This is a genomic window from Paenibacillus sp. ICGEB2008 (assembly GCF_000307675.1).
Classification (GTDB): Bacteria; Bacillota; Bacilli; order Paenibacillales; family Paenibacillaceae; genus Paenibacillus; species Paenibacillus polymyxa.
Map to the genome: position 1 here is coordinate 1 of NZ_AMQU01000027.1, position 115,343 is coordinate 115,343.

Genomic DNA, 115,343 nt, shown 5'->3' on the forward strand with positions numbered 1-115,343 from the left:
TCCGAATTTTAGGTCGAATCGAGCATTATTGTATCGTTGTGCGGAGTTGGACAAGCTGGATGCAATCGTCGAATGGTTGGTCATATTATGGACAATCCGCTGTATGCGTCCAGACTATTTGATATTGCAGAAGCATTATTTAATCAGAGAAGACATGCTGCTGCGCTGCTGCTTTATGAGATTGTCGCAGAAGTGGAGAAATATCAGCATTCTGAACGCTTGGCCATCTGTCAATATCGCATATTTACGATTCAAGTTGGAGACGATCAAGGTCTTAATCTCAAGGCAGCCACATTATTTGAACCCTTCGTGGAACGACTGGATGAAATAGATCAGCTTGATGCCTTAAAGGATTTGGCGAATGTGTATCGTTCTTTGCGCTTATGGGACAGGCTTGATGTGATTGCTCGCAAAATGAGAGATAAAGCTGAAATCCAATATACATTGGAGCATCAGCAGAAGAAGCGAAACCATGCGCAACTTGAAAAGAAGCTGAGTCGTCCCTTGTTTGTGTATATTACCTATGCCGATTTATTGTGTGCCAGTGTATATGAGGCCAAAGGCGATTATGATCAGGCATTAGAATATACATACGCCTACGCTAATTTAGATTGGGTCAAAGAGACGGACGAGAATACTCTGCATTGGATTAAACAGTTTCAAGATTGGGCAGAAGGTAATACTTACACCTATAAACTATTATCTGGAGATATAAGTGTACTAAACAATTATGTTGAATATATTGCTGCATCGCCAGATGCTTCTGAAAAAGAAATGATTACAAAGCTGTTGAATATTATGATGGCGGCTAACCGATATCAAGTTGATGTGGATGACATACTTAAACAGTTCGAAACGGAGATTGATTCGATTACTCAACAGCAATTATCTGCTGATATGTACACTTATCAAGTGGTTCCAGAACAATCAACACGTTTTAAATATGAGCTGGCTAAATATTATTTAAATAAAGGTAATTACTCACTTGGCTTTAAACACTTACTAGACGTTTTATTTAAATCATTAGTCATTAACAAAGAAGCTTTTTTCATTAGTTGCATAAAATTATTTGAGCAGTTTAAACAATTTGCAGACTTTAGATTGTGTACGAGGTATGAGAGTTTAATTAGAGAAGGGCGGAAAGAAAGATTATTTTATTATTAGTAGTAATCAATTATTTATCAATGTTGATTCCAAGCTGAAAAAACAAATGTAGATGGAAAATGGAGAAGATAATATTGCTGTGCAAGTAAAGCGTCACTGTTGCTACAAATTTTAACCCACACCTGACTTTATCCAGGAAATATGGAGGGGGTGGCAAAGGAAGTAATATACGACTGTATAGTGAAATAATAGTTGGGTTTTAAGCTAAGTTTGTAAGAGTCTGTTATATTTTAACCAAACATAAACCGACAAAAAGTGCATCTGGAATGTTCCAGAAGCACTTTTTTTTGTTAAGCGTATTTTAAAAAAAATCCAAAAAATTACGTTTTGCATTAGAATATGACACAGAAGGGGGAATCATGCTGATGAATCCAGGTGTGACTTTACTTCGTGTCGAACGGGCCAGAAAAAGACTGTACCAAGTGCAGAAAAAATACGGATTTTTAACGCATCCTAAAGTAATTGAACAATCCATGAAACTGGATGAATTATTGAATCAATACCAAAATTGCAAAATGAAATCTTAGCTAATGTGTGTGCATGATGCATTTTAAAGGAAGGCGAACTCCAATCTCCAAACTCCAATAAAAATCCTAAATCCTATACTATGAAGATGTGGTAGCGCTGTTGAACAAACGAAATCCTGTAACCCCTTTGGGCTGGAAAATCAAAGAAAAGCTAGTTGAGAAGCAAATGGATCAGAGAACTTTTTGTGACACCTATCATATTCCTGCTAGCCGCTTGTCCAATCTCATTCATGGAACACGTAAGGCCAAAAAATATAGAAAACAAGTATGTCAGTTGCTTAGAATCGAAGAATAACCATCACTCTCCGACAGAAATACAGGACAACCTCATAATATGTAAGCTACAGTGGCAAAGGACTCCCGGTTTATTTAATATAGATTGTACATAGGACGCTTATTACAAGGAGTGATGAGAATGTTCTCTAGAATGGCAGAGCAGAAGATTGCCGAGGCGATGGCCAAAGGTGAGTTTGATCATTTGCCGGGAGAGGGCAAGCCACTGGTGATTGAGGATTTGTCACATGTTCCAGAAGAGCTGCGGATGTCGTACAAGCTGTTGAAAAATGCAGGTATTTTACCGGAAGAGCTACAGCTGCAAAAGGAATGTGTCCAGTTACGTGATTTGCTTCACGCTTGCCATGAGGCAGGAGAGCAACAGCGGATCAGTCGCAGGCTGACTGAAAAATCACTTCGTCTTCGTATGCTGCTGGAGGAAAGAGGGCTGAATATGTCGTCTGTATTTTATGAATATGAGTCTGCTGTGCGTCAGCGACTGGAGGAATAACAGCGAGAGGAGTAAAGGGCGGAATGCCCTTGCCCATACACTTTCTTTCCGTGTTTTATCTCATTACCGTTGCAGTGCAGATAATTTCGTGAGGCATTGCTTGGTCAGGATGACTGGCTCCCGAGGCAGCTTGTCCAAATGAAAGCCATCGATTAAATCCATAGCCTTCACAGGCTCAGGAGAATCCAACAGCCCGGAAAAATAGGCGAGCCAGCCAATGACGGCTTCCGGTGTAATTCCTTGCCGACGCATGGCTCGGAGTGCTACGCCACCATGTCGTTTGGCCAGTCTACGTCCATCCGGACCCAGGACAAGGGGGACGTGTGCGAAACGTGGCGGCACTAAGCCCAGTGCTTGGTATAACAATAGCTGACGGGGAGTCGAATCGAGAAGATCATATCCGCGCAGCACATCGGTCATATGCATATTCGCATCATCGACGACGACGGCAAGTTGATATGAAAACATGCCATCCGCCCGTTTGATGATAAAATCGCCCCCCTCCGACGCACGGAAGGATACATGACCAGCTACCTGATCATGAAAAGAAATAATATCATCTGAATGCTGCGGTACTTTAAAACGAAGTGAAGGGAGTTTATGCTGTGCTTTAGCTAGAGCTTCTGAAGAGCTAAGGTTACGACATGTCCCTGAATATGCAGGCCCTTCACCCGACAGTCCGTGCGGAGCATGGGCGGCAGCCATAATGTCTGCCCGACTGCAAAAACAAGGATACAGTAAATCTTGCCCCTGGAGTTTCTCCAATGCAGATTGGAAGCGTTCCAGTCGCTGGCTCTGAGTGTAAGGACCATAGGGACCGCCAATGTCGGGTCCTTCGTCCCAATCCAGCCCGATCCAGCGCAAATCCTCCATAATTCCTTGCGCCAATGCGCTGCGAGCTCGTGTCATATCAATATCTTCCATGCGCAAAATATAGGTTCCGCCTAGGGAACGAACATGCAGCCAGGATAATAAGGCGGTGCGAGCGTTTCCTAAGTGTATCCATCCCGATGGTGTTGGGGCGAATCGTCCTCTAATGGGTTGGGTTTGTAATTCCATACGAAGTTACCTCGATTCTGTATTCCGTGTTTCTACAATCCGTCCTTTAGCAATCCATATCAACCATATTATAAAACGATCTTGCCGCGAGTGCATCCCGACAAGTATAGGAGATGGCACGGGAAAGTGTGCATACCTGCGATGACCAGACGGCAAATTTAAATATCTGTATAATAGATTTAGAAGAATCATGCACGACAGGTGAGATGAAATCCCTTTGCTGTGGACCAGCTTAACATTTTTTATTCACTTTTCAATAATTACAGATAGTGAAAAATTCACAATAGAGAAAGAATTCAAACTTAGATTCTACGCCTCAAGCGTATCATTGGAGAGATTTCATTGACAGATAAACAATTGCCTATTACGCAAGTCATCCCCGAGCTTAAGCATGCCTTGCTATCCCATTCAGCGGCGGTCCTGATTGCACAGCCGGGAGCGGGGAAAACAACAGTAACACCATTAGAACTGCTGCATGAGCCGTGGCTGGCGGAGCAAAAGATAATTATGCTGGAGCCGCGACGCTTGGCAGCACGTGCGGCAGCAGCGCAAATGGCAAAGGCGCTAGGCGAGTCAACTGGTAAGACCGTAGGTTACCGCGTTCGTATGGATACAAAGGTAGGACCAAGCACGCGGATTGAAGTGGTTACGGAGGGCGTACTGACCCGGATGTTGCAACATGATCAGGCTTTGGAGGGAGTCGGGCTGATTATTTTTGATGAGTTTCACGAACGCAGCTTGCATGCAGACTTGGGCTTGGCACTTGCCCTGCAAAGCCAGGCGCTGCTGCGACCGGATTTGAAAATATTAATCATGTCTGCCACCCTAGAGGCAGAGCCTGTATGCAGACTGCTAGGGGATGCACCCTTACTGGAGTGCCCAGGCACCGTATTTCCGGTAGAAACCTTGCATATGTCCAAGCCTTCGTCAACCTCATTAGAGTCTTTTACGGCTGAGACGGTAGAAAAGGCGCTTTATGCCCATGAAGGCGATTTACTGGTGTTTTTACCAGGGGCTAGAGAAATTCATAGAACAGAACGAGAACTGACGTCCAGAAATTTACCGGCCTCCGTCAAAATCATTCCGCTGTACGGCAGCATGAAGCTGGAGCAGCAAGATGAGGCAATACGCCCGTCGGCTCCGGACAGCCGTAAAGTGGTATTAGCCACCTCGATTGCCGAGTCCAGCTTGACCATCGCGGGGATTACGGTGGTGATCGATAGCGGACTGTCACGCGAATCGGTGTTTTCCGCGCGAACCGGCATGAGCCGTTTGACCACCGTTAAGGTGTCCAAGGCCTCCGCCGATCAGCGGCGCGGGCGGGCGGGCCGTCTCCAGCCGGGCGTATGCTACCGGCTGTGGAGTGCGCAGGAGCATGCTGCGCTCCCTGATGCCAGCCGCCCGGAAATCGCGGCGGCGGATCTGGCCCCGCTCGCGCTGGAGCTGGCGGCCTGGGGCGTGCGCGAGCCCGCCGAGCTGGGCTGGCTGGATGCCCCGCCTGAGGCGGCGTACCACCAGGCCACAGGTCTGCTGCGCCAGCTCGGCTGCCTGGATGCCGCAGCCGATGGTACAGCAGGCGGCATCACCGCGCATGGGCGCGAGGTATCCGCCTTGGGCACGCACCCGCGCTTAGGACACATGCTGCTACGCGCAGCAGCCCTTGGCTTGGCTCCAACTGCCAGCCGTCTAGCTGCGCTGCTGCAAGAGCGGGACCCGTTCCGTGCTCATGGCGGAACGGATTTGCGCCCGCGGCTGGATGCCTTGCGCGAGGCGGCTCACGCCCGCAGTATGCACAGCCTGCTGGAAGCGGCAGACGATACGGTGATTCGTCGTATCGTGCAGGAGAGTCGGCAGCTGCTAGCCACGCTGCCGACCACAGCCGCATTGCAGGACGAGCCTGACGGCTCCGCGGCCTGCGGGCTACTGCTGGCCTTTGCGTATCCGGATCGGATCGCGCAGGGCCGAGGGGATGGCCGCTTTTTGCTTAGCGGCGGCCGGGGGGCGCGACTCCGACGAGTGGAGTGGATGTCGCGTTCACCCTATCTCGTCGCCGCCGAAGTGGACGACGAGGGAGCAGATGGCGCCATTCAGTTGGCGGCACCGATTGAACTGCAAGAGCTGATCCAGCATTGCAGCGATTTGCTGCTGGAAGAAGCCAACGTATACTGGGATAGCTCTGCTTCAGCCGTGAGAGCCCGTAAGGTACTGCGGCTGGGCTCGCTTATCCTAAAGGAAGCGTCCTATGAGCGACCTCCGGCAGAGGAAATCGCTGCTGCCTTAATGCAGGGTGTCCGGGAACGTGGTCTCAAACTGCTGTCCTGGAATCGGCAAACCCTTCAGTTGCAGGCGCGTCTGATTTTTATGCACTTCTCTGCGCCCGAGGATTGGCCTGACAGATCGGAATCCGCGCTGCTGGATTCACTGGAATCGTGGCTGCTGCCATTTGCAGTTGGTGCCAAAAATTTAGCTGATCTGCAACGACTGGACGGTAGTGAATTGCTGCTTGGCAGATTGAATTGGGAACAGCGACAGCAGCTCGAACAGGAAGCACCGACGCATATACGTGTACCCAGTGGTTCTCGTATTCCTGTCGATTATTCGCAACCTGAGGCACCTTCACTGGCCGTGAGACTACAAGAACTGTTCGGCATGAAGGATACGCCCCGTATTGGACGCGGACGAGTTCCGATTGTGCTGCACCTCCTGTCACCAGCCCAGCGACCTGTGCAAGTGACATCCGACCTGTCCAGCTTCTGGAGCGAGGCATATTTTGAAGTCAAAAAGGACCTAAAAGGAAGATACCCCAAGCATTATTGGCCAGATGATCCACTAGAAGCTGTGGCGACTAACAGAGCAAAGCCCAAGCGATAATCGGCAGCCGAACCTGGAATAGACATCATCGCGAATTTTGTAAAATCGTTTAAACGTCAGGATAGTGGGGTAATAAAAAAACGAACCACTCAACAACAACATATTGGGAGGTAACTATCATGGCTAATAACTTAAACGATTATAATGAAAAGAAAATTGTTGGTGTTTTTGATACCGAGCAGGAAGCATCTCGTGCAATTGGACAATTGCAGAGCAAAGGAATCCCAAGCAGTGAAATTTCTGTGATCACACGTGACCGTGACGACTTAAGGACGATTAGTGAAGAGACAGGCACCAAAGCACCGGAGGGTGTGGCTACAGGAGCGGCTACTGGTGGTGTTGTAGGCGGTGTCGCTGGATTGCTGGCAGGCATTGGTGCCTTGGCGATTCCAGGTATCGGACCTATTCTTGCGGCTGGACCTATCGCGGCTACCCTTACCGGGGCAGCTGTCGGAGCGGGAGCAGGTGGCTTGGTCGGTGGGCTGGTCGGACTAGGCATTCCAGAAGATGATGCCCGTCAATACGAGACATACGTCGATCAGGGCAAGATTTTAGTGCTGGTGGATTCCGCTGATCATCACAGGGATGTTTATGATATTTTCCGCACCAATCGTTCTCTGAATGCGGATCGTTACAGAACATATGATGATACGGTGGCAGATTCGCGGACAGGTGCGTACACAGATACTAGAAGGAACCTGTAAACACCGAACGGCTAGTTAAGGACGTGATTTAACAGGCTTTTCTATCTCCTTTGTATACAGGTTATTTCTACAGCAGCAGTCTTCCCCAGAGGGAAGACTGCTGCTTTTATGTGTTACCTACTTATTGAAACCACCTAAGTCAGATGATGCTTGGCTTGCATTGGCACGTTTATCCTCCTATATATTTTTATAGAATTGTCGTTATAATAGATTTGGGGATTTTACAAAAATCCTGGATTTATAAATTGCTAGATGCAACAGGAGAGTGACATGAGTCAAAAAGAGAGAATTTCCGAAGTTGCTTTGCTGAGAGGACTGGCTTTTGCAGCCGTTGTTCTTCAGCATTCCGTCGCACACTATGCGGTTGCGCAGGGGGCGCGCATCCAGGACGGAGTTGTGATGACACTATTACTGCTGTGTTCCAAATTTGCAGTGCCTGTGTTTGTGTTTATTACTGGAATGGTGTTATTTTACAATTATGATGGAGCCTTAAAATATGGAACGTTTTTACGTAAACGATTCATGGACATCATTGTTCCTTATATTATATGGTCTCTTTTATACGAGTTGGGGAATCAGCTTGCGCAAGGTGGAGGATTTATTCACCCGTTAGATTTTTTCCAGAAGCTGTTGAACGGGAAAAGCAGCTATCATCTATGGTATATCGTTATGATTATCCAATGTTATGTGTTATTTCCCGTGTTTCGTTATGCTGTACGTCGTTTGTCTGCGCTACTGCCTTCAACATGGCGACCCACTGCATTGGCTGGATTCAGCGTACTCTATATTTTGCTTATGTTCGCGGTTGGACCCGTATATCAAGTGATGGATCAGCTCCAGCTTCCCGTCATTTCTTCTTGGTTTACCATATATGCTGACCGGAATGTGATCTATTTTTTCTTTTATTTTCTTTTAGGAGCGGCAGCCGGGATGAACATCAAGCGTTGGAATGCTTGGGTCATCAAGGCACAGTTGGTATACTGGCCGTTGTTTATCGTGATTACAGGGTACTTGCTGTATGAGATGATTGGTCAGTTCCAGACGCCGCAAGGTACGGTTCTTTCCTTTAATTACTTGTCTCTGCTACGTCCGGTCATGGCTGTATATTGCATCACGTCTATTTTTGTAGCTTATCGGATAGCAACGTGGATTGCTCACAAGGGAGGACGTGCGGCGAGGGTGCTAACGGCCATCGGAACATTGTCCTATGGAGCGTATCTGATGCATGCCTTTATGTTGCGCGCAACCTACTATTTTGATAGTGCGTTGTTTGCCGATTGGAGTCACGTTCTTCGTACATTGGCTTCATTTGTTCTTTGTATGATCTTTTCCATTGCTGGAACATGGGTGCTGGCACATTTGCCTTTGGGTAAATGGATTGTGGGTCTTCGGATTCGTCCTCGTCCGGCAGGAAGTCCGCCAGCCATACAAAAGCAAGCTTGATTCAGCGATCAAGTTACATTATTTCACAAAAAGTATCCCGAAGCCCTCAGAAGAAGGCCGAGGGATACTTTTTTAAGTGGTATTATGCTATTTCAATACATGAAAAATTCACAATAGAAAATCATAAAATCACCCTCAGCGCTACGCACACTACTCTAGAATGCTTCATTCCATAGTTCTCGTCATCTTAACACCAGTCACAAGGGAGGGAGAATTCTCGTAAGCTCTCATATTTATGAAAGGAAATAGTCTATGGACGCAGAGTGGTTTATAATGGAAGATAAGAGACTTGAATAAGGTGTAGAGGAGGTTGTGAAATGGCGTTTATGATATCCCAGCGGGCTTTTATCAAAATTTATCTGATCACAATGGTAGAGAGGCATCGCGGATATGGATATCAGATGCTCGAATCGATGAAAGATGAGTTTAGTGGTTTCGGATATGTTCCGCCTCAAAGCGAGGTCTACCGGGCACTGCATGAACTGGTTCAGGAAGGCGTTTTTTACCGTACCAAACGATTAAAAGGAACAGACCCGCGTGTAGATTTCCAGGAGATTGTGCTCTATCATTTCACAGACGATGGAGAGGAGAAAGCTCGGCTGTACAAAAAGCAGGTCAAAGCCGACCTGGACCGTTGCTTAGGTATGCTGCATAAAGCGGAACAAGACAACTATTCCTGACGACGAAAGGATGAGAATGATGGGTAGAAAGCTGAAATGGGGAATTTTAGGCACGGCGGAGATCGCCAAAATCGCTGTAATTCCGGCGATTCAGCAATCCGAACGCGGAGAAGTACTTGGAATTGCTAGTCGTAATGCGGATAAAGCCACTGAGGCCGCCCGGGAGTTCGATATTCCGAGAAGTTATGGAAGCTATGACGAGCTGTTGGCCGATCCCGAAATCGGAGCAGTGTATATACCGTTGCCGAACCATCTGCATGAAGAATGGACCATAAAAGCAGCGGAGGCCGGCAAGCATGTTTTGTGTGAAAAACCATCTTCTCTTAGCTCGGCCGGGACAAGCCGTATGATTGAAGCATGTCGCCGTGCAGGAGTGACTTTTGCAGAAGCTTTTATGTATCGCTATCATCCCAAACATCGAAGAATTAAGGAAATCATCAATAGTGGGGAAATTGGTGACATTCGCGGTATTCATTGCACGTTTACATTTAACAATACCGATCAGGCAGATAATGTGCGCTTTAATAAAAGCATGGGCGGTGGCTCGTTGTATGATGTGGGCGTGTATCCGATATCAGCCGCTCGTATGTATTTGGATCGGGAGCCGGAGGCAGTGACGGTACATGCTTTATTTTCCCCGGAGCATGACAACGTTGATATGATGGCCTCCGGTCTGCTGGAATTTCCGGGTGGAGTCAACCTTACTTTCGATTGTGGCATGTGGGCAGCCAACCGTTCCAACATGGAAATTCTCGGCAGCAAGGGTACGATTGCGATGCCCAAAATGTTCGGTTGGGAAAGAACCTCTGTCGTACCGCAAATTTTCGTTCACGTTGGTTCGGTTACGCGTGAGGAACGTCTAAAGGGTTTTAATTCTTTTGAACTGCAAGCTGATGCTTTTGCCAAAGCCGTACTTGACGGTATTCCTTTGCCATATGAGCCAGAAGATGCGGTTAGTAATATGAAAGTGATCGACGCCTGTATTGAATCAGCTCGCAGTCGTAAACGGATAGAGATTGGATAAGCAGGATTACCGTATTCCCAGAAGACATAAAAAGGCAGCCTGTCTCAAGGACAAGCTGCTTTTTTAGATGAACTAATACATAGATATTTTTAATGAGTCTTTGCACATTCGAGCATTACATATTTTCATCATAATCTGTGACATCACGCTTGGCGGCTGTCGCAGGCGAATTCGATGTGCCGTATTTTTCTACTGCGTCCCATGCGCCCGCATCGTCAAATCGTCCTGCATTCCGTTGGCGAACCTCACCTGCACCTTTGGGCGGCGGAGTCATAACCTGTTCCTCGATTGGACGGTCATTCGATAATTCCCGTGTTGGCGTGTGCTCGACGGTATAGGCTGTATATGGAATGGCTTGTAACCGTTCAAAAGGAATTTCTTCGCCGCTCTCCACACATATTCCATACGTCCCATCTTCCATCCGTTGCAGGGCTGCATTAACCTGCTCCAGTTCGTTTTCCAGCGACTCGTTAATCGCCAGGTCACGGGATCGTTCAAAGGTTTCCGTCCCTATATCAGCAGGGTGGTTATCATAGGATGAGAGTTCCCCTGTGGAATCTGTCAGTGTTTCTCCCAATTTCGTATTTTCCTGACCATTTTGTTTAAAATGTTTTTCTAAATCCTTTTTCTGCTCCAATAACATATGTTTCAGCTCTGCAAGCTGCGAATCGTTCAAATGGTTCATGATCATCTCTCCCCTTCATGGTCTGTATGAGTGGCGTGTATGCTCTTTTATACCCGTTCATAAAGCCTAGCAATCACAGAGACTTTTATTCCCAGCCTAGAATGTGATATAAAAAGAATAGTGTGTTAAGGAGGGAAAACCGATGGATGAACATATGAAGCGTCGTCTGGATAAGCAAAAGCAGTTGTTTAAACAACTGGGCATTCAGCTGGACGCGCTCTCCATTCATGAGAAACAGTTCAAAAATAAAATGCGCGGCTATGATCCGGATGAGGTGGATGCCTTTCTGGATGAAGTAATCAAGGATTATGAACGCTTTTATGCGAATATAGCCGACCTGATGGACAAGTGGCAGGAGCAGCAGGCAACCATACGTGATTTGAAAAGTGCACCCAAGCCTGCCACCGACTTTAATGCACTTGACCGTCGTCAACTGGAGGATATCATTAAGCAGTTGGAATATAGTGTGCGCCAACTAAAAGTGCGAGTACGCCCTGAAAATGACTATTTTCCGGAGTAAGCAATAGTTAGCACTGTGTCGTTGCCTCTATTGTGGTATGATGGAAACATGCATTTTACCAAACATTTAATGAGGCACACATATAAAGGTGGTTAACATGAGTACCCATTTTTCCGTTAGTATCCATTGTCTGCTTCTTCTGGCTGAAGGGGCACCCGAGCGAATGACTTCGTCACTTATTGCTTCCAGTATCAATACTAACCCGGTAGTTGTAAGAAGAATTATGAGCCGACTCAAGCAAGCGGGTCTGGTGGATTCGTCACCGGGAGCGCGTGGCTTTCGTCTAAGCATGTCGAGTTCAAACATCAATCTGAAAATGATCTATGAAGCGACCAAGGATGAAGGCCCGCTGTTTGCCATTCATACCGACAGCAATCATAATTGCGAGGTTGGCAGGAACATAGACGCTTTGTTGGATGGTTTATACACCGTGGCAGAGCAGAAAATCCAGGTGTTTTTCGAGACCGTTACGTTGCGAGATCTGGAGCAGGCGCTCCAGCAGCGGGTTGGGCAACAAAGTTCATCCGTGTGAAGACGCTGGTAAGGAGAAATTGATATGAAAATCATCGTACTTTCAGACACTCATATGCCACACAGAAGCAAAACGCTGCCTAGTCGGCTTGTGCAGGAGTTAAAAGGCAGTGACCTCATTCTCCATGCCGGAGACTGGACGGATTGGTTCGTATATGAACGTCTAGCTGAATTTGCGCCTGTGAAGGGCATTGCCGGAAACAATGATGGAACCGACATCGTGGAGCGTCTGGGCTACCAACGAATCGTGGAAGCCCAAGGCAAGCGGATCGGCATGGTTCATGGTCACGGCTGGCGCGGCTCGACAGAGAATATCGCACTGAATACATTTAAGGGAGAAACATTGGATTGCCTGATTTATGGACATTCGCATATTCCTGTGGTCAAAAAGATAGATGATCTGCTTGTCCTTAATCCGGGGTCTCCGACGGACAAACGCGGTGAAGACGAATACTCATTTATCGTGCTGACGATTGAAGACGGGCAGATGGAAGCAAGGCTTGTTCTTTATCCAGATAAACATTGATATAAAACCAACAACTGTTGATTAAAGGGGAAGCTATGGCTATTTTTGATTTAGAACCGATGAAGCATCATGTGTTGATCTGCAATGGAGGCACATGTATGCGACATGAAGGCGAAGAAGTTACACAAGCAATTCGGGATGAAATTCGTAAACAGCATGCAGAAGCCTATATTCACACGACCAGAACTCGTTGTAATGGGCGCTGTCATGATGCTGCGGTTGTGATCGTATATCCGCAAGGGGACTGGTATGGTCAAATGACCCCCGCCTCAGGTACAGAGCTGGTGCAGAAGCTCGTAGCGGGAGAGAAGCTGGAACCTCATCTTTTTCATGAGTGTACACGTAAATCCAGCTCGGAATAACCCAGTCAACGATCTATAAGAGCATGAGTAGAGAAAATCTTTCGGAGATTTTCTCTTTTTTGCGTTTAATCCCCAACCTGAAAGGTAAAAGTATACTGTGGATACCAATCCGATAGGGAGGGAAGAAAGATGAACCCATTTGAAGATAAGCTACACGGTGAGAATGAGCAAAAAATCCAGACGGGGAAAGAGACAACGGAATCTAAACATCAGGAACAGCCGATTAATCGTGATCATGCAGAGCAGTATCCGACAGATCAGGAAAGCTTGTTCGACCGTTTTGAAATCGAGCAGACGGTAGATGCCATTCCCGTAGAGGATTTAAAGATGGAAAGACAAGAGGAGAGAGACAAGGATGTAACCAAGCACACCTCTTCTAGTGAGAAAAAATATAATGGCGGCGTATAATTTTCGACTAACTGGTAATATTTAAAAAGAAATCTCTTGACTTTAAGATATATACGATGTATATTAAGTTACGAAAAGTAATTAATTTTTCTCAGGAGGTAACAAAATGACTAAAGACTTCTTCACAGCTCTGAAAGACAGACGCTCCTATTATGGCATTAGCAAAGAACAAGTAATTTCTGACCAACGGATTCAAGAGATCGTAGAGGAAGCTGTGAAGTACACACCTACCTCTTTCAATTCCCAAACTTCACGCGCTGTAGTGTTGCTCGGAGAGCATCATGACAAACTGTGGAATATTACAGAAGATATTTTGCGGGAAGTGGTAGGCAATGAAGAACAATTCAAATCTACTGCTGAGAAAATGAAAGGTTTCCGCAGCGGTTACGGAACGGTCTTGTTCTTTGAAGACAACAACGTGGTAGCTGGTCTGCAACAACAATTTGAAGCGTATGCGGACAATTTCCCAATCTGGGCCAATCAATCTAACGGTATGCTGCAACTGGTTGTATGGACGGCTCTGGAGCAAGAAGGATTGGGCGCATCTCTTCAGCACTATAATCCTTTGATCGACGAAAAAGTGAAAAATGAATGGAACATTCCTGAGCATTGGAAACTGATTGCTGAAATGCCATTTGGTAAACCGACATTCCAACCAGGTGATAAGGAATTCCAACCAATTGAGGAACGCGTAAAAACATTTAAATAATGATCATATTAGTATGATGATTCAGGTTTGACATGAAAACCTGAAAACAGCACTGTGGATAATCCGCAGTGCTGTTTGTGATTTCAATTTTTATAGGTTAATTCATCCGTAAGTGGGTGATATTATGTTTGAAATTGGATGAGAAGTTTACATAAGTGTGATTGCTTTTTTTGGCAGATGTTTAGCATTTGTACGTATTTGAAGGAGGAATTAGGATATGAACTACGATTGCATTATTGTCGGTGGGGGAATTGCCGGATTGCAAGCAGCCATTCAATTAGGCAGATACAGCAGTCATCGGGTGCTGGTGATCGATTCGGGCTATGGTCGATCTACGCTGTGCCATCAGTATCATAATATTTTGGGCTTTCCTGATGGGATTTCTGGTGAAGAGCTACGACGGCTTGGACGTAGTGAAGCCACGAGGCTAGGCACTGAATTTGTCGATGGTAAGGCGATAAAAGCGACCAAGAGAGATGAGCTTTTTGATATTGAAGTGGAGGCAGGGTCAGTTTATACGTCAAAAACGCTGTTATTGGCCACAGGGCTGACGGACCGTTTTCCAAAGCTGGAAGGGCTACAAGCCTGCTTGGGCAACAGTATATATGTGTGCCCGGACTGTGACGGGTATGAGGTCCAGGATCGCAGTACAGTCGTCATGGGGGCGGGCAAAGCGGGAGCTTCCATGGCCTTGATTTTGTCGGCACGTACCGATCACCTTGTCTATGTCAATCATGAGCGTTCAGAAGTACCGGACGAGCTGATCGTGAAGCTGCGGGAAAAAGGGATTGAATATAAGGAAGCAACCATTTCTGAGATTATCACGGGACAACCGGGCTGTTTTGAAGGAGTGCGGCTGGCTGATGGACAAGTGGTTCGAGCAGAGCGGGGCTTCTTAGCCTTTGGAAGCAACCATGTTCATTCAGAGCTGGCGGAGCAACTGGGTGTGCATCTGCTGCATAACAAGCATATTGAGACGCATCCCCGCAGCAAAATGACAAACGTGGAACATGTATGGGTGGCCGGAGACTTAGGGGCTCATGCCGAGCAAGCGACGGTTGCAATGGGAGAAGGAGCTATGTCAGCGATCTGGATACACAAGGTATTATCTGGTATGAAAACAAAAATACCGCAACTCTGAGAGCTGCGGTCTAGAACTATGGGCGTGTACTTGGTTGAAGATGAGGCTCGAAGCGTCTTAGTTGATCGCTCATGCCATACTTGCGTAAAATTTCCGTCTGTTTGTTACCGATGAGATCAAAATGAGGATAGGGCTGACGCTGATGTATATACTGGGGGTCCAATCCGTTGAGCTTGCACCATGAGCGTAGCTTATTCAAATCAGAACAGCCCACCTTGGTGACAGTTGTAATGCTTGGAAAGCGGTCATCCAGCCAATAATGCGTTAGAAAAGCAATCTCGCCACGGCTGACCTCTCTTTTCCAGGTCAGTAGTTCCTGTCGGGTGATGCCAAATGCCATCGGTCTCATCCTTTCCTGGCTCATTACTGAAATCATGAGCTATTGCGTGGTTGTCCCATTATTTTCGTCCTATTGCTTGTATTATGATCCACATGGAGTAACACAATAACAGGAGAGCGTGTTTGGCGATCTCCTGTTAGCGGTTAGAGCCATCTTTCGGCCCAGCTCTCCACACCATTCAATGCATCACCTAGCTCTTTACCCTTACGTGTCAGCGAATATTCGGTACGCACAGGCCGCTCTGTGATGACATTGCGAAGGATTAGGCCGGAAAGCTCTAGTTCCTTGATGCGCTCGTTGAGCATGCGTTTGCTAAGATCAGGTATGGAGACTTGAATTTCACTAAATCGTTTGGGATGTTCCATCAAAGTATGAATGATGAGAGCGGTCCATTTTTTGCTGATGATCTGAAAGGACTGTTCCACCTTACCGCACAAAAGCTTAGGCTGCCTGTCGTCGCTCATCTGAATCCCCTCAATTTCATTGTTGTTTTAAACAGTATACTAAAAGTAACTCTGTATACCAATAGTAACTATAATGCATTGTATCAACTGTGACAATTTTAACAGTTTTTTCTCTTTCCTAACGTCAATCATACCACAGAAAACGTTATCATTACAGGATATATCGAATGTTCACGATTTCGCTAAAATTTGATTGACTTGCCCCTTATTTTGGGTGTATTATGGGTTACGTTAATTCCTCAGGTAACTTTTAATAACCTCATCTTTTATAATGGGAAGAAGGAATATTTCATGGATTCAATGACATTTGTCTTATTTGGAGCGACAGGGGATTTGGCCAAACGCAAAATTTACCCTGCCTTGTATAATTTGTTTGTAGAAGGTAAAATTCCGGCTTCCTTTTCTGTAATTGGGATGGGGCGTCGTGAAGTGGCAGACGAGCAATTTCAAAGTAATGTAGAGCAATCCATTAAGGATTTTTCCAGACATGTGAATGAAGACCGTGCACAGATGGATCAGTTCTTAAGTGCTTTCCGTTACAGCGCATTGAACGTTAACCACCCGGAAGATTATAAAAAGCTGCTACAGCTTGCTGAGCAACGTGAAAATGACTTGGGAATTCCGGGGAACCGCATGTTTTATTTATCGGTGGCACCGGAATTTTTTGATGTGATTGCCCACAACATTCGGGAAAGTGGTTTGGCTGAAACGAAGGGTTGGAAACGACTCATTATTGAAAAACCATTTGGGCATGATTTGGAATCGGCACGTGAGCTGAATGATCGCCTGAGCAGAACCTTTGCTGAGGATGAGATTTATCGTATTGACCATTACTTAGGTAAGCCCATGGTTCAAAACCTGGAAGCCTTGAAATTTGCTAATCCATTGCTTCAAGGGATATGGAACAACCAATACATTGCCAATGTGCAAATTACCGCATCTGAGACTGTAGGTGTAGAGGAGCGAGCAGGATACTACGATCACTCCGGTGCTATTCGTGATATGGTACAAAATCACATGCTGCAGGTGCTGATGATGACGGCGATGGACAAACCGGGACATATCACAGCTGACCAGGTGCGGGACGAGAAAAGTAAGGTGATGGACGCGCTTCGTGCCCTCGATCCTTCCGATATTAAATCCAACGTAGTTAGAGGACAATATACCGAAGGTGAAATCAACGGAAAGGCAGTTCCATCCTATAAAGAAGAGCCGGATATCGGACCTGATTCGCAAAATGATACGTTCATTTCAGCTCGTCTTTGGATTGATAATGAACAATGGTCGGGTGTACCGTTCTATATTCGTACTGGCAAACGCATGAAAGAAAAATCCACTCGTATCGTCGTGGAATTTAAAAAGGACAACACAGATCCTTATGCTGCTCAAGGGCAGCCGACAGACCCGAACTTGTTGATCATCCATGTTAACCCAGATGAAAAAGTAACACTTCGTCTGAACAGTAGAGATCCGCTGAACAATGGCCAGTTAGAGACGATTCTGATGAATTATCATTCCGAGGCTAAGGATGTTCCAGAAGCCTATGAACGCCTCATTTATGATGCGCTGCGCGGCGATTCCACCTTCTTTGCTCATTGGAACGAAGTGGAGCTGTCTTGGGTGTGGGTTCAACCTGTACTTGAAGCCTTTGCCCGTGGTGAAGTTCCGCTTCACACGTATGCGGCAGGCTCTTACGGTCCAGAAGCTTCAGATCAATTGTTGGAAGAGCAGGGCTTTACATGGTGGTTGGACGAAAAGTCCGAAAGCTCTGAAAAAGCAGTCGTTCGTGCTTAACCCAACATAAAAAAGTGTATACAAAATATATATTTGCTACGGCAGGAGGCCTTTATAATGCAAGTAGGATTAATTGGTTTGGGAAAAATGGGCTTGAATCTTGGAAAAAACCTGATCGATCATAAGCATGAAGTTGTGGCTTATGACGTCAACGCAGCTGCAATCCAAGAAATGAAGGAATATGGAGCTAAGGGTGCTTCTACTTTGGAAGAGCTTGTGCAAGCAACTCAATCCCCTAGAGTGCTGTGGATTATGGTTCCTCACCAAATTGTTGATTCTGTACTGGATCAGCTTCAACCGATGTTGTCCAAAGGAGATATCATTATCGAAGGCGGAAACTCTCATTACAAAGAGTCCATTGCTCGCCATGCCCGTCTGAAAGAATATGGTATTAGCTTCATGGATGCAGGAACTTCTGGCGGTATGGAAGGCGCGCGCAACGGTGCTTGTTATATGATCGGTGGCGATCCAGAAGCTTGGGCAGTTGTTGAGCCCATTTTCCGCGATACAGCGGTGGAAAATGGATATCTGTATGCAGGTAAATCCGGTAGCGGACATTTTCTAAAAATGGTTCACAATGGTGTGGAATACGGCATGATGGCATCCATCGGTGAAGGCTTTGAAGTGCTGGAGAAAAGTAACTTTGACTTTGATTACGAACAAGTAGCGCGTGTGTGGAACAACGGTTCCGTTATCCGCTCTTGGCTGATGGGCTTGACAGAACGCGCATTTTCCAAAGATGCAAACCTGGACGAAATCCGTGGGGTTATGCACTCTTCCGGCGAAGGTAAATGGACAGTTGAGGAAGCACTGGATCTTCAAGCAGCAACTCCGGTCATTGCCTTGTCCTTGCTGATGCGCTACCGTTCGCTGGATGCCGATACATTCAACGGAAAAGTAGTTGCTGCACTGCGCAATGAATTTGGCGGCCACGCTGTAGAGAAGAAGTAATAACGATATAAGTTAGTATCTATCCCCGTAGCTTCATGACTGCGGGGATATTGCTATATGTTTTGAGTATCAGATTTTTGTAAAATTCTTCCTTATGCATATTTTTCCTTGTATATCCGCACAATAGGTAAAAAAAGGCGGAAGGATGAATTGCATATGTGCAAAAGATTTTCGTTATCGGCAGATTTGGATGAGGTCAGGGATCATTTTGGTATACAACGTGTCATGTATTATTATAAAACACGTTATAACATGAGTCCCACCCAGCATGTTCCAATCGTGCTGCATCAGGATGGAGAACGGGTGCTTGATGAATTTCGTTGGGGATTTATTCCCTATTGGGGCAAGGATTGTGTCAATGCGGACCTGAATACCGTTCGAGTAAATCCCAGTTATCGCAAGATGGCGGAAACCCGCCGCTGTATAATTCCTTGCAATGGATTTTATTATTGGCGAAAATTAGGCAAACGCATGTGTGCCGTCCGGGTGGTACTGCCGGAACAGAAAATGTTTGCGGTCGCGGGGCTATATGAGATATGGCAGGATAGCCGAAAGGAACCGTTACGCACCTGTACGATGATGACGGTTCAAGCTAACACGGATATACGTGAATTTGACAGCCGTATGCCCGCTATTTTGGAAGTAGACCAAATAGATTCATGGCTAGATCCGTCGCTCCAGAACATTGATGAGTTGCTGCCTTTATTGCGCACGTATGAGCAAGGTGATATGAGCATCTATCCGGTGACCCCGCTGGTGGCCAATGATGAACATGATAGTCGTGAATGCATTCAGGAAATGGATTTGCAGTGGTCCTGGATTAAACCTTAAATGTATGTTTGAAGATTTGTGTCTAATATTGATCATAAGCTTCCCGCCACCTGCATAGGTATGTAGTGGGGAACAAGCGTCATAATCCGGGGAGAGGGGAAACGGCCGAAGGAGTATCTCATATGGGATGGAGGCGATTGGAATGAGTAACGATACACTCATCCAGCTGCTGGTGCTCATGGTGACGATCATCGGTCTGGTCCAAAACCGGTAAGTGGCAGGTTCCAGAAGGCGGGAGAATTGCCGTAGGCAATCTTCCGTTTTTTTCTGCGTTAAAATGCTCGCGGATTGAGGAAGCTTGCGGTACAATAGAGGCTGGACTACAGGTGACAAGACACCTGAATATACGTCTACATACGATGCATTTTTAAGGGAGAGCGGATCATGAGTGAATTAACTTCATTACCACCAGCCAAAAAAAGGAAATTGCTGTTTAGCGCAGGACTTAGCTGGCTGTTTGATGCTATGGATGTGGGGCTGCTCTCATTTATAGTCGCAGCATTGGCTAAGGAGTGGCATCTCGGGTCAGAGCAGATTGGTCTGCTGACTGCAATGAATTCGATAGGAATGGTATTTGGGGCTGCTTTGGCAGGGATTTTGGCAGATCGTTACGGCAGACGCGCTATATTAGTGTGGACCCTGTTGATCTTTTCCATTGCCAGTGGCTTGTCTGCTTTGGCTACAGGTCTCGGTATGCTGCTGGTGCTGCGTTTTATTGCTGGCGCAGGCTTAGGTGGAGAATTGCCTGTTGCTTCGACACTGGTGTCAGAATCAGTGCCTGTGAAAGAACGAGGGAGAGCGGTTGTGCTGCTGGAAAGCTTCTGGGCGGCAGGTTGGATTCTTTCGGCTCTTATTGCCTATTTTGTTATTCCGAAATATGGTTGGCAGCTTGCCTTTATTCTCGGCGCAGTACCTGCCCTGTACGCTCTTTATTTGCGCAGAGCTATTGAGGATTCACCGCGATACAAACAGCAAAGCGTCAAACTTCCGTTACGTGCACGCTTGGCTGCGATTTGGTCAGGACCCCATCGCAAGTCTACGCTAATGCTGTGGATTTTATGGTTTACAGTTGTATTTTCATACTATGGCATGTTCCTGTGGCTGCCAAGCATAATGTTTATGAAAGGGTTTGAACTGGTTAAAAGCTTTGAGTATGTCCTAATCATGACACTTGCACAATTACCAGGTTATTTTACCGCTGCCTATCTGATTGAAAAGCTGGGTCGCAAATTTGTACTAATTATCTACTTGTTGCTCACAGCAGTGTCCGCTATTTGGTTTGGAACTTCGGAAACGGCAGGGATGCTGCTGGCTGCTGGTATCTGCTTGTCCTTCTTTAATCTCGGTGCATGGGGCGCCATGTATGCTTATACCCCGGAGCTATACCCAACGTCTGCTCGTTCTACCGGTGTGGGTATGGCAGCTGCATTTGGCCGTATTGGGGGCGTAATCGGGCCTTTTGTGGTTGGTATACTCGTAGGACAAGGCATAGCGTTACCATCTATCTTTGCGATTTTCTTCGTAGCTATCCTGATCGGAGCAGTTGCTGTATGGTTGCTGGGTACCGAAACTAAAAATCAGGAGATTGACTAACCTTTACATTCACCTGTGTAAAGATTCATAATACAAGAGAGAGGAGTGACCTGAAATGGAGCATACCTTTCTGCTCAAGGCAGACTGGAACGGGGGGCGCAACAGCGACGGGCGTATTGAGGCCGGACAGTTGCGAACAGCGATTTCGATTCCGGCTGAGATGGGAGGCCCTGGTGTGGGCACCAATCCGGATGAAATGCTGCTCGGTGCAGCTGCTACCTGCTATCTGATTACTTTGGCGGCGATGATGGAGCGTGCCAGTCTCCCGGTGGTATCACTGGCACTGGAATCAGAAGGGATCGTCGATGTAACGAACAACATTTTTACATATCGCCGAATCGTGCATCGTCCGCGAGTTCTATTGTCCGTCGATGCAGCAGAATCACAAATCGAACAAGCATTGCGCCTTGCGGAGCAGGCTGAAACCTCATGCATGATCTCGCGTGCCGTAGCAGGAAATGTAACATTGTCTACAGAGCCTGTGGTGGAGCGCGCCTCTTAAAGCAATATCTGTAACAGGAGCAATCATTCCAATTGCCCATCATTTTTTTAATCCAAGGAGGACACAACCATGACAGCACAACAAAAATTGCTCGTATTCGCAGGCTCTTACGCCGAATTGGAAGGTAACGGAGTTTATTCGTATACTTTTAATGAACAGACAGGAGCCCTGACACTACAGGATGAGTTCTCCGGCTTAAAAAATCCTACATTCCTAAATGTGGACGTTAAAAATCGGAAGCTGTATTCTATTGGCGAGACAACTTCCGCTGCAGGAGCGAAGGTAGGCGAAGCCTCTGCTTTTGAAATTGACCCGGTTAAAGGCACATTTACATTGCTAAATCGTGCGGAAAACGTAGGCTCCACAACTTGTCATATTCAGCGTGATCCATCCGATCGTTACCTGATTGTGGTCAGCTACCACGGAGGTATGGTAGGGCTGGTCTCTCTGACTGAGGACGGACGTATCGGTGAGTTGCTGGATGTTAAACAGCACGAGGGCAAAGGAGCGCATCCTGAGCGTCAGGATCGTCCACATCCACATTCCAGCTTCTTTAGCCCGGACGGCCGCTTCCTGTTCGTACAAGATCTTGGACTGGATCTGATCCGTATTTATACCATTGATGACAGCAAAGGGCAACTGGTGCTGCACGGTGAAACAAAAACCCATGCAGGTGCAGGTCCACGTCACTTGACGTTCCACCCGAACAGTAAATTTGCTTTTGTTATTAACGAAGTGGATTCTTCCATTACTTCTTTCGCATATGATGCAGAAGCTGGTAAGCTTACTGAGCTGGAGAGTGTACCGACATTGCCGTCTGACTTTACTGGCGAAAACACAACTGCAGAAATTGCGATCTCACAGGATGGAGCTTATCTTTACGGTTCCAACCGTGGACATGATAGCATCGTAGTGTACGCTGTAGATGCTGCAACAGGCAAGCTGAGTCTAGTGGAGCATGTATCTGCTGAAGGCGAGCATCCGCGTCATTTTGCTTTGACACCTAATGGTGATTATATGCTCGTGGCTAACCGCGACACCAACAATATTGTTACCTTCAAAGTGGACAAGGCAAGCGGTCGCTTGACTTACACAGGACAACAAGTAACTGTGTCCAAGCCTGTATGCGTACAGCCTTTTTACTTTTCCGTGTAAAAATAGGGCAAAAACATCAGAATTATTGAAGTAACGGTATGCGGCTCGTGACCGCTACGAGAAACGGACCAAACATAAAAATTTATTAGTAGAAACGGCTTGTAGGATAACTGCAGCCGTTTTTATTTTATACCCAGTCGTTCCAAATAGATCATTACCCACGGAAGTAATATAAAGTTTTAAGATCATAAATAAAATACGAATAATCTCGGTGGGAAAAGGGTACATATGTTATAAGCGGAACAGTTATCCCTTTTGCAATTTAGGACAAGCACTGTGGCTCCCATATATAAGGGTTGGAGCTTTGAAACGAAAAGATATATTTTAGTCTGAGTATTGGTATCAGTTTGTTAGATCGTTGTTGTTTTGGATAAATTCATGAAAGATGATAATGGCAAGGATAAGCTGAGTAACGAAGCGGGCAGTTGGATTTGGAGTAGCAATCGGAGAAACCATCTGCTTGCGCAGTGGGCTACACATTGCACGCATTCTTGAGGAGGATGGGATTCATATGAAAATAATCATTACACAAAAGGAAGCCGCCGACAAAGGAATCTGGACAGAGATTATGGGGATGTTTGCTGTAACCAAAGAGGACGAGGTATGGCAAAATGAAGAGTTTATTCTCACCGAGGAACAGGCACGTCAGGTGGGATTACTAAAATAACAAAGGTAAATTAGGACATGTCATCAAGTTTTAAGACCAAGTCTTAAAAAATCGTAACTTATTTTTTATGTATCTGATACACTTTTTAACCGTTCAAAGTTTATGATAGGTACACAAGGGTAATGAAGCTTACAGACACCGTGTACATACCCAAACGGCAAGGAGAGATCAGACATGATGAAATTAGCTTCGAAATGGACCGTATTGACTTTGATGATGATGCTGATTACGACGGCAGGGGCAACAGCGCAAGGCTACACACCTGTAGCAGCTGCTGAAAATCAGGAGACCGTATATATAAACCAAATGGACATTCGCGATGGACAAATTTATTTGTCAGCAGACCCGATTGAATGGTACGAAGGCGCAGCAGCAGACAAAGCATTTGTGGAGCATGAAGGAAATACAGGATTGGATGGAGCGCCGGATGGCTACTACATCGTAAACAATTCCGTACAAAATGACGTGTATCAGGTTGCACCAGATGCTACGGTAGAGGTGCAGATTTATGACCACACAGGGAATATAGAAGACACAGACGTGCAATGGAACGAATCCATTCCTTTGGCACAGTTTGAGAAGGATTTTGCTAAAAAGGATGTTCTGGACCTCAGCCAATTTCCATACCATGTTACGCTTCGTGACGGTAAGGTTGTAAAAATCGTGCAGCAGTTCATTCCTTAAATAGAGGTAAGCTCATACAGACACGTGCTTCTTACTTGATCACAGATCAGGGGAGCACGTGTTTTTGTATTTTGTATCAAAAAAAAGAGGATTTCCATCCCGTAAAGGGTGCGGACATCCTCTTTTTTTCATATATATAATTAGAACGATTTTGCTGCGTCTACTGCACGTTGTACGGCAGAAGCAACGATCTCTTGTGCTTGGTCAGGAGCTTGGTTATGTCCTTCCAGTACAACCTTCACAATGTCTTTAACACCGAAGAAGGTTAAGATGTTGCTCATGAAGTTCAAAGACATCTCAGCAGCAGCAGCAGGCCCTTCGGAATAAACGCCGCCTCTTGCATTCAACAGGGCTACTTTAGTGTCAGTTACAAGACCTACAGGACCTTCAGCAGTGTATTTGAATGTTTTACCTGCTTGGTTCAGGTAGTCAATGTATGTGTGCAGTACAGCTGGAATCGTCATATTCCAGAGCGGGAAAGCAAATACGACTTTGTCTGCTGCCAAGAATTGATCCAGGTAACCATTAGCGATGTTTGCCAGGCGAGCTTCTTCTGCGTTCAGCTCCATGCCTCTTGCGGATTTGAACGTGCCGTTGATCATGTTAGCGTTCAGATAAGGAAGCTCGACGGAGAACAGGTCCAGCTCAGTGATTTCATCAGATGGGTGGGAAGACTTGTAGCTTTCCACGAATGCGTTATACAATTTAACTGTTGCAGATTCTTCAGCTGTACGATCATTAGCTTTGACAAATAATACTTTAGACATGATTTATTTCCCCCTAAGTAAGTTGAATAAGTAAGTTTAGTTAGTAAGTTACCACGTAATATTACAATATAAAGATAATATCTGTCAACACTTCTATATTAAATTTACTTTGAAAAGCTGCTTTATTTTTTACACTGTGAAATTTACGTGTTTCTTTTGCAAAATATCAGTTTTGCGGTAAAATTTAAATGTAAAGTCTAATGAAGAGTATGCTTGGATAGGCGAGGAAGGAAATGAACATGGTGCCATCAAGATTTAACACCATAGTTGAACGAAAAAAGGTGAGTAGCTTGAAGATAGGTTTTTTTGATTCGGGATTGGGTGGAATTACAGTATTGTCTGAGGCGCTAAGACGTTTGCCAAACGAAAATTTTGTTTACATGGCGGATACGCTTCATGTTCCTTATGGAACGAAAACACCCCAAGAGGTGCTTGGTTATGTCAAGGCTTCGGTGCAAACGATTCTAAAAGAGGATATTAAGGCATTGGTGATTGCCTGCAATACGGCTACAAGTATCGCGGTGGCGGAGCTAAGGAAGGAATATAAATTTCCGATTATCGGAATGGAACCAGCCGTGAAGCCAGCGGTCGAGATGAACCGAGCCAATGGTAAAAGAGTTCTGGTGCTGGCGACACCGTTGACATTAAAACAATCCGGTTATGCGGCACTGGTATCCAGAGTTGACGATCACGGAAGTGTGGACTCATTGCCTTTGCCGGAGCTCGTACAATATTGCGAACAGTTGAATTTTGACCGTACGGAATTGTTCAATTATTTTAACCATAAGCTGTCTTCGTTTAACTTAGACGTCTATGGTACGGTCGTGTTGGGATGTACACATTATCCATTTTATAAGGAAATTTTGAGAGAACTGTTGCCTTCTCATATTCAGCTCATTGATGGGAGCCAGGGAACGGTCAAACGCTTGAAACAGGTGCTGTCCGAGCGTAATTTACTGGCAGCTCCGTTGACAACGGGCCAATTGCAGGAGGGACATGTCACTTTTCTATGTACCAGTCAGGATAAGGCCTATGTCCATAAGATGGAGCGGGCGCTTGAAATCTATGCGGAGCGTGAAAAAATATATTTGTAAGAAAAGAATGGCTGGCGAACAGGTGGGCTAGATTAGCAATCCGAAGCGCCAGCCGCATTATTTGTCGTATTATTTATGGATCAGATGCATAGGGAGGTTTTACATGGACATTCAATTTATCCTGAATGAGCTGTATGAAGCAGGCGTGCTTGAAAGCCATATGCAAAATCTCAAACCGCTGACTGGCGGAACTTCGAGTGAAGTGGTTGTTGTCATGGACGGTACCAGACCACGATATGTCATTAAGCAAAATGATCCCGCGATTGTAAAAGCCGAGGCAGAATTTTTGCTTACCTATGCACAGATTGAGAAGCTATCTCGAGTGATTTATGTAGATTCCCTGCATCGTTATTTGGTATATGCGTTCAAGCCAGGGTTCACTAGGCAATATAGTGAAAGAAATAAGGGTGATTTGCTGCTCAGTCTGGCGACAGAGGTCATTGCACACTACAAATCCCTTCGAGAGGAACACAAGTATGGTTATTCGGATCATCCGTTTGTGGAATGGAGAGATTTTTTGCTCCACAGAACGAAAGAATCCGAAAAGATTATACAAGACGTCTTACCCTTAGAAAATCATCGGTTCATCCACACTCTTGTGGCCGGATCACCGCAACGGAATATTAAATATTTGCTTCATGGCGATTTCGGAGTACATAATTTTGTGTTTGCCGAAAATGGTACATTGACAGGTATTATTGACCCTGATCCAGTGGTGGGAGAACCTCTGTATGATTTGATATATGCCTTTTGTTCTTCACCGGATAGGCTGACCATCGATACCATTTTGCCGGCAGTAGATAAGCTTAGTCCAGAGATGACAGGGGAATATGAGCTGAACAGGGAAGTGCTACAGGGATTATACTTTCGTATAGCTACCTGCATTCGCCATCATCCGGAAGATCTAGACCAATATACAGAAGCATGGAATTACTGGCTGAACAGGGTTCGTTGAAAGGAATAGGAAGCATGAGCATACAAGGATGGAATCACATTTGCTTTTCGGTGTCTAATTTGGAGAAGTCTATACAATTCTATCAAAATGTACTAGATGGAAAACTGCTCGTTAAAGGACGCAAGCTGGCTTATCTGGATTGCCTGGGAATGTGGTTGGCTCTCAATGTGGAAGAGGATATTCCTAGAAATGAAATTCATCATTCCTACACGCATATTGCATTTTCAGTAGCGGAAGCGGATTTTGAAAGTATGCTTAACAAGCTGAAAACTCTTAATGTCCCTATTCTGCCCGGACGGGAGCGAAATGAACAGGATAAAAGATCAGTCTATTTTACAGATCCAGACGGACACAAGTTCGAATTCCACACAGGACAATTGCAGGACCGCTTGGAATATTATAAAAATGATAAAAAACATATGATTTTTTACCAATAAGTAAGCGTTATCAAAAAATGTATGGGTAAATTTGGATTTACATACGGAAGCGGGAGGAATACAGAAGTATGTCATTGTCGCAGGAAAGTGGCTCCAAGCAAGCGCAGGCCGTTAAAACGATGACGGTTTTCGCGATTACTTGGCCGATCTTCATAGAAATGCTATTTCATATTTTGATGGGTAGCGTGGATACGTTCATGCTTAGCCATGTTTCAGATGAGGTTGTATCGGCTGTCGGTGTATCCAGACAGTTAATTGAATTTACGATTATACTCTTCAATCTGCTTGGTCTTGGAGTAGGTGTGATCATTGCTCAGTTATTAGGTGCGCAAAAGCATGTGGACGCAAGCCGTGTTACCGCATCGGCACTAACCTTTAATCTGGTATTTGGCCTGGCGCTGAGTTTGATGTTTATCGTGAGCCGGGATTTTTTACTATCCTTCTATCATATTACTCCGACCATCAAGGAAAATGCAGAAATCTATATGATGCTGGCAGGGGGTTCGCTGTTTCTGGAAGCCCTTATGCTAACCGCAGGGCCGGTCATTCGCTCGCATGGTTTTACCAAAGATACGATGATCGTAGGCATTGGTATGAATATATTGCATGTTGTGGGAAATGCATTGCTCATATACGGCTGGTTTGGTCTGCCGCAAATGGGAGTGGCGGGAGCAGCGATTTCAACGGTTATTAGCCGCGTCGTCGCATGTGTGTGGATTTTTATCCTGCTGTACAAACGTGTAAGTGCGCCGATTCGTATCCAATATTATGTACAGCTTCAATGGAGCAAGCTGGTGTCGATCCTTAAAATTGGGATTCCTGCCGGACTAGAATGGCTTTCTTATCAGCTTAGTCAAATGATGGTGACCCGATTTGTCAGCTTTATGGGTACAACAGCGATTGCAACTCATTTTTATACGAATACGATTGTGTACTTTTTTATGGTATTTGGAATGGCCGTTGGCGAGGGAACCGAAATTATTGTGGCTCGCCTGATTGGAGCTGGAGACAAGGAAAAAGCATATCATCAACTTTTGCGAAGCCTGAAATGGTCACTAGTCATTACGATTGCTGTGATCGTGGCTGTATCCTTTTTCCGATATGAAGTGATGGCGATCTTTACGGACGAGCCAGCGATCATTCAATTAGGGGCAGCGATTTTGTTGTTCTGTATATTGCTGGAGCCGGGCCGTGTGTTCAATCACGTGGTCATTAACTCCCTGCGAGCAGCAGGAGATGTTCAGTTCCCCTTAATGATGGCCATTATTTCAATGTGGGGGATCAAAATCCCGCTAGCATATGTGCTAGGCATTCATATGGGATATGGTGTGCTGGGTGTGTGGATAGCACATGCATGCGATGAATGGGTACGAGGTATTTTTCACTATTTACGCTGGAAAGGCCGAAAATGGCAGCACAAATCGTTGTTATCTAAGGCTGAGCTACAAGCGGAATCAATCTAAGGCTCATAGAGGGACCGGAGCAGACATTTCCCAATTGATTTGGTTGATGTCTGTTTTTTTTGCAAAAATAAGCAAATTGGGATGTTCAAACTTTTCAAAAATTGCTAGAATATAGTAACCTCGAATGCAGTAGAGGTTTTCAAAGTTTCAAAGACGGATGGTTTCCAATTGAATCCATGAAGGAGGGAATAAGATGGAACGTAAAGTGCATATCATTCCTTACCAAGTGATCAAGCAGGAGCAACAAGTGAATGAAATACCGCGAGGGGTGGAGATGATCCAGGCACCTGCGGTATGGAACCAGACTCGAGGCCGAGGAGTAAAGGTGGCGGTGCTGGACACGGGCTGTGATGCGGACCATCCGGATCTGAAGGCACGCATTATTGGTGGCCGCAATTTCACGGATGATGATGAAGGTGATCCGGAAATTTTCAAGGATTACAACAGTCATGGTACACATGTGGCAGGAACCATTGCGGCAGCGGAAAATGAGAATGGTGTCGTAGGTGTCGCCCCAGAGGCAGATCTGCTCATCATCAAAGTGCTAAACAAGCAGGGCTCCGGTCAATATGACTGGATCATCCAAGGTATCTATTATGCGATTGAGCAAAAGGCAGACATCATCTCAATGTCGCTTGGTGGCCCTGAGGATGTGCCTGAGCTTCATGAAGCAGTAAAAAAGGCTGTAGCCAGCCAAATCCTGGTCATCTGTGCAGCTGGAAATGAGGGAGACGGTGACGACAGAACGGACGAGCTCGGCTACCCTGGCTGCTATAATGAAGTGATCAGCGTAGGTGCTATCAACTTTGACAGACACGCCTCAGAGTTCAGTAATTCTAATAATGAGGTGGATTTGGTTGCACCAGGAGAAGATATTTTGTCCACAGTTCCGGGCGGGAAATATGCGACCTTTAGCGGAACATCGATGGCTACTCCGCACGTAGCAGGTGCATTGGCGTTGATTAAGCAGCTGGCGAATGCGAGCTTTGAGCGTGATCTCACCGAACCGGAATTATACGCCCAACTCATCAAACGCACAATTCCTCTCGGCAATTCTCCTAAGATGGAGGGCAACGGCCTGCTGTACTTGACAGCAGTGGAGGAGCTTTCCCGTATTTTCGACACGCAACGTGTAGCGGGAATATTGAGTACAGCATCGTTGAAGGTTAAATAAGTCGTAACAACGGACTATAACGACTCTCCTAAGCGGAGAGTCTTTTTGTGCGCTTCATTATATTTGAGAATCTCCATTTACATCGTATTCAAATGTCGGGTAACATGTATCTCAAGGAAATAGTCAAGAAAAAAGTGGGGAATTAGCATGGAACAAATGATTGCAAAAGTCAGCGATCTAAGACGTACAGGACAGGCAATGGAAGCACGTAAGCTTTTATTAGAGGCCCTTGAGCAGGAGCCGAAAGAAGCGGAGTTATGGTATCAGACAGCCTGGACGCACGACGTATTGGGCATGGAAAGGGAGGCGGTTCCCTTTTATGAAAAAAGCCTAGGTATGGCACTAGCCGCAGATTCCAGGAGAGGAGCCATCCTAGGATTAAGCAGTACATATCGTGTATTAGGGGATTACGCCAAGGCGAAAGCGTGGTTGGACACAGGAATGAACGAATTTCCGGATTACAGACCGTTTCGGGTATTCTACGCTATGGTGTTATATAATCTGGGGGAACTCGGGAAGGCCATGGAGGGGCTGCTCATGGAGTTGGCTGAAACGACCGCAGACATAACATTACAGGAGTACTCCCGTGCCATTCAATATTATGCTGATAAGTTAGACCAGATCGAGGAATAAGTAGGCCGGAGTGAGAGCATAAGCGGCATTGTGTATATATGTTGCCTACATAAAAAGATCACAGTCAGAGAGCAGTAGCCTCATTTTCTGACTGTGATCTTTTGCTTTTTTATTGTCTAGCTAAGGGACCGTACCTTGATGAGCTATATGCGTAATTATTGTGCACCTTCAGTAACAGCGATTTCTTTCTCCAAGTCTACTCTGGACAAATTAGCCTTCAAGTAATCTGGTGTATCGGGCAGCACAAGATGTAGATTGGATTTTTGACAAATGCGGATTGTGCACTTGTCGACAACAAAATCAAAAACATGCCCGCCTCCAGTACGTTCATCATTAATAAAATGGAGATGAAATCCGGCTACTCCAATCCCTTGGGCATAAGCAGGTGTCCAAAAGCCTGTGATCACGCCGGAAGCGTCATTAAAAGTAAAGGTAGGCTGTGACTTGGTTGCTTCGATAAATGGTTTGTAAGGCTTCACTTGATGAGGCACAGTACGTGTCTTTACTTCACGAAAAGTGCCATCCATACGGAAGGCATAGAACAGATTACGGCTTGGAAATAGTTTTAGCAGCAAAGCTTCCAGCTCTTCACGATGCATGGGATGGTCAATAGTATATGTGAAATCTTCGCGGAAAAAGGTGACGGTGGAAAACGGAGTAGTTTCTTCCGGTTTTACGCGATGGGCCGTACCGTCTGGAAGCAAGTGATAAAATTCACCATCGAACGCGATCATCTCGCCATTCAGTTGATCAAAGGTACCAATTCCGAAATCCCCGTGCTTTTGCAGCTCCTCAAAGGCAACAACTCCATCATAAAGACCATCTAATAGAGCAAGCATAGTGGACGTTTGGTAAATATCATGATCAGTTTCTTGCTTGGTTTCCAGTCCTGCAACGGTCATGGTAATACACTTCCTTTTGTAATTGTATGCATTCATTTTCTTTCTTTTTCAATAATAAACGTAATGTTTCAGTAAATAACACAAATAGCTCAAAAAAATTATAAAAAATAACGTGTTGCTCTTTAATTGTCACGAAACCGTCACGAGAGAGTCTCGGTAAAAGTTAGTTTAATTGATTTGGTAGCAGTTTGCGTCCCAACTGGATATTATCTTGATAATCAATCGGAATATCAACGACCACAGGGCCATCCGTATGAAGAGCTTGCTGCAATACGTTTTCCAGTTCTTCAGGAGAGTGGACGCGTAATCCGGTGGCCCCAAAACTTTCCGCATATTTCACAACATCCACATCTCCAAATTTTACACCAGACGTTCTGCCGTATTTAATCTGTTGTTGAAAGGCGACCATGTCATAGGTACCATCTCTCCATACAATATGCACTAGCGGTGAGTTAAGACGTACAGCGGTTTCGAGCTCCATGGATGAAAACAGAAATCCTCCGTCTCCAGAAATAGACACGACTTTTTGACCGGGGTTGACGAGTGTAGCGGCAATCCCCCAAGGCAGTGCTACGCCCAACGTCTGCATTCCGTTGCTGAATAGCAGGCGTCGCGGTTCATACGAACGGAAATACCGTGCCATCCAAATGTAGTGTGAACCGACATCACAGGTGACTGTGACGTTATCATCAATCAGACTGCGAAGTGTGCGAATAAATTGTAATGGATGAATCAGAAAATCATGCTTGTGGGCTGGAACAGCTGCTTGCTCGTTCAGATCATGGCGTAGACGATTCAATTGGTCGCAGGAGGATTTAGGTAGCTTTAAGGTAGGCAACTCTTCTGCGAGGCCACTCACAATCAGACCTATGTTCCCGATTAACTCGTAGTCCGGTTGATAATCATGATCAATATCGGCTTGATGGTCATCCAGATGAATGAGTGTTCGATTTGCTGGGATGTTCCAGTTTTTTGGGTCGTATTCGATAGGATCATAGCCAATCGTCAGTACCAAATCTGCGGCTCCAAGCAGCATATCACCCGGTTGATTTTGGAACAGCCCCACTCTTCCAAAATAGTGGTCTTCCAGTTCACGGGAGATGGCTCCAGCGGCCTGGAAGGTTTCGACAACAGGCAGATCTGTATCTCGAATAAGAGCACGGATAGCTGCGGTGGCTTCAGGCGTGCTGGCTTTCATCCCGAGAAGAAGTACGGGCAGTTTGGCCTTTCTGATTTGGTCTGCGACTTGTTTGATGAGCTCGGCGGGTGCGGTCCCAAGCTGGGGAAGAGAAACCTTCTCAATGACTGTTACTTCGGATGACGAAGTCAACACGTCCTGCGGCAGGCTGACGAATGTGGCTCCAGGCTGGGCTGAGGTCGCAATCCGAAATGCATTAGCAATGGCTTCCGGTACATTATCAGGGTGTTCTACTTCTACACTGTATTTGGTGATAGGTTCGAATAGTCCGGCATTATCCATAGATTGATGTGTGCGTTTCAGGCGTTCCGATCTTGGGACTGCACCTGCAATGGCGACGACAGGATCACTTTCTGCATTCGCGGTGACAAGTCCTGTCGCCAAGTTAGACGCGCCTGGACCCGAGGTAACAATGCATACACCCGGCTTACCAGTTAATCGACCGACCGCTGCTGCCATAAAGGCGGCATTTTGTTCATGGCGGCATACGATCAATTCTGGACCCCGATCTTGAAGAACATCAAAAACAGAATCGATTTTGGCACCTGGAATGCCAAAAATATGCGTAACCCCTTGCTTAATCAAACAGTCGACAACAAGGTCGGCTCCTTTTGTATCGGATTTGGTTTTAGTTTTAGTTTGAACAGCTTGCACTTTTGTACTCAATGCTACCACCTCTTCTTCTTCGTGTGTGAAATAAACTAATGAAATACTTTCAATGTAAATCAATGGATGTATATTGCAATTATAATACAATAACTGGTATTTTCAAGAAAGAAATTTTCAGAAAAAAAGAGAAAATCGTATAAAACGTTTTCAAAGTTTGATTTATCGCGGAAATTAAAATTTGTGGAATTTTCTTATGGTCTCAGTCATCGAGAAGGTTTAGAACAGTTCTCCTCAAATGGGGGCAGATCATTTTTATCCGCTCACATGATAAAAATCACTTTCCTCTACAAAGGATAGCGGTTACAATGTAATTGTTGTTAACGTAAACATTAAATTTAAGGTGAAGTAATCCAGCGTGATAGGATGTACAGAAATCATATTATAGCTTTTTCATCCTGTATAACCACGTGGATTTCTATGTTATGGAGAATGTAATTGTTAAAAGGTAAGTAGAGCTCGAATATTTTTGTTAACGTTAACAATTAATTAAGAAACACGATTATAGAAGGGATGAGAAAGTAATGACCAAAACGTTTTTAGACGAAAACTTTTTGTTGAGCAATCCAACGGCTGAAACCTTGTATCATCAATATGCCAAGGATATGCCGATTATTGACTATCATTGTCATTTAAGTCCACAAGAAATTTATGAAAATAAAAAATTCAAGAATATTACGGAAGCTTGGTTGTACGGTGATCATTACAAGTGGAGACTTATGCGGGCCAATGGGGTCGAGGAGCGATTGATCACGGGTGATGGTGAAGATTATGACAAGTTTCTGGCCTGGGCCAAAACTGTACCTACATTGATCGGCAACCCGTTGTACCATTGGACACATTTGGAGCTTCAACGCTTTTTTGGTGTCTACGAGTTGCTGAATGAACAGAACGCACCTGTGATTTGGGAAAAGGTAAACCAAAAGCTGCAGGGGCCGGGCTATGGGGCACGTGATCTGATTGTGAACTCGAAGGTAACTGTCGTGTGCACCACGGATGATCCGACCGACCATCTCGAATACCACAAACAAATCAGCAAGCTGACCGATTTCCCAGTAGCTGTGTTGCCAAGCTTCCGCCCCGACAAAGCTTTGGAAATTAATCGTGAAACCTTCCAGCCATGGGTGGCTCGATTGGGTGAAGTCAGCGGATTGGACGTTTCCGGGTTTGAAGGATTTTTGAATGCGCTGGCAAGCCGGGTGCGCCATTTTCATGCTGCCGGAGGTCGGGTATCTGATCATGCGCTGGATACTGTAGTTTTTGAAGAAACAACACCGGAGGAAGCAGCAGCCATATTCAGCAAGGGGCTGGAGGAAGGCCGTGTGACTCCTTTGGAAGAGGCGAAATATAAGTCGTACGTGCTGGTCTTCCTTGGCAAACAGTATGCAGAACACGGCTGGGCGATGCAGTACCATATTCACGCGCTGCGTAACAACAACACTGCGATGTTCCGTCGTTTGGGACCGGATACAGGCTACGATGCTGTAAACGATGGTTCCCTCGCTCGTCCACTGGCAGCATTGCTGGATGCACAGGAACTGGCAGGAGGATTGCCAAAAACCATTTTGTATTCGCTTAATTCGGTTGACTATCCAGTATTGGCAAGTCTCGCAGGCAGCTTCCAATCCGGTGGTACAGTAGGGAAAATCCAGTTTGGTACCGCTTGGTGGTTTAATGACCATATCGAAGGCATGCAGGAGCAGATGAAGCTGCTGGCTAATTACGGAGTGCTATCCCGCTTTATTGGCATGCTGACGGATTCGCGCAGCTTTCTATCTTACACACGTCATGAATATTTCCGCCGTATCCTTTGCGATTTAATCGGAACGTGGGTTCAGGAGGGCAAGGCCCCTGAGGATCTGGAACTGCTCGGAGCCATGGTACAAAATATTTGCTACAATAACGCCGAGCAATATTTTAACTTCCCAACGGTTGTTCATAGTAAGTGACGCTACATTTAAAGTGAGGACTCACTAACTTCAGAGAAAAGGAGCTCTTGCTAGGAGCTTGTACCCATCTCCCGGCAAGAGCAATTAAAAACCAAAATAGATATCAATGAGTATGTGAAAATAATTACAAGTGTAGAGGAGTGTGTAGGTATGGGAGTGCCTATCGTGCAGGAGAGCGTCCAAACTGACAACAAGACAGGTGAGCATATTAGCCTGAAAGAAAAGATTTCGTATGGTATGGGTGACTTTGGAAACGGATTCATGTTTGATTTGGGGCAGTTGTATTTGCTGAAATTTTTTACGGATGTAGCAGGGGTTTCTGCAGGAGCCGCCGCAGGCATTTTCTTGGTCAGCAAGCTGTTCGCCGCCGTCTGTGATCCCATTGTAGGGTCCTTTGTTGATTATCGCAAACATATCGGTACACGCGGAAAATTTAGACCTTTTCTTGTCGTTGGAAGCGTTATCCTAGCAATTCTTACGGTTCTTACCTTTATTTCGCCGAATATTTCACCCACAGGCAAACTCATTTACGCCTACGCGTCCTATATGATCTGGGGGATTGGTTACTCTATTGTAAACATTCCATACGGCTCGTTGGGTGCTGCCATTACGCAGGATACTCAGCAACGTGCTTCGTTGTCATCTTTCCGTCAGGCGGGATCACTAGGCGCATTATTCGTAACCAGTGTCGTGGTCATGCCGCTTATTTTATTGTTTCCTAACCATCATATTGGCTATCCGGTGGTCATGGGAATTATGTCATTCATTGGTGTGATCGCTTTCATCATATGTTACCGAGGAACGAAAGAACGTATTATTAGCCAGTCCGGGCCCAAAGAGAAGCTATCTTTAGGCGTGATTGTGCACACCTTTACTAATAATAAACCCTTGCTGGTACTCGTTTTAATGACGATTTTCACCATTTCCGCTTACAATATCAAGTCCGCACTGTTGATCTATTTTGCCGAATATAATTTGGGACATGTAGAATTAATGGCGTATATGAATTTTATTATTATCGGTTCGTCACTGCTGGGTGTATTGTTCCTGCCCAAACTGGTACGGCGTTTTGGTAAACGTAAAACAGCAATCTTAGGGATGCTAGTTAGCGTTATTGCCGATTCGATTAACTTTTTGATGCCTTCCAACGTATATATTTTCACAATTCTGGCGAGTATTTCGTTCATTGGTATTAGTATTCCCAACGGGGTTACCTGGGCATTCGTGTCCGATATCATTGATTACGGCGAATGGTCATCCGGGGAGCGCAAGGAAGGGATTACCTACTCACTATTTAACTTTTCACGTAAATTGGCTCAATCCTTGTCCGGCTTTCTATCGGGTATTGGACTGGCGCTTGTAGGATATGTACCGAATGTGATTCAATCCTCTGGAACGCTGCTTGGAATCAAAGCCTTGCTTTGTCTTTATCCGGCTGTTGCCTTGGCATTGGCCATGCTAGTAATCGGTAAAATGTACAAACTGACGGACAGCAGACATGCAGACAACCGCGTATAATTTGTGAAGGTCTTCTTTTCCGGGCGGCTCCTGTGGTATGGTGAGTATATAATTTTTTAGAGCCTTACTAAGGAAAGGATACGTATATGGCAGCTACTATTAAAGACATTGCCAAACTGGCTAATGTTTCCCATACAACCGTCTCCCGGGCGCTCAATAACAGCCCGCTGATTAAAGAAGATACGAAACGCAAAATTATGGAGTTGGCAGAGCAGCTCAATTACATTCCAAATTACAATGCTAAAAGCCTGGTTCTCCAGCGCTCGCATACGATAGGCCTGTTTTTCACCAGTATTTCAGAAGGCACCAGCTCCAGTTTTTTTGCGGATACCATCCGTGGAGTTAACAACGTCATTGGGGTGGATTACAATCTGTTTGTGCGAGGAATTGACGATTACGCTGATTTTTCTGCTATTCATCGCAAGCGTTTTGATGGCATCATTCTGATGAGTCAAAGCGAAGCGGACAACCCTTTTATTTATCATGTGCTAGGTCAAGGCATTCCGCTAGTTGTACTGAACCGGCAGGTGTCTGGGGCTGGGATTGTAAATGTGATTTCTAATGATAAGGAAGGCTCCTATGAAGCTGTTTCCTTTCTCATTGAAAGCGGGCATGAACGCATTGCGATTATCGAGGGGGTAGAAGGCTTCAAGTCGACCCAGCAACGCCGCGAGGGTTTCATGAATGCATTAATTGATCGTGGTAAGCCGATCCGACACGAATATATTGTGCAGGGTCACTATGATACGGAAAGCGGAAGTCTGGCAATGAAGCAACTGCTTGCCTTGGAAGAACCACCGACAGCAGTGTTTTGCTCTAACGATGATATGGCTATTGGTGCGATGAATGCGGTATTTGAAAATGGCTTGAAAGTACCGGAGGATATCTCTATCATTGGGTTTGACGATATCGGCTTCTCAATGTATACGACTCCACCGTTAACGACGGTCAAAAGACCGATTGAGCAGATTAGCGAGCGCGGAGCCGCTTGCATTCTGGAACGAATTCAGTCACCGTCCAATGAGGGCGAGCTTATATTTATGGAAACCGCGCTCATGAAGCGGAAATCGACGGCAGACAGACTACGCTGAGTTTTGTTATGTAAAAGAGGCAAGCCCCAAAGGGGCAGGAACAATGTTCAAGCACTGTTCCTGCCCCTTTTTTGTTGAAATGAGCACTGCTTCGTCATGTATTTAACGAAAGAGATTGGTTTTAGCCAGTTCAACAATCTCGTCCCCGCGTCCGTTCAGCACGGCTTTCATCATCCACAGTGTAAATCCCTCTGCTTGCTTAAGATTAATTTTAGGTGGCATGGATAGTTCCTGACGGTTCACCACCACATCTACCACAACAGGGCCGTCATGAGCCAATGCTTGCTGAATGGCATCCTCCAGCATGGTCGGATCTTCAACCCGAATGCCCTTAAGTCCCATGGCTTGTGCTACAGCACCAAAATCAGGGTTAACCAGTTCAGTCCCGTTTTCCAAGAATCCGGCTGCTTTCATTTCCAACTCGACAAAGCCGAGAGCTCCATTGTTGAAAACAATAACTTTTACAGGCAGTTGATGCTGTTTTAGGGTGAGCAGGTCGCCCATCAGCATCGTGAGTCCACCATCGCCTGAGAGGGCAATCACCTGTCGGTCAGGCTCAGTGGCTTGCGCACCGATCGCCTGCGGCAGTGCATTTGCCATCGTACCATGATTGAAGGAACCGAGAAGTCGGCGCTGACCGTTCATTTGCAAATAACGTGCTGCCCATACTGTGGGAGTACCGACATCACAAGTGAAAATAGCATTTTCCTGGGCGGCATCACTGATAACCTTGGCGAGATATTGCGGATGGATCGGCATATGACCTGGCTTACCAACCGCCAGATCGTCCAGCTCCTGGCGTACCTTGGCATAATGGGAGACGGTTTTTTCCAGATGCTTGGTATCATGCTTCGACGTTAAATGAGGAAGCAGCATTTCCAACGTTGCCCTTACATCCCCGCATAAACCATACGTCAACGGAGTTCGTCTGCCGAGATGGGAAGGATCTATATCTACCTGTAGGACAATCGCATCTTCAGGATAAAATTGTCTGTAAGGAAAGTCTGTTCCGAGCATGAGCAGGACGTCACAATCCATCAAGGCATGGTACCCGGAAGAATACCCGATCAGCCCCGTCAATCCAGCATAATAAGGGTTGTTATATTCCAGATATTCCTTGCCTCGCAGAGCGGATACCATGGGAGACTTTAGCTTGTCGCACAGCTGCATAAGCAAGTCGTGAGAGTGAGCACAACCAGCGCCACAAAGCAGCGTAATTCGTTTACCGTTATTTAAATATTCGGCCAGCCGGGAAATTTCAGAAGCGGACGGATGGACGACAGGTGCTGTGGGGTGATAGACATGTTCAGGAGTGGGCACCTTTTCCGCTTCCAAAGCTGCTACGTCACCGGGAAGAACAATGACGGAAACACCTGAACGTGAAACTGCCTCCTGAATAGCCATGGTCACTGTTCTTGGAATTTGACGCGGTGTCGTAATTACCTCACAAAAGTGACTGCATTCTCCAAAAAGATGCTCAGGGTGTGTAGCCTGAAAATATTCACTTCCGATTTCATCACTTGGAATATGAGCCGCAATAGCAAGTACAGGCACTCGATTGCGGTGGCAATCATATAAACCGTTAATCAGATGCAGATTCCCGGGGCCGCTACTACCGGCACATACGGCAATGCTGCCACTAAGATCAGCATCTGCTCCAGCTGCAAAGGCAGCCACTTCTTCGTGCCTTACATGAATCCATTCAATTTGACCATTGCTGCGAATGGAATCCACCATATTATTTAATGAATCTCCAACGATGCCATAGATCCGCTTGACCCCTGCATTAACTAAAACTTGTACAATAGTATCTGCGATTGTCTTCATAGATGCTCCTCCTGCCTAGTAAGTAGTGTTATCCTGCCCGTGCTTTCTTGCGTCTATTCTGCTGAAATGTATATATGAACAAGGTCTCGGGATAGGGTAATAGTTAGCCTTAACCGTCTTGGAACAGGTGCGAAACAACGCAAGAAGGACAATATACTTGCATATTTTTATATAAACGTATATGTTAACGTGTTCATATTATTGTCATTATTATTTTTTTTAAACTAAAAATTGTTGATAAAACTATTTTGTTAACGTGTGCATTGTGATAAAATAACGGTGAAATCATTATGGTACTAGTGGGAGGCTACTCCAGATGAAACATGTAGATGAATTAGACCAATTAAACAGAAAAAGCTTTATCATTACAGAACCACATCCCGAGAGGGTACTGCAATTCGGGGAAGGGAACTTCCTGCGTGCTTTTGTAGACTGGCAAATTGACAAAATGAATAAGCTGGCAGAATGGAATACAGGGGTTGTGATTGTACAACCGCAGCCAGGAGGCCTTGTGGAGAAGCTTAACGTACAGGATGGTCTCTATACGGTTATCCTTGAAGGAATTAAGGACGGGAAAGCCATGAAAGAGCATACCGTTGTGGAGTGCGTCACTCGTGGTATTAATCCATACGGCCCGGAATTCATGGAGTATGAAGCATTATCCCAAAAGCCAGAGCTGCGCTTTATTGTTTCAAACACAACGGAGGCAGGGATCGCTTATACACCTGAGGATCAATTGGAAGATCGCCCGCAAAAAAGCTTTCCAGGCAAGCTGACCGCCTTTCTGTACAAGCGCTTTCAATTTTTCAAGGGCGATCAAAGCAAGGGACTGGTCATTATTCCGTGCGAACTCATCGACCGTAATGGAGACGCTCTCAAGGAAATCGTGCTGAAATATGCGAACCAATGGGAGCTTGGGGCCGAATTTATTGCATGGCTAGAGAAAGCGAATACGTTCTGCAACAGTTTGGTGGATCGGATTGTACCTGGTTATCCCAAAGACCGGATTCATGAAATCCAAGCGGAATTGGGTTACAAGGACGATTTGGTTGTTGTGGGCGAGCAGTATCATTTATGGGTTATTGAAGGGCCACAGTGGCTTAAAGAAGAATTACCTGCTCATTTGGCTGGATTGAATGTACTAATTGTCGACGATATGGCGCCATATCGTACACGGAAGGTGCGCATTTTGAATGGAGCACATACGGCGCTTACCCCAGTAGCCTATCTATATGGCCTGGATACAGTGGGGCAAGCGGTCGAGCATAAGGTTATGGGCGAATATATCCAGTCGTTGATTCGAGAAGAAATTATTCCGACACTGGACTCGCCAGCAGCGGAATTGAATGTATATGCCGACGATGTGATTGAACGGTTCCGTAATCCCTATGTAAGTCATTATGTCATGAGCATCGCATTGAATTCGGTATCCAAGTTCAAGACACGGAACTTGCCATCCTTGCTACAGTATGTGGCACAGCGTAAGGCGTTGCCTGCCAAAATCGTATTTTCGCTAGCATCCTTACTCGTATTTTACCGGGGAGACAGAAATGGCGAGTCGATTGCATTGGCCGACGAAGCGGAAGTATTGAGCACGTTTGGCGAACTGTGGAGTACGTATGACGGATCTCTCGCTGGAGCGAAGCAATTGACCGAGCAGGTACTCAGCAAACAGACATGGTGGGGTCAAGATCTGAATCAGATCGAAGGGCTGGCTGAACAAACGGCGCAGCACGTGTATGAAATTACAAGCAGAGGAATGAAGGAGACGCTCGATTCTCTAACCGGGAACAGCGTACCCGGAGCATAAGCAAGGAGGAGACTGGAATGCTGGAATTCATTCAAATTCATGATCAAGATAACGTGGCTGTCGCTTTGCGTGATTACAAGCAGGGAGAGACGCTGGCATGGGGAGCACAACAAGAACAATGCGTGGAGCTGGCGGAGGATGTAGCGCGTGGGCACAAAATTGCGTTGCAGGACATCCCTGAAGGTGGGCATGTTCTGAAATACGGATATCCCATCGGTCATGCCATTCAGCCCATTCAGGCAGGTCAACATGTGCATACGCATAATACGAAAACGAATCTGACAGGTGTGGAGGAATATACTTACAAGCCTAAGCCAGCTCCTCATATTTATGAACAGGAGAGTCGGACGTTTCAAGGATTTCGGCGCAAGGATGGTCGTGTAGGGATTCGCAATGAGTTGTGGATTGTGCCGACGGTAGGCTGTGTGAACGGAATTGCCGAACTCATTTTAAACCGCTTCAAGCAGGAAGTGGGAGATATCTCACCTTTTGAAAATGCACTTGTGCTCAAGCATAACTATGGATGTTCTCAGTTGGGCGACGACCATGCACATACGCGCACGATTTTGATTGATGCAGTGAAACACGCGAATGCGGGTGGCGTACTAGTACTTGGTTTGGGCTGTGAGAACAATGAAATGAAAGAATTTAAAGAAGCCATCGGGGAATATGACGCGGAGCGGGTGAAGTTTTTACTTTCCCAGGAGGTGTCGGATGAAGTGGAAGAAGGGGTAAGGTTGCTCCATGAAATTTTTGCAGCTGTGCAAGAAGATCGTCGCGAAGCTGTACCTTTGTCTGAGCTGAACATCGGCTTGAAATGCGGTGGCTCTGACGGCCTGTCGGGTATTACTGCCAATCCACTGCTTGGACGACTGTCGGATTATATGGCAGCACAGGGTGGAACGACCGTACTGACGGAGGTACCCGAGATGTTCGGCGCGGAGACGATTTTAATGGAGCGCGCTGCCGATGAGCAAGTATTCGATAAGATCGTACATTTGATTAACGATTTCAAACAATATTTTCTGGATTATAAGCAGCCAGTATACGAAAATCCGTCACCAGGCAATAAAGCAGGCGGCATCACGACACTGGAGGATAAATCACTGGGCTGTACGCAAAAATCCGGGTCCTCCACGGTCACCGATGTTATTCAGTACGGGGAGCGTCTCAAGACCAAGGGACTTAATCTGCTCAGCGCGCCGGGGAACGATCTGGTTGCTTCTTCGGCGCTTGCTGCAGCGGGCTGTCAGCTCGTCATATTCACAACCGGGCGAGGCACGCCTTTTGGCTCGTTCGTTCCGACGATGAAGGTGTCGACCAACTCGCCGCTATATAAGGCTAAACCTCACTGGATCGACTATAACGCTGGTTCACTGGTGGAGGATGTCAGTATGGAAGATGCGCTACGCAACTTTGTAGATTACATTATTGACGTAGCCAGTGGAACCTGGGTGAATAATGAGAAAAACAATTTCAGGGAGCTTGCTATCTTCAAAAATGGTGTTACATTGTAAAGGGTTGTAACCTAAAGGAGGCGGAAGAATCCGCCTCCTTTTTGTGTTTGAATGCTGCTAAATACACATGTTAGACTTACTGCAAACCATACTATACGGATATTCGCATAAGGGGGAAATACAGTGCCACATGACATTATTGCTTATCGAGAAGAAAATCATGATCAACTCGTAGATATTTGGCTTCGGGCAGTACGCCAAACGCACACATTTTTGTCTGAAGAGGACATTCAATTTTACCATCACATCGTAAGTAACGGCGCTTTTAGAGAACTTGAAGTTTGGGTAGAATGTACTGAACTTCAGGAGCCCACGGGTTTTATCGGGCTGGACGGGCAGAAAATAGAGATGCTGTTTGTCGACCCAGAACGGCATAGACAGGGCACAGGCAGCCGACTTATCAAGCATGCTGAAAAAATAAAAGGGACGCACCTCAAAGTAGATGTGAATGAGCAAAACGAGAAGGCGCATGCTTTCTATAGACATTATGGCTTTAAACAAACAGGACGATCTGCGCTGGATGGATCAGGCCGGGCATTTCCGTTGCTTCATATGGAACTGAACAAATGAATGCTCTATAGGATCTACATTTTGAAAACTGGAATATTTTATAATTTTCCTTGTCATATGTTTGATTTCATGATATAACTTAATTACGTTATAAATACGTAATTAAGTTATTTTTGATTGGGATATAGATCATGGTTTGTTTGATGAGTACAAAAGTCGGACAAGGAGGTGGGGAGGGTGGATGATCTTGTTCACTCCGACATCACAGATCTAGACACACTTGTTAACATGATTAAGCTGTCCTTTTCGTTTATGGATGGTACCCATATGATCGCTTTATGCGATCAGCTGTATTACCACGTCAACCAGAAGTATCAAGAGTGGCAGCTCTACAAAGCATTCAAGAAACCTATACAACCGATACATACCAAACGGCCGTTAGTCTACTATTACGGCTACAGTCATCTTATGAAAGGCATGGCCTTCCAAAAACAGGGCAAGTATGAGGCCGCCCGAGACTGCATTGAAAAATATGCAGAGTTAGGCTGGTTTAATGGTCTCGATCCATATGGAGAAGCAGAAGTGGATTATTATCGCCATGCTGCGAGAGCTAATTTATATGCTCTTGATATTTTGTCAGGTCGTTCCGAAATGTTGCAGGAATACGTTCAATTTCTTCGTGACAATCCGGAAGAGCTGTTACCAGGACTTCTTTCCATTGTTGAGGGAGCGACCAGACACGACTATCCTTTGGAACGCGTGCTTGAATCATTTGCCGAACAAATTGAGGATTTTAAATATTTTGAAGAGCCTGTGAATGTTTCATATTATTTTCGCTTCTGCTATCAGTTGGCTCTTTATTATATAAAACTGCGGCAGTTTAGGGTTGCGTTGGGCTATATCCTGCAATCTCTCAAGCTGTCCGATACTCTGGGTATGGAACATGAGCATGAGTTTAGGAAATGTACTGCTATATTTGAGATTTTCAGATCCCAAGCTACGGCAACACAGCAAGACCAATATATAACCATTCTAAAAGGAGTGTTAAAGGATGAAAAAATTGATTTCACGCCCGTTGTCGCTCAGTCTGTTTAGTTTGCTGGTGTTTGTTACTAGTCATGATCTCATCACCGTGTTTTATCATGGAGCCAATCATTAATAAGTGAGAATGGTAAAAAGTAGGATGTTTTGATTAACCAAATAGCAAGTAAGCTCATGAAGATCAGAGCTTGCTTGCTATTTAGCGTTTTTTATGAGGAATATTTAAGCGGTTGTAGGCTTGTGCAACAAACCTTGTTCTAATGGATGCAATGAAATCCTTGTCTGTTGGTAAGCGGGGAATGTGTCTTCTGTACTGTATGATCCAATTTTTAATGCTGCGTCCAGTGCTCGTAGCAAGCAGCCCACGAATTGCTCTGGCGAAAAGTAAATGCTTTTCCCGATCATATGAATGTGAAGCTCGTTATGGTCACGGTTGCTTACAGACAGTAATAAACCTTGACCCTGAAAACCCGTACCGATGGCGCGTACTTTGTTTATACCTGAAAGTAGTATTTCTGTTTTCAACGCACGTCCTTGTTCCTCTACAAACACAGATATCAGCCGTTTGTCTGTAACGATAACAATTTGGTTGCCCTGAAACGTATGGCTAAGGTGCAGGAAATCTTTATACACTCCAATAGTCTGCTCATGCGGAGAAACAATCCCCATTCGTACAAACTCATCCAACTCTGTGACGTCAGGCTCCTGATGATTTTTAATTCGTTTTTTGATACTGAACTGAATGGTCAAGATCCCCAAGATAGCTATAAGAAAAGCACTAAGACGGACGTGATATATAAAGAACATTAGGACGATAAAGCCGCCGAGTATCCATTGTCCCCAAGTCAAATAACGCAGCTTTTGCTGTGCCGTACGGCGATAATAACCGTATCCTTTTCCCGGTTGATACTCTTTATTAAACTTCGTCATACCACGCATCATGGTTAATCCATAGATTGATAAGACTGTCATTGCGAGTCCCAGAAGCGCCATAAACCATTCCTCAGCTGCAATGCCAACTAAAGTACACAGGCCAAACATGATGAGCCCTGCCCAGCAGGCAAACCTTTTTATCCGAACCTGTTTCTGAATCGAACGAACCAATTCTTCCATTCTTAATCCTCCTGATCTAGGTCATAGGTAATGATTGGAATTCCATATAGTCTTATCGTACCATCTGATAGTCTTTTTTGTGAATTAATAGATATAGAAAATCCAAAGGCTGGAAGAAACTTTTTACGTATTGTCCTATCTCCACCTGAACTTTAGACACCAAAATCAAAAAATCAAGTACTACTCATTAGAAGCAAAAGCCCCTAAAATAATAAATGTAAGTGCTTACATTATAGAGAGGGGAGGTTTTCTGTATGAGTACAGGATGGAAAAATCCACAACCACAACCACAGCCATCGGTTCGATCGGGGAGATGGACGTCACTAGCCCGCAGATGGGGGGGGCAAAAACATTTGCAGACCATGGCACTACTTGGAGTGGTATGGATGATTATTTTCCATTACATTCCGATGTACGGCATTTTGATTGCTTTCAAACATTTTGACATTATTGGTACTATATCAAGCGCACCATGGGCGGGGTTAGAACATTTTCGTGCCTTCTTAGAGGATGATAGCTTCTGGTATATTGTCAAAAATACACTGGGCATTAGCCTGCTCAAGCTGGCAATCGGGTTCCCGTTACCTATTGTGTTTGCTCTGTTTCTAAATGAAATCCGGTCTACGCGGTTTAAAAAATCTATTCAGACCATTTCGTACCTTCCTCACTTTCTATCATGGGTCATTCTTGGCGGAATTTTAACCACATGGCTGGCAGATACCGGGATGATCAATCAACTGTTGCTGGCTTGGGGCTGGATCGACCAGCCGATTAGTTATTTAGCGGAGCCAGGCTATTTTTGGACTATCGTCGTCAGCTCGGATATTTGGAAGGAGCTTGGATGGTCAGCTATTATTTATTTGGCAGCCATGGCGGGCGTATCTACGGACATGTACGAAGCAGCCACCATTGACGGAGCGGGACGGTTTCAGAAAATGTGGTACGTCACACTTCCCGCCATCAAGGGCACAATATCCATTTTGTTTATTTTAGCGGTCAGCGGCTTATTGAACTCCAACTTTGATCAAATTCTTGTCCTGCGTAACTCGCTAAATGAAAGTGCAAGTAATGTAGTTGATATTTATGTATATCAGGTGGGCATTCAGCAGGGACGCTTCTCGTATTCTACTGCGGTGGGATTGCTAAAATCAGTTCTTGCTCTCATTTTGCTGCTGATAGCCAATTCGGTGACCAAACGGATGAATAATACCTCTCTATTTTGAAGGAGGACGGATGTATGCAGTTATTGCGACGCAGAACAGCAGGCGAAGCGATATTCGATTTATTTAACAACGTTTTTATGCTGGTCATTTGTTTTGTAACGTTATATCCCGTGTGGTATGTGCTGGTGAACTCCTTTAACGAAGGGGCAGACGCAATGCGAGGCGGCATTTACTGGTGGCCGAGACTCTTTAGTCTCAGCAGCTATCAGGCTGTATTTGCCAACAGCGGCATTATGACTGCGATGGGAGTAACGGTCGCCAAGACGCTAATCGGCACGATTGTGCATGTGTTTTTTACCGCCATGATTGCATATGCATATTCTCGTAGAGAGCTGATCGGGCGTAAGCTGTATATGCTGATCGGCACCATTACCCTATTTTTCGGTGGAGGTTTGATTCCTACGTATTTGCTGATCCGTGATCTTGGGCTGCTGGACAGCTTTTGGGTGTACATCATTCCTGCAATGTTCAGCTTTTTTGACCTTATTATTTTTATGGCTTTTTTCCGGGAGCTGCCGGATGCGTTGGAGGAGGCGGCGAAAATAGACGGTGCTAACGACTTCAGCATCTTCTGCCGGATCGTACTTCCTGTATCGATGCCTGTAGTAGCGACCATTTCGTTGTTTCATGGGGTGTACCAGTGGAACGATTATTTTACAGGAATGATCTATATCAATAATACGGATCTTCAGCCGATTCAGACGTATTTGTACCGAGTTGTTGCCCAATCCAGCTCTAATCAAATGATGTCTGCCGCACCCGGGATTGTCGCCCAGTCCGTTACTTCGCAGTCCATCAAGCTGGCGACGATGGTCATAACAACGTTGCCGATTGTACTTGTATATCCATTTCTGCAAAAATATTTTGTCAAAGGGCTAATGATCGGCTCGGTTAAGGGCTAGCATATCATCCAAGGGGGAGATTTATGATGAACATTCGCAAATGGCAGAAGGGGCTGTTGGCTGTTGTTCTACTGGTAGGAACGCTCGTGGGATGTACATCCGGTGGAAGTGGCGCTGTCACGGAATTGAAGGACGAGAAGACTAAGGCTTCGGCAGATGCGCCAGGCTGGAAGGCCGATACAGAGCCGATTACGTTTGACTGGTATTTAAATTTTTCCTGGTTCCCGAACAAGTGGGGGACGGATATGACTTCGAAATATGTGACGCAAAAGACTGGAGTCAGTGTCAATTTTATCGTACCTGCTGGGAATGAAAATGAAAAGCTGAATACCATGCTCGCCTCCGGTAAGCTGCCTGATTTTGTCACGCTTGGTTGGGGGGAAGATGCGGTTAAAAAAATGATCGAGGGCAAGATGGTTCTCCCGCTTAACAAGCTGGCCGAGAAATACGATCCGTATCTGATTAAAATGGCTGACCCGGCCAAAATGTCCTGGTATCGTCAAACAGACGGGAATGTATATGGGTATCCCAACGCGTCCTCTTCACCGCAGGACTACCAAAAATACGGCCAAAATTTTGTCTCCAATCAGACGTTTATGGTTCGGAAGGATATGTATGAGGCGATTGGCAAGCCGGATATGAGAACACCGGAAGGATTTTTGAAAGCGCTTCAAAAAGCGAAAGAGAAATTTCCAGAGGTGAACGGTCAGCCGTTGATCCCGATAGGGTTCCACGAATTTACGGATAACGGGAATTATTCTTTTGAAGACTATTTACTCAATTTTCTAGCCATTCCGCATGAAAAGGATGGGAAGTTGTACGACCGTCGTTCAGACGAAGAATACATTCGCTGGCTTAAAACATTCCGTCAAGCAAATGAGCAGGGCCTGATCGCCAAGGACGTATTTATCGACAAACGTCCGCAAATGGAGGAAAAGGTGGCACAAGGCCGATATTTTGCCATGCTATATCAGCGTTCCGACTTTGCTACACAACAGGTGATGTTACATGCGAAGGACCCGAACTCCGTCTACATTGCGGTGGATGGACCCTCCAACAGTAAGCTGGACCCGCCGACGCTGGCCGGTCCGGGCATTTCCGGTTGGACGGTGACGCTCATTTCGAAGGATGTCAAAGACAAGGAGCGGGCTATTGAATTTCTGACTTATCTGATTAGCGAGGAAGGGAACCGTGATCTATATCTAGGGGAGCAAGGAAAGCTGTGGGACACGGTTAACAGTAAGCCAGCCTTCAAGCCGGAGGTACTGGAACTGCTGAACAAGGATCGCTCTGCTTTTGACAAAAAGTATGGCGCCTCCTTCACTTTCTGGATGCTGATGGATACGAATATGAATTTGCAGTGGGCGCCGCCCAGCGTCGAGCCGTATAAGCAGCCGGAAGATTGGACGAAAGGCAAGACCCACAGCTTCTCCCAATATGAAAATATCAAACCGACCGGAACCTCGGCAGAAGGCATTGCTTCAGGCCAGATAGACAAAATTTGGGGCAAGGCATTACCGAAGCTGCTGCTAGCTTCCTCGGATGAGGAGTTCGATCAGCTGTTTGCCCGCTTTTTGGAAGACCGCAGAAAAGCAGGCTATGACAAAGTAATGGCTTATCAACAAAAAGCCTATGAGGAAAACCTCAAAAAAATGGAACAGTTCACAAAATGATCTCGCTCAATCATTTATCTATTGAATGTTAAGGATGTGATTTCATGTCAGGCCGTGTACGTTCACAGCTGAAGAGCCTGCTGCGCCGCCATATATGGCAGTGGCTGACGGATACGGCCGATCGGCTAGGCGGTTGCTCCCTTCAAGTCAAGCTCATTGTCGCTTATATCGGCGTCATTTTAATCCCGGTGGTATTGTTCTCGCTATATACCTTTCATCAATTGTACGAGAACACCATGCATGACATTACCGTACAAAATCAGTATGTACTGGATACAGAGCTGGCCCAGATTCACAGCAATATGGAAATTATGGAGCGGACCGCACAGCTTGCGATTTCAGATCGCAACGTACTTCGTTATCTAACCGAGGAACGTGAAATAAGCAGCGATGAACTGGTTCAATTCAACTTAAATGTGTTTCCCAATTTACAGCACTTGCTGTACAGCAATCCCAACGTAGAGAATATCCGGCTGTATACGAGTAATCCCCAGGCACATGAAATATGGCCCATGATTTTCAATGAATCACGCCTGCCCAAGGCTTCCTGGCTGACAACGGCTCAACATCAGCAAGGAAAAATATGGTGGGATATATACAAGGGACCTAAGAGCTTATTGCTGGGGCAAGCAGGGCAGGAAAGTGAAGCGGTACGGTATATAGCATTGCTGCGTGAAATTCAGGCTAGCGGGGGAAAACACGCAGGCTTGGTGGAAACCAACATGAGGCTGGAGCTCTTTTCACCTAGAGTATTCGGAACCGCACCACGTGATTATGCATGGCAAATGTTCATCCTGAACGGTGGAAAATCAGTGTCTTCTACCGATATAGCTACAGCTTCCTTTCAACCTGATCCCATTCCGATCCCTCTGTCCCATGTGCACCATCTGTTACAGTCCCGCGTTCAGGGACAGGGTGGTGCTTTTGACTTTACCTATGGAAATAAGCCCTATCTTGGTTTGTACCGTTATATAGAAGGACTAGATGCCTATCTGCTAAATGTAGTGGCACTGGACGGTCCGCTGGGTGACCTTCGTCAAAAACGCAATGCCATGCTGCTCATTATTTGTATATTGATATTGCTAATGTCCGTCATTTCTTATACCTTGCACGCCCTTATTCTCAAGCAGCTGCATACACTGCGTGAATCTATGAAAAAAGTACAGCAAGAGGGCGACTTTCAGCTTACAATCCCGGTATATGGGCGGGGAGAAGTCGCGGAGCTAGCACTATATTTTCGCAGTTTGCTAAGTCGGATTAACGTGCTCATTGCTGAGGCTGTACAGAAGCAGGCCGCTGCTCAGGAGGCCGAGCTACAGGGACTCAAACATCAGATTGATTCCCATTTTCTCTATAATACATTGGAAAATCTAAAAATGATGGCGGAGATCGAGCGACAGTATCCGCTGTCGGATGCGCTCACCTCCCTTGGTTCGATGATGCGCTATAATCTCCAATGGTCTGGGCCGTGTGTTTCTTTGCGGGATGAAATCCGTCATATTCAGCATTATGTAGCCATTATGAACATCCGCCATGATAACCAAATTGCACTGGACATTCGCCTGTCGTCGACGTTTATGGAACTGGAAATACTGAAAATGTCGCTGCAGCCTGTAGTCGAAAATGCGATAAAGCACGGTTGGAGTGCATTACAAAGCCCGCTGCGCATCACCATTGAAGCCTTCTCCAAGCAAGATATCGTTGAACTGCGTATACAGGATAACGGAGTGGGGATGTCTGAAGAAAGAAAAAACGCCATCATGGCTGGTCTGGAACAGACGGATATGGGTTCCCACGAGCCCGGGGTAAATAGGGGGATCGGTTTGTATAATGTGCATCGCCGTTTGAGTATGCAGTATGGCCTAGGGTTTGGCATAAAACTGGCCAGCATTCCTGGACAATCGACGACAGTAACCCTGATTTTGCCTAGACGTCACATCACGAGGGGGGCGAACCATGACGACTAAGCTGTTGATTGCAGATGACGAGAAGAACATTCGAATGGGGCTACAAGCTATGATCGAACGGGAGTATTCCGATCTCTATGAATGCGTGCTGGTCAAGGACGGAGGCGAAGCCTGGCAGCATGTAAAGGAGTTTTCACCCGAGTTGGTGATAACAGATATCCGTATGCCTGTTATGGATGGAATTATGCTGATGCAGCATATTCGCAAGCTGGAGCCAAGAGACAGACCTTTGGTAATCATTCTCAGTGGATATGACGAGTTCCAATATGCGCGCGAAGCGATTCGTTGTGGAGCGCGGGAGTATTTGCTGAAGCCGATCGTGAGAGAGGAACTGTTCAGTGCGTTAGCAGTTTTGAACGAAGAATTACAGCAAAGGAACTCTCTATTAAACGATTGTGTGAATAGCGGGGAGATAGATAGACTGACTGGAAGAACGAACGTTGCTAGTGCGATTGCCGATAGAAGTGGCAGCTTGACGAGAGCAATCCAGTACATCCATGCTCATTTCAGCGAGGATTTGAACATGGCGGTAGTATCTAATGTAGTATCCTTGAATTATACGTATTTTAGTCAGGCGTTCAAAGCCTATACAGGTCTTAGTTTTGTTCAATATTTAAAAAGACTGCGCATTGCAGAAGCCAAAAAGCTGCTAGGGCGTCAAGAGGGCAAGATTTATGAAATTGCGGCTACTGTGGGCTTTGACAATGCCAAGCATTTTAACAAGGTGTTCCGTGAACTGGAAGGGATGACTCCGCAGCAGTTTCGGCTGAAGAATCTAAGGGGCAATTGAAAGTAAGGATGGAGAAAACTTCACTGCCTTTTTACCCTTATCCTGATATAATGAATGAAGGTAAACATAACCATGGCCTTCGATCAGAAAGTTTGTACACATATCAGATAGACGCCTAACGGAAGGGGATAGCATATGGTTATTTATGAAACGGATCAAGCTTATATCATGACGACGCAGCATGACCATGCTCGTATTTCAGGTGAGTTGGCTTCACAGTGGGAAGACAGTGCCTTTAAAAATAGACGTCATAGACAGGATTTTATATATGCAGCGAGGGAGCATGACCGGGGTTGGATTAGGCTGGACGCTGCTCCTTTCTGGAATGATTATGTGTCAGCACCTTATACGTTTATCGATTTTCCGCTTAGTCCACGTTTTGTTTTTTATCGTCTCGGGATTGATGAAGTCGAGCAAGAGAATGCGTATGCGGCGTTGCTGTGCAGCTTGATGTACAAGGAGCTCGTCGGACGGACCGAGCATGAAAAAGCTCAGGACAAGCAGATTACGCATGCTTATCAAGAGGCAGAGGAACAGCGTCGCCAGAGGCTCAAACAGGAGCTGACATGCAGTGTAACCTTCGAACATCAAGTGCGGACAGATGTACGGAGAATGTTATTTTGCGACGAATTGAGTCTGTTTTTATGCAGCCGAGAGCCGGGTACTCCTACAGCAGATTATGAATGGTTTGCTGAAGGTTTGAGCTTCCCGGCTGTTCGTCATGAAAGCGGACGGGTTCGGGCTGAGTGGTTATCGGACCAGACAGTAGGTCTGTCCTTTTTCCCTTTCAAGGGTAAAGTAGAGATTACTCATACCTTCAAGAAGGTGAGTAAAGAGAACATTCGTACCTCGGGTCTTCTAGAAGCGTACCGTTCCTCCGAATGCACGCATCGAACCTTTACCATCGAACATATCATGGAAGTAGAAGAGCAAAAGGAGAATGCCTGAACGTCTAATGATTCAGCCTCGAACCGATGTGTTGTGCATTGTTCGTGGTTGCTGAGTAGCGTCAGAGCAGAGCCTCCCTGAACAATTTTTCAGAGAGGCTCGTTTGTTTCTGGCTTTAAAATTTACGATTAAGATTTTGCAGATGTTTTTGCACGGTTGACCATCGTCTGTACCTTATTCAACACCTTATCACGTGCTCCTTTATTTTTCATCAGATACGTAACACCCATTCCCAATGCTGCTACTACCCATTTTTTATTCTTCATCAATAACGCCTCCTTATGATCATGTTGTCATACGCTAATGCCTAAAAAGCATCCAAAATGTGAAATGATGAACGGGATTTTACGATTTAGTGATTCCTTGCACTCGTTCCGCATAACTATGATTTACCCTTTCCATCACATCTTACCCGTTCCATTGGTAATGAAACGATTACGACTGTCTTTTCACGTTTAATGGATATTATCAAATATCCTGCCACAATTGCTTCAGACGCACATGACAGGGAGGTCTTTGTTATGAGAAAGAAGGAAGTGGTTGCCATGCTGCTCGCCGGCGGACAAGGCAAAAGACTCAAAGGACTAACCCGCACACTGGCCAAACCGGCAGTATTTTTTGGAGGAACTTATCGTATTATTGATTTCCCTCTCAGCAATTGCTCTCATTCGGGAATAGACACCGTGGGCGTATTGACCCAATATGAGCCGTTGGTGCTTCACTCCTATATCGGCGTAGGCAGCGACTGGGACTTGGATCGCCTGGATGGAGGAGTTTTCGTTTTACCACCGCACGAAAAAGAGAATGGAAACAATTGGTACCGTGGGACAGCGGATGCGATTTATCGGAACCTGCATTTCCTGGATCAGTATGACCCGGAGCATGTGCTCATTCTGTCAGGGGATCACATTTATAAAATGGATTACAGTCGAATGCTCCACTATCACAAGGAAAAGGGAGCCGATTGCACCATTTCTGTTATCAATGTCACGATTCAGGAGGCCCAACGATTTGGGATACTGAACGCCGATGAGGACCTGAAGATATACGACTTTGAGGAGAAGCCTGAACAGCCGAAAAGCACATTGGCCTCTATGGGTATTTATTTATTCAAATGGGATGTGTTGCGTCACTACTTATTGGAAAGCGCAAGTGATTCTGAATCTTCACATGATTTTGGTAAAGACATCATTCCGCTATTGCTTCAGCATGGCCGGTCGCTGTATGCATACCCGTTTGCTGGGTACTGGAAGGATGTGGGCACCATTCAGAGCTTGTGGGAGTCTAATATGGATCTTCTGGTTCAGGACCCGCCGCTAGATCTGAATGACCCGTTCTGGCGCATCTATACCCGCAGCCCCAATCAACCTGCCCAGTATATCACCCAGCGGGCGATCCTGAAAAACAGCATCGTAAATGAAGGCTGCATGGTGGATGGAGAAGTAAGACACTCCGTACTGTTTTATGGGGTTGAAGTCGGTGAGGGGAGCGTTATTACCGATTCTGTCATCATGCCGAATGTAAAAATCGGACGCAATGTACGTATTCACCGGGCCATCGTGAATGAGAACATGGTTATTGAAGACAACGCAGTCATTGGACCTGAAGATAGCCTGGATGAGATTATTTTGTTCGATCAGGAAAGCCAGCTTCACGCACGAATATAACTCGGATAAGGACGGTGTCCGCTATGAGCCGGCTCATTGGAGTGATCAACCTGGATCACGAATTGGATCAATTGAAGGAGTTGACTTATTTCCGGTGCGGGGCAGCAGTACCCTTTGCTAGTCGATATCGGCTCATTGATTTCACCTTATCCAATATGATGCATGCAGGGATGCAGGATATTGCACTGTTTATCCGCCGCAAATACCGTTCGCTGCTGGATCATTTGGGTGAAGGTCGGCCATGGGATTTAGACCGCAGAAGGGGTGGGTTGTTTATTTTGCCACCGGACTGGAACGATCCGACGGACACATCACGTGGGGACTTGCAGCATGTGCACAATAATCTGGATTTTTTCCATCGCTCATCGGGGCAAACCATTGTTCATGCAGGAACTCAGCATATCAACAAGGTTGATTTAGAGGATGTATACCGATATCATCTGGAAAAGAATGCGGATGTCACCCTCGTATATAAACCCATTCACCAGCTCGAAACTGAGCATGCACCGTGTGTACGGCTTGAGATTGACGACAGCGGACGAGTGACCGGTATTCATCAGGAGCAGGATCATCATAATATTTATCTAGAAATGTTTGTGATGGACAAAAGCTTGTATCTGGATCAGGTAAAGCATTGCATTGCTCATCAGGATAATCATTTCTTTCGCGATGCGATTCAGAAAAATCCAAGTGGCCTGCGCATCTACGCGTATCGCTATGATGGTTATCATGCAGTTATTAATTCTATTGAGAGCTACTATAAAAATAGCATGAAACTGCTGGATCAGGAGCAATATCAAGCCCTGTTCCAGAATCAGCCCGTGCATACCAAAATCAAGTATGAAGCTCCGACGCGTTATACGTACAGCGCCGAGGTGGATCATTCCCTTGTTGCCAATGGCTGCACGATTGGGGGGAAGGTTGAGAACAGCATTCTTTTTCGTGGCGTGCAAGTAGAGGAAGGCGCGCGGGTAAGCAACTCGATTATTATGCAAAAATGCATCATCCGTAAAGGCGCAGTTGTGCAGAATGTGGTTTTAGATAAGGATGTACAGCTTTCACCAGATCGAACTCTGATTGGAGACATTAAAGTTCCCTATGTGATTGCCAAGAATAGCGTGATTTAAAAGATCATACTTAGCCATTAAAACGGAATTAACAGGAGGTACCACTTTGTTCAGCAATAAAGAAGCATTTAAGCAGGCCTTTCGAGAGCAACTAGTCGGAAGACTGGGTAAACCGATGCAGGAGGCTCAGTCGGAAGACGTATATAAGGTTTTGGGCGGCATGATTCGTGAACAAGTCGGCAAGAATTGGGCAGAAACGAACCAAGCCTACAAAGAAGGACAAGTGAAGCAGATTTATTATTTTTCATTGGAATTTTTAATAGGTCGTCTATTGGGCAGTAATTTGCTGAATTTGGGCGTATTGGATATGGTTCGGCAGGCATTGGGGGAATTGGGATGGAATCTGGAGGAAATCGAGGAACAGGAAGCAGACGCAGGGCTAGGCAATGGGGGTCTCGGCCGTCTGGCAGCTTGCTTCATGGACTCATTAGCATCCCTTGGCTATGCAGGGCATGGCTGCGGGATTCGATATAAATATGGCCTGTTTGAGCAGCGTATTGTAGACGGAAATCAGGTGGAACTGCCGGATTACTGGCTACAGAAAGGGAATGTATGGGAGGAACGTCGTCCTGACAAAAAGGTCGAGGTTCATTTTTGGGGGCGTGTGGAAACTCGTGAACAGGAGGGGCGTCTTGTGTTCGAGACACAGGATGCCGAGACGGTCTGGGCCGTCCCTTACGATATTCCGCTGGTCGGCTATGGTCATGCGCAGGTGAATACGCTACGGATTTGGAGTGCGGAATCCGCGCTTGATCCCGTTCGAGGACCGATTCGAGGCGAGGGCGGATATTACCGCTTTCTCGATTACAATCGATCGGTAGAGTCCATCTCGGCATTTCTCTATCCGGATGATTCCAATTATGAGGGTAAGCTGCTTCGCTTGAAGCAGCAGTATTTCCTCTGCTCGGCCGGATTACAGAGCATTTTGCGTACGTTTGAGAAGCTTCGTTTACCTTACAGTCAATTGCCTGATAAAATAGCACTGCACATTAACGATACCCATCCGACGCTGGTTATACCGGAACTGATGCGTATTTTGATGGACGTGAAAGGCTTGGGGTGGGACGAAGCATGGGATATTACGACACGGACCGTTTCATATACGAATCATACGATATTAAGTGAGGCGCTGGAACAATGGCCCGTCAACATGGTGAGAGAGCTGCTCCCCCGGATTTACTTGATCATTGAAGAAATGAACAAACGTTATTGCGCTATGCTATTAGAGCGTTATCCGGGTCAGGACATCAAAATTGGTGAAATGGCGATTATTCACGGTGAACAAATACGTATGGCTCATTTGGCCATCGTCGGCAGCTACAGTGTGAATGGGGTAGCTGCACTGCATACGCAAATCTTGAAGGAACGAGAGATGAAGTCCTTTCATGAATTGTATCCTGACCGGTTTAATAATAAAACAAACGGAATTGCTCATAGACGCTGGCTGATGCATGCCAACCCGGAGCTGGCAAGCTTGTATGATGAGACTATCGGTACACGTTGGAGAACCCGTCCACGCGAACTCATTGACCTGCTTCGCTACAGTGGGGACGAATCGTTCCAAGAACGGATTCAGGTGATTAAGCGAAATAATAAGGTCAGGCTTGCTGAGCATGTGTTTGCAAAACAGGGCGTACGACTGGATACATCCTCCATTTTTGATGTACAGGTCAAACGGTTGCACGGATATAAGCGACAACTGCTCAATATTTTGCATGTGATGCATCTATATAACCAGCTCAAAAGTAATCCTGCGCTGGATGTTACGCCACGCACATTTATTTTTGGCGCGAAAGCAGCCCCTGGTTATTTTCTCGCTAAACAGACGATTAAGCTCATAAATAATGTGGCGGACACGATCAATCGGGATGTAGATGTTAAGGACAAGCTGAAAGTCGTTTTCCTTGAAAATTATTCGGTCTCGCTGGCGGAGCTGATTATTCCTGCGGCGGATGTCAGTGAACAGATTTCTACGGCAGGCAAGGAAGCATCAGGCACAGGGAACATGAAATTTATGATGAACGGCGCGCTCACACTGGTACATTGGACGGAGCTAATGTTGAAATGCATGAAATGGTAGGCGATGCCAACATGTTCATTTTTGGATTGAAGGTAGATCAGATTGAAGACTATTATCGGAATGGACAGTATTCGGCACGCAAAACAGCCAACAGTGATGAAAGATTGCGTGAAGTGCTGGATCAACTGGTGAACGATGCACCTTTTACGCGGCATGAACGGGAATTTGAGGCCATTTATCAATCTCTGATTGATCATAATGATGAATACTTTGTGCTTAAGGATTTTGCAGCTTATGTAGATACGCAGGTTCATATTGAACAGGTGTATCGCAATCCTTCGGAGTGGACACGACGTGCTATTGTAAATATGGCCCATTCCGGGAAGTTCTCCAGTGATTGTACAATCCAGCAATACGCGGCTGAGATTTGGGACCTTGTACCTCTATCCAGCGATGTCAATAAGCGAATTGTGTTCTAAAATAGCGAAACAGGCGGAATAGCATTGCTTTTCGAACGCTGAGGGTTATAATGACAGTATAGACTAAGTAAGGATGGGGAGTTATTTGAACTCATTCCTAAACTTGAATTTGTACTGTTGAAGGAGTCCTCCTATTGATAAAGTTCAATCCGAAAAGGCTCAAACCTCATAAATCAAGGAAGAAATACAATGTGTTTCAAAATATATGGCGGGCGATTCGTCTGAATTTTATTAAGCTGTTGCGCGCCCCTGGTGGAGTTAAAAAGATCTCTTTGGGCTTCGCCATTGGCTTTGGTCTGGAGATGATCGTAATTTCCACGGCCTCTCTCGTATATCTCGTGTTTTACCCGATTGTTCGGCTGTCCGGTGGTTCGCTGCCTGCCGCCATTGTGGGTAACGTTGTCGGCAAGCTGACCTTTTTGCCTATTGTACTGATGCCATTCGCCAAGCAACTGGGAGCTTGGATTTATCCATCACATTATCCGGTACATGTCAGGGGCGGTCGACTTCACGAGCATTCTTTTATGGAGCTTTTTCACGGCAACTGGTCTGTATTCAGAGACTTACTGCACGGAGGCCTCCACATCCTGATCGGCATGTCTATTTTCGGTGTGGTGCTGGGCATAATTTCGTATTTTGTCATTCAGGTTCTGTATAACCGTTCGCTGCACAAACGGTTGGAAAAGCGGAAACTGCGTCATGGCGCAGGATTTTCGCCGACCAGATTGCTGAAGAATGGATAATGTTGTACATCAGAAGCTCCTTGAGCCTATCGTTTAGGCCTTGAGGGGCTTCTTTTGGGTTAAGCAAATCTTTACTTTTATGCCACGTCTAAGGATTATGTGTATGTTTCTTTTTGGGATTAACCTGGATGGATATACCGTGAAAATATAGAAAAACGAATATACATTCTTAAAAAAGGCACGACTACTGTTGTGGGAAAAATTTACCGTTTGGCGGAAAGATATTGTACTTCTCTAGCATTCTAGACCTGTACAACGGGGAGATTATGGCTTACAGTATAGCGGACAAGCAAGATACGTCCTTGGTTGTGGGTACGCTGAATCAACTTCCGAAATAGACAAGCATGCTGCTCCACAGCGTTCAGGGAAGCGTATATACGTCACAGGCTTATCAAGCTGTAGTAAAGGGAAAAGGCATGACCATGAGCATGTCCCGTAAAGGAACACCTGCTGATTATGCCCCTATCGAATCGTTTCATTCCACGCTAAAGTCTGATGTACTGAAATTAATTTATTGACATGAAACCAGTTACATATTTTAATCTTGTTTTGTAGCGAGAGATCATAGATAAGCATGTTACCAACTCGTTTTGAATTTTTTTTAGATACTTTTTAAACATTCATTATAAAGTATATAAAAAAAAGACCTTTATGAACTTCACAGGAAGCGAATATTCATGGGAATATTAGTGGGAATTATATTGACCACATGCATTTTGATAGGTTCGTATTTTATCATCAGCGCAATTGTATATTCGCAAAAAATTCAAATTCTTGTGGAAAACATGCAAGTGAAACACGTAGATCATTTTAATCAAAAGGACAAAAAAGACAAGCAAAAAACTGGAGGGCATAAGTATGATTAAACTTGTAGTCACGGATCTAGACGGAACATTTCTGAACAATAAAAGTCAGTACGATGTCGAACTTTTCAAAAAAGTTTATGGAGAGATGCAGCAAAAAGGAGTCACATTTGTCGCATGTACAGGTAAACAATGTGAACGTGTTGAAAAATTGTTTGACGAACATGGCAAGGGAGTTTGGATACTGGGTGACAGTGCTGCTCGAATTAAAAAAGATGGCCAAGTGGTTAAAGAGTTTAGTATTGATCGGGATCTAGCTCTACAGGCGATTGATCAAATTCAAGACTTCGACAACAATATGACGCTTATTGTATGTGCAAGTGATGCTGCGTACGTTCATTCTTCCATTTCAGAAGATATGTATAAAGTTGTTAAAGGCTCCTATGAACGTGTATTAAAAACAGACTCTTTTGCAAACATAGATAGCCGTTTTATCAAAATCACGGTCTTCGACACGGAGGGGCGAAGTACAGCATTAAGAGCACATGTTGAGAATACGTTGGGTGGACAAATTTATATTGTTGATTCTGAAGCTAGATGGCTGGATATCACGGCATTGCATACGCATAAAGGTGAGACAGTAAAGAAACTGCAAGAAATGTTGGGCGTCACATACGAGGAAACAATGTCATTTGGTGACGGCGAGAATGATGTGGAACTCATGGCAATCGCGAAATACAGTTTTGCGGTGAGTAATGCTTGTGAAAATACTAAAAAGGCAGCAAACTTCATTACTAAGTCAAACGAAGAAAATGGTGTTCTTCTCACGATTCAAAAAATACTGGATCTGCAGTGACCCTTGTCTGTCAAATGGTATTGCATTCTGTAAAAGAGCGGGGCAATGGTGTGATTGCCCCGCTCTTTTATCATTTGAGTTGCAGTGCCCGTACTCCTTATTGTTTGAATTTCTATATTACGCTTTTGACAAAATAATATTTGAGTTGGAAGACTGTTGTAATCCAGATGATTTCAAATCGGCTTGTATTACTTCCATTCAAGTTGAATCGTTATTCGAAACTTGTTTTCGATAATTTTGCGGAACTACACCCATCTGTTTATGGAAAATGGACGAAAAATAGCTAGCACTTTGAAAACCGCAGGCAAGTGCGATTTCACTAATGGATCTTCGTGTTTCTTTTAACATTTCGCAACTTTTTTGAAGGCGATATTGAGTGACATAGTTGTTGGGCGTCTGGCCCACATATTTGTTAAATAATGTACAGCAACGGCTTCTGCAAACGGCTCCTGCAGATGCGATCTCCTCAAGAGTTATTTTTTGATCATAGTTTTGATGAATGAAACGAGTCATTTCCTGAACATGTGTCAATACTCCAGATTGCCCAGAAATGGGTTGCAAATGATCCCCTATAGTAGCACACAAAGATAAAGCTTGTGATGCCAGACGAAGCGGATTGGGAGGAGTATGGTCCTTGTGCATTTCCTGATAGATTTCTTGAATGGAAAGTAATACTCTTTGCTGCCAATCAATCTGATTTGTAAGCACGACAAAATCATCCTTCATTAAACTAAACTTATCCCCCCAGTATGTTTGAACAAATGAAGGCTTTACACCAAGGATAGACGGATGAATGACGATGACAAGGAATAAACAATCGTTGTGGTCTGCAAGAGAATAACCGAAATGCAAGCGTTGGCTATTCACAAAAAGTCCATCTCCCTGCTGCAATCGAGTGATAGTTCCATTAACAGAGAAATCCATCGCTCCTTTTAATACGTAGATAAACTCCACGTCCACATGCCAATGCGCTACTGCTGTATGATTGTTAAATTGATGAAGGCTTCCCTTTCTTACGTAAAGTGGTAAATCAGGAATATTATAATTTAAACGTTCTGATAAATCAGAAAACACCTCTAAATTTGTCATCAACAAAATCATCCTTTGAATATATACGATTTTTATAAAATTATAGCCAATTTTAATGGAAATAACAATGATACTATCCTATTCTTATATTGTGGAAATCAACGAGAGGACAGGGTATAGGTGAGAAACCGTATACAATTTAGAGGATCTAGCAATCGTGATTTTAATCGAGAGTTAATGATGCTCGTCATTCCCATTGCATTACAAAATTTAATATCAGCAACCGTGATATCCGTTGGTGTATTTATGCTGGGTATGATTAGTCAATCTGCAATGTCAGCCGTATCACTCGCAGGGCAAATTACTTTTGCATTAACATTGTTTTACATGGGGATGTCAGCGGGGGCAAGTATCCTGACTGCGCAATACTGGGGAAGGGAGGATTTACCAACCATACAGCGCATTCTTAGTATTGCTTGCATGTTCTCCTTTTGTATCTCCATTTTGTTTTTTTTTGACTTCCTTCTTTCTTCCAGAGGCACTTATGTATTTATTCACCAATGATACTGAACTGATTCAATATGGCTCTAAGTTTTTACAAATGAATTCCTTTTCTTATCTCGTGATGGGAATATCGCAGATGTATCTCAGTGTGATTAGAAGTATGGAAAATGCAAAACTCAGTGCGTGGATTAGCTCCTTATGTTTGATCTTAAACATTTTGTTCAATGCCTTTTGCATTTTTATTTTATTCCCATCAAGACCCGAACTGGCCATTTCCGCAGTAGCTCTTGCCACGGTTTTAGCACGGATTATTGAACTAGTATGTTGTATGATTCACTCCGTAACCAAGGGGGGCATTCGTTTTCGTTTGCCTGTACGTGATGGCATTCAACGAAATTTATTAAAAGATTTCTTAAAATATACTCTGCCTGTACAGGGGAATTATATTGTATGGGGAGGAGCTCTTACCGCTACGGCTGCAATTATTGGCCATGTGAACTCCGATATGGTAGCAGCTAACTCGATAGCGTCTGTAGTTAAAAACCTAGCAGTTGTTCTCTGTGGAGGCATAGCTACTGGAGGCTCTGTACTTGTTGGAAAGTATTTGGGACAGGGTGACATCGAGAAGGCAAAGCATGCGGGCAACAAAATGTGTTTTTATGCTTTGATATTTGGAGTTATTGCAGGCTGCACGATTCTGTTCATTAAACCATTGGTATACTCCATCGTCAATTTGAATTCAATTGCTCAAAGTTACCTAGATGGAATGCTTTACATTAGTGCGTATTATTGTATGGCCAAATCGTTAAACTCCACAACTATAGCGGGTATATTTACGGCTGGTGGGGATTCCAAATTTGGATTTTGGTGCGACACTGTTGTCATGTGGCTTATTATTCTGCCGCTTAGTTACCTATGTGCTTTTGTTTGGCAAGTGCCGCCTATCTTTTTGTATATCGTCATCAGCTTAGACGAGATGATTAAATTACCCATTGCTTTTATTCGATATCGACAGTTTAAGTGGCTTAACAACATAACTAGAAACTTTGCATAAACCTGATCATAACTAAGGGTTATGCAATTTACTCTAATAAATACAAGCATTTATAAGGGAGAATGTTGCATGAATATCCAAGAACGAATGGCTAGCAAACAATTATTTACAGATCACGATGCTAATTATCCGAAAGAGGCTGCAGAGTTGGCGAAAGCACGCCAGCGTGGTAAGGCAATATGCTATGAAATTAATAATTTGCATCCGGATGATGTTGAAATGCGCAAAACGTTAATGAAACAACTCTTTGCAAGCATTGGAGAAAATGTATGGATGGAGCCGCCAATTCGCATGTCTTATGGTTCAAATACGACCGTAGGAAATAATGTATATATCAATTTCAATCTAACCGTGGTTGACGACTATAAAGTTACGATTGGTAATGATGTCATGTTTGGCCCGAATGTAACGATTGCTGTAACGAATCATCCTGTACATCCAGAAAAGCGCAAAGAAGGCGGGATGTTTGCATTACCAGTGGTCATTGAGGATGGGGCATGGATCGGGAGCGGAGCGATTATTGTTCCAGGAGTCACGATTGGCAAAGGGAGTGTAATTGGTGCTGGTAGTGTGGTAACCAAGGATATCCCGGCGAATGTAATAGCTGTTGGAAATCCATGCAGAGTTCTTCGTGAGATTACGGATCATGATAGGGAGTTCTACTATAAAGACATGCGTTTTGATCAGGTTGAATGGTAAGAAAAAGTGACCAATAGTTTTATAAAATAAAAATGCAGCTCACATAAAGTCAAATGGAACCATACAATCTTCGATCCATCTATCTTCTGGAGAGGGTTTTTTCTATGAATATACTTTATTTTTTTCTAACAATAGTTTCCCTTTATTTTGTCATTACAGCAATTGTGCATTCACGCTACACAAACTTGGTAGCCGATAAAATGGAAAAACAGTTTGAACATTACTTTAATGAAGATGCGCATCAAAATGATCAGCATATTGTATCAAATTGATAGCAATGCATTATTAAGCTAACGGGAGACGATAACTCAATAAAACTTAAAAGGCAACCGATCAACGTGGTCGGCTGCATGATTCCAATCGCGGTAACTGGCAGTTTGCTGTTTTCTACACTTCTGACTTTATTTGTGGTACCGTCTCTTTATATGTTGCTGGCAAAATATAAACTAAGACGCAAACTAAAGAAAGTACTGCCTTCAGCTTAAGAGGAACTGCCCTCATAACGTGAGACGAATCAAAACACCTTCAAGAGAATCAAGCCATGTCGTAAGATATGAAGATAACCTTGGAGGTGTTTTTACGTTAGCAACGAGAGTGAGTTATCCTTAGAAATAAAGATGAAAGCTATTGAAATGAGATTGGCAAGAGTTTCGATAAGAGAGGTTATGGAGCAACTGGGAATAAAGAATAAGGCACAGCTACAAACATGAATGAGGTGGTATCGAAATGGCGAAGAACCAATGTTTTGATCCCTGTCTCACAAATGGGGGGGGGGAGTCCCCAAATCAATAAATAGGGTGCTTTTTATTTGATGGAGGCTATGCCTGCAAATGGAGTTCGTTTATTACATTCGCTTCAGCCGCTCAAATCGTTTACAATACGTGTGCATACAACACTGGACGATAGGTTAATGTACATATGAGGAGTGGTGAGGTTGCGGAAGATATGGCAAATCTACTTAACAGACTGGAAAAATGTATTCAAAGTATCGACCGGGACTTTATTAGTCATTGGCATCATTCTTTTGCCTTCCGTCTACGCATGGGTGAATTTGAAAGCAATGTGGGACCCATATGCGAATACATCAGGTATTAAAATTGCAGTAACCAGCCAAGATCAGGGTGCTGAGGTAAATGGTAAAAAGATTAATATCGGCGACGAGGTTATACATAGCCTTGAAAATAACAAGAAGCTGGGTTGGACTTTTGTCAATGAAGCGGAAGCGCGAAAAGGGGTACTGAACGGTGATTATTATGCCAGCCTGCTGATCCCAAAAGATTTTTCAGAGAAAATTACGAGTGTGCTTACAGAAAATCCGCAGAAGCCGGAGATCGATTATGCTGTGAATGAAAAAATCAACGCGGTCGCTCCGAAAATTACTTCTTCAGGGGCAACCTCTCTGACAAACCAAATTAGCCAAAACTTTATTGAAACGGCCAGCCAGGCGGTTTTGACGAAATTAAAGGAAGCCGGAGTAAAGCTGGAAGAGGAGTTGCCGACGATTCGCAACATTGAGAATCGGGTGTTGGAGCTGAATAATCGGTTGCCTGATATCGATCGGTTGGGTAAGCAGGCATTGGAGCTGGAGCAGAATTTACCGAAAATTAAGGCTCAGGGCCAAAAGATCATTGCATTGAAGGAAAAAATTCCTGAAATCAACCGAGCTGGCGACCTAGTGCTTAAAATTGACAAAAACCTGCCTGAGCTGGACAAGGTGGCCGCAGTTATTTTGGATATAACAAAAAAAACTGCCCGATATTCAAAAAGCCGGTGACCGAATTGTTGAGCTGGATCAGAATTTCAATAAGGTAGAAAGTGCACTCGCTACCGCCTTGGAGGACACGCAAACGGCCCTAAAGGTCATTAATGCTGCCCGGACAGCACTGCCGGAAGTACAGAAAATAGCCGATACAGGCAAGGATTTTACAACTGGTATACTTGACTTTCTGGATAAAAACGAAGGTGCGCTTGATTCGATCGGAACCATAGTTAAAGAAGATTTACAGCTGGTTCAACAAATTGCGAATGAAGTTTCACAGATTACAGGCATCATTCGTGGTGTGGATTTTGATCCTAAAGCAGCACAAGCTGCGGCGAATCGGATTAGCGGTAGGCTCACGACTGCCGTAGGTGTGCTGGACCATATTTCTCAACTGCTGAACCGTGTGAACGGATATTTGCCTAGCCAGGCACTGAATTCACTTATTTCCCGGGTAAACGGGGTAGAGGATCGCTTCCGCCGATTGAATAGCACGGTCACTAGCATTGGGGATGCTATTCAGCGTGGTGAGAAGCCTGCCCAAAATCTGCTGGATGATGCTGACCGCCTTGCAGGAGAAATCAGTAGCGGAATTGACAGCATTTTGGACAATTATGATACGGAATATGCTCCTGCCATTCAAAAGGCGCTGGATCAAATCAAATCTGTTGCCCGCAATTCTGCCAATGTGTTGACCACAGCTCAAGAGCAGCTCCCGAATATTGATAAGCTATTAAATGATGCACAGGCCGCAGCTGAATTCGGCCAGCAAGAGCTAACACGTATCCAGCAGGACTTGCCACAATATCGCCAAAAGCTGCATGAAGCCGCTACGACGATTCAGGGACGTATGGACGAGTTTACGAATGCTGTGAACAAAGCAGCAGACTTCGTGAAGCACGATTTGCCAACGGTTAAAAGTAAAATTCATCAGGCGGCAGACTTTGTACGTAATGATTTGCCGAAAGCGGAACAACAGTTTGTTAAAATGGCGGATTTGATTGAAAACAAATTTCCTGAAGCTGAAAAAGCGGTACACCAGGTAGCCAATTTTGTCAGAACCGATCTTCCTGCTGCCGAGGATTCCATACGTCAGGCAGCAGACACGATCCGTAAGCTTAAGGGCGAAAATGCCCTCGGAAGAGCTATTGCGTTGCTTAAGGGAGATGTAAAAAAGGAAAGTGATTTCCTCGGTAGTCCGGTATCACTGAAGCAGGAGCGGATATACCCGATTCCTAACTATGGTTCTGCGATGTCACCTTTTTACACTACATTATCGATTTGGGTAGGTGCGATGCTGCTGGTCTCCATGTTCAGGGTAGATGTGGATGACCCGGAAGGTCAATATAAAAGCTACCAGGTGTATTTTGGACGGCTCATGACGTTTTCTACAATTGGTATTTTTCAGGCGCTGAGCGTATCTCTCGGTGATTTGTTCCTGTTGGGAACATATGTGGATGCCAAAGTAGCATTTGTACTCTCCTCTATGCTGATCAGTCTAGTGTTTACGGCCATGACCTATACTTTGGTTTCGGTGTTCGGCAATATCGGGAAGGGTCTGGCAGTCATCCTGCTGGTGCTCCAATTCTCCAGTTCAGGGGGCACATTTCCTATTGCGACGAGTACAGCTTTCTTTCAGACCCTGAATCCGTTCGTACCGTTCACCTATGCGGTTAGTCTACTACGGGAAACGGTAGGAGGAATGTTGCCTTCAACGGTAACACGAGATGTAGTGATGCTGTTTGTGTTTATCGGAATTTGCTTCCTGTTTGGATTAGTACTTAAGAAGCCGCTCAGCAAGCATACGAAGAAAATGGCAGAGCGAGCGAAAGAAACAAAATTAATTCCTTGATTGTTAAAAAGAGAGTGAGTTACGGTGGCTGAGGTGAGCGGCTCCGCCGTAAAGTCACTTTCTTAACATTCGGCGTGTAGTATGTAGGGGTGGCCTCCGCATGTAATGCTTCGGCATGGTACGGAGGCTTTTTTGCATGCGCTATCCACCTTTTCAAATCCATTTTGGGGTGTTTCAAAGGGGGTTATTCTGGTGAATGAAGTGGGTATGGTCTTTTTTTATGCAATTTTTCGGAATTTAAAAAAAATCCTTAAGCAAAGGCGGGAGATAGTATGGAATATTCATACTTAGGAAAGTCAGGCTTGAAGGTTAGTCGGTTATGTCTAGGCACAATGAATTTCGGACCGGAAACTGAAGAAAAGGATGCTTTTAAAATTATGGATGCCGCGCTGGATGCGGGCATTAACTTCTTTGATACGGCTAATGTATATGGCCATGACCGTAAAGGCTGGACAGAAGAAATTATCGGACGATGGTTCCAACAGGGTGGTGGAAGACGCGAGAAGGTCGTATTGGCGACCAAGGTATATGGAGACATGAAAAATGAAAATGACGGGCCCAATGCAGGATCGGGCTTATCTGCATACAAAATTCGCCGTCATTTGGATTCGTCGCTGAAACGTCTGCAAACAGACCATATAGAGCTATATCAAATGCATCACATTGACCGCAACGTGTCATGGGATGAGCTATGGGGCGTATTTGAGTCCGTGGTGGATCGGGGACAAGTTGGCTATATCGGTTCCAGTAATTTTGCGGGTTGGCACATTGCGGTGGCGCAGGCCGAAGCGAAGGCACGGCGTTTTCTGGGACTGGTATCGGAGCAGCATTTGTACAACCTGAACGAACGCTCAGCTGAGCTTGAAGTATTACCGGCAGCTCAAGAGCTGGGTCTGGGTGTGATTCCATGGAGTCCGTTGGCGGGCGGACTGCTGGGACGCAATGCATTAGCAGGTACTGGTTCCCGTAGCGCACGTGCCAAGGAAAAGGTAGAGCAGAATCGTGCGAAGCTGGAGCAATTTGCAGCGTTGTCCCGCGAGCTGGGCGAAAAGGAAGACGTGATTGCCCTGGCTTGGGTGCTATCTCATCCGGCCGTGACGGCTCCAATTATCGGACCACGTACATTAGAACAGTTAGAGGATGCGCTGCGGGTACCTGAGGTTAAATTAAGTGAAGATGTGCTTGCCAAGCTGGATGAGATTTTCCCGGGTCCGGGAAAACCTGCACCAGAAGCCTACGCTTGGTAATGGATTGATCATAAATCGGCAAAAAGCAGCAGATCAGAAGCCTCTTCTATGATCTGCTGCTTTTGCATTAAACGGAATCTGCCTTTTTAGATCGTATTTGCTGAACAGTCGTTTTTTGATGTGATACATAGCTATGCAGACTCATACCAAGGATAACGATGAACATTCCCAGCCATGACCAAGCAGATGGGATGGGGATAGACAAAAAGATTAATTCCCCCATTAGTGCAAAAAGCACTTCCAGCGATTGTGTGGCTTCTACTGTGGCCAGCTTTTGCATATTTCCACGTACCTGATCTGTAGCTTTAAAAAATAAAACCGTAGCAATGACCCCTGAGAACACGGCCACCAGAGCAGACTGTATGGTCTGATCCTTGCTTGGCAATCCTGTGCTAAAAACCCCGTATAACGAAAGCAATAACCAAAAAGGCAGGCTGGCTATAGTCATTCCGAGCACACGTTGATAGGCATCTAACCGCCCCGCACAAACTTCCATCATTTTACGATTACCTAAAGGGTATGCGAAAGAAGCCAGTATGACAGGCAATATACCGAATAAAAAATCTTGAGTAGAAATAGATTGCGACTGTTCGATCTGCATCACAATAATTCCGATTAAAATAATCAGAGACATCAATAGTCCTTGGATAGGGATTTTTCCTCGTACTTTGACAGGTCCGTTCTCCGTATGGACAACCTCAGCAAATAAAGGAACAAGCAAAGAACCGGAAATAATGGTTATTTGCCAAGTTCCTGCGATCAACCAACCTGGTGAATATGCCGATGCGAAGCATAACGGAGCATAAAATAAACCAAATCCGATGAAGCTCCACCACAGCCACCTTCCCGGTTGTTCCTTCATAACTTTCCACAGAGGCTTAAGCTTATGCTGGGCCATGACAATGACAAACAGCATAGGAACCATAAACAGATAACGTAACGAAGCACTCCAGATCCAGCTTCCCCCAGACAGCTCCATAGACCGATTGAGAACAAATGTAAAAGCAAAAAAGAAAGCTGCAAACACACCTAACCAGATTGAGCGCATAGCATTCTCCTAATTCTTTAAGTGTCGTTATTTCTCATATTAATGACTCAAGATCATTCATTTCAAGAGTTTCTTTACAGTTGACAAAGCAAAAGGAATAATGTATATTTCTGAATGCTGATTTAATAGTAATAATTACGATTAAAACAATAATAAACCAATATTAAAGGGAGTGCACCAGCAATGAATAAGAAACCAATCCCGGTAACCGTGTTGAGCGGGTATTTGGGTGCAGGAAAAACGACGATTCTGAATCATGTATTAAACAATCGAGACGGAATGAAAGTAGCAGTCATCGTTAATGACATGAGTGAAGTGAATATAGATGCCGAGCTGGTTAAGAAAGAGGGCGGCTTGTCCCGAACAGAAGAAAAACTGGTCGAGTTGTCTAATGGCTGTATTTGCTGTACATTGCGTGAAGATTTATTACTTGAGGTCAAGAAGCTGGCGGAACAAGGTGAGTTTGATTATATATTAATCGAATCTACAGGCATCAGTGAACCCGTACCCATCGCTCAAACCTTCACATACGCTGATGAAGAAACAGGCATTGATTTAGCTTCGCTGGCAAAACTGGATTGTATGGTGACTGTAGTCGATGCGAACCGTTTCTGGCATGACTTTGAATCAGGAGAAACGCTGCTGGATCGCAAGCAGGCTACTGGAGAAGATGACACACGTGATATCTCGGACTTGCTAATTGACCAGATTGAAACTTGTGATGTATTGATTCTGAATAAGTGCGATCTGGTTCAGCCCGCAGAGCTGGACAAGCTGGAGGGTGTGCTGCGGAGATTGCAGCCTGAAGCCCGAATCATTCGCACCTCCAAGGGAAAGGTCACGCCTACGGACATTTTAAATACGGGGCTGTTCAACTTTGACAAAGCTAGTCAATCCGCTGGATGGATTCGCGAGCTGGAGCTGGAAAGCCACACACCGGAGACGGACGAATATGGAATCAACTCCTTTGTTTATCGCCGCAGAAGACCGTTCCATCCTGCAAGATTGGCAGAATTTATGAGCTACTGGCCGGAGGAAATCGTTCGCGCCAAGGGTTTGGCCTGGATTGCAGCCCCCCAGGATTGGGCAGCGAGTATCAGCCAGGCAGGGCCATCTATTCAATTTGGTCCAGCGGGAAGCTGGCTTGCGGCGTTGCCAGAAGAAGAACAGCAGGAAATCGTCGCGGCCAACCCTGAGGTTCTGGACCATTGGGATGAGCAATGGGGAGACCGCTTGAACGAAATCGTTATGATCGGTATCGGAATGAATCGGCTGAACTTGGAAGAAGAGCTAGATGAATGTCTGCTGGACGATAGCGAAATGGAAATGGACTGGTCCAGCTTTGAGAATCCGTTGCCTTGGCCAACATGAAGAAACTAGTTGATCCATTCAGTAATAAAATCCATACACTTCTTGGCGGCTGGAGCCATGTTCTTTGAGGAGGCAGTAGCGATACCAACGGAACGGAAATATGGTCCATCCAAGGGCCGAATACAAATTTCATAAGGGTTTTGCACTAAAATCATTTCGGGCAGGATACTTACGCCCAGGCCATTTTGCACCATAGCCATAATGGCATGATCATCTTCTAATTCATATTTGATTTTCGGAACAAGCTTATGCTGGGAAAAAATTCTCTGTACATCTGTGTCACAGCCTGAAGCCGGCATAATGAAGGGTTCATGGAGAAGCTGATCCACACGTATGCTTGTTTGCTCCCGAAGCACATGATTAGATGGAAGTACGCACAGCATTCTTTCTTTTTTTAACGGTAATACTTCCAGTCCATCGAGAGTAGGCAGATTAACGAAGCCAAAATCAGCTTCTCCGCTGGCTATCCATTTTTCAATGTCATGGTAGTTCCCGTCAAGCAACTTTAGTTCAATAAGTGGGAACTGCTCGTTAAACTTTTGGATGATCCCAGGCAACCAATGGATGGATACACTTGAGAATGTGCCTATCTTTACAGTTCCGGTTTCCAATCCTTTGATGAGGGCGACCTCTTGATACAGCTTTTCATTCATTTGTATGATTTCTCTGAAATGCTTCATCAGACGTTCTCCGTTGCTGGTCAATTGGATGCCTGAACGTCCTCTAATTAAAAGAGTCAGGCCCAATTCCTGCTCCAAAGCGGAAACGGCATGGCTAATAGCGGATTGTGTTAGATTGAGAAGTTCTCCTGCTTTGGTAAAGCTTCCTGCTTCTATTACGCTAAGAAAGACCTTATATTTAAACAAATTCATATGTCCTCCAACTTAGAATGAAATATATTCATACATAGTATCACATATATTCATTTTTTTTATCTCAGCTTTGTGGTTATAATCGAACTTGAGAAAAATGCCGATTAATCATTAATTTCTGGGAGGTACCTATGAGTTCAATTGCAAAGACACCACTGCCCCCTTATTATGCAGCTATTTTTACTTCTGAACGTTCGGAAGGGGATGGTGGATACGGAAAGATGGGGGACAAAATAGTGGAACTGGCTGCCAAGTAGCCTGGCTTTCTAGGTGTGGAAAGTGTTCGTGACCAAAACGGAGTGGGCATCACAGTGTCCTATTGGGAGTCTTTGGACGCTATAAAACATTGGAAGGATAACGAGCTGCACAAGGTAGCACAGGAGAAAGGGAAATCCGAGTGGTATACAGCATTCGGTTTAAGAGTGAGCAAGGTAGAACGAGATTATTTTTTTACAGTGTAAACATGAAATGCGCACTGGCCCTGTAATTACAAAAGGAGCGTCTTCCAAGCCATAAACGGCTGGCAGGACGCTCCTTTTTTTGTTCCTATGCTTATACTCTTACGGGCTATGTGTATATGCTCAGGAGTTAGATGTATTTACCGGCTTCATCTCCTGTATAGCTTGTTTCAAACTTTGTGAGCATTGTTCGTATAGTTGTTTTCTTTGCTGCTCACTGGAGCCAGATGCGAGCTTTTGCAATTCAGTAGTGCACTGTTCTAATAGAGTCAGCACGGCTTGATTAGAGTCCTGTACCTTGGATTGTTGTACATTATCGCTATATTGGTCAATATATAGTTCTCCTTGTGTGTCCACCTGGGCAAAAAACACATCTTTGACCGTTAGACTCTTTTCCTTTAGCTTGGCATCCAGCCATTGCTGAGTAATCCCCATGTATGCCATTTGTTGCTCCATAAGTTGTCCATCCATAATGACTGCAGTAGGTTCCTTCTCCGGTAGCTGCAGCATATTCAGATCCTTAAGCGTCACAGGCTGCTTGTCTTTGGTTAACAGCACATTGACTTCGCCACTAGTTTCCATAAGAGCAAATTCTACATCAGCTACTTTGAATACATTCTTGCTTCGAAGCTGTTCCATGAGTTCATCCAGGGTGAGTCGCTCTTTTCTCAGATTATCCTCTAAAATTTTGCCGTCTTTGATTAGGACTGTCGTCTTTCCATCTGATAAATCCCTGACTTTCTTGCTTTTAATTTGCAAAAATTCAATGCCAAGTGTTGTCAGTACCCATACGGCTAACGATACAGTACCCAAGTACCAGGAGGATTCGCGTTCCAAAGGGATAGAAGCAGCCAAGTTACCGATGGTGATTCCAGTTATATATTCGAACAAGGAAAGCTGTGATACCTGACGTTTTCCGAGAATCTTGGTAATCACAAAAAGAATAACGATGGCTAATAACGTACGTAAAGCTACAATGGTCCATTCCTGCATTTGTCCAACCTCATTTCATTTCGCCATAAGGGCGCTACTATTCCAAGGATGTCCGCGCCAAGTCCCATTTAAACTCTAATCTACCCAAATTTAAATAACAGGCTGTCACCTATCCGATTCAATGCAATATAAAATTAAAATTTTCTATCGTTTAATTACCATTGTCTATTAGTCAAGCGATTGACGGAAAGAAGGGAGCAGGATACATTATAGATATAATTCATATTTAATCAATCGGGATTATAAACATTAAACTCGCGGAGGTATGTATATGTCATCCAAACCTAAAGTTGTAGTGTGGAGCAAAACCGGCTGTCATTTTTGTGGAGAGATAAAATCGTACCTAGAATCCCAAAATCAGCCGTATGAAAATATCCAAGTGGACGGTAATGATGCACTGCGTGATGTGTTGGAGACCAAATATGGTATTCGCTATGTTCCTGTCGTAGAGGTAGGCGGAGATAACAAATATGAAGCACTTCTTAACCCGGATCTGGAAGAGCTGGGTAAAGTGCTGGAAAGTTATAATCAAGCGGTATAACAATTATATTCAAGAGAGGTGGAAGAGCCATGGCTAAGAATAGACAGATTAAATTGGGTGCGATAATTCACGGTGTTGGGGGAAGCATGACGACTTGGCGCCACCCTGATGTACCGGCGGATGCCAGTGTTAATTTTGAATTTTATAAAACGCAGGCGCAAAAGGCAGAGGAAGGGAAGTTTGATCTCGTATTTATCGCAGACGGTTTGTTTATTAACGAAAAATCCATTCCTCACTTTCTGAACCGTTTTGAGCCAATTACGATTTTGTCTGCTTTGGCTGGGGTGACGAAGCATATCGGACTGGTCGGCACATTGTCGACTTCCTATAGCGAACCGTTCACGGTAGCACGCCAGTTTTCTTCCATTGATCATATTAGTGGAGGTCGTGCAGGCTGGAATGTAGTGACTTCCCCGCTGGAAGGTTCTGCTCTTAACTTTAACAAAGGGGAGCATCCATCGCATCCACAGCGCTATAAAATTGCCGATGAATATTTGCAGGTGACCAAAGGACTATGGGACTCGTGGGAAGAGGATGCGTTCGTTCGTGATAAGGAAGCCGGCGTATTCTTTGATCCCGACAAGCTGCATACACTGAACCACAAAGGTGAGTTTTTCTCTGTGCAGGGTCCGCTTAACATTGGACGATCCAAGCAGGGACAGCCGGTCATTTTCCAGGCGGGTTCCTCAGAAGATGGCAAAAACCTGGCTGCCAAGGAAGCGGATGCTGTATTTACAGGACATGAAACCTTGGAGGAAGCGCAGCAGTTTTACCGTGATGTGAAGGAACGTGCGGTGCGCTATGGCAGATCAGAAGAGGATATTGTCATTTTGCCAGGCATTTCGCCGATTATTGGCAGTACGCCAGAGGAAGCGGAACGCAAGTATGAGGAGATTACCAATCTAGTAACGATCGAGGCTGCGTTAAAATATTTGGGGCGTTTTTTCGATCATCATGATTTCTCACAATATCCGCTGGATGAGCCATTCCCTGAGCTTGAGGGTATTGGCAGTAATTCATTCCGCAGTGGTACAGATAAAATCAAACGAACAGCCAAAGAGCAGAATTTGACCCTGCGTGAGGTTGCATTACGTTCAGCTACGCCGAGAACCTCTTTTATTGGAACTGCTGAGCAGGTAGCGGATCGAGTGCAAGAGTGGTTTGAAGGAAAAGGCGCAGACGGATTCATTATCGGTTCCGACGTGCCAACGGGCCTACATGATTTCGTAAATCTAGTTGTGCCTATTTTGCAGGAGCGCGGTATTTACCGTCAGGATTATGAATTTAGCACATTGCGTGAAAACCTGGGCGTACCGATTCCTGAGAATCGTTATACAGCAGCCAGATCCAAAGTGAAAGTTGACGCATAACAGAAGGAGGGAATGAGATGTCCAAGGTTGTCATCCTATCAGGCAGTCCATCTACACAATCCCGTTTGTACTGCTTGATTCACTATGCAACTGAGCAGTTACGGGAGGCTGGAGCAGAGGTTACATTACTGAATGTGGTCGACTTGCCAGCTGAGGATTTGATCAAAGCTAACTTTAATAGTCCCGACGTCACAGCATCGCTTGCGTTGCTTGCAGACGCAGATGCCGTCATTGTGGCTTCGCCAGTATATAAAGCCGCCTATTCAGGGCTATTGAAAATATTTCTGGATCTGGTTCCGCAGGAAGGTCTGAGAGAGAAGCCTGTCTTGCCTTTATTTATCGGCGGTACACTGGCCCATCTGCTGGTCATTGACTACGCCTGAAGCCGGTGCTCAACGCGCTGGGGGGAAGACATATTCTTGGTGGGGTGTATGCGGTGGATCAGTGGGTCGAGCGCCTGCCGGGTGGAGCATATGGATTGTCCGAAGAGTTGGTTGTACGATTGGACCGTTCGGTTAAAGAACTAAATGAACTGTTAAAGTTATAGATATTTTCAATATTTCCATTGACAGGTCGTTCAGTGAGTTTTATGATACAAAAAACCAAGTTAACTCATTGGATAAATGTATATAAAACTTACTGGGGGACTTGCGTATGAATATCGAGAATATGGAAGCCTTTGTATACGTGAATCATTATGGAAGTTTTAATAAGGCGGCAGAAGCGTTGTTCTTGTCACAGCCCTCTGTCACAGCCCGGATTCAGACGCTGGAACGCGAGCTTGAGTGTAAGTTATTCGACCGTCAAAGCAAACAAACGATTCTGACCGAGGATGGACGAAAGTTTCTTCCTTATGCAGAGCAGATGCTCCAAGTGCTACAAAAAGGGAAGCAAAAGCTTCAACAGCGCAAGAAAGCCCCTCAGCAAATTCGAATCGGCTGCACGATATCGGTGTCGAACTACATTATTCCTGAAATATTAAAGCAGCTTCGTGCTCGGTATCCGGAAATCAACTACAAAATTGTGACGGCTACGACGGATCAACTGGTACATAAGCTGTTGAACCGTGAGGTAGACATTAGTTTTGTCCGTAAAGTGATGCATCCGGCTATTCGTACGCTTGCCTTTTATGAAGACCCGATTTCCCTGTATGTATATGAAGGCCACCCGTTTACGAAGACAGGTAAGGCTAGCATACAGGATATCCAACGTGAAACACTGGTGTTTTTCGAATGCGGATCATTAGATTGGATGAGGATTCATCGATCTTTTGAATCACTGGAGCAGCCACCGGATATAGCTTTTCAGGTAGACAATGTGGTCACGGCCAAAAAGCTGGTATTGCAAGAGGCGGGCATTGCCTTTTTACCGGATGTCTGTGTGAACCGTGAAGTGAAGGATCAGAGGCTGTTCCGCATTCATGTTCCAGAGGTGGCTGGGGTATCTATGCAGATTAGCATAATCGCGGCCAAAGAAGACTGCGCAGTGACCTCGGATTTTTCAGATGCACTGACAGAAGGCTTCAGGGAGGCTGTTTTGTTATAGAAAAGTTCTATAGGTTGGTGGATTGACTTATGTCGCAAACTGCTGATATGCAAAGAGATGAGGGGGATTCATATGAAAAAGTGGTTTGCAATATTGTCTGTTATGGCAATCATTCTGGTGTTGGCTGGCTGCGGTTCCTCAGATGACACGTCTAGTGCGTCAGGTTCAAGCGGAGACGTGAAGAAAATTATCGTAGGCACAGGTACTCAATTTAAAAATGTATGCTTTATTGACGAAAATGGAAATTTAACAGGCTTTGATGTGGAGCTGATTAAGGAGCTGGACAAGCGCCTGCCTCAATACGAGTTTGAATTCAAAACGATGGATTTTGGAAATCTGCTGCTCAGTCTCGATGCCGGCAAGATTGATCTGGTATCGCATCAAATGGAGAAAAACCCGGAACGCGAAGCCAAGTATCTGTTCAACAAAAATCCGTATAGCATTTTTCTGAACAGAGTGGCTGTAGCGAAGGATAATAATAGCATTCATTCCATTGATGATTTAAAAGGGAAAAAGGTACTTACCAGTCCAACCAGTAATGCGGCGTATGTGCTGAAAGAGTATAACAAAACCCACGGGGATGCTCTGAATATCGTATATACGTCTGGTGCAGCCAATGATACGGTGCAACAAATTACGAGCGGCCGTATAGATGCGACCATTACGACAGACTTTGCGAACCGTTTTAACACCGATGAAAAAGGAGAAGTAGCTCTGAAAACCGTCGGTGATCCTTTGACTCAATCGGATGTGCTGTATGTACTGAACAAAAATGAGCAAGGATTGGCGGATGACCTGGACAAAGCCATTCAGGAAGTGAAGGACGACGGCACGTTGTCGAAGCTGAGCATCAAATGGCTTGGAGAGGACTTCACAAAGTCCCTGGAGGATGTGAAAAAAGAAGGTTCCAGCAGTAAGAAGTAAGGACAGACTTGGACATTTCAGCGGTCAGGGTACTTTATGTATTCTGACCGCTGATGTATAGAAAGGAGGCAGGCATATGAGCAGAGAGTTCAATATTGATTATGTTTTTAGCTTTATCCCGAAAATGCTGTCCTATTTGCACATCACCTTGTTTATTGTGGCAAGCTCGCTTGTGTTGGGACTGATCATTGGTCTGTTGGTTGCGCTGCCTCGCATGTATAACATTCCATTTCTCAAACGTGTTTCTCAGGTGTATGTTTCTTTTTTCCGTGGAACCCCTATTCTAATTCAATTGTTTCTGGTGTATTACGGCCTGCCAGAGCTACTAAAGCTGGTGGATATCAATTCCTCCAGATGGGATGTGCTGTGGTTTGCTGTAGCGACCTATGCGCTCAACAGTGGAGCCTTTATTTCTGAAATTATCAGGTCTGGTGTAGGAGCTGTAGATCGGGGACAAATCGAGGCTGCACAGTCAGTCGGCATGTCAGGCTATCAGGCTTTTACACGTATCATCTTGCCACAAGCGCTGGCTGTGGTGGTTCCCGTATTTTCCAATCTGGTCATTGGTAATTTGAAGGATACTTCGCTGGCGTTTACCATCGGTGCGATGGAGATGACAGGAAAATCGCAAACATTAGGCTCGGCTACCCAGCATTTTGTTGAAACGTATATCGCGTTGTCTCTTATCTATCTGGTGATCAGTCTGATTGTACAAAAATTATTCAAGGTGCTGGAAAATACGCTTCTCCGGCATGAGCATAGAGATTCAGTACAGAAAGAGCCCGCAAAACGAAAAGGTTTTGTGGTGCGTTACCTGAGAAGTCCTCGTCTGAGTAAAGGAGGTAAAGGCATATGAGTCTGGACTTTGGATTTGTATACACCGCCTTTTTAGGATTGTTCTCGGCGTTGCCCAACACTTTAATCATTACAGTGGTTTCCGTGCTGGCAGGGTTGGTCATCGGGATTATAACGGCGTTGGCACGAATTTATAACGTTCCTGTGTTGTCGCAAATCTCTCACGCTTACGTTACTTTTATCCGAGGTACACCGATGCTGATGCATCTGCTGCTTATTTATTTCAGTTTGCCTTTGTTGATTGATGCAGGAGCGAAGCATTTCGGTTGGTCACTGCAATCCAAAGACGTTCCTTATATGGTATTTGCACTCATTTCGTTCTCCATTACCAGTGGCGCCTATATGTCTGAGGTCGTCCGTTCCGGAATCCAGTCGGTCAACAAGGGCCAAATTGAGGCGGCTTATGCGGTTGGTATGACGACATGGCAAGTATTGAGACGCATCGTATTTCCACAGGCGTTTGTGGTGAGTTTGCCGAACCTGACGAATTCGGTTATTGGGATGCTGCATGGCTCTACCTTGGCCTTCACGGTTTCGGTCACGGAAATCCAGGCACAGGCTGAAATTCTGGCATCCACCAACTGGAAATATTTAGAGGTGTATATTGCGGCAGCACTGCTATTTTGGGGCTTGACGGTATTGATTGAGCGAATATCCGGCTTGGTGGAGAAAAAAATCAATGTGTTTAATGGAGGTCGAGCATCATGATCCGTCTGCAAAATATTACAAAGTCGTTCGGCAAACATGAAGTGCTCAAAGGCATTGATTTGACGGTAAACAAAGGCGAGGTCGTTGTTATCTTAGGACCAAGCGGTTCAGGAAAAACAACCTTGCTACGCTGCATTAATTATCTGGAAAAGCCGAATGACGGAGAAGTCCGCATTGGCGATTTTACCGTGAACTGCAAGCGACCTGCGAAGAAGGATGTTTTGGCCTTGCGTAAAAAGACGGCTATGGTGTTCCAGCAATATCATTTGTTCAAGCATAAAACTGCGCTGGAAAATGTCATGGAGGGACTCATTGTTGTCCGCAAGGTTAAGCAGGAGGAAGCCAAAAAAATCAGTATTGAAGTGCTGGAAAAGGTTGGCCTCGGCGAAAAACTGAATCATTATCCGAGCCAGCTATCCGGCGGCCAGCAGCAGCGTGTCGGCATCGCGCGCGCTTTAGCGCTGAACCCAGAGGTGATTTTATTTGATGAGCCGACTTCGGCGCTGGACCCTGAACTGGTGGGTGAGGTGCTGTCGGTAATCCGCAAGATTGCGAAGGAAGGCATAACGATGATTGTCGTGACACATGAAATGGGCTTTGCGCGTGATGTTTCTAATCATGTGGTATTTATGGATGGCGGCCATATTATTGAGGAAGGCACACCGGACGCTATTTTTAACCACCCCAAAGAGGAGCGTACCCAACAATTCCTGAAACGAATTACACCAGAATATAACTATTCAATTTAGACGGGAGAGGGAGACATGAGCATTAAAATCGGAGTATTGGATCAAAGCCCTATACACGAGGGTGAAACGGTGGCACAGGCCCTTCGCAACACAATTAAGCTGGCGCAGCGTGTAGAAGAGCTGGGATTCACACGCTTTTGGGTATCAGAACATCATGATTCCGAGCAGGTTGCAGGCTCATCACCAGAGGTGCTTATTTCCCATCTATTAGCACGTACCGAGCGTATTACCATCGGGTCTGGCGGGGTAATGCTTCAGCATTACAGTCCATATAAAGTGGCTGAAAACTTTAATGTGCTAGCCTCTCTTGCACCGGGGCGTGTAGATTTGGGTATCGGACGTGCGCCAGGTGGGTTGCCGAAATCTACACAGGCGTTACAACGTAACGTGCATGATGCGCCTTCTCTTGAAGAGAAAATTGATGAAGTAAGCCGCTATATTCATAATATCCCGATTGAAGAAGGACCGCTGGCCGGATTACAGGCGAATCCGATTCCAGAAATCCCAGCAGAGATTTATGTTTTGGGTACAAGTACAGACAGCGCTGGCATTGCTGCACGTCTGGGGTTACCCTATGTTTTTTCGCAATTTATTAACAGTAGTGAGCAGGTTGCACTGGATTCATTCCGTAAGTATCGGGAGTCTTTCGATTACAGTTATGGGCGTGAACCAAAGGCACTTTTTGCGCTATCGGTTATTGTGGCAGACACTTCCGAGGAAGCAGCGGAGTTGGCAGGTGAGCAGAAGCTGTACAAGATTCATCTGGCCAGTGGCAAAACAGCTACAGTGGGGGCGCTGGAAAGTGCAGAGGAATTCGGTAAGCAATCGGATGAAGAATATACAATTGAAGTTACAGAAGCACAAATTAACAAAGGAAATAAAGACGAAATTTATACTGCGCTGACTGAAATACAAGCGAAGTATCAGGCAGATGAGCTGATTGTAACGACAGGCATACGGGATATCGGCAAGCGTGTGCGCTCATTCGAGTTGTTGCATGAAGCTTTTGCCGGGTTGCCTGTGCAGTCCTAGATACTATTGACATAAAAATTGTAACCAATATGGATTCACGAAGGAGGAATAGGGATGAGTGGATCAACCGGGACGAAGGAGCAGGTTTTGGAGCAGAAATTGGTGGAGATTCGCCGTCATCTGCACCGTTATCCCGAGCTGTCTAACGAGGAGGTTGAAACTACCGCCTATATTCGCCGCCTGCTCAAAGAACAGGATATAACGATTTTGGATGTGCCGCTGCGTACCGGATTGGTAGCGGAAATCGGCGGACAGCAGGAAGGTCCAACGGTTGCGCTTCGTGCAGACATTGATGCACTGCCCATCCAGGAGGAGACGGGATTGCCCTATGCTTCGCTACATCCTGGCAAGATGCATGCCTGTGGGCATGATTTTCATACGGCATCCCTGTTAGGTGCAGCCGCATTGCTGAAGCAGCGGGAGCAAAAGCTGAAAGGGACGGTTCGACTGGTGTTCCAGCCTGCCGAGGAGAAAGCCAAAGGCGCTGCCCAAGTGCTGGACAGCGGTGCGCTGGCAGGGGTGCAGGCCATCTTCGGCCTGCATAACAAACCAGACCTGCCCGTAGGCACGGTCGGTATCAAAGAAGGACCGCTAATGGCAGCGGCAGACGGATTTTGCATTGAGGTGGAGGGCTTGAGCACACATGCGGCAGTTCCGCATGCAGGGATTGACCCCATTGTGGTATCGTCGCATATCATTACGGCACTGCAATCGATTGTGAGCAGGAGCGTTAACCCGCTCGATAGCGCGGTCATCAGTGTCACGAAGCTGCACAGTGGCAATGCTTGGAACATCATCCCAGACCGCGCTCATTTGGACGGAACCATCCGCACATTTGACGAGAATGTTCGAGCCCAGGTGGCTGAACGCTTCGAGCAGGTCGTCAAGGGCGTAGCCGATGCTTTTGGCACGAAAGCGACCATTCGCTGGATCGAGGGTCCGCCACCTGTACTGAACGACGGTAAGTTGGCTGTAATCGCGGTGCAGGCGGCCGAAGCGGTTGGTCTGGAGGTCGTTCGTCCCATACCTTCCTCGGCAAGCGAGGACTTTGGATTTTATCAGAAGAACGTCCCAGGTGTGTTTGTCTTTGTCGGCACTGCGGGAAGCCAGGAATGGCATCATCCTGCCTTTGATCTGGACGAACGCGCGCTGCCGGGAACAGCGAAGCTGCTAGCTTCACTGGCTGAATCGGCGTTGAAATCCATAGAGTAGGAACACAACGCTACTCTATGGATGCTGATCCCCTCTCTATGAAGAGGGGATCTTTTTGTTTGACGGTATATTATTCCAATGATAATATAAAATTGTTATTTAATTCAAAATTGAGAGTGGGTGTAGGTGAGAGATAAACGTTTGTTATTTTGAATGTGCTCGTAAAAATAACAGGTACGGAGGCTGAAAAAATGCCGAAGAAAAAAGGAATGATCATGGCTTCTTTTTCATTGGTAATGGCTGCATCTTTACTGGTTGGCGGAGCTAATGTCGGTTCAGCAGCCTCAGATTATGAAAGCACCTCGAATATAGAAATAACCAGTAATAGCTTGGCTGCCGCTGAAATACCTGCTAGATTTAAGCCTTCGGTAGAATGGGTTTGGAAGAATAGGATAGTCAAAGAAGGCTCGACCAACCGTAAAAATTTGATTTTTGATCAAATTTATGCGGGAAAAGGAACGATAAATTATGTAGTGCGCTGGCAATCCTCTAAAAATATCACTCTTCAGCAACGTAAAGATATGGCTTCCATGCTAAGTCGCCAAATAAATAACTGGAATAAGCAGCTAAAAGGATATGACGGCTGGCCGTATGATTATATTACTGTAAAAATAGTAGGCTGGGCCGTTGCAAATCCGTCGCAGATCCTTAACAAACAATCGAATGAAATCGTTTACACGGATACGATTACCGATGACTTGAGTAAAACAGACCCCAATATTCCGGCAAAACTTCCGGTTGCTCCTAATGCACTGTCGAGATTTGAACATTTTATGGACCCTAACTATACGTATCCGGGGGGACTGGACAAGCGATTTGATATGTACTTATGGGGAACGTCTAATTTTCAGGGTGGAGCCGGTGGTGACTGGGGACAACGTATGCCTGATGATTATATCCTGAGCACCTTGAATTCGGATGAAGTTCAGATCACAGAGCATGAGATGGGGCATGGATTCGGCTTGCCTGATTTCTATGAAGAGCACGAGCGTCCACCTGGCGGGTTCCCTGTGCCTACGATTATGTGGGCCGGAAATTCTCCTAAAATTACGGAGTGGGATACCTGGATGTTGCGTTATACCTGGAGCCAGGTCAAGAAGGACACCTCTCGTTTTCCCACCCGTTAAAAGAAAATGTATGTATTCAAAGGTTGTCTCCTGCGATTTTTGGTGGGAGACAACCTTTTTTTATTTTATAGATAAACAGTTTGACTCGGATGGGACCGGCTTTGGCTTTGCATCAGTATTGTGCCTTCATTTTCGTATGAATGAATCACTAAGAATGAACGGATGTACGATAGTATGTATAATGGACATCAGATATGAAAGAAAAGAGGACAGAAAGCGATGAGTCACGACGTGAATGCTCCTTATGATGTACATGTAGCATATGGACCAGTGTTTGAGCTGCTCAGCAGCTTACACACTTTTATTTGTCGTAAAGCGTATAAGAAGACAGATTTAATAGCATCCAGATGGGCGGACCAAGTGCGTGGAACGCTGTCTCCGAGGCTGTCCGCGTTACTGGAGTCCATGGAAATCAATGCAGACTGGAAAATTATTTATGGACTTGTATGTATGCTTTCTGATCAGGGGGGCGTTGAAGAGGTCGTGGATCGTTTGGAAAGCCAGTCTTTACAGGAACTAAAGCAACAGGCATCAGCCTATGGGATTCCGCTGTCTGACGACATGGAGAACCTCCGTAAACTTGCTTTGCAACTGCTATCCGGCTGGAACGAGGAGTATTTTCGTCACGTGGATACAAGTATCCTTAGCGGCCTGGAACTGGAAGCTGAATGCAGAAAACGGGAGGAGAACGCATATAGCTCTATGGAGCGGGTGGATCGTATAACTAATGGCTTCCGATTCGAGCCTTCCGCTGGACTGACGCAAGTGTTGCTGGTACCGCAATATCATTTTCAGCCGATGAATATTATTTATCGATTTGGGTCACTTTTGTTATGTCATTATTCCGCAGGAGTATATGTTCAGGAGGATGATTTTTTATCACCACAGGAATACCGAATGATTCGAAGTTTGGGAGAGAAGAGCAGGCTCAAGATTTTAAAATATTTGTACCAAAGCCAGTCTCCGCGAACCTTTATTGAGATTGTCCGTCATCTCAAGCTATCCAAGGGAATCACGCATGATCATATATTTAAGCTCCGTGCCGCTGGCTTTATTCATGCACATTTTGATGGCGAAACATTGCTTGGCTACAGTGCACGGCTTACGGCTGTGGATGAGATGCATGGGAGTATCCTTGGTTATATGGAGCGAAGGTAGGTCGCAATATTAATCATTGACAAAATTATTTATTTGTGCTATAATTTACAATTAATATATTGATATTATAATAAGATTCTCCTGGCCAGGGGAATCTTATTTTTGTTTTTATGGGAGGATCAATGTATGAAGCCAAATGAGTCTAGTTTAACTTCCTTAATATCAGCTTTTGGCCGAGCATATCATAGTCAACATGACACACCCAAAATTTTTGATGATTTTATGGCTAAAGATTTAATTTCCCAAAATGAGTTTTCAGATATCAGAGAGAATATGATTAAAGGAATAGCGTTTTTCAATAAAGATATTGCGCAAAGGTTCCAAGATGATCCGGATGAAATTTTAAAATGGATTACACAAGTTCAACTTTCTCCAACGACCTTAGCACGTGCTGCATATTGTGAAAAAGTATTACTTAATGAAGTTAGGTTAGGATTACAGCAGTATGTCATACTAGGGGCCGGGTTAGATACTTTTTGTTTCCGACATCCAGAATTGAAAAATAGCTTAGAAATATTTGAAATGGATCATCCAGCAACACAGGAATCTAAAAAGAAAAGGTTAGCTCATGCAAATTTAAAAATACCGAGCAATCTTCATCTGGTTTCTATGGACTTTGCCCATCCATTTTCGTATTCCAATCTATTGGATGAAGGGTTTGCTAATAAAAAAACATTCTTTAGCCTTCTGGGTGTTTCTTATTATTTAACTAAGGAGGAAATTTCAAGATTAATAAATCATTTGTTTACCAAGGTCCCATCGGGGAGTTCGATCGTTTTTGACTATGCAGATGAAAACCTTTTTAAAGAGAAAGGCATGTCTAATCGAGTTGAAAATATGGTGAAAATGGCTTCAGTAAGTGGTGAACCCATGAAATCATGCTTTGCTTATGATGAAATTGAGGGAATGTTAGAAGCTTCAGATTTACTAATTTATGAACATCTATCCCCGGATACAATAAATAGCCTTTTCTTTGGTGAGAGGGCAGATTATTTGTCCGCATTCGAAACGATTCATTATATCCATGCTATAAAAAAATAATATAACAATAAATAAGAGACAGCCTCTCAATCTACTATTAGGGATTGAGAGGTTTTATTTATATTTGTACAAGAATTCGGATAGATATTGATGAGCAGAGTTTTTATATAAAAAAAATGCAGTTCTCCCTTTACAGAACCCTAATAAATTCCTATAATGAGGTTTATCTTCTTAATCACAACTTGTTCTATCGGAATTTAATCATTTAACTCGGGGGGATTATGTTGAAAAAGGGTATTATTTTACTTAGCAGTCTACTTCTGGCGAGCTCTACCTTGCTGGCAGCTTGCTCTAACGGTGGATCGGAAAGCAACAACAATACTACTGCCCAAAATAATGGGGACACACAGACAACTGCTACAGCGCAGCCATTAACAAGTCTGGTAAAGGCTTCTGATATGTCCAAATTGCCGGAAGTGTCCAAAAAAAGAAACGACACCATTATTGTAGGCCTGACTGACCCGGCCGGAGTATTTACGCCGTATTTTAACCAAAGCGGCTATGACGGCAACGTCATTTCGCAGTTATGGACTCCGCTGGTTACGGTAGATGAGAAGGGACTTCCGCTGCCCAATCTGGCGAAGAGCTGGGATATTTCCAAGGATAATTTAACATATACGTTTCATCTGGTTCCCAATACCCAATTCAGCGATGGCTCACCTTTGACAGCAGAGGATGTCGCATTTACCTGGACGTTAATCTATGACAAAGCCTATCCGGGCGATAGCCAAATCCGAAAGCTGAACATTAAAGGCGGCAAAGCCTATACGGAAGGCAAGGCACAACAAATTGATGGAATTAAGGTAATTGATCCACAGACTATTTCTGTGACATTGGAAAAGCCAAACGCGCTGGCTCTGACTATTCTCGGTGAATATGTATTGTCCAAAGCTTACTACGGCAAGGATTATAAGTTCGGACAGCTGGATTATTTTAAAAATTTGCATGGTAGCCCATTGGGGAATGGGGCATATAAGTTGGAAAAATTCATTCCAGGGCAAGAAGTTCGTCTGGAGGCAAACGATCACTTTTTTAAAGGCAAACCGAAAACGAAACACTTCATATATAAGACAGCGGAAGGCGATGCTTGGCAATTCATCGAAACAGGGGATACCGATTTTGCTTCCTTTACCGCAACGCAAGAAAATATCGACAAGCTGAAAGGACTCGGCTTTTTGAATATTTTGCCTTATACACCGAGCACCTATGGATATTTGCAAGTCAATCTGGAAAATGAAAAGCTGAAGGATAAAAAGGTTCGTCAAGCGTTGACCTATGGATTGGATCGCAAAAGCATTTATGTTGACGCAGCACAGGGAGCAGGGGCGGTCGCCAACATTCCAGCTTCTCCTATATTCTGGTCATACACGACCGATGGAATCAATCCATACAACTATGACCCGGAGCAAGCGAAAAAGCTGCTGGATGAAGCGGGCTGGGTAGAAGGCAGTGATGGCATTCGTGAGAAAAACGGCCAGAAGCTGACCATTCACTTGCTGACCTCCAAACGTCCAGAAACAGACACCTTTATCGCGCTTGCGGCTGAAAACTATAAAGCGATTGGCGTTGACTTGCAACCGGAAATCTTTGCAGACTTTAATGCAATGGTCGCCAAAGTGGAAGGTAAAGATTATGATCTCGCCGCCTTCTCGACAGCCATGCTGACAGACCCATCTGATGGAATCGAGCCGTTCGTCAATGGTGAAATCAAGGGATATAACAATCCGAAGCTCAAAGAGCTCTATGAAAAAGGTTTGGCTACGACGAATATGGAAGAGCGTAAGAAAATATATAAGGAATTATATGTACTGCTAAATGATGAACTACCCGTTATTTTCACCAACTACAAGAAGACTGTATATGCTTACAATGGTCGAATGGAACATGTAAAGGTCAGCCCATTCATTGGTTTGTCTGGTAATCTGTTCGAGTGGTCCCTTAAATAAGCCACCTTTGCGGGCCCCTTGTGAAGAACTTCAGGTTCGGATCAAGGGGTCCGCCAAATGGAGGACGCGTAATGAGTAGCCCGACCATGAATTGAAAGGAGTCTGTCATGAGCTCGTTTTTAACGAAAAGACTGACGTACATGATTATTATTTTGTTGGCCGCTTCGATGATGATTTTTTTTCTGTATGCCATGACACCGGGAGATTTCATTAGCGGTAATCTGAAGCTGTCGCCGGAGAGAAAAGCGGAGCTGAGGGAAATTTACGGGTTGAATAAGCCTATTCTTGAGCGCTACGGAAACTGGCTAGGCAATGCGCTGCATGGTAATTTCGGCTATTCGCTCGCTCAACAGAAACCGGTGCTGACCTTATTTAATGAATATATCTGGAATTCATTCTTGTTGGCCATTGTATCCACCTTCCTGACCTGGCTGATTGCAGTCATTATTGGTGTGGTTGCTGCTTACAAGCAGTATTCATGGTTCGATACACTGGTCATGGTGGTGATTTTTGCCGCGATGTCTGTACCCTCTTTTTTTATAGGGCTGTATCTGATCAAAATTGCGGCGGTCGATCTGAAGTGGCTGCCACCGGGCGGGATGCTCAATACGGGCAGTAACGCTACAGGCATAGAGTATGTGAAGGAGGTTCTCCAGCACATGACCTTGCCGGTGATCGTGATGACACTACTGGGATTGGGTTCGCTGACCCGCTACTTCCGCAGCAATATGATCGACGTGATCCAGCAAGATTATATCCGTACAGCTCGTGCAAAGGGTCTAAAGGAAAGAAAGGTGCTTTTTACACACGCATTGAGAAATGCATTATTGCCTGCCATTACGCTCGTTGGCTTTGAATTGCCTGCGTTGTTTGGCGGATCTCTGATTATCGAAAAGATTTTTAACTGGCCCGGGATCGGTCAGCTGTATATGCTATCCTTTTCGCTTCGGGATTATCCGCTGCTTATGGGCTTCACGATGCTGATTGCCATATTGAGCGTGATCGGGACGCTGTTGTCCGATATTTTGTATCGCATCGCAGACCCGCGTGTGAAAGTGTAAGAAGGGGGCTAAGGAATGTCATCCGTGAGCAGTAATTTGAGCAAGAGCAACGGCAGACTGCGAATAAATGTCAAATCTTCAATGTGGCAGCAAGCGCTCCGGCAGCTGTTCAGAAACAAGCTTGCTATGGCTGGACTGCTCGTCGTGGTATTTATGTTTTTGCTCTGTTTTATCGGTCCGTTATTTTCTCCTTATTCCGATAACAAAACGAACATATTAATAATGAACAAGGCGCCGAATATCCATCACTGGCTAGGAACAGACAAGCTGGGACGGGATGTGCTGACACGTGTGATGCAGGCAGGTCAAATTTCTCTTACTGTGGGTTTGGCTTCTATGGTGTTGTCTGTTTTTTTAGGAGCAACGCTAGGGGTTATATCCGCCTATTTTCGCGGAATTGCGGATCAAATCATTATGCGCATTGCCGATTTGCTGCTGACGATACCCAGTTTACCATTGCTATTTATTATGGGGGCGCTGTTATCTGACTGGAAGGTTCCGCCTGATCAACGGATGTATATCGTCATGTTGATGCTGAGTCTAGTCAACTGGCCGGGGATTGCACGGATGGTGAGAGGTCAGATGCTTAGTTTACGGGAACGTGAATTTATGCAAGCCGCGACGGTGCTAGGACTATCGAATCGCCGAAAGCTCTTTAAGCATCTGCTGCCGAATATTTTGCCATTGCTGATCGTTATCGCTACATTGAACATTGGCGGAGCCATCCTGAGTGAATCTGTACTCAGCTTCTTTGGTCTTGGCGTGCTGCCCACGACACCAACTTGGGGAAATATGATTGATGCCGCCAACAATGTGCTGGATTTTCAGCAACGACCTTGGTTGTGGATACCGCCAGGCCTGTCTATTTTTGCTACAGTCATCGCTATTAATATTTTTGGTGACGGGCTGCGGGATGTACTCGACCCGAAACATAAGAGGTAGGTGATCATGCACCATGGACAATTTACTTTCTATTGAACATTTAAGCACTCATTTTTATACAGAAGAAGGAACGGTCAAAGCGGTGGATGATATCAGCTTTCGCGTGAAGCCGGGGGAGACGGTATGCATTGTGGGTGAATCGGGCTGCGGCAAAAGTATTACCGCCATGTCGATCATGGGGCTGATTCAGAGTCCCGGTGGTAAAGTGGCAGGTGGAAGTATCCGTTTTGAGGAAACCGATCTGCTAGAGCTTAGTAGAAATGAGATGCGCACGATTCGCGGACATGAAATCTCCATGATTTTTCAGGAGCCGATGTCTTCATTAAATCCGGTTATGACCATTGGTGAACAACTGTCGGAGCCACTGATTGAGCACTTAAAGATGGGCCGAAAGCAAGCTCGCAAGCGGGCACTGGAGTTGGTTAAACAGGTCGGTATATCCCGACCGGAGCAGATATTAAAAAGCTATCCCCATGAACTGAGCGGAGGGATGCTGCAGCGCATTATGATTGCCATTGCTGTTTCTTGCGGACCCAAGCTGCTTATTGCGGATGAGCCGACCACGGCACTGGATGTAACAATTCAGGCACAGATTCTCGACATGCTGCGCGAATTTAAAGCCCAATCCAATATGTCGCTCATGCTAATCACCCATGATCTGGGTGTTGTTGCGGAGATGGCAGATTATGTAATCGTGATGTATGCAGGCAAGATCGTCGAGGAAGGCGAAGTCGTGCAGCTATTCAATCACCCCAAGCATCCCTATACACAGGGTTTGCTCAAGTCCAAACCGGTGCTTAATCAGCGCCAAAAGGAGCTGTATTCCATCCCCGGACAGGTACCTAATCCACTGGAGCTGACGACTTCTTGTTATTTTCATGACCGCTGCGGGCATTGCATGGACATTTGTCGTGTAAAGGAGCCTACATTAAAAGAAGTTTCAGCTCAGCAGAAAGCATCCTGCTGGTTATATGAGGAGGCGGTTGTTTATGGCTGAGCCGTTGTTGGAAATAGACCGTTTAAAAACATACTTCCCGGTGAAGTCCGGTTTTATGAATCGTACCACAGGGCACGTGCGGGCAGTAGACGATATAAGCTTTACGATCCGTCAGGGTGAAACCTTTGGTCTGGTGGGGGAATCGGGGAGCGGTAAAAGCACGGTGGGCCGCACAATTGTCAGATTGACGGATAAAACAGATGGTACCGTAAAATACAAAGGGGTGGATCTCCACAGCTTGTCGGCCAAAGGGATGCAGGAACTTCGTCCTAAAATTCAGCTGATCTTTCAAGACCCGTACAGCTCGCTGAATCCGCGTGTACGGATCGGAGATGCCATTGGTGAGGCGCTGCTCGACCACGGTATAGCTACCAAAGAGGAGGTCCGGCAGATCGTGCTGGACGTACTTAAGCTGTGCGGATTGTCGGAATATCATATCGACCGTTTCCCGCATGAATTTTCGGGAGGTCAGCGTCAACGGATTGGCATTGCCCGCGCGCTGGCGCTTCAACCGGATCTGATCATCGCTGATGAGCCGGTGTCGGCGCTGGATGTGTCCATACAGGCGCAGATTATTAACCTTTTTGCCAAATTGCAGGCCGAGCGGGGTCTGACATATTTGTTCATCTCCCACGATTTGAGCGTAGTTGAACATTTATGTTCTCGTATTGGCGTGATGTACCTAGGCTCTATGGTCGAAACAGCTTCGCGTGACGAGTTATTCGGCAATCCGCTGCATCCGTATACGAAGGCGTTGCTGTCGGCTGTGCCTATACCAGTGCCGAAGCTAAAAAGAGAACGTATTTTGCTCAAAGGGGATATTCCAAGTCCGGTGAATCCGCCTTCGGGCTGCAAGTTTCATACGCGCTGCCCCTTTGCAATCGACCGCTGTTCTCAAGAGATTCCATTCTATCGTGAAGCTCGCCCAGATCACTGGGTGGCTTGCCATTTGGCTGAATGAACGAAGTTAACTCAGCAAGTTTTGTGCCGTTGTCACGGCAGACCGTTCACCGCAATGAAACGGTTCTGCTAGAGCAACGGCTTTTTGCTGTATAGTGTTTTGAAATGTTTGAGTTGACAATCTACTTGAAGCAGAGGTATATTAAACATTAATCGTAATTATTACTATTAAAACGCAAAAGCATGTCCATATTTGTGTCCTTCCGTCCCGCGATCGCGATGGGGAACCTTTATGATTGGCATATATAACAAGGAGGAGCTTTACATGGCCAAGAAGTCGAAAATCGTAAAAGAGAAGAAACGTCAGGAAATTGTAGCGAAATATGCGGATTTGAGACGTGAATTAAAAGCAAAAGGGGACTATGAAGCTTTGCAAAAGCTTCCTCGGGACTCATCCCCAACCCGCTTGAAAAACCGTTGCGAGCTGACAGGCAGACCGAGAGGATACCTGCGCAAATTCAAGCTGTCCCGAATTGCGTTCCGCGAGCTGGCCCATAAAGGCCAAATTCCAGGTATTACGAAATCTAGCTGGTAATTTAGAAACCGATTAATTGTTTGTATGTTTATCTGATAGCGGGTTGTAACGAGAATGCTTCATGCCAGTAGGGTGGCGTGGAGCATTCTTTTTCGAAGGAATATATTATCATTTGTATTGATTCTCCTCAGTTGGTTAGGTAGAATATGGACGGGTTAAAAATAATACATAACAAGCGATTACATAATGTGGATATGTCAGATTATGTATGCCTCAGGAGGAGCTACAAGATGGAAGTGAAACAGAGAGAGGACTCCTTTTGGAGTATGGTCAAAAAAGGAAATAAATCTTCAGGCTCGGCAGCGTTGGGTAATACCGGCATTGCCCTGATTAAGGGGATTGCTTTTGCCTTGACAGGCAGTGGCTCTATGTTTGCTACGATGATGCATTCCATTGCGGATGCAGTGAACCAAATGTTTGTATTTGCGGGCAGTGTATTGGCAGAGAAAAAACCTACGAAACGGTTTCCTACTGGCTTTGGACGGGTAATTAATCTTTTTTGTATGGTTGCTGTTATTGTCGTAACGATTATGGCCTACGAAACTGCATTGGAAGGAATTCATTTGCTACAGCATCCGGCTGAATCTGCACAAGGATTTTGGATTAATGTAGTGGTGCTGGTTTTGTCATTGGCGGTTGACGGATTTGTATGGAGCAAAGCGATGAAAGAAGTGCTGCATGAATCCAGAGTGGAAGCGAAGGGGCTAAGTATTTTTACTTCTGCCTTTCGTCATGTGGGACGTGCTGCGCCACCAACCCGTTTGGTATTCTATGAGGATTTGGTTGCAACGACAGGTGGGGTACTCGCCCTGCTAGCTGTAGTGGTCACATCGCTGACAGATTTTAAGTTGCTGGACGGAATTTCGAGTATTCTCATCGGCTGTCTGATGGTCGGTGTAGCGTTCCGGGTCGGTTATGACAACATGGTGGGCTTGATTGGTGTATCAGCACCTCCCGATATCGAAGAACGTGTGGCTTCCATTATCCTGGCAGATACACATGTGACCGATATTTCTCAAATGCGTATTTTGCAGGAGGGGCGTTACTATCACGTCGAAGGGGTGATCGAGCTTACTTCGGGCATGACGCTGGCTGATGCTGATGATATCAAATTTAGAGTCGAGGATGCTCTGCTGCGTGATCCTAATATTTCAGATGCCGCATTGGGGATTCTAGAGGATGACGGGATTAGAAACTGGAAACAAGAGAAGCCTAAAGCTTAGAAAAATGGACCAAAGCGAATCTGGACGGAGCTTAAGAACGTAAATAAGAACCTTCATGACCACGACAACGTGGCGTGGAGGTTCTTTTATATTTTTCCAATTGTATTCCTACCCCTTTGAATTTAGGCTGATTGTTAGATACAATGAAAGCGTTAACAAAAAGAGGGTGAAACGAATGCTTCTCATGGGGAGGAAATGCGAATGAGTCTTCTGAAGGAGGCTTGGCCTGCTTCGCGGCTCGTCAACGCGCTGGCTGGCGGAGTGCAGGGTTCAGCAAGACAACGGTTAAGGAGCAATTGGACCCAAAGGCTACGGGCAACTGTCGATAAACCGGCATTCGCCGAGCTTTGGAAGGACATCGAACGCATCTGCAATGATGTTCGGGAAGCGCCTTGGCCTGAACTACCATTGTCTCTGTTCCGGCAATTTGCTAATACAGGGGAGCGCAAGCCGTATGAGGATGTATACTTCGAACGGCGCGGACGACTAGTTGCTATCGTGCTGGCAGCTGTTGCCGATCCGGTGCCTCGGAAGATGAAAGAGGTGGAAAGCGGACTGCTGGACATATGCAGCGAGTACACTTGGGCGCTTCCTGCACATGTCAACGAAGAGGACACTGTAACACCGCCTTGGCAGCAGGTGGATTTATTCGCGTCCGAAACAGCGCAAATGCTGGTTGAAATTTTATTGCTGCTTGGAGAAAAGCTGGCTGATCACGTAGTCGTTCAGGTGCACAAAGAGGTTGAGCGCCGTGTACTGGAACCTGTTTTTTGGCAGCCTCATCATTATGATTGGGAAACGGCAGAGCATAACTGGTCGGCAGTATGCGCTTCGGGTTGCGGAATTGCTGCATTGCTGCTGGCAAAAGACGACTTTTCCAAAGCGGTAGCCATCGAGCGTATGCTGGGCGCACTGGATTGTTTTTTGGCAGGCTACAGAGAGGACGGGGGATGTCCCGAAGGCGTAAGTTATTGGGTGTATGGCTTTGGGTACTTTATATATTTTGCCGATATGCTGCGTGAGTTTACCGAGGGAGCTGTGGATATTTTGAACTCGGAAAAGGTAAGGCAAATCGCAGCCTTCGCAGAACGGGTCCATTTGTCGGACGGTATTTTCGCTAATTATTCAGATAGTAGTGAAACTGAACGGTTACCTTCCGGACTCATCTCCTATGTGAATTTTTTGCAAGGACGTCCATCTACACTCCCTTTTCGCGTACCTGGTTTGTTGGAAGATCCGTGTCGCCGCTGGCCTCATGTATTGCGTAACCTAGTCTGGACGAACCCCTTGGTGTATGGATGCGGAGAAGCCGTAATCGATTATTTGCCGCAACTCGGCTGGTTGATGTGCCGTAGCCTCAGATCTAGTCATCATGGATCTGGGGGGCAGCAGGATCATTCAGATGCCGTACTTGCTTTTTCAGCCAAGGGTGGGCATAACAATGAGCCGCACAATCATAATGATCTTGGACATTTCATCCTTCATGGCGGCGGCGAAAATCTACTCTGTGATCTGGGAGCAGGCTTGTACACGAAAGCCTATTTTTCGCCCGGACGGGAGTCGATTATCAATATTTCCTCCAGCGGCCATTCCGTGCCTATCATCAATGGGACCGCGCAGCAATCCGGAGCAAAGGCAAGGGCGGTTGTGCTGGATGTTGCTATGGATGAGCAGGAGGGAGCACAGACAGTCACAAGCTTTAAGCTCGACTTGACATCTGCTTATGCTGTTGATGAAATGGCAGTTTTCACCCGTTCCTTTGCCTGGAGTGTACTGGAGGGAAACGAGGGAGCAAGGCTTACTGTCACAGATCATTTTGAGTTTGAAACGTCTGGTATGAACGTGAAGCCGTGGGATGTGGAGGAGCTTTTGATCAGCCGTATTCAGCCTAATACAGGAGCAGGCTTCGTGGAATGGAAGGGAACGAATGCAGTGGCTAGGCTAAATTATGATGCTGGCGCGCTGAGGCAGAGGCTGGAGGCCGTGAAGCATATAGATCATGACGGAGTGCCCTTTGTATTTTATAAGACATCACTGCAACTGGATTCCAATCGCTGGAACGGCTCAGCAAGTGTCGATTGCAATCTATTTTTTACCATACATCAATCTTCATGTTGAATGGGAGGCATACAGAATGAATAAGCTTCAAACAGGCAGCGTATACCCTTGGCAGACGGAACTGGAGAGATTTATACAACAGGTGGAAAGCGCACCAAACCGAGAAAATGATGGATGGGCACACGAGCGTAAGCTGGCTGTGCTGGAAAAGCTGGTTCGTGCATATGCCTTGTATCAAGATGAAAACGGAGCTATCATTGACCCTCATTCTGAAAGTGAACGGTATTACTCCACCCCATCCTATGCGTTGGCTGCGGCTGTGCTGGTCAAAGAAGGCCGGCATGATTTACTCGAATCTGCTGCTGCGGCCTTGACGCATAGCATAGCCTGTGTAGTGGACGAAAAAGCGCCGGATCATCACCCGGACTTTTTTCCAATTATGATGATGGGGGCGTATCGTATCCTTAAAAATCTGCTGCCAGAGCAAGCCACGGCTTGGAAGCAGCAGTTGAGCAGGATTCAACCTGAGCAGACTTACATTTTTACGATGAGCAAAATGAAAAATCCAAACCGGATGATCAACTGGAACGCGATCATGATTTCCGGCGAGTTTTTGCGTGCCACTGAAGGGATTGCAGCCGACTCTGAGTGGATGGAGACGTATATCCGCAACTACCATTTACCTCGTTTTACCGGTTTGGGGCTGTATCAAGATGGTCCGCTGGATCGGCCCAATAGCCCATTCGCCTACGATATTGTCACACGGTTTCATCTGGGCGTGATGTTGGAGAGCGGATATAATGGCGGCTGTGCTCTCGAAGTGCGTGACTACCTTCGCAGAGGAGCACTTAGCTCATTGCTGACTTTATCCCCACATGGGGAAATTCCTCCGCGTGGAAGAAGCGCGCAGCACCAATGGAACGAAGCGGCTGCGGCTTTTGTTTTTACAACACATGCTCAGCAGGCGTATACAGCAGGCGAGCATGGGCTTGCAGGTGCATTTCGACGGGCAGCAGATCTATGCTGGCAATCCATTAGCCGATGGCAGACCGATGATGGCAAGCTGCATATCGTTCGCAACCATTATTCGTCTGAGGCACGCCATGGCTTTGAGGTGTACTCGAATCATACCTGCTACAGTCTGTGGACGGCAGCGGTGCTGGCCCATACCCTCCTACATGGGAAGGAGATTGATCGTATTCCTCCGACCTCTATCCCGGCGGAGATCGGCAGTCGGGTGTTGGCAACGGACGGCTGGTTTCAGACCGTCATTGCAGCTGTAGACGGGCAGCAAATGCTTGTGCAGACCTCAATCAACGATCCGTACAATATTCCAGGCATCGTACGTATTCAACGTTCTGCGCTGCCGTCTCTGATCGGCCCATCCTCAGCAGGACACGCAGATCGCGGCTTTACGGGTTTCGCGGAGGGAGATATTTTTCCGCTGAGCTATACACCAGCCTGGCAAACCGAAGACGGAAAATGGCACAGCTTGTCAGAAGGAATCCCCGGTACATTGGAATTCGATCGTGATGGAGGGATTGATCCGCAGGATGGCGGAGGAAACGTACAGATGGAGCGCAGCTCAGCGTCTGATGGAGAGACAGATTTCACTCTGCTGTGGGAAGGTCCATTCCCGGGGGTGAGGGAAATCCGAACGCATTATCGTCAGGTGCCCGGCAAAATTGAAGTGTCGTATGAGCTTCAGGGCAATATTCAGAATGTGGGAGCACTTATTCCATTGATGGCGTATGACGGTCGGGAACGAAGTGTGATTCATCATGTGATGGCAGCCGGGGAAGAAACCGAAAGCATTCGCGTAGAATACGCAGGCGCAAGCCTTGAAGTTATCCCCACGACGGAAGGAACAAACGTCGTATGGCCGGATGAATTGACTGCCGTAGCCTGCCGAAATGGTTTACTTAAGGGAGCGCGTCTAGAGTGTGGCGGCAGTCGCATTTCCTTTATCATTCGGTTACCTGAATAGATAGTTCGGGAGCCATAGTTATCTTCAATCATGTGGAAAGGGAGAGGGAAAAAAGAATGATAAAATCAGAAGCGTGGCTGGAGCAATCGTGGGAGCTGGCATTGGATAAAACGCTTGCCTTGGCGGCAAGACTGGGGGACGCCTTTCCACATGTTGCAGAGGGTGGACGTTATGATAATCGTGAGGAAGCGTGGTGGACAGCAGGCTTTTATCCGGGACTGCTATGGCTGGCCCATCGGGCACGTCCTGATTGGGAGTCTGCCAAAATTGCACAACGGTGTGAGGCACGGTTGGAAAAAATACTCTATAATAGCGAAGCTGTAGACCATGATCTCGGTTTTATTTGGCTGCTCAGCGGTGTTGCCGCCCATCGGTTGACTGGAGATTCAGAGTCCAGAAGACGGGGGTTATTGGCTGCTAATTTGCTAGCTGCCCGTTTTAACGTAAATGGCCGCTTTATTCGCGCGTGGAACTTCCACTCGAAGGATATGGATACAAGGGGTGTTGCGATTATAGACAGTATGATGAATTTACCCTTGCTCTATTGGGCCTCGGAGGAAAGTGGAGATCCACGCTTTGCGGCTCTCGCTGTCCAGCATGCAGATACCGTGGCACGTGAGTTCGTTCGTTCGGACGGCTCCATTGCGCATGTGGTTGAGTTCGATCCGGAGATTGGAAAAAAGGTCGCTGAGCATGGCGGACAGGGATTTGCTCCCGGTTCCGCCTGGGCACGTGGCACGTCTTGGGCTTTGTACGGTTTTACGCTTTCGTATGGATACACACTCGATTCGCGTTATTTAAAGGTGGCCGAGAACACGGCTGACTTTTTCCTGTCCCAGTTGGGCGATGCTTGCCTGCCTGTATGGGACTTTAGAGCAGAAGAAGGACACCGCGAAGCATGGGATTCGTCAGCTGCGGCCATTGCAGCTAGCGGTTTGCTGGAACTAGCAAAATATTCGGCACGTGCAGAGCAATTTACAAAAGCTGCAGAATCCATCCTTCAGGGTTTGCATCACACGTGTACGGCATGGGGCGAAGAACATGAGGGATTGCTGATGAACGGAACCGTACATTATCCTGAGCAAAAACACATCAATGTGCCCATCATCTACGGCGATTATTTCTTTGTCGAAGCATTGGCAAAGCTGCGTGGTGAGGAAGGTTTGTTTAGTGTGGAGGGCAAAAAATATAGTAAGTAAGATGGTCAGGAACAAGCTCATTCGAGCTGAGTTGTTGCTTGTCAAATCGATATAATAACTAGGCAGCGTATGTGTAAACTCATTTACACATACGCTGTTTTTTTATGCGTGAAAAGGCTGATTTTAATTCGATGCCAAAGTACTACGTGTAGGTAGATAAGAGACTGTAGCAGCGCTTATTTCGTGCCTAATCAGAGTAAAATCACGGTATATAAGCTCTTAAATCCTATAAAAATGTCCACTTTAATGCATGGAAATAGGTCTTTTCACTTGTTTATGAGTGTTTATTCGTAAATTGACAATTCAGGGAGGTGGCCGTATGATATCTCCTTGGGCAAAGGAATAAAATGGATTTTAACGAATGCAAAGGAGTTATACATCATTATGACAGTAACAAGTGATAGTGTAAGAAAGATTTACGGAGGATTTTGGATAAGAACGGCAGCGTTTATGATTGATCTAATCATCCTTACTGCCATAATCCTTTCAATAGGGGGAGCAATTTACATCATCCCAGATATTTTGGGTATAAAGGAGACGGTGTTCATACAAATGCTGCTTTTGTGGTGGCCGCTAATCTTTTGGCTCATGGTGCCATGGCTGTACTGTGTATTATGGGAGTCGTCGAAGGTAAGAGCAACACCAGGTAAGCTCGTGTTCTCTTTAGTTGTTGTAGATAAGGAAGGAAAGCGTCTTGGATTCTTACATGCCTCAGGGCGTTATTGGATTAAAGCCATTTCTTTTGTGATTTTACGTCTTATTTACATTGTGGTCGCTTTTACTGCGAAAAAACAGGGAGTCCACGATCTTTGTGCCAGCACCTTAGTTGTAAATAAAAAAGAGTTGCAGCGACATGAGCAGCAATCGTCCCTGCCTCCAGTAGCTTCTAATAGAATGAATTAAGGAAATCGCCGTTGCAGATGATGGGACTATTATGTAATATAAAGTGAATGATAATGATTATCATTTTCTATGAAACTACATAACTTGGAGGATACATCATATGCAACATATAAAAATATCGCCTCGATTCCCCGTGCTGACGAGTGTAATGCTTATTATAGCCATTGTACTTTCAGCTTGTAGCTCACAAGAAAATGGTGCCCAAACTTCCCTTACGGCAGGACAGGCTACAAACAGCACGGAGCAAAAGGAAACGGCATCTACAACGCCGACCACCCGGGAATATACAGACTTTCAAAAACGTAAAGTCACGATTCCGGTAAATCCGCAGAAAATTGTTTATGTAGGCAGTGATCCAGGGGATTTGCTTGCCTTGGGTGTACGTCCAGCAGGTGCGAGTCTGAGTGTCATTCAGTCACAAATAGTGTACGCAGACCTTACCAAGGATATTATCGATATAGGCTACCCGGTGAATCTGGAAAAGCTGACGATGCTGAAACCAGACCTTATTCTTTTTGATAATTGGGATGTAAAGACGATTGATACGTTAGCTAAAATTGCACCTACCGTGGTTCTTAATTCCGAATTGGCAACTTTTGAACGTATGCAGGAGCTAGGTAAACTTCTTGGAAAAACTAAAGAGGCAGATCGGTTTAAAACCTTATATGACGAGAAGGCCAAACAAATAAAGGCCAAGCTGGATGTTGACATTAAGCCGGGAGAGACAGCAACAGTGCTGTTAGTTATGGGGGATAACCTGTATGTTATGGGACATCAGGGTATATCCGTGTCGTTGTATGATATGCTCGGCTTTATACCAGCTTCCAAGGTACAGACAGACTTGATTGATAAAAAAGAGCGCTTTGCTACCATTTCTAACGAGGTACTTCCTTCATTTATCGGGGATGAACTCTTTATTCTGTCGGATCAGAGTGAAGAAACAATTGCAACGACCAGAAACCTGATGAATAGTGAAGTGTGGAAAACGATTCCTGCCGTTCAGAATAAACGGGTTTATACGCTTGACAGCTCGTGGAATTTTGATGATGCCATTACGAGAGAACGATTGCTGGAACAAATTCCAGATTTGATGAAGCAAAAGTAAATAAGGAACCAGCCAGTGCCTGAAAGCATTTGCTGGTTCCTTTGTTTTTTCATTATGGCAGTGTTACGTCCTCACAAACAAACCCCTCGATGTCCTATCTTTTATAGAATTTCATGAAAAATAAAAAACGTAAGTTATTCTTACAGTTTACATGTTCTTTTTAGCTTGTTTTGCGTTATAATGAAAGGATGCACATTATGAACGAATTGGAGGCACAGCCCGATTGACTACTTACCCTTTTGCCTTTGATCCGTCCAAGCCGTTTATTGAGCAGGCAAGTGACTGGATTGCAGATGTATTTTACGAAGTTTTGCCTGAAGTCGGCTTTGAGGTTCGGGATGAACAAATTTATATGGCATTCCAGCTGGAACGTGCCTATAAGGAAAAAAAGACCATTTTTGCAGAAGCAGGTGTAGGCACTGGCAAAACGCTGGTATACCTGCTGTACGCTATTGCATATGCCAGATACATGAGAAAACCCGCGATTATTGCCTGTGCGGATGAATCATTGATTGAACAACTGGTGAAGCCAGAAGGAGATATCGCCAAGCTGGCACGGCACTTAAGCTTGACGATTGATGCTCGATTGGGGAAGTCACCGGATCAATATATTTGCCTGAACAAGCTGGATGAGGGGCGAAGCGGACTGGATGAGGACGCAGATGTTTTCCGCGATATTTATCAGGGTCTGCCTGATTTTGTTCATTTTCCAGATACGTTACAGTCCTTCACTCCATACGGGAACCGGAAAGAGTATCCCGAGCTAACAGATGGACAGTGGAGCAGACTGGGATGGGATGTATTTCAAGACTGTCTCGTTTGTCATCAGCGCCATCGTTGCGGACAGACGTTGTCTCGTGATCATTACCGCAAAGCGGCAGATCTAGTCATCTGCTCTCACGACTTTTACATGGAGCATGTATGGACCTACGAAGCGAGAAAGCGCGAGGGTCAGCTGCCGTTGCTGCCAGAGCACAGCTCTGTTGTTTTTGATGAAGGGCATTTGCTGGAGACAGCAGCACAAAATGCGCTTACTTACAAGCTTAAGCACACTCAATTTGAGTCTATTATTACCCGACTGCTAGAGGGGGAAGTGCGGGAATCTCTGGCTATGACGATCGAAGATGCAATCTCCCAAAGCGAGGCATTGTTCGCCGCGCTCAATAAGAACAGTCAGCCAGTACAGGGGTCTAATCGCAAGGAGTTTATCCTGAATGAATCGTTGATTCGGGAGGTGAACCGTTTTGGTGAACTGATCGGCACGATCGAGGAAGAGCTTGTGTTTGAAAGCGGGTTATTCTCTCTGGATGAGTATCAAGTCAAAATTGTAGAAGAACATTTGGATATGATTCAAACTGCTTTGGCTTTGTTTAAGCGTCCTGAACTTCTCATCTCGTGGGTGACGGAGGACCAGGATGGATTAACGCTTGTGGTTATGCCGAAGATGGTAAAAGAGATTCTCAAAGAACGAGTATTTGCGCAGCATATTCCAATCGTATTCTCTTCGGCTACACTTTCCGTGGAGGGTTCATTTGACTATATGGCGCAGAGTCTGGGTATTGAAAACCCGTTAACGTTTTCCGTCGCTTCACCTTATGACTACAGTGATCAGATGCAAGCGGCATTGTACCCGCTGCAAGCGGGACATAATCCAATCCAGAGAGCGCTGACGCTACTGAAGAAATCGCAGGGAAGAGCGCTTATCCTGTTTCCTTCTCAGGAGGAACTGACTGCCTTCCAAAGGGGACTCGCTGCTTACCCAGAGGCATCTGCCTATCGTTTTCTGTATGAAGGTTCGGCTGAAATCAGCCATCTGATCTCCGCTTTTCAGAATGATGAGGAGAGTGTGTTGTGCGCTGTTACATTATGGGAAGGATTGGATATCCCTGGACCATCCCTGTCACATGTTATCATCTGGTCGCTGCCATTTCCTCCGAACGATCCGGTTTTTACGGCTTTGCGCAAGGATGCAGCAGATCCGTTCAATGAGATAGATATGCCTCACATGGCACTTAGGCTCCGACAGGGCATAGGGCGTTTAATCCGCTCGCGTAATGATCAGGGCTGGATCTCGATCATGGGTCACGATTTGAATCGTCCAGAAGTACGCACACAAGTTGAACAACTACTGCCTGCGGGCGTAGAATGCACCGTAATTGAAGGAAAACCGGAGGGAATAAAAACATGTTGAATTTTACAGCATATACAGTAGATCAAATTAAAGATGCTTTTGGTATTTTGAGTGGACAGCGTTATGAATTTATCATTGAGATAGAGGTAGAGGAAGACGACGAGCTATACACTGAAAACGGATTATATATCCGTGCTCTTTATTTAGTAGACGAAGGAAAGACAGGACTGCTGAAGTATGAATTGTTTGAAAAAGCAACGGATCGTTACATCGAGCTTGAACTTGAAGAGGATGAGCTGCAAGCAGTTGAAAACTTCTGTAAAGAACATGTACAGGATGGAGCAGTAAATTAACAGTAAGGGCACATAGCTAGCACAGCTATATATTGCAACCTATAATGAGGACATCAAGGAGCCTTGGCAATGACCAGGCTCCTTTTTTCTATGACCAGTGAAATGAACCTATGTGCTCTAACGCAGTCTGTTCCACATATTCACCATAAACAGCATAATACCCGCCGCCAGTAACACCCATCCTATGACGATCCACACTCCAGCCTCTACAATCGCGTAATTTTTACCTATAATCGCCAATATCAACACTGGCAGACTGATGTTATGTATCCAAAAATGGATACGTGCCAAAATCGTAACTGAAAGTGCAGGAAAGGCCACATAGATTAGACCTATGATCCCAAGAGTCGTCCAACCCAGTAAATGGATATGAGACTGAATAGGGGACAGGCTATAATCACCCGACACGCCAATGATTGCACTGAGCAGCGCACCGAGGGCAAAATATACGGCAGCTATCTTTAAGCATTGCTTACCCATAGATAGCATCCTCCTATGTTAGAAAAGGGAATTTTGAGAGATTATTCTCCATCATATCGAGGCAGGATATCAAGGGTGTGGGTGTTGTGACTGGTCCATTTGACAAAAGCTTCAAATACACATAAAATCTTATTGCATCAATACTTACCGCATTACTATGTTTTTGGAGAAGACAGCGAAATTCTCCGACAATGGGCGCTAATTTTTGACCGTTGGTTTATTTTGGATTCGCCATTAAAAGGAGCTTGAAATTATGAATGTATATCGCAATACCCTTGAACTCATCGGGCGCACGCCATTAGTGGAGCTGAATAGCTATTCTCTACCCAGAGGAATTCGCCTGTTCGCCAAGCTGGAGTTTATGAATCCCGGCGGCAGCGTGAAGGACCGGGTGGGAAAGGCTCTAATTGAAAAAGCATTAAAGACAGGCCAGTTGAAGCCGGGCGGGACTTTAATAGAAGCAACAGCAGGCAATGCAGGTATTGGTCTTGCGATGGCCGCGCTTCATTATGATATCTCGGTTATTTTTGCTGTGCCAGAGAAGTTCAGCCAGGAGAAGCAGGACCTGATGAAGGCATTGGGAGCACGGATCGTTCATACCCCGACAAGTGAGGGGATGAAGGGAGCCATTGAAAAGACAAAGCAATTGGCTGCTGAAATCAAAGACGCATACTTGCCACAGCAATTTAGCAATCCTGATAATCCAGAGGCTTATTATACGACAATGGGACCTGAAATTTGGAACGATCTGGACGGTAAAGTGGACGTATTTGTGGCAGGAGCAGGCTCGGGGGGCACATTTATGGGAACCTCGCGTTATCTTAAGGAGCAGAATGCAGCCATTAAAACGGTCATCGTAGAGCCTGAAGGGTCCATTCTGAATGGTGGCGAGTCAGGCCCTCATAAAACAGAAGGGATCGGCATGGAATTAATCCCTGAGTTTGTGGACAAAGGCTTTTTTAATGCCATTCATACCATTAGCGATGTGGACGCATTCAACCGCGTCAAGGAACTGGCGGAACGTGAGGGTATTCTCGTCGGCAGTTCCTCCGGTTCAGCCCTGCACGCTGCTTTACTGGAAGCAGAGAGCGCACCGGATGGTGCACATATTGTCACCATTTTCCCAGATAGCAGTGAACGTTATCTGAGCAAAAAAATATATGAAGGCGGGATTTAAAATGAGACGCAAAACAAAACTGATTCACGGTGGACTCCCTACCGATCCTCATACTGGTGCGGTTAACGTTCCTATTTATCAGGTAAGTACTTATGAGCAAGAGGAAATCGGCGTTCATAAAGGATACGAATATTCGCGTACAGGCAACCCGACCCGGTTTGCACTGGAAGAGCTGATCAAGGAACTGGAGGAAGGCAAACGTGGTTTTGCTTTCGGTTCCGGTATGGCAGCGATTCATGCAGTATTTTCCTTGTTTAAAGCAGGGGATCATATTTTGCTGACCGATGATGTATACGGGGGCACTTATCGTATTGTAAGCAAGGTGCTTAGTCGGATCGGGATTGAGTCCACATTTGTGGATACAACTGATCTGGAGGCTATTTCCCAAGCAATCCGTCCCAATACGAAGGCATTGTATGTCGAAACACCAACCAACCCGCTGTTGAAAGTTACTGATATTCGCGCAGTTTCAGAGCTGGTGAAAAAGCATGAGCTTTTATTGATTGTGGACAATACATTTGCTACCCCTTACTGGCAGACGCCAATTACACTCGGGGCTGATATCGTCGTTCACTCGGCAACCAAATATTTGGGTGGACACAGCGATGTTGTAGCCGGTTTGGCTGTAGTCAACAGTGAAGAGCTGGGCGAGCAGCTTCATTTTCTGCAAAACGCCATTGGCGGTATTCTCGGCCCGCAGGATTCCTGGTTATTGATCCGCGGTATCAAAACCTTGGGTCTGCGAATGGAAGCAATCGAGAAAAATGCAAAGGAAATTGCAGCCTTTTTGGAAAAGCATCCGAAGGTTAGTAAGGTGTACTACCCTGGGTTGGAAAGCCATGCACAGCACGAGCTGTCCAAAACTCAAGCTGAAGGCTTTGGCGGCATCATTTCGTTTGATGTAGGTAGCGATGCCACCGCGGTTGCCCTCCTGAAAAAAGTGCAGTATTTTACACTGGCTGAGAGCCTGGGAGCGGTTGAAAGTCTGATTAGCGTTCCGGCACGTATGACGCATGCCTCCATTCCCGCAGAACGTCGCGCAGAGCTAGGTATTACCGAGGGCTTGGTACGGATTTCGGTTGGGATTGAAGATCTGGAGGATTTGATCGAAGACTTGCAATCTGCATTGTAAGAAAATAAGCATAATGATCCAGAGAGGTGGCAGAAGCTGCCTCTTTTTTTGTTGTGAGAATAGCTTCTTTTTGGAAAGCACAAAGGAGTACATAGAGGTGACAACGAATAGTTTTATATAGTTCATTTGAAGGTTAAACCGAATATAACGCGGCTACGTCTCTGAGGAAACAAAAACCTGGAGGGGGAATGTTATGAGGTTCACACATCTGGAAAAGGCAACTACTGTGCTGTTGGATCATCCGGTACGTCTGGCGTCTGCTTATGCAGTCGGTCCAGTCGAGCTTCCGGAAAATTGTGGTGTGGGCAGGGAATGGTCTAGTCATTTTACGCATGAGGAATGGAATTTGGAAAAGGCTTGTAGTGAAGATGGAATTGAGCTTTCAGCAGGGGGAAGGGCAGCATGCCGATTATTGACCGAGCTTGATCCCCGGACCTCTGAACTGAATCTAGGTGTTTTTCCGCCTTTGGCTGAACAAGAAAGACTTTTGCTGGTTTCAAATCTACGTTGTATGACAGCACAGGAAGTGATTTTCAGACCGTTTGAAGGAACTGGACAAATTTGGATAGATGGAACATTGGTATATGCAGAATCTGGTCCCTTTCGCTTATATCTGGAGGAAGGTGACCACACGGTCGTTATCATTGCTGCGTTTATTCCTGATGAGGCTCGTTCTATTCGTATCAGTGGAAATCAGGTATGCGATGAACCAGATGTGATAGAACTGCATCGTGAATTCGTAGAGCGTAATATACGTAATCATATGGCTTGGTTAGAAGTTGAGCAAAGTGCTGGCAGGGAAGGAGAAAACAGCCCGATCCTATTTTACTTGTTGCGTAAGGATCGGGTACTTCTTCCCTCAGATCAAACGTTATGGGTCGAGGTAACGAATGATGAGGGTATGAAGCTGGATCGGTTTACAGCCCATTGGGAGCAGGAGCAAAGCTACGCCTGGGATGAGGAGAAGGCCAGGAAGACGGGAATGCTGCACTTCACCGTTACATATCGGGATCATGAGGCCGTAGAGCATCATTTTGTGTATTCGGTACTTGTGCGGCCTTTGTCAGTCGTCGTGGAGTGCTTACAGGAAGAGTATGACCATTACATGCAAGCCTGTGCTAAAGATGAACTTCCTTCTGCGCAGAAAATACAAATAGAGGGCCTGCTTGAGGAATTAAAACGATTAACGGATTTGCCGGAAGATCCTTTTGAAATCTGGGATTCCCGGGTTGTGCGTGAATATATCAAGCTATTAAAACAAATTTTTATGCATGGACATACCGAACAGTCACAGCACCCATCGCTGCTCCAGAAAGAACATATTTTTTTGACGGCTGACGGCATTGGCGAAGGTTTTTTTGTCTCCCGTTTGGACAATAGTTTACAACGGTATACAATCCAGCTTCCCAGCAACTACACGGCTGAGCGACGGTATCCTCTGATCGTTCTAATGCCTGGCAAGCGATATGAGCTGGGGCTACCAGATTTTCAGAATAGAGGTTTTGGGCAGGGCTGGGAAGACGAAGCTATATTTGTTACTTTTTCGTGTCGTGGCGTTACGCTGGGCAGTTATATTGGAGAAGCAGCTTTTTTGGAGGGACTAGATGTCATACTGCAAGCGTACCGAGTGGACGAAGAACGTATCTATCTGACGGGTTACTCGAATGGCGCATATGCTGCCTGGGCGATGGCACAGGCTTATCCTTCTCGGTTTGCAGCTATTGCAGTAATCTCAGGGGCGCCACATCCCAATCATCTGAAAAATTTGATCAATATGCCAATATTAGATGTATGTGGTGACCAGGATTATTTATTTGCCCAAGCATACACAGCTCCTGTAACAGAGCTTTCATCGAACCATTTTAAAGGTGTGATAGAGCGACAGTCTAATCATTGGGATACGCATGAGTTAAGACTTTTGGACGGCATACTGGGTTGGCTTATGCAATGGAAAAGAGATGTTGTGCCTCAGCGTATTGCCTATCGGACGGAACGGGGCAGACATAATCGGGCTTACTGGCTGGAACTGACGCGCATGGATGAAAACGAGGAATATGCGGAGTTGTATGGCGAAATGAGCTCCACTGGTGAATTGGATATTGAGGCTGTTCACGCAGAAGAATTTGTGATTCATCTCTCGCAAGAGGACATGTCCTTGGAACTCGCTCAGGTTCGTATTGGAGCCCGCATTTTCATGTTGGATTTACGAGAATACAGCCGCTTTCGCTTTGTTAAAACACACTCGCACAAACGCCCCTCACCCGAATACCGTTTGATTGCTGAACGGGAGGGAGAGAGCAGTGAAGACTCCACCAAAAATGCGGATGCAGCTAAGAGTATTGCGGGTTTGCAAAGCGTGGGAAGAAATGGTGCTAGTCATGGTATGGGTGTACTTGACGTTTATATGGATCGACTTCACATTGTCCTTCCATCCAGCTATGCTACACCGGAGGAGGAGCAGGCGGTGAGACGGACGGCGAACGCCTTGGCTAGCCCACGAACAGCGACTTGGAATCCGTATATCGGTGTTCATTATCCGGTGGTGTCTTCTAATGATATTTCAGAGAAAGAGCTAGCTGAAAGCAACGTGATTTGTATCACTTCGGACTTGTCCAGACATGAGTTGCTTCAGAAGTATCAAGCGCATCTTCAAATTGCATGTACCGAGGACGGGTATACATGGGGTGACGATTTTACGACAGGCGAGTACTGTTTGTCATATATTCAGCCTAGCCCATGGTCAGCAACCCAGCAGATGCTTGTTGTAGCGACCAATTCACCCCGTCTGCTGGGTAAAAACCTTTTTATGCGCAGACTGATTATGCCCGGATATTTTAATGGTCTACACCCGTATTTGAATAAAGAGATTATTGTGTATGATAGCAAGGGAGTACGAGCATTTAACTTTACTTCCATTAGGCATGCGCAGCATAAGCTACAAGGCCAATGAAAGATTCAAGTGTGTTATCATAATCCATATTAAAAAAAACGTCTTGATGCACCTTGGGACTGACCCCTGTTTGTGAGACAGGGATCAAAACACCTTTCAAGTTTAGGCAGCCAGTCGTCGGAAATCTACGGGCGACTGGTTATTTAGTTTCGTTTGAATCCGAATTGAGTTATAAAGGGTGATGTGGTCTCGAACGGTCTATACAACGATTCCAGTCGTTGTATAGATGAGATCTTCAAGGTAGAACGTTTCAGACTTTAAGGTGGAATGAAACGATTCGATGGGGGCATGATCAGCGGGCGTTCCTTTACGGAACATGCTCATGGTCATGCCTTTTCTCATTACTGCTGCTTGATAAGCGGTGTGACGGATATACGCTTCCCTGGTCGTTATGAAGCAGCATTTTTGTCAGTTTTGGAAGTTGATTCAGCGTATTCAAATAGGTGATGTCCGTGACGAGCTTTTGCAGGGGCGCTTCGGCATGGAATTGCCGCTTTAGTAGATTTTCTGCTGGATGAGCGGGCTGCCCAGTGACCTTTCGTTTCTTCATCCTCACGCGGCACTGTAGTCCATCACGCTGCATCATCCGCTGAACCCGTTTGTGATTCATTTTTTGCTCTGCCCGAAGGAGTGCGGTTTTCCGGTACCATACCGAAATTTATGACGGAGCAAAGCTCACTGATTTTCTCCGCCACAGCTTCTGTGCGCTCTGTCTCCACTGCTGCTTCCAGCGGTAGTAGGTCGCTCTTGCGATCCCGAGCCATGTACAAGCCTCAGACACTGTCACTTCGTCTCGAATGGATTCAATCCAGGCAACGACGACTTCTGGTTCCACCTTTCCACTTCCTTGTACTTTTTTAGCAGGTCCAATTACTGCTTCAGACGATGCACTTCCCCTTTTCGATACCGCCTCATCCATGTTTTTTTCTGTGTCTTATTCCGTATTCCCAACTGCTTCATAACCTCTCTTACTGGAACTCCTGCCAATCTCATTTCTTTTTTTCATTATCGAGAACACGAATTACGCACACCTTCTTATATTTTTTGCAAATGAATTTTCGAATGATTCAGACCTATCATGCAATATAACTTCTCAATCCGCCAAGCGAAAGAGGGTGGGCTAACAGCGGTTAGAACGTAGCTTAGCAAGCACGTCATATAAGACAGTTTACAGTTTGTCATGCGGTATATGTGACAGGTCCAAGTACGATGTCATCAAAAGCTTGGCGGTTTTATCACTGTTCGATTTAACAATATTGGAGATAAGGTGAGGGGGTAAAGCAGAACAACATTCTAAAATAATAGGGGCGATTGCGTTATGAAATCATTCACCATTCGAAAAGGAGTGGCACTTACTTTGGTAGCTATATTGGCGGGTACACTGGCTAATGGAACTGTCCACGCAGAGGGTCAGACGGCAACTTATCAAGCTATCGATAAAGCTGCCAACACCGACAATATTTTATCGTCGGAGTTCGCAAAAGAACCCAAAAAAGAACTCAACGAGAAAGAAAAGAAAAGAAAGCATCGGGAAGAAGTCAAACGCGTCATGGATCAAGTAGTTACCAACAAAAGAGTTCCAAGTGTCGTGGCAGGCGGGCTACAGGATGGGGAACGCTGGTCCTACGCTACGGGTACAGCCAGTTTCGAAGTACCACGCCCGGTGGAGCCGGATTTTTCATTCCGTATTGGAAGCATCACGAAGACATTCACTGCTACCGTTGTATTGCAGTTGGCTCAGGAGAAAAAGTTGAACCTGGATGATTCGGTCGAAAAATGGCTGCCAGGGGTCATAAAGGGTAATGGGTATGACGGCAACAAAATTACGATTCGTCAGTTATTGAACCATACAAGCGGGCTCGCGAGCTATACTGATCTTGATTTTCGAGATATTACCTTGCCTCAAAATCCATTCCGTTACTATTCGTCCGACGAGCTTATCAGCATGGGACTAGCGAAGCCGCTTGTATATGCGCCGGGGAAGGGCTGGAACTATTCGAACATGAATACTATACTAGCCGGTCAAATTATTCAGAAGGTAACAGGAGATACGTATGCGGAGCAGATCAGGAAACGGTTGATCGAACCGCTCGGCATGACAGGGACATTTGTAATGGAAAATAGTCACAATATTCCAGGTAAGCATGCCACAGGATATAATATGGACAGATCGGGTCATTTGTATGATCTAACCGAAATGAGTCAATCATGGGCAAATGCAGCCGGAGATATAGTCTCAACAACCAAAGATTTGACCACCTTCTTTAGTTCGCTGTTGGGCGGAAAGCTTCTAAATCAAGAGATAATGGACCAGATGTTCACGACAGTAGATTCACCTATAGGTAAAGTCGGACTAGGGATTTATGAAATAAAAACAGCTGACGGGCAATCATACTGGGGGCATGCCGGCGGTACTTTCGGATTTGAATCGAGAGCCTTCGGATCTTTAGGCGGGCAGCATATTTTGGTAACGTGCATCAACTCGGTAGCCCAGGAAGTGGAGCTGGCTCACAATAAAATAATCGATAAGGAGTTTGGCCGTTAAGTTAAAGCCGACATCGTGCCCTTTATTTGAGGGCGGATGTCGGTTTCTGCTATAGTTAACTCCCGCCAACAGATTCTTTACCGCCGAGTCAGAGAAGTCGAAGAGCAAGGGAGTCAGGAAGCACAAGAAGTAAAAACTGAATGTGACCCCTATATCGTGAGTACCATCGGGAAATTCATCAGCTACACGATATTCTTCATTCGCACCATTTCTATTGCTTCTTCGCGGTTGTTGACGCCGAGTTTCGAGTAGAGAATCGAGCAGTAATTGCGGATCGTTCCCTCCGATAAAAATATCTTGATGGCGATCGATTTGTAGCGCAGTCCGCTCGACAGATGCTCCAGAATCTCCATCTCGCGTTTTGTAAGCCCGTACAGGTAGTTTCCCTGACTTGAACCGATTTTCTCCAACTGCTCACGTTGACACTTCATCTCTTCGAAAACTCGCGTAGCGACTGATTGGTCGATCCAGGTTCCTCCATTATAAATAAGTTTCAAGGCTTCCTTCATCTCCCGCGAATGAATCGACTTCAGCATGTAGCCTTCTTCCCCGCGTTCCAATGCAGTCGCTGCCTGCAACGAATCCTTAAATGTTGTCATGAATAAACCTTCATATTAGGCCAGCGTTGTTTCATCTCAAGTAAAGCTTCAATCCCATCCATTCCCTGCATACGAATATCCATTGCACGATATCTGGTTGGGAGGGATCACAATGTTCTAATGCTTCGCGCCCGTCCCCGGCTGTATCAACGACGTTAAAATCAGCATGTTGATCCAAAATTTAACTCAATCTGTCGGTATAGATCAGCTAGCGATAAACTCATACGGGAGACGAGCAGCAATCCAACCGTTCAATATCGGAATACGATTCCGCTAAGGATACCTGTCCACACATAAGTTCTTCTACTGCTCGTCAAGCCGATAGCTATCACGAGTAAAACAAAAGACCAAAGCAATCCCGGGGCTGCGTAGGCTAAATAAAAATAAAAAAGCCCATTACTGTGACTTCGATTGTGAGATACCAGTCTTCTTTCCTATAGAGGATGATTAATGGAACGAGATAAACGACGAAACAAGAGAAAGTACAGCCCAAAGCGACACAACGGTCAATGACGGATCGACAAAACCAGCGCTCGCGATAATGACTAGCCAAAGCGTGCGTATGGCTACAAGTATCCAATCATACCAGAACCTTTTTTTCATTATCGAGAACACGAATTACGCACACTTTCTTATATTTTTTTGCAAATCAATTTTCGAATGATTCAGAACTATCATGCAATATAACTTCCCAATCCGCCAAGCGAAAGAGGGTGGGCTAACAGCGGTTAGAACGTAGCTTGGCAAGCACGTCATATAAGACAGTTTACAGTTTGTCATGCGGTATAAGTGACAGGTCCAAGTACGATGTCATCAAAAGCTTGGCGGTTTTATCACTGTTCGATTTAACAATATCGGAGATAAGGTGAAGGGGTAAAGCAGAACAACATTCTAAAATATTGGAGCGATTGCGTTATGAAATCATTCACCATTCGAAAAGGAGTGGCACTAACTTTGGTAGCTATATTGGCGGGTACACTGGCTAATGGAACTGTCCACGCAGAGGGGGCAGACGGCAACTTATCAAGCTATCGATAAAGCTGCCAATATCGACAAGATTCACATAGAAATATCATTTCAATTTGACAATTTCAATAAAATTTGTCGATTAAAATAAGAATGAGGGATGGTTGGATCAATGTTGCTTCGTTTACGCAAATCTTCAATGCAGGCGGCCTGGATGGTGTGGGAAAGAGGGTTCGAGTGGATTTCACGCTTTCGCGGCTCGCATACATCGCACTTTGGAATTTGCAAAGTCATGATTAAGAAACACCGAGGGGAGAGCATCGTCTGTGCGGACTCCACCATCATCGATAAAGGCGATCTGGTCGGGGAACTCCATCTCAATAATGAAACGATTCTGACGCTGATCAAATCCGAAGACTCAGACCGCGCGGCGCTCGTGGCGGCCCGGCTTACACGGAAATCCATGCAGCAGATCAGCGAGGCATTCGCAAGTCAGCCGGAGTTCAGAGAGGTGAAGGCGTTAGTCGGCATTACGCTGCTTCATCGTGGTTTGATACATGGTCTTGGTTTCGAACAACAACCGATGAAGTCCGATCTGCTCCAACGCATTACAACGGCTTATCTACGATTATTGTTATCCGTCATGCACCCTGAAGGCAAGAAGCGGATTGGCCGCAAGACCGAAAAATTGATACCGATGATGCTGATTCACTCCCGCAGCTCGTTGAGGAAGCGATTTATGACGGTGAAGAGGCAGTCCGTTTCAAAGGAGTTATGTCTACCCAAACCATGCTCCAATTAATTAAAACAAAAGAAACTAAGAGCGTGGTGAGTAAGTTCTTGGAGGGCGGTATGGAGTTGGAACACAGCGAGTGGAAACCCATACCGCCCGGAGGCAACCTATTTTTCATCATGCTCTGTAACAAAGGCGGGATAGGCATTCATGGATAAAATTATGGAATTTTTACAGAACTTCGGAGCGACGGGACTTTTCATTCACGCTATGCTTGATGCGATTATTTTCCCCATCCCGGCGTTCTTCCTGCAGCTTTCTTTAAGCGCGGTGCAACCGGAGTCGGCTTTATGGCTCGCTACGGTTGGCTTTGCAGGAAGTCTGCTTGGGACACCGATCGGTTATGGGATCGGCAAGGTGTCGGGAAAGCATGTTATGGGCGGTGTAATGAAGAAAAAATGGCTGGATTCGGCAAGCGACTTATTTGCCCGCCGCGGCGAGGCCGCAATCCTGATCGGATCGTTCACTCCGATCCCGTTTAAAATATTTACGATTTTATCCGGATGCATGAATTATCCGTTATGGAAGTTGCTTAGCTATGCGGCCATTGGCCGAGCGGTGAAGTTTTATGTAGTCGGTTTTCTCTTCTATATATATGGCCGCGCGGCAGAGAATATGGTGAACCAAGTTCTCACGATTACGCTGGTGGGCGTTGGTGTAGCGATTGCTGCAATATGGTTCTTGATACGGAAGCTGTCTTAGTGGAGGAAGATAAGGAATGAACATCAGTCAATCGAAAAAACAGGGAACGGAGGTGAAAAGCAGGATGCAGTGGATAAGGCGAATTGATCAAACGATGTTCTTCTGGTGCAACCATCGGCTGAGCAGTCGGACCCTGGACCGATTGTTCGGATGGATTACCCATTTGGGCGGAGCTTTGTTTACCATCATTTGCGCAGTGTCCTTGGCATGGTTCGCCGAGGGGGAGTTCAGCAGAATCGGGCTACAAAGCTTGATCGCACTGGCCGTTAGCCATATCGTTGCTGTCCTGATCAAGAAAAAGGTGCGCAGAGACCGGCCCTTCCGCAAGCTGGAGCAGGTAAAGGTAGGCAAATTCCCGTTGAAGGATTATTCCTTCCCGTCCGGCCATACAACCGCTATTTTCGCCTTGGTTACACCTTTTATGTTGGCCTCATCGCCGGCAATTATGCTTGTCTTGATTGGTCTGGCC

Annotated in this window: 103 protein-coding genes and 7 pseudogenes (1 of these 110 running past the window's edge); 92 read left to right on the forward strand and 18 right to left on the reverse strand. The window is 45.5% G+C overall.

The genetic code is table 11. The features are described from left to right. The first annotated feature begins 72 nt into the window (after positions 1-72). The 4 genes from C400_RS0122615 to C400_RS0122630 all read left to right on the forward strand — a co-directional run bounded on the left by C400_RS0122615 (position 73) and on the right by C400_RS0122630 (position 2,475). Positions 73-1,164: a hypothetical protein gene (locus C400_RS0122615; RefSeq protein WP_017428318.1), complete on the forward strand. Its 1,092-nt coding sequence runs from the start codon at positions 73-75 to the stop codon at positions 1,162-1,164. Positions 1,165-1,523: 359 nt separating this feature from the next. Further along, positions 1,524-1,691, forward strand: coding sequence for an aspartyl-phosphate phosphatase Spo0E family protein (locus tag C400_RS27075; protein WP_017428319.1), 168 nt, complete (start codon positions 1,524-1,526; stop codon positions 1,689-1,691). A 100-nt stretch (positions 1,692-1,791) separates the two neighbouring features. Then, positions 1,792-1,986 (forward strand): Rha family transcriptional regulator, encoded by a 195-nt coding sequence (locus tag C400_RS0122625; RefSeq protein ID WP_017428320.1) that lies wholly within the window; start codon positions 1,792-1,794, stop codon positions 1,984-1,986. Between the two features lie 114 nt (positions 1,987-2,100). Beyond that, the gene (locus C400_RS0122630) at positions 2,101-2,475 is read left to right on the forward strand and encodes a DnaJ family domain-containing protein (RefSeq protein ID WP_025364688.1); all 375 of its coding nucleotides are present in this window, start codon (positions 2,101-2,103) and stop codon (positions 2,473-2,475) included. Positions 2,476-2,538: 63 nt separating this feature from the next. On the opposite strand, the gene gluQRS is transcribed toward C400_RS0122630, so the two are convergent. Next, a complete protein-coding gene (gluQRS, locus tag C400_RS0122635; RefSeq protein WP_080902257.1) occupies positions 2,539-3,534 on the reverse strand; it encodes a tRNA glutamyl-Q(34) synthetase GluQRS in 996 nt (331 codons plus the stop codon). 342 nt (positions 3,535-3,876) lie between these two features. On the opposite strand from gluQRS, the gene hrpB reads away from it, so the two are divergent. The 5 genes from hrpB to C400_RS0122660 all read left to right on the forward strand — a co-directional run bounded on the left by hrpB (position 3,877) and on the right by C400_RS0122660 (position 10,256). After that, the gene (hrpB, locus tag C400_RS0122640; protein ID WP_017428323.1) at positions 3,877-6,405 is read left to right on the forward strand and encodes an ATP-dependent helicase HrpB; all 2,529 of its coding nucleotides are present in this window, start codon (positions 3,877-3,879) and stop codon (positions 6,403-6,405) included. A 119-nt stretch (positions 6,406-6,524) separates the two neighbouring features. Then, a complete protein-coding gene (locus C400_RS0122645) occupies positions 6,525-7,109 on the forward strand; it encodes a general stress protein (protein WP_017428324.1) in 585 nt (194 codons plus the stop codon). A gap of 270 nt (positions 7,110-7,379) precedes the next feature. Further along, positions 7,380-8,552, forward strand: coding sequence for an acyltransferase (locus C400_RS0122650; RefSeq protein ID WP_017428325.1), 1,173 nt, complete (start codon positions 7,380-7,382; stop codon positions 8,550-8,552). A 317-nt stretch (positions 8,553-8,869) separates the two neighbouring features. Further along, on the forward strand, positions 8,870-9,232 hold the full coding sequence (locus C400_RS0122655) for a helix-turn-helix transcriptional regulator (RefSeq protein ID WP_013310011.1): 363 nt from the start codon (positions 8,870-8,872) through the stop codon (positions 9,230-9,232). A 19-nt stretch (positions 9,233-9,251) separates the two neighbouring features. Next, a complete protein-coding gene (locus C400_RS0122660; RefSeq protein ID WP_017428326.1) occupies positions 9,252-10,256 on the forward strand; it encodes a Gfo/Idh/MocA family protein in 1,005 nt (334 codons plus the stop codon). A 115-nt stretch (positions 10,257-10,371) separates the two neighbouring features. Here the strand turns inward: C400_RS0122660 and C400_RS0122665 are convergent, their stop codons facing one another. After that, positions 10,372-10,941 carry a TraR/DksA C4-type zinc finger protein gene (locus tag C400_RS0122665; protein ID WP_016821044.1) on the reverse strand — a complete coding sequence of 190 codons (570 nt, stop codon included), beginning with the start codon at positions 10,939-10,941 and terminating at the stop codon, positions 10,372-10,374. Between the two features lie 142 nt (positions 10,942-11,083). Here C400_RS0122665 and C400_RS0122670 point away from each other — a divergent pair, with 142 nt between their 5' ends. The 7 genes from C400_RS0122670 (at position 11,084) to C400_RS0122700 (ending at position 15,138) form a co-directional block, all read left to right on the forward strand. Then, complete coding sequence (locus C400_RS0122670) at positions 11,084-11,461, forward strand: DivIVA domain-containing protein (protein ID WP_016821045.1); 378 nt, start codon at positions 11,084-11,086, stop codon at positions 11,459-11,461. 97 nt (positions 11,462-11,558) lie between these two features. Then, positions 11,559-11,993 carry an Rrf2 family transcriptional regulator gene (locus C400_RS0122675; RefSeq protein ID WP_017428327.1) on the forward strand — a complete coding sequence of 145 codons (435 nt, stop codon included), beginning with the start codon at positions 11,559-11,561 and terminating at the stop codon, positions 11,991-11,993. Positions 11,994-12,017: 24 nt separating this feature from the next. Beyond that, positions 12,018-12,518 carry a metallophosphoesterase family protein gene (locus C400_RS0122680; RefSeq protein ID WP_017428328.1) on the forward strand — a complete coding sequence of 167 codons (501 nt, stop codon included), beginning with the start codon at positions 12,018-12,020 and terminating at the stop codon, positions 12,516-12,518. A gap of 35 nt (positions 12,519-12,553) precedes the next feature. After that, positions 12,554-12,880 (forward strand): (2Fe-2S) ferredoxin domain-containing protein, encoded by a 327-nt coding sequence (locus C400_RS0122685; protein ID WP_017428329.1) that lies wholly within the window; start codon positions 12,554-12,556, stop codon positions 12,878-12,880. Between the two features lie 129 nt (positions 12,881-13,009). Continuing rightward, the gene (locus tag C400_RS0122690; RefSeq protein WP_017428330.1) at positions 13,010-13,288 is read left to right on the forward strand and encodes a hypothetical protein; all 279 of its coding nucleotides are present in this window, start codon (positions 13,010-13,012) and stop codon (positions 13,286-13,288) included. Positions 13,289-13,394: 106 nt separating this feature from the next. Further along, positions 13,395-13,997 carry a nitroreductase family protein gene (locus tag C400_RS0122695; RefSeq protein ID WP_017428331.1) on the forward strand — a complete coding sequence of 201 codons (603 nt, stop codon included), beginning with the start codon at positions 13,395-13,397 and terminating at the stop codon, positions 13,995-13,997. A gap of 217 nt (positions 13,998-14,214) precedes the next feature. Then, on the forward strand, positions 14,215-15,138 hold the full coding sequence (locus C400_RS0122700; protein ID WP_017428332.1) for an NAD(P)/FAD-dependent oxidoreductase: 924 nt from the start codon (positions 14,215-14,217) through the stop codon (positions 15,136-15,138). Positions 15,139-15,154: 16 nt separating this feature from the next. Here the strand turns inward: C400_RS0122700 and C400_RS0122705 are convergent, their stop codons facing one another. After that, entirely contained in the window at positions 15,155-15,478 is a 324-nt protein-coding gene (locus C400_RS0122705; RefSeq protein WP_017428333.1) for a hypothetical protein, read from the reverse strand. A gap of 143 nt (positions 15,479-15,621) precedes the next feature. Then, positions 15,622-15,942 carry a winged helix-turn-helix transcriptional regulator gene (locus C400_RS0122710; RefSeq protein ID WP_014599691.1) on the reverse strand — a complete coding sequence of 107 codons (321 nt, stop codon included), beginning with the start codon at positions 15,940-15,942 and terminating at the stop codon, positions 15,622-15,624. 291 nt (positions 15,943-16,233) lie between these two features. Between C400_RS0122710 and zwf the strand changes: the two genes are divergently transcribed. From zwf to C400_RS0122755, 8 genes are all read left to right on the forward strand, one after another. Continuing rightward, positions 16,234-17,736 carry a glucose-6-phosphate dehydrogenase gene (zwf, locus tag C400_RS0122715; protein WP_017428334.1) on the forward strand — a complete coding sequence of 501 codons (1,503 nt, stop codon included), beginning with the start codon at positions 16,234-16,236 and terminating at the stop codon, positions 17,734-17,736. 57 nt (positions 17,737-17,793) lie between these two features. Further along, complete coding sequence (gnd, locus tag C400_RS0122720) at positions 17,794-18,687, forward strand: phosphogluconate dehydrogenase (NAD(+)-dependent, decarboxylating) (RefSeq protein ID WP_016821053.1); 894 nt, start codon at positions 17,794-17,796, stop codon at positions 18,685-18,687. A gap of 156 nt (positions 18,688-18,843) precedes the next feature. Then, entirely contained in the window at positions 18,844-19,518 is a 675-nt protein-coding gene (locus tag C400_RS0122725) for an SOS response-associated peptidase (RefSeq protein ID WP_017428335.1), read from the forward strand. Between the two features lie 384 nt (positions 19,519-19,902). Further along, complete coding sequence (locus C400_RS0122735; protein WP_017428336.1) at positions 19,903-21,111, forward strand: MFS transporter; 1,209 nt, start codon at positions 19,903-19,905, stop codon at positions 21,109-21,111. A 55-nt stretch (positions 21,112-21,166) separates the two neighbouring features. Continuing rightward, positions 21,167-21,613: an OsmC family protein gene (locus C400_RS0122740; RefSeq protein WP_017428337.1), complete on the forward strand. Its 447-nt coding sequence runs from the start codon at positions 21,167-21,169 to the stop codon at positions 21,611-21,613. Positions 21,614-21,682: 69 nt separating this feature from the next. Further along, entirely contained in the window at positions 21,683-22,768 is a 1,086-nt protein-coding gene (locus C400_RS0122745; protein WP_017428338.1) for a lactonase family protein, read from the forward strand. A 511-nt stretch (positions 22,769-23,279) separates the two neighbouring features. After that, positions 23,280-23,435, forward strand: a complete 156-nt coding sequence (locus C400_RS28190; RefSeq protein ID WP_013370850.1) for a hypothetical protein — start codon at positions 23,280-23,282, stop codon at positions 23,433-23,435. A 174-nt stretch (positions 23,436-23,609) separates the two neighbouring features. After that, positions 23,610-24,119: a hypothetical protein gene (locus C400_RS0122755; RefSeq protein ID WP_017428339.1), complete on the forward strand. Its 510-nt coding sequence runs from the start codon at positions 23,610-23,612 to the stop codon at positions 24,117-24,119. A gap of 140 nt (positions 24,120-24,259) precedes the next feature. Here C400_RS0122755 and C400_RS0122760 read toward each other — a convergent pair whose 3' ends face one another. Next, on the reverse strand, positions 24,260-24,886 hold the full coding sequence (locus C400_RS0122760) for an FMN-dependent NADH-azoreductase (protein WP_016821060.1): 627 nt from the start codon (positions 24,884-24,886) through the stop codon (positions 24,260-24,262). A 239-nt stretch (positions 24,887-25,125) separates the two neighbouring features. Here C400_RS0122760 and murI point away from each other — a divergent pair, with 239 nt between their 5' ends. The 6 genes from murI (at position 25,126) to C400_RS0122790 (ending at position 30,642) form a co-directional block, all read left to right on the forward strand. After that, positions 25,126-25,980 (forward strand): glutamate racemase, encoded by an 855-nt coding sequence (gene murI, locus C400_RS0122765; RefSeq protein WP_017428340.1) that lies wholly within the window; start codon positions 25,126-25,128, stop codon positions 25,978-25,980. 103 nt (positions 25,981-26,083) lie between these two features. Next, positions 26,084-26,935, forward strand: a complete 852-nt coding sequence (locus tag C400_RS0122770) for an aminoglycoside phosphotransferase family protein (protein ID WP_016821063.1) — start codon at positions 26,084-26,086, stop codon at positions 26,933-26,935. 14 nt (positions 26,936-26,949) lie between these two features. Further along, a complete protein-coding gene (gene fosB / locus C400_RS0122775) occupies positions 26,950-27,372 on the forward strand; it encodes a metallothiol transferase FosB (protein ID WP_017428341.1) in 423 nt (140 codons plus the stop codon). Between the two features lie 68 nt (positions 27,373-27,440). Beyond that, positions 27,441-28,835, forward strand: coding sequence for an MATE family efflux transporter (locus tag C400_RS0122780; protein WP_016821066.1), 1,395 nt, complete (start codon positions 27,441-27,443; stop codon positions 28,833-28,835). Positions 28,836-29,028: 193 nt separating this feature from the next. Then, the gene (locus C400_RS0122785; RefSeq protein ID WP_016821067.1) at positions 29,029-30,009 is read left to right on the forward strand and encodes a S8 family peptidase; all 981 of its coding nucleotides are present in this window, start codon (positions 29,029-29,031) and stop codon (positions 30,007-30,009) included. A gap of 147 nt (positions 30,010-30,156) precedes the next feature. Then, the gene (locus tag C400_RS0122790; protein ID WP_017428342.1) at positions 30,157-30,642 is read left to right on the forward strand and encodes a tetratricopeptide repeat protein; all 486 of its coding nucleotides are present in this window, start codon (positions 30,157-30,159) and stop codon (positions 30,640-30,642) included. A gap of 155 nt (positions 30,643-30,797) precedes the next feature. Here the strand turns inward: C400_RS0122790 and budA are convergent, their stop codons facing one another. Then, positions 30,798-31,544 (reverse strand): acetolactate decarboxylase, encoded by a 747-nt coding sequence (budA, locus tag C400_RS0122795; RefSeq protein WP_016821069.1) that lies wholly within the window; start codon positions 31,542-31,544, stop codon positions 30,798-30,800. Between the two features lie 163 nt (positions 31,545-31,707). Continuing rightward, positions 31,708-33,417, reverse strand: a complete 1,710-nt coding sequence (alsS, locus tag C400_RS0122800; protein ID WP_026065499.1) for an acetolactate synthase AlsS — start codon at positions 33,415-33,417, stop codon at positions 31,708-31,710. A 515-nt stretch (positions 33,418-33,932) separates the two neighbouring features. Between alsS and uxaC the strand changes: the two genes are divergently transcribed. The 3 genes from uxaC (at position 33,933) to C400_RS0122815 (ending at position 37,966) form a co-directional block, all read left to right on the forward strand. After that, entirely contained in the window at positions 33,933-35,357 is a 1,425-nt protein-coding gene (uxaC, locus tag C400_RS0122805) for a glucuronate isomerase (RefSeq protein WP_016821071.1), read from the forward strand. A 150-nt stretch (positions 35,358-35,507) separates the two neighbouring features. Then, on the forward strand, positions 35,508-36,875 hold the full coding sequence (locus C400_RS0122810; protein WP_017428344.1) for a glycoside-pentoside-hexuronide (GPH):cation symporter: 1,368 nt from the start codon (positions 35,508-35,510) through the stop codon (positions 36,873-36,875). Positions 36,876-36,961: 86 nt separating this feature from the next. Continuing rightward, entirely contained in the window at positions 36,962-37,966 is a 1,005-nt protein-coding gene (locus tag C400_RS0122815) for a LacI family DNA-binding transcriptional regulator (protein ID WP_016821073.1), read from the forward strand. A 102-nt stretch (positions 37,967-38,068) separates the two neighbouring features. On the opposite strand, the gene poxB is transcribed toward C400_RS0122815, so the two are convergent. Next, positions 38,069-39,793 carry a ubiquinone-dependent pyruvate dehydrogenase gene (gene poxB, locus C400_RS0122820; protein WP_017428345.1) on the reverse strand — a complete coding sequence of 575 codons (1,725 nt, stop codon included), beginning with the start codon at positions 39,791-39,793 and terminating at the stop codon, positions 38,069-38,071. A 316-nt stretch (positions 39,794-40,109) separates the two neighbouring features. On the opposite strand from poxB, the gene C400_RS0122825 reads away from it, so the two are divergent. From C400_RS0122825 to C400_RS0122840, 4 genes are all read left to right on the forward strand, one after another. Beyond that, on the forward strand, positions 40,110-41,603 hold the full coding sequence (locus tag C400_RS0122825; protein ID WP_017428346.1) for a tagaturonate reductase: 1,494 nt from the start codon (positions 40,110-40,112) through the stop codon (positions 41,601-41,603). 17 nt (positions 41,604-41,620) lie between these two features. Next, the gene (locus tag C400_RS0122830; protein ID WP_017428347.1) at positions 41,621-43,120 is read left to right on the forward strand and encodes a UxaA family hydrolase; all 1,500 of its coding nucleotides are present in this window, start codon (positions 41,621-41,623) and stop codon (positions 43,118-43,120) included. A 123-nt stretch (positions 43,121-43,243) separates the two neighbouring features. After that, entirely contained in the window at positions 43,244-43,690 is a 447-nt protein-coding gene (locus C400_RS0122835; protein WP_017428348.1) for an acetyltransferase, read from the forward strand. A gap of 177 nt (positions 43,691-43,867) precedes the next feature. Beyond that, positions 43,868-44,725 carry a DNA-binding protein gene (locus C400_RS0122840; protein WP_016821078.1) on the forward strand — a complete coding sequence of 286 codons (858 nt, stop codon included), beginning with the start codon at positions 43,868-43,870 and terminating at the stop codon, positions 44,723-44,725. A 168-nt stretch (positions 44,726-44,893) separates the two neighbouring features. On the opposite strand, the gene C400_RS0122845 is transcribed toward C400_RS0122840, so the two are convergent. Then, positions 44,894-45,784, reverse strand: a complete 891-nt coding sequence (locus C400_RS0122845; RefSeq protein WP_017428349.1) for a hypothetical protein — start codon at positions 45,782-45,784, stop codon at positions 44,894-44,896. A 254-nt stretch (positions 45,785-46,038) separates the two neighbouring features. On the opposite strand from C400_RS0122845, the gene C400_RS0122850 reads away from it, so the two are divergent. The 6 genes from C400_RS0122850 to C400_RS0122875 all read left to right on the forward strand — a co-directional run bounded on the left by C400_RS0122850 (position 46,039) and on the right by C400_RS0122875 (position 53,287). Next, positions 46,039-47,007, forward strand: a complete 969-nt coding sequence (locus tag C400_RS0122850; protein ID WP_017428350.1) for an ABC transporter permease — start codon at positions 46,039-46,041, stop codon at positions 47,005-47,007. Positions 47,008-47,021: 14 nt separating this feature from the next. Further along, a complete protein-coding gene (locus tag C400_RS0122855; RefSeq protein ID WP_017428351.1) occupies positions 47,022-47,909 on the forward strand; it encodes a carbohydrate ABC transporter permease in 888 nt (295 codons plus the stop codon). A 26-nt stretch (positions 47,910-47,935) separates the two neighbouring features. Further along, on the forward strand, positions 47,936-49,582 hold the full coding sequence (locus C400_RS0122860; RefSeq protein WP_017428352.1) for an extracellular solute-binding protein: 1,647 nt from the start codon (positions 47,936-47,938) through the stop codon (positions 49,580-49,582). Between the two features lie 44 nt (positions 49,583-49,626). Continuing rightward, positions 49,627-51,549 carry a sensor histidine kinase gene (locus C400_RS0122865; RefSeq protein ID WP_017428353.1) on the forward strand — a complete coding sequence of 641 codons (1,923 nt, stop codon included), beginning with the start codon at positions 49,627-49,629 and terminating at the stop codon, positions 51,547-51,549. Continuing rightward, on the forward strand, positions 51,539-52,339 hold the full coding sequence (locus C400_RS0122870) for a response regulator transcription factor (protein WP_017428354.1): 801 nt from the start codon (positions 51,539-51,541) through the stop codon (positions 52,337-52,339). The genes C400_RS0122865 and C400_RS0122870 overlap by 11 nt, the downstream gene beginning before the upstream one ends. A 135-nt stretch (positions 52,340-52,474) precedes the next feature. Beyond that, positions 52,475-53,287 (forward strand): DUF3891 family protein, encoded by an 813-nt coding sequence (locus C400_RS0122875; protein ID WP_017428355.1) that lies wholly within the window; start codon positions 52,475-52,477, stop codon positions 53,285-53,287. Between the two features lie 128 nt (positions 53,288-53,415). Here the strand turns inward: C400_RS0122875 and C400_RS28195 are convergent, their stop codons facing one another. After that, a complete protein-coding gene (locus C400_RS28195; RefSeq protein ID WP_013370876.1) occupies positions 53,416-53,553 on the reverse strand; it encodes a hypothetical protein in 138 nt (45 codons plus the stop codon). A 255-nt stretch (positions 53,554-53,808) separates the two neighbouring features. On the opposite strand from C400_RS28195, the gene C400_RS0122885 reads away from it, so the two are divergent. The 7 genes and pseudogenes from C400_RS0122885 to C400_RS0122915 all read left to right on the forward strand — a co-directional run bounded on the left by C400_RS0122885 (position 53,809) and on the right by C400_RS0122915 (position 60,982). Then, a complete protein-coding gene (locus tag C400_RS0122885) occupies positions 53,809-54,954 on the forward strand; it encodes a glucose-1-phosphate adenylyltransferase (protein ID WP_016821086.1) in 1,146 nt (381 codons plus the stop codon). A 23-nt stretch (positions 54,955-54,977) separates the two neighbouring features. After that, on the forward strand, positions 54,978-56,081 hold the full coding sequence (gene glgD / locus C400_RS0122890; RefSeq protein ID WP_016821087.1) for a glucose-1-phosphate adenylyltransferase subunit GlgD: 1,104 nt from the start codon (positions 54,978-54,980) through the stop codon (positions 56,079-56,081). Between the two features lie 46 nt (positions 56,082-56,127). Next, a pseudogene (locus C400_RS0122895) lies at positions 56,128-58,580 on the forward strand (glycogen/starch/alpha-glucan phosphorylase). A gap of 134 nt (positions 58,581-58,714) precedes the next feature. Next, on the forward strand, positions 58,715-59,323 hold the full coding sequence (locus tag C400_RS0122900; RefSeq protein WP_016821089.1) for a DUF2062 domain-containing protein: 609 nt from the start codon (positions 58,715-58,717) through the stop codon (positions 59,321-59,323). Positions 59,324-59,526: 203 nt separating this feature from the next. Continuing rightward, positions 59,527-59,832, forward strand: a pseudogene (locus C400_RS28200) (transposase); the annotation flags it as partial. 168 nt (positions 59,833-60,000) lie between these two features. Next, entirely contained in the window at positions 60,001-60,189 is a 189-nt protein-coding gene (locus tag C400_RS0122910) for a hypothetical protein (RefSeq protein ID WP_016821091.1), read from the forward strand. Beyond that, a complete protein-coding gene (locus C400_RS0122915; RefSeq protein WP_017428357.1) occupies positions 60,182-60,982 on the forward strand; it encodes a Cof-type HAD-IIB family hydrolase in 801 nt (266 codons plus the stop codon). The genes C400_RS0122910 and C400_RS0122915 overlap by 8 nt, the downstream gene beginning before the upstream one ends. A 198-nt stretch (positions 60,983-61,180) precedes the next feature. Here the strand turns inward: C400_RS0122915 and C400_RS0122920 are convergent, their stop codons facing one another. Further along, entirely contained in the window at positions 61,181-62,071 is an 891-nt protein-coding gene (locus tag C400_RS0122920; protein WP_017428358.1) for an AraC family transcriptional regulator, read from the reverse strand. 120 nt (positions 62,072-62,191) lie between these two features. On the opposite strand from C400_RS0122920, the gene C400_RS28205 reads away from it, so the two are divergent. The 5 genes and pseudogenes from C400_RS28205 (at position 62,192) to C400_RS0122950 (ending at position 69,126) form a co-directional block, all read left to right on the forward strand. Next, positions 62,192-62,575, forward strand: a complete 384-nt coding sequence (locus C400_RS28205; protein WP_269800359.1) for an MATE family efflux transporter — start codon at positions 62,192-62,194, stop codon at positions 62,573-62,575. Further along, positions 62,556-63,569 carry an MATE family efflux transporter gene (locus C400_RS28510; RefSeq protein ID WP_017428359.1) on the forward strand — a complete coding sequence of 338 codons (1,014 nt, stop codon included), beginning with the start codon at positions 62,556-62,558 and terminating at the stop codon, positions 63,567-63,569. The genes C400_RS28205 and C400_RS28510 overlap by 20 nt, the downstream gene beginning before the upstream one ends. Before the next feature lie 69 nt (positions 63,570-63,638). After that, positions 63,639-64,268: a sugar O-acetyltransferase gene (locus tag C400_RS0122930; protein WP_017428360.1), complete on the forward strand. Its 630-nt coding sequence runs from the start codon at positions 63,639-63,641 to the stop codon at positions 64,266-64,268. Positions 64,269-65,202: 934 nt separating this feature from the next. Further along, a pseudogene (locus tag C400_RS0122940) lies at positions 65,203-67,879 on the forward strand (YhgE/Pip family protein). Between the two features lie 272 nt (positions 67,880-68,151). Further along, positions 68,152-69,126 (forward strand): aldo/keto reductase, encoded by a 975-nt coding sequence (locus tag C400_RS0122950; RefSeq protein ID WP_017428362.1) that lies wholly within the window; start codon positions 68,152-68,154, stop codon positions 69,124-69,126. A 67-nt stretch (positions 69,127-69,193) separates the two neighbouring features. On the opposite strand, the gene C400_RS0122955 is transcribed toward C400_RS0122950, so the two are convergent. Next, positions 69,194-70,174 (reverse strand): DMT family transporter, encoded by a 981-nt coding sequence (locus tag C400_RS0122955; RefSeq protein WP_017428363.1) that lies wholly within the window; start codon positions 70,172-70,174, stop codon positions 69,194-69,196. Between the two features lie 183 nt (positions 70,175-70,357). On the opposite strand from C400_RS0122955, the gene C400_RS0122960 reads away from it, so the two are divergent. Beyond that, positions 70,358-71,545 carry a GTP-binding protein gene (locus C400_RS0122960; protein ID WP_017428364.1) on the forward strand — a complete coding sequence of 396 codons (1,188 nt, stop codon included), beginning with the start codon at positions 70,358-70,360 and terminating at the stop codon, positions 71,543-71,545. 5 nt (positions 71,546-71,550) lie between these two features. Here the strand turns inward: C400_RS0122960 and C400_RS0122965 are convergent, their stop codons facing one another. After that, positions 71,551-72,417, reverse strand: coding sequence for a LysR family transcriptional regulator (locus tag C400_RS0122965; protein WP_017428365.1), 867 nt, complete (start codon positions 72,415-72,417; stop codon positions 71,551-71,553). 131 nt (positions 72,418-72,548) lie between these two features. Between C400_RS0122965 and C400_RS0122970 the strand changes: the two are divergent. After that, positions 72,549-72,878: pseudogene (locus tag C400_RS0122970) on the forward strand (antibiotic biosynthesis monooxygenase family protein). Positions 72,879-72,998: 120 nt separating this feature from the next. On the opposite strand, the gene C400_RS0122975 reads toward C400_RS0122970, so the two are convergent. Beyond that, the gene (locus C400_RS0122975) at positions 72,999-73,868 is read right to left on the reverse strand and encodes a DUF421 domain-containing protein (protein ID WP_016821104.1); all 870 of its coding nucleotides are present in this window, start codon (positions 73,866-73,868) and stop codon (positions 72,999-73,001) included. 271 nt (positions 73,869-74,139) lie between these two features. On the opposite strand from C400_RS0122975, the gene C400_RS0122980 reads away from it, so the two are divergent. The 27 genes and pseudogenes from C400_RS0122980 (at position 74,140) to C400_RS0123110 (ending at position 103,530) form a co-directional block, all read left to right on the forward strand. Beyond that, positions 74,140-74,409: a glutaredoxin family protein gene (locus tag C400_RS0122980; RefSeq protein WP_017428368.1), complete on the forward strand. Its 270-nt coding sequence runs from the start codon at positions 74,140-74,142 to the stop codon at positions 74,407-74,409. 29 nt (positions 74,410-74,438) lie between these two features. Then, a complete protein-coding gene (locus C400_RS0122985) occupies positions 74,439-75,779 on the forward strand; it encodes an LLM class flavin-dependent oxidoreductase (RefSeq protein WP_017428369.1) in 1,341 nt (446 codons plus the stop codon). A gap of 17 nt (positions 75,780-75,796) precedes the next feature. Continuing rightward, a pseudogene (gene ssuE, locus C400_RS0122990) lies at positions 75,797-76,326 on the forward strand (NADPH-dependent FMN reductase). A 107-nt stretch (positions 76,327-76,433) separates the two neighbouring features. Then, positions 76,434-77,324, forward strand: a complete 891-nt coding sequence (locus tag C400_RS0122995) for a LysR family transcriptional regulator (RefSeq protein WP_017428371.1) — start codon at positions 76,434-76,436, stop codon at positions 77,322-77,324. A 72-nt stretch (positions 77,325-77,396) separates the two neighbouring features. Next, positions 77,397-78,248: a transporter substrate-binding domain-containing protein gene (locus C400_RS0123000; RefSeq protein WP_016821109.1), complete on the forward strand. Its 852-nt coding sequence runs from the start codon at positions 77,397-77,399 to the stop codon at positions 78,246-78,248. A 76-nt stretch (positions 78,249-78,324) separates the two neighbouring features. Further along, positions 78,325-79,104, forward strand: a complete 780-nt coding sequence (locus tag C400_RS0123005; RefSeq protein WP_016821110.1) for an amino acid ABC transporter permease — start codon at positions 78,325-78,327, stop codon at positions 79,102-79,104. Beyond that, complete coding sequence (locus C400_RS0123010) at positions 79,101-79,811, forward strand: amino acid ABC transporter permease (protein ID WP_016821111.1); 711 nt, start codon at positions 79,101-79,103, stop codon at positions 79,809-79,811. Before C400_RS0123005 ends, C400_RS0123010 begins: the two co-directional genes overlap by 4 nt. Next, complete coding sequence (locus C400_RS0123015) at positions 79,808-80,560, forward strand: amino acid ABC transporter ATP-binding protein (RefSeq protein WP_017428372.1); 753 nt, start codon at positions 79,808-79,810, stop codon at positions 80,558-80,560. Before C400_RS0123010 ends, C400_RS0123015 begins: the two co-directional genes overlap by 4 nt. 15 nt (positions 80,561-80,575) lie before the next feature. Then, complete coding sequence (locus C400_RS0123020) at positions 80,576-81,592, forward strand: LLM class flavin-dependent oxidoreductase (RefSeq protein ID WP_017428373.1); 1,017 nt, start codon at positions 80,576-80,578, stop codon at positions 81,590-81,592. A gap of 54 nt (positions 81,593-81,646) precedes the next feature. Then, positions 81,647-82,804, forward strand: coding sequence for an amidohydrolase (locus tag C400_RS0123025; protein WP_017428374.1), 1,158 nt, complete (start codon positions 81,647-81,649; stop codon positions 82,802-82,804). Between the two features lie 191 nt (positions 82,805-82,995). Then, the gene (locus tag C400_RS0123030; RefSeq protein WP_017428375.1) at positions 82,996-83,931 is read left to right on the forward strand and encodes a hypothetical protein; all 936 of its coding nucleotides are present in this window, start codon (positions 82,996-82,998) and stop codon (positions 83,929-83,931) included. 219 nt (positions 83,932-84,150) lie between these two features. Next, positions 84,151-85,089, forward strand: coding sequence for an ArsR family transcriptional regulator (locus C400_RS0123035; protein WP_016821116.1), 939 nt, complete (start codon positions 84,151-84,153; stop codon positions 85,087-85,089). Positions 85,090-85,215: 126 nt separating this feature from the next. After that, positions 85,216-86,130, forward strand: a complete 915-nt coding sequence (locus tag C400_RS0123040) for a class I SAM-dependent methyltransferase (protein ID WP_017428376.1) — start codon at positions 85,216-85,218, stop codon at positions 86,128-86,130. A 221-nt stretch (positions 86,131-86,351) separates the two neighbouring features. Then, the gene (locus C400_RS0123045; RefSeq protein ID WP_017428377.1) at positions 86,352-88,076 is read left to right on the forward strand and encodes an ABC transporter substrate-binding protein; all 1,725 of its coding nucleotides are present in this window, start codon (positions 86,352-86,354) and stop codon (positions 88,074-88,076) included. 107 nt (positions 88,077-88,183) lie between these two features. Then, positions 88,184-89,137, forward strand: coding sequence for an ABC transporter permease (locus C400_RS0123050; protein ID WP_017428378.1), 954 nt, complete (start codon positions 88,184-88,186; stop codon positions 89,135-89,137). Between the two features lie 15 nt (positions 89,138-89,152). Next, entirely contained in the window at positions 89,153-90,079 is a 927-nt protein-coding gene (gene opp4C, locus C400_RS0123055; protein ID WP_017428379.1) for an oligopeptide ABC transporter permease, read from the forward strand. A 13-nt stretch (positions 90,080-90,092) separates the two neighbouring features. Next, positions 90,093-91,076, forward strand: coding sequence for an ABC transporter ATP-binding protein (locus C400_RS0123060; RefSeq protein ID WP_017428380.1), 984 nt, complete (start codon positions 90,093-90,095; stop codon positions 91,074-91,076). Then, a complete protein-coding gene (locus C400_RS0123065; protein ID WP_016821122.1) occupies positions 91,069-92,037 on the forward strand; it encodes an ABC transporter ATP-binding protein in 969 nt (322 codons plus the stop codon). The genes C400_RS0123060 and C400_RS0123065 overlap by 8 nt, the downstream gene beginning before the upstream one ends. Positions 92,038-92,301: 264 nt before the next feature. Continuing rightward, a complete protein-coding gene (rpsN, locus tag C400_RS0123070; protein ID WP_017428381.1) occupies positions 92,302-92,571 on the forward strand; it encodes a 30S ribosomal protein S14 in 270 nt (89 codons plus the stop codon). Positions 92,572-92,801: 230 nt separating this feature from the next. Next, positions 92,802-93,794, forward strand: a complete 993-nt coding sequence (locus tag C400_RS0123075; RefSeq protein WP_016821124.1) for a cation diffusion facilitator family transporter — start codon at positions 92,802-92,804, stop codon at positions 93,792-93,794. Between the two features lie 201 nt (positions 93,795-93,995). Beyond that, positions 93,996-95,912, forward strand: a complete 1,917-nt coding sequence (locus C400_RS0123080; RefSeq protein WP_017428382.1) for a heparinase II/III domain-containing protein — start codon at positions 93,996-93,998, stop codon at positions 95,910-95,912. Between the two features lie 16 nt (positions 95,913-95,928). Then, positions 95,929-97,839, forward strand: coding sequence for a hypothetical protein (locus tag C400_RS0123085; protein WP_017428383.1), 1,911 nt, complete (start codon positions 95,929-95,931; stop codon positions 97,837-97,839). A gap of 56 nt (positions 97,840-97,895) precedes the next feature. Beyond that, positions 97,896-99,038, forward strand: coding sequence for a glycoside hydrolase family 88 protein (locus tag C400_RS0123090; RefSeq protein WP_017428384.1), 1,143 nt, complete (start codon positions 97,896-97,898; stop codon positions 99,036-99,038). 384 nt (positions 99,039-99,422) lie between these two features. Further along, a complete protein-coding gene (locus C400_RS0123095) occupies positions 99,423-99,941 on the forward strand; it encodes an RDD family protein (RefSeq protein ID WP_016821127.1) in 519 nt (172 codons plus the stop codon). Between the two features lie 100 nt (positions 99,942-100,041). Continuing rightward, positions 100,042-101,046 (forward strand): ABC transporter substrate-binding protein, encoded by a 1,005-nt coding sequence (locus C400_RS0123100; protein ID WP_016821128.1) that lies wholly within the window; start codon positions 100,042-100,044, stop codon positions 101,044-101,046. A gap of 223 nt (positions 101,047-101,269) precedes the next feature. After that, complete coding sequence (locus C400_RS0123105; protein ID WP_016821129.1) at positions 101,270-103,237, forward strand: ATP-dependent DNA helicase; 1,968 nt, start codon at positions 101,270-101,272, stop codon at positions 103,235-103,237. Then, entirely contained in the window at positions 103,231-103,530 is a 300-nt protein-coding gene (locus C400_RS0123110) for a DUF6509 family protein (RefSeq protein WP_016821130.1), read from the forward strand. Before C400_RS0123105 ends, C400_RS0123110 begins: the two co-directional genes overlap by 7 nt. A gap of 117 nt (positions 103,531-103,647) precedes the next feature. On the opposite strand, the gene C400_RS0123115 is transcribed toward C400_RS0123110, so the two are convergent. Next, positions 103,648-104,010, reverse strand: coding sequence for a hypothetical protein (locus C400_RS0123115; RefSeq protein WP_016821131.1), 363 nt, complete (start codon positions 104,008-104,010; stop codon positions 103,648-103,650). 253 nt (positions 104,011-104,263) lie between these two features. Between C400_RS0123115 and C400_RS0123120 the strand changes: the two genes are divergently transcribed. From C400_RS0123120 to C400_RS0123130, 3 genes are all read left to right on the forward strand, one after another. Then, the gene (locus C400_RS0123120) at positions 104,264-105,187 is read left to right on the forward strand and encodes a PLP-dependent cysteine synthase family protein (protein WP_016821132.1); all 924 of its coding nucleotides are present in this window, start codon (positions 104,264-104,266) and stop codon (positions 105,185-105,187) included. 1 nt (position 105,188) lies between these two features. Next, a complete protein-coding gene (locus C400_RS0123125; RefSeq protein ID WP_017428386.1) occupies positions 105,189-106,319 on the forward strand; it encodes a bifunctional cystathionine gamma-lyase/homocysteine desulfhydrase in 1,131 nt (376 codons plus the stop codon). 193 nt (positions 106,320-106,512) lie between these two features. Beyond that, positions 106,513-109,269, forward strand: a complete 2,757-nt coding sequence (locus C400_RS0123130; RefSeq protein WP_017428387.1) for a PHB depolymerase family esterase — start codon at positions 106,513-106,515, stop codon at positions 109,267-109,269. 102 nt (positions 109,270-109,371) lie between these two features. Here C400_RS0123130 and C400_RS28765 read toward each other — a convergent pair. Beyond that, a pseudogene (locus C400_RS28765) lies at positions 109,372-109,932 on the reverse strand (IS3 family transposase); the annotation flags it as partial. After that, entirely contained in the window at positions 109,928-110,188 is a 261-nt protein-coding gene (locus C400_RS28770; protein WP_414477679.1) for a helix-turn-helix domain-containing protein, read from the reverse strand. The gene C400_RS28770 and the pseudogene C400_RS28765, both read right to left, overlap by 5 nt. A 399-nt stretch (positions 110,189-110,587) precedes the next feature. Here C400_RS28770 and C400_RS0123145 point away from each other — a divergent pair, with 399 nt between their 5' ends. After that, entirely contained in the window at positions 110,588-111,814 is a 1,227-nt protein-coding gene (locus tag C400_RS0123145; protein WP_017428389.1) for a serine hydrolase domain-containing protein, read from the forward strand. Positions 111,815-111,996: 182 nt separating this feature from the next. Here C400_RS0123145 and C400_RS28775 read toward each other — a convergent pair. Then, a pseudogene (locus C400_RS28775) lies at positions 111,997-112,594 on the reverse strand (response regulator); the annotation flags it as partial. Positions 112,595-113,328: 734 nt separating this feature from the next. Between C400_RS28775 and C400_RS28515 the strand changes: the two are divergent. The 4 genes from C400_RS28515 to C400_RS0123170 all read left to right on the forward strand — a co-directional run. Then, positions 113,329-113,451, forward strand: a complete 123-nt coding sequence (locus tag C400_RS28515) for a hypothetical protein (protein WP_258529642.1) — start codon at positions 113,329-113,331, stop codon at positions 113,449-113,451. A gap of 100 nt (positions 113,452-113,551) precedes the next feature. After that, positions 113,552-114,181, forward strand: a complete 630-nt coding sequence (locus C400_RS0123155; protein WP_017428391.1) for a YkoP family protein — start codon at positions 113,552-113,554, stop codon at positions 114,179-114,181. Positions 114,182-114,334: 153 nt separating this feature from the next. Next, positions 114,335-114,874, forward strand: a complete 540-nt coding sequence (locus tag C400_RS26365) for a YqaA family protein (protein WP_049885709.1) — start codon at positions 114,335-114,337, stop codon at positions 114,872-114,874. Between the two features lie 16 nt (positions 114,875-114,890). Further along, positions 114,891-115,343, forward strand: the 5' portion of a protein-coding gene (locus tag C400_RS0123170) for a phosphatase PAP2 family protein (RefSeq protein WP_017428393.1). 117 nt of this gene lie beyond the right edge of the window; 453 of the gene's 570 nt are visible here — the first part of the coding sequence; its start codon is at positions 114,891-114,893; its stop codon lies off the right edge, out of view.

What these genes read in the sequence shown, in the direction of transcription:
- C400_RS0122615 (WP_017428318.1), top strand. Translation starts at nt 73, where the DNA reads ATGGTTGGTCATATTATGGACAATCCGCTGTATGCGTCCAGACTATTT.
- C400_RS27075 (WP_017428319.1), top strand. Translation starts at nt 1,524, where the DNA reads ATGCTGATGAATCCAGGTGTGACTTTACTTCGTGTCGAACGGGCCAGA.
- C400_RS0122630 (WP_025364688.1), top strand. Translation starts at nt 2,101, where the DNA reads ATGAGAATGTTCTCTAGAATGGCAGAGCAGAAGATTGCCGAGGCGATG.
- gluQRS (WP_080902257.1), bottom strand. Translation starts at nt 3,534, where the DNA reads ATGGAATTACAAACCCAACCCATTAGAGGACGATTCGCCCCAACACCA.
- C400_RS0122645 (WP_017428324.1), top strand. Translation starts at nt 6,525, where the DNA reads ATGGCTAATAACTTAAACGATTATAATGAAAAGAAAATTGTTGGTGTT.
- C400_RS0122650 (WP_017428325.1), top strand. Translation starts at nt 7,380, where the DNA reads ATGAGTCAAAAAGAGAGAATTTCCGAAGTTGCTTTGCTGAGAGGACTG.
- C400_RS0122655 (WP_013310011.1), top strand. Translation starts at nt 8,870, where the DNA reads ATGGCGTTTATGATATCCCAGCGGGCTTTTATCAAAATTTATCTGATC.
- C400_RS0122660 (WP_017428326.1), top strand. Translation starts at nt 9,252, where the DNA reads ATGGGTAGAAAGCTGAAATGGGGAATTTTAGGCACGGCGGAGATCGCC.
- C400_RS0122665 (WP_016821044.1), bottom strand. Translation starts at nt 10,941, where the DNA reads ATGAACCATTTGAACGATTCGCAGCTTGCAGAGCTGAAACATATGTTA.
- C400_RS0122670 (WP_016821045.1), top strand. Translation starts at nt 11,084, where the DNA reads ATGGATGAACATATGAAGCGTCGTCTGGATAAGCAAAAGCAGTTGTTT.
- C400_RS0122675 (WP_017428327.1), top strand. Translation starts at nt 11,559, where the DNA reads ATGAGTACCCATTTTTCCGTTAGTATCCATTGTCTGCTTCTTCTGGCT.
- C400_RS0122680 (WP_017428328.1), top strand. Translation starts at nt 12,018, where the DNA reads ATGAAAATCATCGTACTTTCAGACACTCATATGCCACACAGAAGCAAA.
- C400_RS0122685 (WP_017428329.1), top strand. Translation starts at nt 12,554, where the DNA reads ATGGCTATTTTTGATTTAGAACCGATGAAGCATCATGTGTTGATCTGC.
- C400_RS0122690 (WP_017428330.1), top strand. Translation starts at nt 13,010, where the DNA reads ATGAACCCATTTGAAGATAAGCTACACGGTGAGAATGAGCAAAAAATC.
- C400_RS0122695 (WP_017428331.1), top strand. Translation starts at nt 13,395, where the DNA reads ATGACTAAAGACTTCTTCACAGCTCTGAAAGACAGACGCTCCTATTAT.
- C400_RS0122700 (WP_017428332.1), top strand. Translation starts at nt 14,215, where the DNA reads ATGAACTACGATTGCATTATTGTCGGTGGGGGAATTGCCGGATTGCAA.
- C400_RS0122705 (WP_017428333.1), bottom strand. Translation starts at nt 15,478, where the DNA reads ATGGCATTTGGCATCACCCGACAGGAACTACTGACCTGGAAAAGAGAG.
- C400_RS0122710 (WP_014599691.1), bottom strand. Translation starts at nt 15,942, where the DNA reads ATGAGCGACGACAGGCAGCCTAAGCTTTTGTGCGGTAAGGTGGAACAG.
- zwf (WP_017428334.1), top strand. Translation starts at nt 16,234, where the DNA reads ATGGATTCAATGACATTTGTCTTATTTGGAGCGACAGGGGATTTGGCC.
- gnd (WP_016821053.1), top strand. Translation starts at nt 17,794, where the DNA reads ATGCAAGTAGGATTAATTGGTTTGGGAAAAATGGGCTTGAATCTTGGA.
- C400_RS0122725 (WP_017428335.1), top strand. Translation starts at nt 18,844, where the DNA reads ATGTGCAAAAGATTTTCGTTATCGGCAGATTTGGATGAGGTCAGGGAT.
- C400_RS0122735 (WP_017428336.1), top strand. Translation starts at nt 19,903, where the DNA reads ATGAGTGAATTAACTTCATTACCACCAGCCAAAAAAAGGAAATTGCTG.
- C400_RS0122740 (WP_017428337.1), top strand. Translation starts at nt 21,167, where the DNA reads ATGGAGCATACCTTTCTGCTCAAGGCAGACTGGAACGGGGGGCGCAAC.
- C400_RS0122745 (WP_017428338.1), top strand. Translation starts at nt 21,683, where the DNA reads ATGACAGCACAACAAAAATTGCTCGTATTCGCAGGCTCTTACGCCGAA.
- C400_RS28190 (WP_013370850.1), top strand. Translation starts at nt 23,280, where the DNA reads ATGAAAATAATCATTACACAAAAGGAAGCCGCCGACAAAGGAATCTGG.
- C400_RS0122755 (WP_017428339.1), top strand. Translation starts at nt 23,610, where the DNA reads ATGATGAAATTAGCTTCGAAATGGACCGTATTGACTTTGATGATGATG.
- C400_RS0122760 (WP_016821060.1), bottom strand. Translation starts at nt 24,886, where the DNA reads ATGTCTAAAGTATTATTTGTCAAAGCTAATGATCGTACAGCTGAAGAA.
- murI (WP_017428340.1), top strand. Translation starts at nt 25,126, where the DNA reads ATGGTGCCATCAAGATTTAACACCATAGTTGAACGAAAAAAGGTGAGT.
- C400_RS0122770 (WP_016821063.1), top strand. Translation starts at nt 26,084, where the DNA reads ATGGACATTCAATTTATCCTGAATGAGCTGTATGAAGCAGGCGTGCTT.
- fosB (WP_017428341.1), top strand. Translation starts at nt 26,950, where the DNA reads ATGAGCATACAAGGATGGAATCACATTTGCTTTTCGGTGTCTAATTTG.
- C400_RS0122780 (WP_016821066.1), top strand. Translation starts at nt 27,441, where the DNA reads ATGTCATTGTCGCAGGAAAGTGGCTCCAAGCAAGCGCAGGCCGTTAAA.
- C400_RS0122785 (WP_016821067.1), top strand. Translation starts at nt 29,029, where the DNA reads ATGGAACGTAAAGTGCATATCATTCCTTACCAAGTGATCAAGCAGGAG.
- C400_RS0122790 (WP_017428342.1), top strand. Translation starts at nt 30,157, where the DNA reads ATGGAACAAATGATTGCAAAAGTCAGCGATCTAAGACGTACAGGACAG.
- budA (WP_016821069.1), bottom strand. Translation starts at nt 31,544, where the DNA reads ATGACCGTTGCAGGACTGGAAACCAAGCAAGAAACTGATCATGATATT.
- uxaC (WP_016821071.1), top strand. Translation starts at nt 33,933, where the DNA reads ATGACCAAAACGTTTTTAGACGAAAACTTTTTGTTGAGCAATCCAACG.
- C400_RS0122810 (WP_017428344.1), top strand. Translation starts at nt 35,508, where the DNA reads ATGGGAGTGCCTATCGTGCAGGAGAGCGTCCAAACTGACAACAAGACA.
- C400_RS0122815 (WP_016821073.1), top strand. Translation starts at nt 36,962, where the DNA reads ATGGCAGCTACTATTAAAGACATTGCCAAACTGGCTAATGTTTCCCAT.
- poxB (WP_017428345.1), bottom strand. Translation starts at nt 39,793, where the DNA reads ATGAAGACAATCGCAGATACTATTGTACAAGTTTTAGTTAATGCAGGG.
- C400_RS0122825 (WP_017428346.1), top strand. Translation starts at nt 40,110, where the DNA reads ATGAAACATGTAGATGAATTAGACCAATTAAACAGAAAAAGCTTTATC.
- C400_RS0122830 (WP_017428347.1), top strand. Translation starts at nt 41,621, where the DNA reads ATGCTGGAATTCATTCAAATTCATGATCAAGATAACGTGGCTGTCGCT.
- C400_RS0122845 (WP_017428349.1), bottom strand. Translation starts at nt 45,784, where the DNA reads ATGGAAGAATTGGTTCGTTCGATTCAGAAACAGGTTCGGATAAAAAGG.
- C400_RS0122850 (WP_017428350.1), top strand. Translation starts at nt 46,039, where the DNA reads ATGAGTACAGGATGGAAAAATCCACAACCACAACCACAGCCATCGGTT.
- C400_RS0122855 (WP_017428351.1), top strand. Translation starts at nt 47,022, where the DNA reads ATGCAGTTATTGCGACGCAGAACAGCAGGCGAAGCGATATTCGATTTA.
- C400_RS0122860 (WP_017428352.1), top strand. Translation starts at nt 47,936, where the DNA reads ATGAACATTCGCAAATGGCAGAAGGGGCTGTTGGCTGTTGTTCTACTG.
- C400_RS0122865 (WP_017428353.1), top strand. Translation starts at nt 49,627, where the DNA reads ATGTCAGGCCGTGTACGTTCACAGCTGAAGAGCCTGCTGCGCCGCCAT.
- C400_RS0122870 (WP_017428354.1), top strand. Translation starts at nt 51,539, where the DNA reads ATGACGACTAAGCTGTTGATTGCAGATGACGAGAAGAACATTCGAATG.
- C400_RS0122875 (WP_017428355.1), top strand. Translation starts at nt 52,475, where the DNA reads ATGGTTATTTATGAAACGGATCAAGCTTATATCATGACGACGCAGCAT.
- C400_RS28195 (WP_013370876.1), bottom strand. Translation starts at nt 53,553, where the DNA reads ATGAAGAATAAAAAATGGGTAGTAGCAGCATTGGGAATGGGTGTTACG.
- C400_RS0122885 (WP_016821086.1), top strand. Translation starts at nt 53,809, where the DNA reads ATGAGAAAGAAGGAAGTGGTTGCCATGCTGCTCGCCGGCGGACAAGGC.
- glgD (WP_016821087.1), top strand. Translation starts at nt 54,978, where the DNA reads ATGAGCCGGCTCATTGGAGTGATCAACCTGGATCACGAATTGGATCAA.
- C400_RS0122910 (WP_016821091.1), top strand. Translation starts at nt 60,001, where the DNA reads ATGGGAATATTAGTGGGAATTATATTGACCACATGCATTTTGATAGGT.
- C400_RS0122915 (WP_017428357.1), top strand. Translation starts at nt 60,182, where the DNA reads ATGATTAAACTTGTAGTCACGGATCTAGACGGAACATTTCTGAACAAT.
- C400_RS0122920 (WP_017428358.1), bottom strand. Translation starts at nt 62,071, where the DNA reads ATGACAAATTTAGAGGTGTTTTCTGATTTATCAGAACGTTTAAATTAT.
- C400_RS28510 (WP_017428359.1), top strand. Translation starts at nt 62,556, where the DNA reads ATGTATTTATTCACCAATGATACTGAACTGATTCAATATGGCTCTAAG.
- C400_RS0122930 (WP_017428360.1), top strand. Translation starts at nt 63,639, where the DNA reads ATGAATATCCAAGAACGAATGGCTAGCAAACAATTATTTACAGATCAC.
- C400_RS0122950 (WP_017428362.1), top strand. Translation starts at nt 68,152, where the DNA reads ATGGAATATTCATACTTAGGAAAGTCAGGCTTGAAGGTTAGTCGGTTA.
- C400_RS0122955 (WP_017428363.1), bottom strand. Translation starts at nt 70,174, where the DNA reads ATGCGCTCAATCTGGTTAGGTGTGTTTGCAGCTTTCTTTTTTGCTTTT.
- C400_RS0122960 (WP_017428364.1), top strand. Translation starts at nt 70,358, where the DNA reads ATGAATAAGAAACCAATCCCGGTAACCGTGTTGAGCGGGTATTTGGGT.
- C400_RS0122965 (WP_017428365.1), bottom strand. Translation starts at nt 72,417, where the DNA reads ATGAATTTGTTTAAATATAAGGTCTTTCTTAGCGTAATAGAAGCAGGA.
- C400_RS0122975 (WP_016821104.1), bottom strand. Translation starts at nt 73,868, where the DNA reads ATGCAGGAATGGACCATTGTAGCTTTACGTACGTTATTAGCCATCGTT.
- C400_RS0122980 (WP_017428368.1), top strand. Translation starts at nt 74,140, where the DNA reads ATGTCATCCAAACCTAAAGTTGTAGTGTGGAGCAAAACCGGCTGTCAT.
- C400_RS0122985 (WP_017428369.1), top strand. Translation starts at nt 74,439, where the DNA reads ATGGCTAAGAATAGACAGATTAAATTGGGTGCGATAATTCACGGTGTT.
- C400_RS0122995 (WP_017428371.1), top strand. Translation starts at nt 76,434, where the DNA reads ATGAATATCGAGAATATGGAAGCCTTTGTATACGTGAATCATTATGGA.
- C400_RS0123000 (WP_016821109.1), top strand. Translation starts at nt 77,397, where the DNA reads ATGAAAAAGTGGTTTGCAATATTGTCTGTTATGGCAATCATTCTGGTG.
- C400_RS0123005 (WP_016821110.1), top strand. Translation starts at nt 78,325, where the DNA reads ATGAGCAGAGAGTTCAATATTGATTATGTTTTTAGCTTTATCCCGAAA.
- C400_RS0123010 (WP_016821111.1), top strand. Translation starts at nt 79,101, where the DNA reads ATGAGTCTGGACTTTGGATTTGTATACACCGCCTTTTTAGGATTGTTC.
- C400_RS0123015 (WP_017428372.1), top strand. Translation starts at nt 79,808, where the DNA reads ATGATCCGTCTGCAAAATATTACAAAGTCGTTCGGCAAACATGAAGTG.
- C400_RS0123020 (WP_017428373.1), top strand. Translation starts at nt 80,576, where the DNA reads ATGAGCATTAAAATCGGAGTATTGGATCAAAGCCCTATACACGAGGGT.
- C400_RS0123025 (WP_017428374.1), top strand. Translation starts at nt 81,647, where the DNA reads ATGAGTGGATCAACCGGGACGAAGGAGCAGGTTTTGGAGCAGAAATTG.
- C400_RS0123030 (WP_017428375.1), top strand. Translation starts at nt 82,996, where the DNA reads ATGCCGAAGAAAAAAGGAATGATCATGGCTTCTTTTTCATTGGTAATG.
- C400_RS0123035 (WP_016821116.1), top strand. Translation starts at nt 84,151, where the DNA reads ATGAGTCACGACGTGAATGCTCCTTATGATGTACATGTAGCATATGGA.
- C400_RS0123040 (WP_017428376.1), top strand. Translation starts at nt 85,216, where the DNA reads ATGAAGCCAAATGAGTCTAGTTTAACTTCCTTAATATCAGCTTTTGGC.
- C400_RS0123045 (WP_017428377.1), top strand. Translation starts at nt 86,352, where the DNA reads ATGTTGAAAAAGGGTATTATTTTACTTAGCAGTCTACTTCTGGCGAGC.
- C400_RS0123050 (WP_017428378.1), top strand. Translation starts at nt 88,184, where the DNA reads ATGAGCTCGTTTTTAACGAAAAGACTGACGTACATGATTATTATTTTG.
- opp4C (WP_017428379.1), top strand. Translation starts at nt 89,153, where the DNA reads ATGTCATCCGTGAGCAGTAATTTGAGCAAGAGCAACGGCAGACTGCGA.
- C400_RS0123060 (WP_017428380.1), top strand. Translation starts at nt 90,093, where the DNA reads ATGGACAATTTACTTTCTATTGAACATTTAAGCACTCATTTTTATACA.
- C400_RS0123065 (WP_016821122.1), top strand. Translation starts at nt 91,069, where the DNA reads ATGGCTGAGCCGTTGTTGGAAATAGACCGTTTAAAAACATACTTCCCG.
- rpsN (WP_017428381.1), top strand. Translation starts at nt 92,302, where the DNA reads ATGGCCAAGAAGTCGAAAATCGTAAAAGAGAAGAAACGTCAGGAAATT.
- C400_RS0123075 (WP_016821124.1), top strand. Translation starts at nt 92,802, where the DNA reads ATGGAAGTGAAACAGAGAGAGGACTCCTTTTGGAGTATGGTCAAAAAA.
- C400_RS0123080 (WP_017428382.1), top strand. Translation starts at nt 93,996, where the DNA reads ATGAGTCTTCTGAAGGAGGCTTGGCCTGCTTCGCGGCTCGTCAACGCG.
- C400_RS0123085 (WP_017428383.1), top strand. Translation starts at nt 95,929, where the DNA reads ATGAATAAGCTTCAAACAGGCAGCGTATACCCTTGGCAGACGGAACTG.
- C400_RS0123090 (WP_017428384.1), top strand. Translation starts at nt 97,896, where the DNA reads ATGATAAAATCAGAAGCGTGGCTGGAGCAATCGTGGGAGCTGGCATTG.
- C400_RS0123095 (WP_016821127.1), top strand. Translation starts at nt 99,423, where the DNA reads ATGACAGTAACAAGTGATAGTGTAAGAAAGATTTACGGAGGATTTTGG.
- C400_RS0123100 (WP_016821128.1), top strand. Translation starts at nt 100,042, where the DNA reads ATGCAACATATAAAAATATCGCCTCGATTCCCCGTGCTGACGAGTGTA.
- C400_RS0123110 (WP_016821130.1), top strand. Translation starts at nt 103,231, where the DNA reads ATGTTGAATTTTACAGCATATACAGTAGATCAAATTAAAGATGCTTTT.
- C400_RS0123115 (WP_016821131.1), bottom strand. Translation starts at nt 104,010, where the DNA reads ATGGGTAAGCAATGCTTAAAGATAGCTGCCGTATATTTTGCCCTCGGT.
- C400_RS0123120 (WP_016821132.1), top strand. Translation starts at nt 104,264, where the DNA reads ATGAATGTATATCGCAATACCCTTGAACTCATCGGGCGCACGCCATTA.
- C400_RS0123125 (WP_017428386.1), top strand. Translation starts at nt 105,189, where the DNA reads ATGAGACGCAAAACAAAACTGATTCACGGTGGACTCCCTACCGATCCT.
- C400_RS0123130 (WP_017428387.1), top strand. Translation starts at nt 106,513, where the DNA reads ATGAGGTTCACACATCTGGAAAAGGCAACTACTGTGCTGTTGGATCAT.
- C400_RS28770 (WP_414477679.1), bottom strand. Translation starts at nt 110,188, where the DNA reads ATGGATGAGGCGGTATCGAAAAGGGGAAGTGCATCGTCTGAAGCAGTA.
- C400_RS0123145 (WP_017428389.1), top strand. Translation starts at nt 110,588, where the DNA reads ATGAAATCATTCACCATTCGAAAAGGAGTGGCACTTACTTTGGTAGCT.
- C400_RS28515 (WP_258529642.1), top strand. Translation starts at nt 113,329, where the DNA reads ATGAAATCATTCACCATTCGAAAAGGAGTGGCACTAACTTTGGTAGCT.
- C400_RS0123155 (WP_017428391.1), top strand. Translation starts at nt 113,552, where the DNA reads ATGTTGCTTCGTTTACGCAAATCTTCAATGCAGGCGGCCTGGATGGTG.
- C400_RS26365 (WP_049885709.1), top strand. Translation starts at nt 114,335, where the DNA reads ATGGAATTTTTACAGAACTTCGGAGCGACGGGACTTTTCATTCACGCT.